Source organism: Rhodoplanes sp., assembly GCF_013377085.1.
Classification (GTDB): Bacteria; Pseudomonadota; Alphaproteobacteria; order Rhizobiales; family Xanthobacteraceae; genus Rhodoplanes.
Window position 1 is genome coordinate 1 of record NZ_JACAAX010000027.1, and the last position, 87,582, is coordinate 87,582.

Below are 87,582 nucleotides of genomic sequence, written 5' to 3' on the forward strand. Positions count from 1 at the left end.
CTGCTTCGCAACAGTCTCGGAATCCTCCGAGTCAATCACCCGGAAACCGTATCATTCCCGTCTTCAGAAGCTCCGACTCGTCATGCGCGGGCTCGACCCGCGCATCCATCGCTCAAAAGAAGAGTTCCTTTCGAAGCTCGATGGATTGCCGGGTCAAGCCAGGCAATGACGATGAAGGTCGATGACACCGGAGACTGGTATTAGAGCGGCTTTTTATCGCGGCGGGCCGAACGGAAAAGCCGCTCTAATAGAAATTCCAGGGTTGAGTGGGGTATTCGTCGCAGTAGCCCCACTCTCCGGTCATCGCGGCTGTTCCGACATTTCTGAAGACGAAGCGCCCCCAAGCAAGACTCCCGTTACGGCGCTCTGCGCAGGGACGATCGCTTCGGGGCTGTATCCATAGTCCACTGGCCGTACCGTCCGGGCCGATCCGTCCGTTCGTCGTCCCGCTCTGCTTCGGATAATGTCCGATCAGATAGCGGCCGGGCGTGATCCCGTAGGTGAAGGGCCCGCAGCATCGCGTGTTCACGGTGAACTCACGCCGTTTCGCGGTCGCCTCCTCGGGCGGGATGTAGCCGAGGTCGGTCGTCCTCATCAAATCCGTGTTGCGGCCGGCATCGGTGGCGGCGGTGGGAGCCGGCGCAGTCGCGGCATTGGCGGGCACCAGGATCACGTCGCCCACCAGCGACGAGTGGTCCCAAGGAATTTGCTTGTCGCGGGTCGCCGCGAGAACGTCGGCACGAACGCGACGCATGACCGTACCGATGTCGACCCCGGGTGTCGGGATGTGCCGGAGCAAGGCCGTCGTGAACGGGCTGTTCCGCCCCTCGCCGTCCAGCGCCACATTGTTGGGTTGGGTCGCGTAGGCGATCATGGTGCCGACCCCGCTCTGGACCGACGCGAGACCGGCGCCCACGGTGCCGGAGCGGGTGCCGAGCGAGCGCGACAGGCTGCGGGCGAGCGGGTTGTCGCGGCACGCGTCGAGGAACACGAGGTTGACCCGCTTCTCGGCCTCCATCTGGGCCAGCACGACATCGATGTCGACCGCGTCGAGGGCGAGGTCGCCGGGACGCTCCAGCTTGGCGTCGATCGGCACCAGATAGTTCTTGCCGGCGACCTGCAGCCCGTGCCCCGCATAGAAGAACAACGCGAGGTCGGCGCGGTCGAGCTTCTTGCCGAACGCCCGCAGGGTGTCGTCCATCGCGCGTCGGTCGAGATTGATCCCTTCCACCACGTCGAAGCCGAGCCGCCGCAGGGCGCTTGCGACGTCGGCCGCGTCGTTGGGGGGATTGGGCAGCGGCGGCGCCTGCTGATAGGTGCCGTTGCCGATGACGAGCGCGATCCGTCGGGAGGGGGCGGACGGCGGCGCCGCCGTCGACGACGGCGCGGGAGACGCGGCGCCGGCCGCAGACGCTTCGCCCACCGACAAGATCCGTTCGAGCAGCGACAGGCGGATGCCGTCACGATCCCGCGGGGCGACCGGCTCCGACACCGGCAGCAGGTCTATGGCGGCTCCGCGGTCCGCCCTGGCCGCGGCCTGCAGGCCCTTCTTCTGCAGCACCCGGGCGTGGGCGAGGGCAACCTCGGCGTCAGCGGGGGCGATCCGGACCTCCGGGAAAGCCGCGCTGACGCTCAGGAGCATCGACAGCCCGGCGAGGACGATCCTGATCATGGCTTGTTCCGAAATTCCGCACGGGATTTCAATTGTCCGGGATTTTGAACGAAGCGCGGATTTCGACAAGAAATTTCGGGGCGAGACCTGCTCGGCGCCGGATCGCGACGCCTGGCGCGGGGCCGGCAGGTCAGTCGCCTGCCGGCTCGGACGTCCGACGATCAGCAAAAGATCTTGCAGACGACATTCTTCACCGTGGTGACCGCATCGTCGGAGCCCCAGACGACCCCGGCTCGGCCCCGGATTCCGTGGTCGATCCCAGGCTTGCCGCCCTTCGGTTTCGGGGCCTTGTCGGCGATCACCATGGCCCAATAGGTCTTGTACGCGGTCTGCTCGTTGCGAGCGACCGCGACGCCGACGCTGTCGGCGCGCGACATCAGCAAATTCGCATTGTGGCCGCGCGAGCTCTGCCAGGCGCGAAACGTCTCGGCCCAGGTCTTGGTGCCGGCCGCGATGTTTTCTGCCGCCATGCCGGACTGCGCGCCGGATATGCGGGAGGAGAACGACCCGGCGACGCCATGGTCCATCACCCCTGCCGCGGCCATCGCTTTCGCCTGTCGTTCGGCGATGGCCGTGAGCTGCGGGTCGGTCTTCACCGACGACAACCCATGCGCCTGGCGGTACTTGGAAATCATCGTCGCCATGTCGTCCGCCCGCGCGGCCGTGGTGCCGACCGCCAAGGCCACGGCAAGCCAGAGTCTTTTCATCGATCCGCTCCCCGGTCGTCGCCAATCCCGACATCCACATCGCAGCCGGATCGGACGGATGTGAGGCACATGGCCCGCGAGAGTCCCCTTCGCCGGGTCCCTGAGGATGACGGTGTCGGGTCAAGTCGAACGGACATCGCTCCAGCGGCGACCGGACCTTCACCTCTCCCCGCAAGCGGGGGAGAGGAAACAGCTCACGCTGCCGCGGACGGCGGCCGCAAGAGCCCTTTGCCGTCGGCGAGCGAGACGAGGTAGCGCGACGCCTCCTCGATGTCGGCGACGATCTCGGCCTCGGCCGTGGAGGGATCGCCCCGCGACAGCGCGGCGAGGGCGGCCGCGTGGTGGTCGCTGCCCTTGCGCAGCAGCACGTAGTCGGGAACCACGAAGGACAGCACCGGCCCGCAACGCAGCCACAGGTTCTCGATCATCTCCTGCAGGATCGGGATTTTCGCCAAGGCGTAGATGCCGAAGTGGAACGCCCGGTGGACGTCCAGATAGGTGTCGAGCTGGCGCCGGGCGATCAGGTCCCGCATGGTGGCGAGTTGGCGATCGAGCCGCGCCAGCGCGGCAGCGTCGGGCCGTGCCGCCGCCTCGCGGGCGGCCCGCCCCTCCAGCTCGCAGCGCACCAGCGTGAGGTGCCGCAGCTCTTCGACCGTCAGATGCGGCACCACGGCCGAGTTGCGCGGACCCTGCTGCAGAATCCCCTGGGCGACCAGCCGGGTGACGGCATCGCGCACCGGGGTGATCGAGATGCCGAAGGTCTGGGCGAGATCGCGCAGCGGCAGGGCGCGGCCGGGTGCGAAATGGCCGGCCAGCAGCGCGTCGCGCAACTGGACATGCGCCAGGTCCCACAGCGGCTCGCGCTCGATCTTCTTCAATTTCGCTGCCGCTGTTCTGCTCATCGATCCGTCTCTCGGCCGTGTCGGGCCGGCGTGTTGCAAGTTTCGCTCCGATCCGATCTTACGCCACGGCGTTGCTGCAGCGCAAAAATCACGACACCCGTATTTCTCCGATTGACAGCACTCGACGTCCGATGTTTGTTATAACAAACAACAGACCGGATGGATAGTCCATGGCCAAGATTTCTTTTGCACTGGCGGCCCTTTGTGCCCTGGCGGTGTCGGCTCCGGCCGGGCCGGCCGACGCTCAGGCGTTCCCGAGCCGCGACATCACCTTCATCGTCCCGTGGAACCCCGGCGGTTCCAACGACGTGATGGCGCGCCAGCTCCAGCCCCTCCTCAAGGAGCAGGGCATCAGCATCATCATCGAGAACATCGTCGGCGCGAACGGCGGCATCGGGCTGCGCCGGGTCGCCGGCTCCGATCCCGACGGCTACACGCTCGGCATGGGCACCAGCTCGACGCTGGCCTCCATCGCCCAGGGCAAGGCCCAGCTCAAGAACGAGCAGTTCACCCATCTGATCCGCGTATCGAGCGACCCGCTGCTGCTCGAGGTGCCGGGCAAGAGCCCGCACCAGCCGCTCGACGCCTTCATCGCCAACATGAAGAAGAACCCCGGCAAGGTGACGATTGGCACCCCCGGAACCTACAACGTCAACCACATCTTCGCCGCCATGACGGCGCGCGCCGCCGGCGTCGGCTATGCCGGCTACGTCAATGTGCCCTACACGGGCGGCTCCAAGGTGATCGCCGACCTGCTCGGCGGTCATCTCGATGCCGGCGTGCTGAAGCCGTCGGAGAGCATCGGCCAGATCCAGGAAGGGCTCGTGAAGCCGATCGGCGTGTTCGCCGACAAGCGGCTCGAGCAATTCCCCGACGTGCCGACCTTCAAGGAGAAGGGCTTCGACATCTTCCCATACGGGCCGGTGGTGCAGATGGCCTATGTGGTCGCTCCCCCCAACCTGCCGCCGGCGATCCGCGACCGCCTGACCACGGCGTTCCGCAAGGCGATCCAGGATCCGCGTTTCAAGACCTTCGCCAACGACAACTCGTTCCTGGTCGATGATCTCACCGGGGACGCACTGACCAAGGAGGTCGAGGCCGTCACCGTGTCGCTGCGCGAGGTCGCCACCCAGGTCTTCAAAGACCAGCCGTAGGTCGGAGGCGCCGACCAGCCAAAGAAGCAAGAGCCCCCACCCCCGCCCCCTCCCCGCCATTCGCTGACGCGAATGGGGGGAGGGGAGAAGACACCGCTTCGGCTCCCCTCCCCCCGCGAGCGAAGCGCGCGGCGGGGAGGGGTCGGGGGTGGGGGGCAGCCACACGGCACAGCCGACCCGAATTCAGACGTCACTTCCCCCTCTCCATCGAGGCCCCATCCCCGTGAGCAAGATCAAATCCGTCACCACCCATGTCGTCAGCGCCCCGGTGGAAAAGCCGTTCACGTCGTCGCGCGGCTGGCTCTACAAGGTGCGCGGCACCTGCCTGGTCGAGATCGAGACCGACGACGGCGTCGTCGGCTGGGGCGAGTGCTACGGCCCGTCCGCGGTGGCCAAGGCCTTCATCGACACCCAGCTCGCCGCCCATGTGATCGGCCGCGATCCGTTCGACGTCGAGGTGATCTGGGAATACCTCTACAACCGCATCAAGGACTACGGCCAGACCGGCATGGCGATCGCCGCGATCAGCGGCATCGACATCGCGCTGTGGGACCTGATCGGAAAAATCTGCGGCCGCCCGGTTCACAAGCTGATCGGCGGCGCCTTCCGGTCCGAGGTCCAGGCCTATGCGACCGGCCTCTACTTCATCGACATGAACCGCCTGGTCGAGGAGGCCGTCGAGGAGGCCGAAGGCTTTTGCGCGCGCGGCTTCCGGGCCATCAAGATGAAGATCGGGCTCGGCGACACGGCGCGCGACGTCGCCCGCATCGCCGCCGTGCGTGCCGCCATCGGTCCGGACGTGCGGCTGATGGTCGACGCCAACCACTGCCTGACGGTACCGAATGCGATCCGGCTGGGACGAAAGCTCGAAGAGCTCGACATCGAGTGGTTCGAGGAGCCGATCTCGCCCGAGGACATCGACGGCTACATCGAGGTGACGCGCGCACTCGACATCGCGGTGGCGGGTGGCGAGAACGATTTCACCCGCTGGGGTTTTCGCGACAAGATCGTCCGCAAGGCGATGGACATCGTGCAGCCCGACGTCTGCGCCGCCGGCGGCATCACCGAATGCAAGAAGATCGCCGCGATGGCGACGGCGCACGGGGTCGAATGCGTGCCGCATGCCTGGGGCTCGGCCGTCGGGCTCGCCGCCACGCTGCAGTTCCTGGCCGCGATTCCCGACCAGCCGCCCTGCCTGTTCCCACGCCCGCCGCTCCTGGAGTTCGAGCAGGAGGAGAATCCCTTCCGGGATCATCTCGCGAAAGAGCCGATCGTCCAGCACGGCGGCATCGTCAAGATCCCGACCGGTCCGGGCCTCGGCATCGAGGTCGACCGCGCCGTGATCGAAAAGTACCGCAAGGCGTGAGGAGACGACATTGCGGTTCGTGACCTTCGAACACGGCGGAGCAGCACGCGCGGGCGTGCTCGAAGCCGGCCGCCCGGGCGACGACGAGACCGTCGTCGATCTCGGCCATGCGGCGTTGCGCGACATCGTCGGGCCGGACCCGTCGATGCTCGCCCTGATCACGGCGGGCCTGGACCGGATCGAGGCGCGGCTCGCCGGCGCCGCGGTGCCGGCGGCTGCGCGCCTGCCGCGCGCCGACGTCCGGCTGCTGGCGCCGCTGCCGCGGCCGGGACGCATCGTCGGCGTCGCGCACAACTACCGCGACGCCATCGCCGAGCGGAAGATCCCGGCGCCCGAGACGCCGGTCGTCTTCATCAAGGAGTCCGCCACAGTCATCGGGCCCGACGACGCCGTGGTGCTCCCGGCCGGCATAGGCGGCGTCACCTACGAGGGGGAGCTCGCGGCCGTGATCGGCCGTCGGGCCGTGGCGGTCGCAACGGATGCGGCGCTCTCCCACGTCGCCGGTTACTGCACCTGCAACGACATCAGCGCGTCGGCGGTGATCCGCGCCGACGGCCACTTCCGCCGCGGCAAGAACTTTCCCACCTTCTTCCCGCTCGGGCCCGTGCTGGTCTCCGCCTCGGACATCCCCGATCCGCAGCGCCTGCGCATCACGCTGACGATGGACGACGCGACCCTGCAGAACGGGTCGACGGCCGACATGCTGTTCTCGGTCGCCGAGTTGATCGCCATCCTGTCGGCCGAGCAGCCGCTCGAGCCGGGCGACATCATCGCCACCGGAACGCCGGCCGGCGTCGCGCCGATGCGGACGCCACCGACCTGGCTGCGCCCTGGCGCGGTCCTGACGACCGAGGTGGAAGGCCTCGGGCGTCTCGTCAATCCGATCACCGAAAAAGATCTTGCCGATCACCGAGAAAGACCTCGCCGATGACCGATAAGCCCACCGTGCTGGTGACCAATCCGATGCATTCCGACGGCGACGCGATGCTGGCGCCGCATGCCCGCATCGTCGTCGCGCCCGACGCCGCGCCCGACACGCTGCGGCGGCTGGCGCGCGACGTCGACGGCATCATCGTGCGGGCCATGATGCCGGAGGACATCTGCGACCACGCGCCGAAGCTCAAGGGCATGGTCCGCCACGGCGTCGGGCTCGACTTCATTCCCGTTGAGGCCGCGACCCGGCACGGCGTGATGGTCGCCAACCTGCCGGGCTGCAACACCCAGGCCGTCACCGAGTACTTTTTCGCTGCGCTGTTCCGGCTGCGCCGGCCGCTCGGCGACATCGAGGCAGTGATGCGCCGCGACGGCTGGAACACGGCGCGACCGATGGCGGACACCACCCGCGAGGTCGCCGGCGACACGCTCGGCGTCATCGGGGTCGGCGCCATCGGCAGCCGCATCGCCCGCATCGCCCGCGAGGGCTTCGGCATGACCGTCATCGGCGTCAACAAGGGGCCGTTCCCGGAAGGCGTGACCGAGGTGTCGCTCGACGAGCTGTTCTCTCGCAGCGATGCGATCGCCGTCACATGCGCCTTGACCGACGAGACCCGCGGCCTGGTGAACCGCCGGCTGATCGGCCTGATGAAACCCGACGCCGTGCTGATCAACACGTCGCGCGGCCCTGTGGTCGAGACCGCGGCCCTCGTCGATGCCCTCACCAAGGGCGCCATTGCGGGGGCGGCCGTCGACGTCTACGACAGTCAGCCGGTGCCGGCCGACAGCCCGCTGTTCGGCTGCCCGCACCTCCTGATGACGCCCCACGTCGCCGCCATCACGTCGACCAGCATGCGGGCGATGAGCCTCGGCGCCGTCGGCGAGATGCTCCGCATGTTGCGCGGCGAACGCCCGCTCAACCTCGTCAATCCCACCACCTTTGCTGCTTGAGGACGCCATGCGCATCCGCTCCGTCACCGCCGTTCCGATCTCCTTCCGGGTCCCGCAGGGCCAGAACGTCACGCTCGGCATCGGCCGCGCCGTCAAGCGCGACGCCGTGCTGGTGAAGATCGAGACCGACGAAGGGGTGACGGGCTGGGGCGAGTCCCATCACGGCCGCTGCCCGGGCGCCATCGCCAAGCTGGTCGACACGACGATCTCCGAGCTGGTGGTCGGGCTCGACGCGCTCGACGTGGTCGGCGTGTGGAGCCGCGTCCACCGCATGCAACTCGCCAGCCACGGCATGGGGGCCGCCGCCGCGATGGCGCTCTCCGGCATCGACCTCGCTTTGTGGGACATCCGCGGAAAAGTCGCGGGCTGGCCGCTCTACCGCATGCTCGGCGGCTCGTCCAAACCGATCAAGGCCTATGCCGGCGGCATCTCGCTCGGCTGGCAGGCGCCGGAGTCGCTCGCCGACGAGGCGCAGAGCTATGTCGAGGCCGGCTGGCGGGCGCTCAAGCTGCGCTGCGGCGACGTCGTGGCGCGCGACCTCGCCCGCGTGCGGGCGGTCCGCGAGCGTCTCGGCGACGAGATCGACATCCTGGTCGACGCCAACACCAATTACAGCCTCGACGACGCCCGCCGCGCCATCCCGGTGTTCGACGAGCTCGGCGTCGGCTGGCTGGAGGAGCCGTTCTCGCCGCTCGACGACCGCGCCTACGAGACCGCGACCAGCTACGGCACCGTGCCGCTCGCCGCCGGCGAGAACCACTTCACCCGGTTCGACTTCACCCGGCTGATCGACGGCGGCGCCGTGACGGTGCTGCAGCCCGACCTGTCCAAGACCGGCGGCATCACCGAGACGATGCGGATCGCCGCCATCGGCTCGGCCTGGAAGCTGACCATCAACCCGCACACCTCGGCGACCGGCGTCAACATGGCTGCGACCCTCAATCTGCTCGCCGCGATCGACAACCCCGGCTATTTCGAGGGCGACCTCGCCAAGCACAATCCCTTCCGCGACGAGGTCGGCGGCATCCCGTACCGGCTCGACGCCGACGGCTGCGTGCGCCCCTCCGAAAAGCCCGGCATCGGGCTGGAGGTCGACGAGGCCTTCATCAAGGCGCATCCGCTGATCGACGGCCCCTGCTACGTGTGAGGCGACCCCCACCCTCGGTCATTCCGGGACGCCGCGCAGCGGCGGGCCCGGAATCCATACACACAGACCGGGCTTATGGACTCCGGGGCTCGCGGGTCTGCAGCCCGCGCCCCGGAATGACGGCCGATCCGGCGGCGCGACACTCCCGCCTGATCACGTTGTTTGCCGCGCTGCAGCATCAACGGCCGGACACGATGCTGCAACGCAATGTAAACGCTGACGAATTTGCTGCGTGCGGCGGCACATCATTTGATCCGCGCCGTCATCAATCGCGACGCATACTGGAACGCTTCTGAAATATCGATATTTTTTGGCGCGCCGCGCCGGGATGCCGCGTCAGTCCTGCAGCCTGCGACGATGAGGCCCGTGTTTCCCGGGCTTGTCGATCTGCCGGGAAGCATGCACGTTCTGAAGGTCATTCAGCCGGCTCTCGAATCTGCTCGATGTCGCGCACCTCCCTTTCGGACCCGAACTGACCACGGCTTCGACCGAACGCCGCCGGAGTTCCGAACCTTCCGCCCGACACGGCAGCCCGACCGGCCCACCGCCGAGGCTTGCAACATGAAACCGTTCGGATACGTGGCGGCGAAGGATTCGGAGCACGCGGTGGCGTTGCTGGCCGAGTACGGCCAAGGCGCCAAGGTCCTGGCCGGCGGCACCGACCTTCTCGCCGATATGAAGTTCACGCCCCATCCGCCGCCCGAGGTCGTCGTCGACATCTCGCGCGCCGCCGACCTCAAGGGCATCGCGCTCACCGACGCCGGCCTGCGCATCGGGGCGCTCACCACCCACAGCGAGATCGTGCACTCCGCCGTCGTTCACCAGGTGGCGCCGGCCCTCGCCGATGCGGCCGTGGTGATCGGCGCCGTGCAGACCCGCAATCTCGGCACCATCGGCGGCAACCTGATGACCTGCGTGCCGTCGATGGACTCCGGCCCGACGCTGCTGGCCTTCGAGGCGCTGGTGACGATCGCCGGCCCGTCCGGCCGCCGCACCATCCCGCTGTCGGACTTGTTCGTGGCGCCGCGCAAAACCAGCCTCGCGGTCGGCGAGCTTCTGGTCGAGGTGATCGTCCCGAAGGCGAACCTCTACAAGCCGACCGCCTTCCAGAAGTTCGGGTTGCGCAAGGGCCAGGCGCTGGCGCTGGTCAATGCCGCGGCGAGCTTCTGGACCTCCGAGGGCCTCTTCTCCGAGCCGCGGATCGCGCTCGGCGCGGTCGCGCCGACCGTCATCCGGGCACCCAAGGCCGAGGCCTATCTGTCCGGCCGGCCCGTCTCCGAGGAGGCGATGGCCGAGGCCGGACGCATCGCCGCCACCGAAGCCAAGCCGATCACCGATTTCCGGGCCAGCGCGGACTACCGTCGCGACCTCGTCGCCGTTCTGGTGAAGCGCGCCCTCGCCGGCGCCTGGGACCGGGCGACCCCGAACCAGAAGGAGCTCGCATCATGAACGTGACCCTCACCGTCAACGGCGAGATCCGCTCGGCCTCGGTGCCGCCCGAGACGACGCTCCTGGTCTTCCTGCGCGAGCACCTGTTGCTGACCGGGGCCAAGACCGGCTGCGACATCGGCGATTGCGGCGCCTGCACCGTGATCGTCGACGGCAAGGCCGTGAACGCCTGCCTGATGCTGGCCGCCCAGGCCGACGGCCGTGCCGTCACCACCATCGAGGGCCTCGCCACCCGCGAGGGTCTGCATCCGCTGCAGAAGGTGTTCGAGGAGACCGGCGCGCTCCAATGCGGCTTCTGCGGTCCGGGCGTGATCCTGACCTCGAAGGCGCTGCTCGACGAGAATCCGGACCCGACCACCGAAGAGATCCGCACCGCGCTGGCCGGCAATCTGTGCCGCTGCACGGGCTATGTGAAGATGATCGACGGCATCCACGAAGCCGCCAAGATGATGCAGTCGGCGACCCCCGCGCTTCCGGCGCCCGAGCAACGGTGAGGAGCAGCATGGCCGAAGACCTGGACGTCCTCGACAAGACCCGCATCGCGCCCGTCGACTCGCTTCGACGTGCCGACGAAGACCTCCGCCTTCCGGTGGTCGCCCGGCCGTCGACGCTGCCGCTGGAACCGCCGCTGGTCCCGCAGGTCGGCGAGCAGACCCATGCGGTGGGCCTGCGGGCGCAGCGGCCCGACAGCCGCGATCACGGCCTCGGCCTGACCCGCTACATCGACGACATCGCCCTGCCGGGCATGCTCTACGCCAGGATCAAGCGGGCCGGCGTCGCGTCGGCCCGGATCAAGAGCATCGACATCAGCGCGGCCGAAGCCATGCCGGGCGTGATGGCGGTGCTGCTCGGCCGCGAGATCCCGACCAACTTGTTCGGCACCAGCATCGTCGACCAGCCGCTGCTGGCCGACCCGATCGTCCGCCAGGCCGGCGACGGCGTCGCCGCGGTCGCGGCCGTCACCGAGCAGATCGCCCAGGCGGCGTGCGACGCCATCAAGGTCGAGTACGAGCCGCTGCCGGGCGTCTACGATGCGATCGAGGCGTTGAAGCCGGAGTCCCACAAGGTCCACGGCGGCGACACCAACGTGTACGCCAAGAAGGTGATCCGCCAGGGCGACGTCGAGAGGGGCTTCGCCGAGTCCTACCGGATCTACGAGGACGAGTATTACACGCCCGGCATCGAACACGCGCCGATGGAGCCGTTCACCTCCATCGCCGACTGGGACTCCAACGGGCGCCTCACGGTCTACGCCTCGATCGGCCGCATCACGCTGGCGCGCGTCGACCTGTCGAAGACGCTGCACGTCCCGATCAGCCGCATCCGAGTGATCGGCACCATCGTCGGCGGCAACTTCGGCGGCAAGAACGAGATCCGCCACGAGCCGGTGCTGGCGCTGCTCGCCAAGAAGGCCGGGCGGCCCGTGAAGGGACGCTTCACCCGCGTCGAGGAGTTCGTCGCGAGCACCATCCGGCACGCCTTCTTCATGAAGTACAAGACCGGCGTCAGCAAGGACGGCAAGATCCTCGCCCGCCAGATCCGCATGATACTGGACGGCGGCGCCTACTGCTCGTTCAGCGAGACGACGCTCGGCAAGGCCTGCATCCTGTCGACCGGCCCGTACCACGTCCCCAACTCCTTCATCGAGGGATACGTGGTCTACACCAACAAGACGACGGCGGGCTCGATGCGAGGCTTCGGTGCCCCGCAGGTGTGCTTCGCCTACGAATCGCAGATGGACGACATCGCCCGCGATCTGAAGATCGACCCGCTCGAGCTGCGCATGAAGAATTTCTTCCGCGACGGCTCGATGACGGCGACCGGCCAGGTGCTGCACAGCGTCAAGGTGATCGAGTCGATGCAGAACGCGGTGAAGAAGTTCGGCTGGGAGACGCAGTCATGAAGCATCGCGGACGTGGCCTGGCGAGCATGTGGTATCCGGTCGGGTTCACCGGCTACGCGAACCCGAGCGGTGCGGTCGTCAAGGTGAACGAGGACGGCACCGCCGTCGTCCTCACCGGCACGGTGGAGACCGGCCAGGGCTCGCTCGGCGTGCTCGGCCAGATCGCCGCCGAGGCGCTCGGCCTCGCCCCGAACGACATCCACATCATCTCGGGCGACACCGACACCTGCCCGATGGACACCGGCGCCATCGCCAGCCGCACCACCTACATCACCGGCAACGCCGTGCGGATCGCCGCCGAGAAGGCGCGCGACATCCTGTTCGAGGTGGCGGCCGAGATGCTCGGCGTGAAGCCGAACATGCTGGAGGCGAAGGACCACAAGATCCAGGTGCAGAGCTTCCCGTCCCGCAACGTCGCCATCGCCGACGTCTCCTCGCGGGCCCACAACGGCATCGGCACGCCGCCGATCGGCAGCGCCACCTGGAACCCGCCGATGGTGCCGATGGATCCGGAGACCGGACAGGGCAAGCCGTTCGGCACCTATGTCTACGCCACCCAGATCGCCGAGGTCGACGTCGACGACGAGACCGGCGAGGTCGAGGTGCTGCGCGTCACCGCGTCGCACGACTGCGGCACGGCGATCAATCCGATGCTGGTCGAAGGCCAGATCGACGGCGGCGTCTACATGGGCCTCGGCTTCGCGCTGTACGAGGAGATCCTGTTCGACAAGGCGGGCAAGCAGATCAACTGCAACCTCACCAACTACATCATGCCGACCACGCTCGACATGCCGGCGATCGACGAGGACATCGTCGAGAACTACGACCACACCGGCCCGTTCGGCGCCAAGGCGGTCGGCGAGCCGAGCCTGGTGCCGACCGCTCCGGCGATCACCAACGCGATCTACGACGCCGTCGGCGTGCGCATCACCGCGCTGCCGGCGACCGCCGAGCGCGTGCTCGCCGCCATCAAGGCGAAGCGTGCCCGCGAGCAGAAGCAGATCCCGGCCTGACCTCGCCCCCTTTTGCGGCCGCGGAAGACGGCCGCCTCGACCCCCTGACGGCGCCGCGAGGCGCCGTTTCTTTTTGTCGGTCGCGCTTCTCGTCGGTGGCGATTTTCGATCAGCCGACCGACGCCCGTGCGGACCCGCGCGCCAGCCGCGCGATGATCGCCTCGCGCTCCCGGCGCGACGGGGCGGCGCGGGCCTTGGCGGCGGCGAGAACGGCGGCCGGTGCCGTATCCGGGGTGCCGGACCGGAACGGCGGCTGCGGGGCGTATTCGAGCGCGAGCTGGATCTCCTCGGCTCGCTCACGGCCGACCACCGCGCCGACCACCGCCAGCGCCAGGTCGATCCCCGAGGTGACGCCGGCCGCCGTGAACAGATTGCCGTCGCGCACCACCCGTTCGTCGACCGGCACGGCCCCGAAAGCGGGGAGGAAATCGTGCGAGTTCCAGTGCGTCGTGGCGCGCCGACCTTTCAACAGGCCGGCGGCACCGAGCAGCAGCGCGCCGGTGCACACGCTGCACAGCCAGGGCGTCCGCGCCGCCGTCACGCGCAGGAAGTCCAGCACCTCGGCGTCCGTGAGCAGGCGGTTGACGCCGATTCCGCCGGGCACGCAGAGCACGTCGAGCGGCGAGCCCTCGGCGAATGTCGCGGTCGGCGCGAACGGCAGACGTCCGGACGACATCACCGGAGCGCAGTCCTTCCACAAGAGGCTCACGACCGCGTCCGGCACGGCACCGAACACCTCGTAGGGCCCGGTCAGATCGAGCACCTGGATTCCAGGAAAGACGAGCAGGCCGATCCGGAGCGGACTGGCGTCGCGGGGGGTGGGATCGTCGGTCATCGGCATGTCCTGGTTTGGCGCCGCTGGCGGCGCGATCGGCATTGACAAACGGACCCTAACCGGGGAGCCTTTGGCGCAAATGCCAAAGACCCCTCGAAATACGCCATCCTTACCGCGCCGGATCGAGTTCCTGGCGTTTCCGCGCGTGCAGCTTCTCGACCTCGCCGGGCCCCTGCAGGTATTCGCCACCGCGAACGACTGGTTGGACGAGCACGGGCGCGCCCGTGCCTACGACCCCGTCGTAGTGGCCGAGGCGCCGCAGGTGGTGTCCTCGGCCGGTCTCGGTCTCGCGGCGCAGCCGCTGCCGGCGGCCGACAAACCGGTCGACACCCTGATCGTCGCCGGCGGTTTCGGGGTCGGTGCCGCCTGCGAGGGCGCACTCCCGGACTGGATTCTTGCGCGCGCCGGAAGTGCGCGCCGCATCGCCTCGGTGTGCAGCGGGGCCTTCCTGCTGGCGACGGCCGGACTTCTGGACGGGCGGCGCGCCGTGACCCACTGGAACCGCTGCGCCGAGTTCGCCGAAAGTTTTCCGCAGGTGCGGCTCGAGCCCGACCCGATCTTCATCCAGGATGGGCCGATCTGGACCTCGGCCGGCATCACGGCCGGCATCGATCTGGCGCTGGCGCTGGTCGAGGCCGATCTCGGGCCCGAGGTGGCGCTCGCCGCCGCGCGCCAGCTCGTCGTGTTCCTCAAGCGCCCCGGCGGGCAGAGCCAGTTCTCGACCGCGCTGGCGCTGCAGCACCGTGGCGACGGGCGCTTCGCCGAGCTTCACGCCTGGATATCGGACCACCTGACCGCGGACCTGTCGGTCGTGGCGCTCGCGGCCGCCGCGGCGATGAGCGAGCGCAGCTTCGTGCGCCACTATCACGCCGTCACCGGGGAGACGCCGGCCCGCGCGGTCGAGCGGATCCGCGTCGAAGCGGCCCGCCGGCTGCTGGAGACCGGGCTCGCCGTGAAGCAGGCCGCCCATCGCTGCGGTTTCGGCTCCGAGGAGACCATGCGACGCGCGTTTCTGCGCAACCTCGGCGCCTCGCCGCAGGAGTATCGCGAGCGCTTTTCGCACACACGCGACCAGGCGCGGCCCCGGGCGCCGTCCGCCCGCGTCACTGTTGCATGACCGGGGTCGCCCTCAGCAATCGGCCGCGGTGTCGCTCTCTCCCTCGTCCATGCCTGCCAGCGTCTCGGCGAGCTGGCGATTGACGCGCGCCAGCAGATTGGCAAGTGCGGCGCGGTCGGCCTCCTCCCAGCTCGCGAACAGGGCGGCGATGCGGGCGAGCCGCAGGTTGCGCATGCCCTGGGCGCGGGCCGAGCCCTCCGGGGTCGGCTCGATCAGGGCACTGCGGCGGTCGGCCGGGTTGGTGTGGCGCTTGACCAGGCCGGCCTTCTCCATGGCGGCGACTTGGCGCGTGACGGTGGAATCGTCGAGCGCCAAGCCGGTCGCCAGGCTGCCGATGCTGCGCGGACCGTCGGCGAGGCGCAGCAGCAGCAGGTAATGGGCCCGCTCGAGCGGGTAGGCGCGCTTGCGGTTGATCGCCTCCATGGACCTGGCCAAAAAGGCGAATTCCTGCTCCAGCCGCGCCGTCACAGCGCCCTGCTCTGTGGACCCCTGGTCTGACCGATGGTCGGCCACCGCTGCCCCCTCCGGCCGCACCTGCCCGCCTTGGCGGCACCAGCACGGCGATTTTGATGCATCATACAGCTTGTTTCTGGCGGGCGCCGCCGCTATTTATCTGCATCGTACAGATTTCATCGTTCCACCCCCCTTACCCCCGCCCTTGCCAGGTAAAGCAGCCATGTCGGCCGATCTCGGTCTTTCCCTCTTCCGCAATCAGCCCAAGGCCGTGTGGGCGACCGCCTTCGCCTGCGTGGTCGGCTTCATGTCGATCGGCCTGGTCGACCCGATCCTGACCTCGATCGCGGCCGGGCTGAACGCCAGCCCGAGCCAGGTGTCGCTGTTGTTCACCAGCTACTTCTTCGTCACCTCGGCCATGATGCTGGTCACCGGCTTCGTGTCCAGCCGGCTCGGCGGCCGCAAGACGCTGCTGCTCGGCGCCGCCCTGATCGTGGTGTTCGCGGCGCTCGCCGGGACGTCGAACTCGGTCGCGGCGCTGGTCAGCTATCGGGCCGGCTGGGGACTGGGCAACGCCTTCTTCGTCGTCACGGCGCTGTCCGTGATCGTCGCCACCTCGCGCGGCGGCACGGCAGCCGCGATCCTGCTCTACGAAGCGGCGCTCGGGCTCGGCATCTCGGCCGGGCCGCTGCTCGGCGCCGCGCTCGGCGACCTCTCCTGGCGCTACCCGTTCTTCGGCACGGCCGCCCTGATGGCGGTCTGCTTCGTCGCCATCGCGGTGTTCCTCCCCGAGCAGCCGAAGCCCAAGCAGACCATCTCGCTCTCCGCGCCGATCCGGGCGCTGGCCCATGCCGGCCTCGCCACCACGGCAGTCGGGGCGATGCTGTACTACTACGCCTTCTTCACCGTGCTGGCCTTCGCCCCCTTCGTGCTGCAGATGTCGGCGCATGCGGTCGGGCTGATCTTCTTCGGCTGGGGCGTGCTGCTGGCGATCTTCTCCGTCATGGTGGCGCCGCGCCTGCAGGCGCGCTTCAGCGCGCTCGCTCTGCTCGGCGGTTGCCTGGTGCTGTTCGCGTTGCTGCTCGCCGGCATGAGCGTCGCGCCGCCGCTGGCGGTCGCCGCCGGCGTCGTCGTCAGCGGCGCTCTGATGGGCGTATGCAACACGGTGTTCACCGAGATGGCGCTGGAGGTGTCGCCGGTGGCGCGGCCGGTCGCCTCGGCGGCCTACAACTGCGTGCGCTGGTTCGCCGGCGTGGTGGCGCCGTTCGCGGCGCCGACGCTCGCCGAGCATTTCGGCGCCGGCTCGGCCTTTGCGGTCGCCGCCGCGGCCGCGGTCGGCGCACCGCTGTTCCTGCTGGTGCGACGCCGCACCCTCGGCCGCTACGCGGCGGCGCCGGACCGTATCGCCGCACCCGCCGAGGCCGTCTCCCCGGCGGCGTCCTTCGTGCTCGCCGCCGTCGACGGCACGGCCGCGGATGTCGACGTGGTGGCACACGCCGCCGCCCTCGCCCGCAGCCACGGCCTTGCGGTCGCGGTCGAGCATGTCCGCATGGAGGAAGTGCTGGACGGCGACGCCGTCGACGCCGAGACCGAGGCCGAGGCGGCCGGCGTGGTCGAGCGGGCCCTGGCCCGCCTGCGCCTCGCCGGCATCTCGGCCCGTGGCGAGGTGGTGCGCGCCGGCGCCGCCCATGCGGCCGACGCGCTGCTGGCGTGTGCCCGCGCCCTGCCGGCCACGATCGTGGTGCTCGGCGCCCCGCACCGCCACGATCTCACCGACCTGGTGCACGGCAGCGTGGCCGATACGCTGCGCCGCCGCGCCGGTGCCGACATCGCGGTCGTCACGGTGCCTGAAGCCGACGACGCCTTCGGACGCGAAACGGCCGGGCACGAGGCCCGGCCGCTCGCGGATCCGCAATGAGGCCTACTGTCAGCGCTTCATCATCGTGCTGCCGTAGAGGCCGGTCGGCTTGACCAGCAGGATCAGCAGCATGATGGCGAACGGCGCCATCTGGGCGAGCGGCGCGTAGATCAGCGAGCCGATCGACACCACCTGGCCGACCAGGAAGGCCGAGATGAACGTGCCCTTGATGCTGCCCAGCCCGCCGATGATCACCACCATGAACACGAAGGCCAGGATTTCCAGGCCCATGTTGGGATCGACCATGATCAGCGGCGCATTGAGCCCGCCGGCCAGACCCGACATCGCACCGGCGATGACGAACGTCACGGTGAACAGCCGGTAGACATTGATGCCGAGTCCCTCGACGTGCTCCACATCCTCGATGCCGGCCCGGATCGCCTTGCCGATGATGGTCTTGTTGAGGAACAGCCAAATCCCCCCGTAGACCATCAGCGCGATGACGATCACCACCAGGCGGTAGATCGGGATCTCGGTGCCGAAGATATCGAGCTGCGCCTCGATCGGCACCGGGACGGGCCGCGGCACCAGGCCCCAGATCGCCTTGATGACGCCGATGCCGCCGATCAGGATGCCGAACGAGGTGATCATGCTGAAGGTGATGTCCCGCGCATAGATGCGCAGGAACACGAAGCGCTCGATCAGGTACGCCGTCAGCCCGGAGACCAGCACGCCGGCCAGCACCCCGATCCACACGTTCCCGACCAGCAGGCTGACCGTGTAGGTCAGATAGGCGCCGATCGCGTAATAGAGGAGCTGGTCGAGGCTGATGATGCGCATCAGGCCGAAGCAGAGCGACAGGCCGATCGCCATGAGGAAGAAGATGCTCCCCATGCTGAGGCCGAAGATGACGCCCGACAGGAGCAGTTGAGGATCGATCATCGGCTTTTCACTCCTGCATCGGCGGCGGCGGGCTTCTCCGCCTCGCGCTGACGGAACACCCAACGCTTGATGAGCGGCTCGAGCGAGCCCCAGATACCCTTCTCGCCGGCCAGCATGATGAAGACCAGCAGGATGCCGATCACCAGCTCCCAGTTGCCGAAATACTTGCTGATCAGATCCTTCATGCCAGTGTAGGCGACCGACCCGACGATCGGCCCGAACAGGGTGCCGACGCCGCCCAGGATGGTCACCACCACCGGGTCGGCGGTGCGGGCCGGGCTCGTCATCTCGGGGCTGACGAAGCCGAGATAGACGGCATAGAGCGACCCGGCCAGCGCCGTAGTGGTGTTGGCGATCACGAAGGCGGCGAGGCGGATGTGGAAGTTGTTGTAGCCGAGGAACCGCACCTTGTCGTCGTTCATCTTGGTGGCGAGACAGCAGGCCCCGAAGATCGAGTCGTCGAGATACTTGTAGAAGGCCCACACGGCGAAAGCGGCCAGGAAGGCGAAGATGTAGAACTGGTCGGGCCGGGTGAGGTCGAGAATCGGCGTCGAGTCGACGTTGGTCAGGAACCACAGGCCGTTGTCGCCGAACGTGATGTCGGCCAGCACTTTCTGCATCAGGAAGAAGATGATGACGGCGAGCGCCATGTTGACGAGCGCGAAGTAGTCGCTGCGCAGCCGCACGAACAGCGGCCCTACGATCAGCGACACCACGATCCCGGAGAGGATCCCGATCAGGATTCCGACATAGGGATTGGTGCCGAAGTAGTAGAGGTAGAATGCCGTCCCGTAGGCGCCGACCGCCAGATAGGCGGGCTGGCCGAACGAGATGAAGCCGACGCGGCCGAGCAGGAAGTTGCAGCCGATCACGTAGACCGAGAAGATGATGATCTCGTTGTTGAAGGGCAGCGGCAGGAAGATGCGGAGCAGGATGAGCAGCGCGAAGGCCACCAGAAGCCCCGACCACCATCTCAGGACGTTCATCGCAGGATCCCTCTCTCGATCGCGCCCCTGCGACGGCGGACACCGTCGCACAGCCGATCTCTCGGAGCGGCGGCACGCGTCCGCTCCCTCGCCTTTTGGAACCGTCCGAACCGTCTCGAAGGCTTGCCCGGCGAGCCGATCCGACAGCGGCACGTTCTGTTCCCACGGACCATCGAGGTCCGCGGGCCGTCTCGGACTAGAGGTACGGCTCGCAGAACTCCGGCGTGATCTTGTCGCGCTCGGTGATCTCGGCCATCAGCCGACCCTCGTTGAGGGCATAAATCTTGTCGGAGATCGCACAGATCATCGGCAGGTTCTGCTCGACGATGACGAGCGCCGCACTCTTGCTCAGCTCGCGGAACACGTCCTTGAGATGCGAGACGATGCTGGGCGCCAGACCCTCGGTCGGCTCGTCGATCAGCAGGAGCTTGGGCTTGCCCAGGATGGCGCGGCCGATCATCAGCATCTGCCGCTCGCCGCCCGAAAGATAGCCCGCCTTGCGGTCGATCAGGACCTTGAGCTTGGGGAAGAACTCGAGCACCGGTTCCCAGTTGTAGTCGCCGGAGGCGTAGCTGCCGAGCTCGAGATTCTCGCGCACCGTGAGGTCGGAGAACACCTTCTTGTCCTGGGGGATGTATTTGATCCCCATCCCGGCGATCCCGAAGGCGGTGCGACCGACCAGGTCGACGCCGTCGGAGCTGATGGTGCCGGAGCGCGGCCGCAGGAAACCGGCGATGCTCTTCAGCAGCGTCGACTTGCCGGCGCCGTTGCGGCCGACGCAGCCGACGACCTGCTTGTCGAGGACGTTGATGCTGATGTCGAACAGGACCCTGGATTCGCCGTAGGACGCGTTGAGCCCCTCGACGTTGAGAACTTGGCTGCTCATGACACGGCCACCCCGGTCTCTTCGGCAGGCGTCGATATCTGCCAGTAGCTCCGCCGCACTTCGGGGTGCCGCAGGCACTCCTGCACGGGTCCCTCGGCGATCACCCGCCCTTCGTGCATGACGGTGAGGCGCTGCAGGAAGTCCTGGACGTGCGACAGCTTGTGCTCGACGATGAGGATCGTTTGCCGGCCGACGCGCGCCTTGAGCACGTCGAGCAGCATCTTGATCTCGGATTCCGCCAACCCGGCCAGCGGCTCGTCGAGCAGCAGCAGCGAGGGATCCGCCAGGATCGACATCGCGATCTCGAGCCGGCGCTTTTCGCCGAGGCTGAGGTTCTTCACGATGCGGTCGCGGATGTCGCCGAGATTGAAGGTATCGAGGATCTCGAGGATCTTCGGGTCGTTGCGGTGGCCCTTGCAGGTGTTGAAGAACAACGCCAGCAGCGACGGCTTCTTGTGCGCCCGGAAGAACGACAGGACGAGATTGTCCACCACGCTCAGGCTGTCGAACGTCGCCGTGAGCTGGAACGTGCGCATCATGCCGAGGTCGACCCGCCCCTCCGGCGGCATCCGGGTGACGTCCCGGCCTCGAAAGAAAACCTTGCCCTCTTCGGGCGGGTAGTAGCCGGTGAGGAGATTGAAGAAGGTGGTCTTGCCGGCGCCGTTCGAGCCGATGATGCCGGCAACGTCGAACTCTCGCAGGACGAAGTTCACGTTGTTGACGGCGACCAGCCCGTGGAACCGTTTGGTGACGCCTTCCGCCCTGATGATCTCGGCGCGCGGATCGGTGCTCACAATGTTCCCCGTTTCTGATCATCTCCGGCGGCGAGGACGCCCGCGAACCGGAGAGAGGTGGGATCGGAGGCCGGCCGTACCGGTCGGCCTCCGCCGCGGAGAGGAGAGATCAGTAGCCGAGAGACTTCAGCGGCGGCAGGATCGCGTCGCCGCCCATGGAGCCCTGCACGGCGAACAGGTCCCACTCGTTCTTCTGCTCGCCGGGGCCTTTGCCCTTGACCAGGAAGGCGCCGTACTTGAATGCCGCCTGATGGTCCTCACGCCAGATCGCCGGCCCCTTGACGGAGTCGAACTTGCCGCCGTCGGCCGTGATGGCTTCAGTGACCTTGGTCGCGTCGAACGACTTGGACTGCTCGAAGCCGCGGAACATCTCCATATAGGCGATATAGGCGATCGCCGCGTAGGCGTCCGGCGGATAGCCGTACTTCTCTCGGAACAGCGCGGTGAAGTCCGCGGCCGACTTGGCCACGGCCTGGTCCTCGAAGCCGGCGAGGTCGTAGTAGAAGTAATGCATCGCGTAGACGCCCTGCAGGGCCTCGGGCGGCAGGCCCTTCGCCACCACATTGGTGATGAAGGCGTTGAAGATGGTCATCTCCTTGTTGAGGCCCATCTGGTGGGCCTGCTTGAGGAGCGCGACCGAGTCGGCGGCGAACTGCGCGGCGATGAACACGTCCGGCTTCGCGGCCCGCACCTTCTGCAGGATGGTGGTGAAGTCGCTGGTGCCGAGCGAGGCCTCGTCGTAGCCGACGATCTCGGCGCCGTGCTCCTTGGCGGCCGCATAGACGCCGTCACGAATGTCCCAGCCCCACGAGTCCGAGCGGGCCAGGAAGAAGATCTTCTTCTTGCCGAGCGTCTTCACGGCCTGGGTGCCGGCCATGTAGCCGACCGTCCACGGGCTGTAGGCGGCCGCAAAGGTCGATTTCGCGATCTTGCCCTTGGTGAACGCTTCCTTGGCCTGGACGCAGACCGGGAAGTAGGGCATCGGCTCGCGCGACACGATGGCGTTGATCGCATAGGCGAGCGGGGCCCAGGTCTGGCCGCCGACGCCCTTGACGCCTTCCGACACCATGTAGCGATAGCGGCGCACGCCGACGTCGAGCTTCGACTCGTCGTCGTCGACCATGCCCTCGAGCATGACCTTGCCGCCCGGCATGTCCAAGCCGCCCCGCTTGTTGATCACGTCGACGGCGAGGAGCGCGCCTTGTTTCTGGGTCTCGGCGACGGCAGCGAACGGCCCGGTGAGGGGAAGCAGGATGCCGACCTTGACCTTGCTCTGCGCCGCCGCAAGCCCCGGCGCGAGCACGCTACACAGGGCGGAGACGGCGACCAGACCCAATAGTCTTTTCATTTCGGTCTTCCTCTCTATCTAGCGATGGGTTTTATTGGAATAGGCAAGTACAACGCGGCTTTTCTTGTAGTTTTCAGCCTGCAACACTCCCGAAGGGCCCGCAATGCGGTAAAGTGCGGCACACGCGCTCGTGCACGATCGGTGCCTCGTCTCCTCTGCTCGGACCTCCCCGGACGAGACCGCACCCGGACGCCGCGACGTCGACGGAGGCGGATGAGAAAGGGGCGCGGCCGCGCCGCGCCCCTCCAGTGTCGATGGTCACTTCTCGAGCGAGGGGTGGTTGACGCCGCCCGGACGCACGTGGTCGCCGACGGCCTCTTCCATATGCTCCATCAGCGTGAAGATGATCGGGCCGTTCGGACCGACCAGCACGTTCTCCTCGAGGCGCGTGGTCTGCTCGAGCAGCGGGTGCCCCGCGAAGGTCTCGATCGCGAAGTACATGTTCTCCTTGATCTCGGCCGGCTGGCTCAGCGAGTAGGCGCGGGAGATCCACATGCCTTCGTAGAGCGTGATGCCGATCGAGTGGGCGAACTGCTGCAGCGTCACGGTGCCGTAGGTGTCGTCGTCGTATTCGGGGAACTTGGAGGCGACGTCGGCCGTCGAGTTGCCGGGCTTGAGCATCTCGATGCCGGCATACATGGAATCGTAGGTCTGTTTGTAGAGGTCGATTTCCTTCTGGGTCATCTTCGCCGCACACTTGAAGCAGCGCACGTAGTCGATGAACATCCCGGACGGGCCGACCGCGTTGATGTCGACGATGACGAGATCGCCCTGGCGAATGATCTTGTCGGTCGCCCACCGGCGATACGGGCTGGTGTTGCCGCCCGAGGCGACGATGATGTCGTAGATGATCTCGCAGCCGAGCCGCAGCATCAGCTCGTGCACCTTGGCCTCGATCTGGCGCTCGGTGATGCCCGGCTTCAGCCATTCGTGCTTGATGTGCCACATGGCGGCGTCGCCGATGGTCGACGACTGCTTCAGGAGCTCGATCTCGTCGATCGTCTTGACGACGCGGGCCGCCGACATGGCCGGCCAGCCGTTGACGATGTTGATCTTGAACTTCTGGAACGCGTCGAGCGACGGCATGTCGAGATTGTCAATGCCGATCTTCTCTTTCTCGACGCCGTGCTCCTTGAGCACCTCGTAGATCGAGGCGACCATGCGCTCGGCCATGTAGGGCACGGCCGACTCGGCCCACTGCCAGGTCATGGCGGGGCGGATGTTGTCGCGCATCATCAGGCCCGGATCGGTCAACGGATCGATCTTGTGCTCCTTGGCGCCGGCCGCGATGGAGGCGGAGCCCTTCAGTCCTTCGGCGATGTTGCTGCCGCGGGTCTTGTGCAGCCACGGAAGGTCGATGCGGGCGCACTGCATGTCGGAGCCGGCGGTCTCGAACAGGACCGGGTCGCCCCCGCGCGGCAGCACCGCATAGCGGATGTTGATGTTGTACTTCCAGTTGCCCTGATACGAACCGGTGATGTAGCGAATGTTTGCGCCCGCATAGAGCACCAGCGCGCCGAGATCGTGGATCTCCATCTGCTCGCGGGCCTTCGCCAGCCGCTCCTTGCGGAGGCGCTCGTAATCGACGCGATACTGCCAATCGCAGCCTTGGGCCGCATACACCCGGCGCGGCAGCTGGTGATGCGGCTTGCCGAGAAATGCATGGTCAAGTTCATAGCTCATGGAGCGCTCCTCGTTGGACCGACTTCGAGGTTAGGAATGTGGGAGCCCGTGTTGCGGGACGGTTGGGAACCCGTGTTGCGGGGAGGTGCGAAGAAAGCCCGAACGCAAGTGATCCGAGCAGCCGGGATTATAACGGTCGCGGACCGGGAGGGAAGCGAACGGCGATGTGGTTCCTACGGTGCTGCCTTGCAAATTTGGACGGCGACGACGACGCTGGAACCGCCCCGGACGCAGCGTGTTGACCGTCGTCCGAGCATGCGCGCCGGAGCATCTGCCGGTGTGATTCGCACCGATCCGGTTTTCGCCGATTGCAGCGGAAACCGCCGCGCTGCGCAAAACGCGGTGGTGCGCCGCGTCCGGCGCGCGGCTGTCGCACTGCGTCACCCCGGTCCGCTGGCGTCGAGCCCCGAACAGCTTTAGGATTTGGGCGGCGCGACAGGAGGTCGCGGGGGCCTGCTGCCGTATACCGCGGCGCAACATGACATGGCCCGTCTGGCTCGAAACGGCAGGGCGTCCCCATGGCACAGGCTCGGAGCGAACGTAGCGCACGGCCGAAGCGCAAGAACGGCGAGACGGAGGCCTCACCGCGCCCGCCCAAGGCGTCGTCGATGTCCGACCGGGCGTATCAGCAGATCAAGGAGCTGATCCTCACGCTGTTCTTCCTGCCCGGACAGTACCTGAACGAGGCGGCGATCTGCGATCTCCTGAAGCTCGGCCGCACGCCCGTGCATCAGGCCCTGCAGCTCCTGCAGGTCGAGGGCCTGGTGGAGGTGGTGCCACGCAAGGGCGTGATCGTCCGCCCCGATTCGATCGGTGAGGTGATCGAGATCCTCGACGCGCGGATCCTGGTCGAGGTCGAGCTGGTGCGACGCGCCGTCGCCAACGGCACGCGCGAGGACCTGCGCGAGCTCGCCGCCATCCTGGACAAGACCAACCGCCGCCACGGCGGCGGCTCGATGGACGCCTTCGTCGAGTCCGACCGCGCCTTCCACGTCAAGGTCGCGGCGATGTCGGGCAACGCCATCCTGGCCGACTTCGTCCGCCTGATGCACGAGCGCTCGACCCGCTTCTGGTATCTTCACCTGTGGCAGACGATCGACCTCTACGGGGCGTCGCGCCAGCATCGCACCATTCTCGAGGCCATCGAGGCGCACGATCCCGAGCGGGCCGCGCGGGCGATGCGCAAGCACATCGACAGCCTGCGCGAGCGGCTCCAGCACATCCTGCACAACGCGCCCTCGCGCGGCGGCCGCCCGAGCGCAGTGCCGCAGGCGCGCACGCGGCGGATCGGCGCCGGCGGCGCGTCCCGGACCTGAGCGTATCGGCCCGGCGGACGCTCGGGACGCGCGCCGCGCACGCTTTACATGACAAGTTCGACGCCCGCACCGGCGCGCAGCGCCGGTCCCGCGGCCGGGTGGCGCGGCGCGGCACCGCTTGATGCGGCGGTGCAAAGCTGATTGATAGCGGCACCCCCCGCGCCGCGGCCGCCGATCCCTGCGATCGCCGAGCCGCCTGGAGCCGCACCGCGCATGCAGGACGTCCCGTTCGATCAGGCCCGTTTCCGCCAGGCCCTGGGCCGATTCGCGACCGGGGTCGCCGTGGTGACGGGGCTCGCCCCAGACGGCACCCGGCTCGGCATCACGGTGAGCTCGTTCAACTCGGTCTCGCTCGTCCCGCCCCTGATCCTGTTCAGCATCGCGTGCCGGGCCAACAGCTTCCCGGCCTGGCAGGCGGCGCAGCACTATGCCGTCAACATCCTGTCCGAGGCGCAGGAGGCCCTGTCGGACCGCTTCGCCCGCCCCCTCCCCGACAAGTGGGACGGCGTCGAGACCATCGCGGGCCGGCGCGGCCTGCCCATCCTGCAGGGGGCGCTCGCCGTGCTCGAATGCGAGGCGCATGCCCGCCACGACGGCGGCGACCACGAGATTTTCGTCGGCCGGGTGGAGGAGCTGCTGATCGGCGGCGCCCCGGGCCGGCCCCTGGTATTCTTCTCGGGGCGCTACCGGCGGCTCACGGCCGATGGCGAGGCCCATGTGGCCCCATCTGATTCACTGTTTCCGCGAATCTGGTGAACGGCGGTTCACTTTGTGGATTCGTTGTGCATGCCTGCTTTCGCGGCAGGCCCCGATCTTGACTTCGCGGACCGTTGACGGCATCGATTGAAGACCTTGGATCAAGGAGGTTTCGCGTACTCTCGACGGGAGAGACCGGCTCTGCCGGCGCCGAAGGAGCAACCGCCCCGGAAACTCTCAGGCAAAAGGACCGTCGCGAGGAGTGAATCTGGAAAGTGATCCGTCGCGTCACTATGCGAGCGGGTCCGCCGACGGGATAACACTCTCAGGCACAGAAGACAGATGGGGCGCCGAGGCGAGCTGAGCTTGTCGGAGGGCGCCCATGTCGTGCCGTGGCACACAGGCCCATCACCGTCCGTTCGGCTTGCGTTCGTTCCGCGGTGACGCGCGACGACGCATCGCCCTGGCACCTGTATCCGGCCCGTTCCGCGCGCCGGCGCCCGTCCGTGTCCGACGGAGGGCTCCGGCGATCGTCACGGGGACCGCATCGTCGTCAGGCCCGACCCGAGGACCGCAGCATGAACGCCCCCATCCGCATGCAGACAGACACCCCCGCCACCGATTTCGCCCACCGCCATATCGGGCCGAGCCCGCGTGACATCGACGTGATGGTCGAGGCGGTCGGAGCCAGAAGCCTCGACGGCCTGATGGCCGACGTCATCCCGGCGGCGATCCGCCAGGCGACCCCCCTGGCGCTCGGTCCAGCGCTGTCGGAGACCGCGGCACTCGCCCGCATGCGCGCCATCGCGGCTCGGAACGAGGTGTTCGTGTCGCTGATCGGCCAGGGCTACCACGGCACCGTGCTGCCCGCCGTCATCCAACGCAACCTCCTCGAAAACCCGGCCTGGTACACGGCCTACACGCCGTACCAGCCTGAGATCAGCCAGGGCCGCCTCGAAGCCCTGATGAACTTCCAGACCATGGTGATGGATCTCACCGGCCTCGACGTCGCCAATGCGTCGCTGCTCGACGAGGCGACCGCCGCCGCGGAGGCGATGACGCTGGCCCATCGCTCGGCGAAGTCGAAGGCGACGGCCTTCTTCGTCGACCGCGCCGTGCATCCGCAGACGCTGGCCGTGCTCGAGACCCGGGCCGCGCCGCTCGGCCTCACGCTGGTGGTCGGCGACCCGGCGGAGGACATCGACCCCGCCGGCGTGTTCGGCGTGCTGGTGCAGTATCCCGACACGTATGGCGCGGTGCGCGACTGGCGCGGCCTGATCGGCCGCGTCCACGCCGCCGGCGGCCTCGTGGTGATGGCGGCCGATCCGCTGGCGCTGACCCTGCTGGTGCCGCCCGGCGAGCTCGGCGCCGACATCGCCGTCGGATCCACGCAGCGGTTCGGCGTGCCGATGGGCTACGGCGGCCCACACGCCGCCTACATGGCGGTGCGCGACGGCCTCAAGCGCACCATGCCGGGCCGCCTCGTCGGCCTCTCGGTCGATTCGCGCGGCGCGCCCGCCTACCGGCTGGCGCTGCAGACCCGCGAGCAGCACATCCGCCGCGAGAAGGCGACCTCGAACATCTGCACGGCGCAGGTGCTGCTCGCCGTCATTTCCTCGATGTACGCCGTCTATCACGGGCCCGAGGGCCTCACCGAGATCGCCCGCCGGGTGCATCGCCGCACTGCCGTGCTGGCCGCCGGGCTTCGCGCGCTCGGCTTCGGCGCCCCGGCGACGCCGGTCTTCGACACCATCACGGTGGCGGTCGGCGATCGCCAGGACGCGATTCTGAAGGCGGCCCGCGCGGAAAAAATCAATCTGCGCGCCGTGGCGCCGGGCGCCTGCGGCACCGAGGCCGCGATCGGCATCAGCCTCGACGAGACCACCGATGAGGGCGTGGTCGAGGCGGTGTGGCGCGCCTTCGGGGGCGCGCTGCGCTACGACGACATGCTGGGCGAGGCCGACCACCGGCTGCCGGCCGGCCTGGTGCGGACCTCGCCGTTCCTGACCCATCCGGTGTTCCGCCGGCACCGCAGCGAGACCGACATGCTGCGCTACCTGCGCAAGCTGTCGGACCGGGATCTCGCCCTCGACCGGGCCATGATCCCGCTCGGCTCCTGCACCATGAAGCTCAATGCCACGGCCGAGATGATCCCGATCACTTGGCCGGAGTTTTCCGACCTGCACCCGTTCGCCCCGCCCGAACAGGCGCAGGGCTACGGGCAGCTCGTCGACGAGCTTTCGAAGATGCTCGCCGAGATCACCGGCTACGACGCGGTGTCGCTGCAGCCGAACTCCGGCGCCCAGGGCGAGTACGCCGGCCTGCTGGCGATCCGCGCTTATCACGCCGCGCGCGGCGAGCAGCATCGTACCGTCTGCCTGATCCCCTCCTCGGCGCACGGCACCAACCCGGCCTCCGCCGCGATGGCCGGCATGCAGGTGGTGGTGGTCGCCTGCGACCGCGACGGCAATGTCGATTGCGACGACCTGGAGGCCAAGGCAACGGAGCATGGCGACAAGCTCGCCTGCGCCATGATCACGTATCCGTCGACCCATGGCGTGTTCGAGGAGCACATCCGGGAGATGTGCGACATCGTCCACGCCCATGGCGGACAGGTCTATCTCGACGGCGCCAATCTCAACGCGCAGGTCGGCTTGGCGCGGCCCGGCCTCTACGGGGCGGATGTCAGCCACATCAACCTGCACAAGACCTTCTGCATCCCGCATGGCGGCGGCGGCCCCGGCATGGGGCCGATCGGCGTCAAGGCGCATCTGGCGCCGTTCCTGCCCGGCCACCCCTGGCTCGACGGCGGCTCGGCAAAGGTCGGCCCGGTGTCGGCGGCGCCGTTCGGCTCGGCGTCGATCCTGCCGATCTCCTATGTCTATGTGCTGATGATGGGCGCCGCCGGCCTGAAGCAGGCGACCGAGGTGGCGATCCTGTCGGCGAACTACATCGCCTGCCGGCTCGCGCCCCACTATCCCGTCCTCTACAAGAACCACAACGGCCGGGTGGCGCACGAGTGCATCGTCGATCCGCGCCCGCTGAAGGAGCGCACCGGCGTCACCGTCGACGACATCGCGAAACGGCTGATCGACTACGGCTTCCATGCCCCGACCGTGTCGTTCCCGGTGCCCGGCACGCTGATGATCGAGCCGACCGAGTCGGAGCCAAAGCACGAACTCGACCGCTTCATCGACGCGATGATCGCCATCCGGCACGAGATCGCCGCCGTCGAGGCGGGGCGGTTCACCATCGAGCAGTCGCCCCTGCGCCACGCGCCCCACACGGTGCACGACCTCGCCGACGACGCGTGGGAACGGGCGTATTCGCGGGCCGAGGCGGTGTTCCCGGAAGGCGTCGCACGCGCCGACAAGTATTTTGCCCCGGTCGGCCGCGTCGACAACGTCTACGGCGACCGCAACCTGGTCTGCTCCTGCCCGCCCATCGAGACGTATGGGGGGTAACGGAGCACAGCATCGTAGGGTGCAATGAGCGAAAGCGAATTGCACCGCCGGCGCCGGCGGTGCAATTCGCTTTCGCTCATTGCGCCCTACGGCCGAAGGATCCCGTCGAACAGCGGCAGGCTGAACAAGCCGGTGGCGGCGATCAGGCCGTAGGCGACGGCACGGAACACGCGGGCGTCGGTGAGGCCGAACATGCGGGTGCCGATGTAAAGGCCGAAGCCGTAGACCGGCCCGATCAGCAGCGCGAGGCCGAACACCGCCTTGGTGAACATGCCGACGGTGAGATAGGCCGTGATCGACAACAGCGTCGACAGCGCGAAGTAGAAGACCAGATTGGCGCGCATATGCGCGTGGTGGCCGCTGCCGCCGAGCCAGTAGAGGACCACGGGCGGCCCGCCCGTCTGCGACATGCCGCTGAAGAAGCCGGCCATCGCCCCGACCGCGACGGTCAGCGGCCGCCGCGGCTTGCCCTGGAAGCGCCAGCCCGACATCACCACGGCGAGCATCGCCAACACCAGCACGGCGACGGCCCAGCGGATCGACACCGGGCTCGCATGCACCAGCACGAAGGTGCCGAGCGGCAGGCCGACCACCGTTCCGGTCAGCATGGTCAGCACCTCACGCTTGTCGGCGAGGCGCGCCGCATTGGGGATCATGCCGGCCGACATCACCACGTCGACCACCACCAGCAGCGGCGCCACCAAGCTGGGCGCGATCATGGTCGAGGCGAGCGGCACGAAGATCAGGGCCGAGCCGAAACCGGAGAAGCCGCGCGCCAGGCCGGCGATGAAGGCGGCCACCGCGACAAACGCGATGGCGCCGGTCGTGTAATCGCTGATGCCGAGCGCGAGCGCGAGCTCGCGCATCATGCCCTCAGCACCCCGCCGGTGCGCTTGCCGACCTCGCCGACGATCTTGCCCGCCACCGCCTCGATCTCCTCGTCGGTGAGAGTCTTCTCGCGCGGCTGCAGCATGACGGCCACGGCGATCGACTTCTTGCCGGGATCGATGCCCTTGCCCTCGTAGACGTCGAACACCGTGACGCCGGCGATCAGCTTGCGGTCGACGCTCTGGGCCGCCCGCACGATGTCGGCCGCCTTGACGGCGTGGTCGACGATGAAGGCGAAGTCGCGCGACACCGGCTGGAAGGCCGCGAGATCGAGCGGCGGCTTCGCCCGCGTGGTGCGCGCCTTCGGCTCGGGAATGCGGTCGAGGATGAGCTCGAAGGCGACCAGCGGCCCGGCGACATCGAGCGCCTCGAGGAGCCTGGGGTGCAACTCGCCGAAATGGCCGAACACCAGCTTCGGCCCCATCTGCAGCGTGCCGGAGCGGCCGGGATGCAGCCAGGCGGGACCGCCCGGCTGGATCTGGACGCTCTGCACGGGCGCGCCGGCCGCCGCCAGCACGGCGAGCGCATCGCCCTCGATGTCGAAGGCGTCGGCCGGCTGCGCACCGGTCCGCCATTGCCGGCCGATGCCGTTCGGCCGGGCGAGCCCGCGCCGCAGACCGGCGGCCGCGATGAACTGATCCTCCGGCCGGTCGCCGCGGAAAATCTGGCCGACCTCGAAGAGTGCGACATCGGGAAAGCCGCGGTCGGCATTGCGCTGCGCCGAGGCGATCAGGCCCGGCAGCAGGCTCGGCCGCATGTCGGAGAGCTCAGCCGCGATCGGATTGGCGAGCGCCAGCTCCGGCTGGCCGCCGCCGAACAGCTCGGCCTCTTTCTTCGAGATGAACGACCAGGTCACGGCCTCGGTGAGGCCGCGCGCGGCGAGCGCCCGCTTGGCGCGACGGGTGCGGCTCTGGATCGGCGTGAGCACCGGCTTGCGGCCGCGATCCTCGCGCTCGAACGGAGTCAGCGGCACGCGATCGACGCCGACGATGCGCACCACCTCCTCGACCAGGTCGGCGACGCCGTCGACATCGGGACGCCACGACGGCACCGCCACCTTCAGTTGCTTGGCCTGGCCGGCGACGAAGAAGCCGAGCCGGGTCAGCACGCGCTTGGTCTCGGCGAGGCCGACATCGAGGCCAGCGAGGCGCGGCAGCGCGTCGAGCGGAAAGTCGATCACCTTGTCGGGGATCGGCGGGGTGCCTGCGACCACCAGGTCGGACGGCGTGCCGCCGCACAGCTCCATCACCAGGTGCGTCGCGAGGTCGAGCCCGGGCAACATGAAGGCCGGATCGACGCCGCGCTCGAAGCGGTAGCGCGCGTCCGAGGTGATGCCGAGCCGGCGGCCCGTGCGGGCGATGGCGATCTCGTCCCACAGGGCCGACTCGATCAGCACGTCGGTCGTACCCTCGTCGCAGCCCGAGGCCTCGCCGCCCATGATGCCGGCGAGCGATTCGACGCCGGTCTCGTCGGCGATCACGCACATGCTCTCGTCGAGCGCATAGGTCTTGCCGTCGAGGGCGAGTAGTTCTTCGCCGGCGCGGCCGCGCCGCACCGTCAGGTTCCCGTGCACCTTGGCGGCGTCGAACACGTGCAGCGGCCGGGCGCGGTCGAAGGTGAGGAAGTTGGTGATGTCGACCAGGGCGTTGATCGGGCGCAACCCGATCGCCAGCAGGCGGCGCTGCATCCATTCGGGCGACGGGCCGTTCTTGACGCCGCGCACCAGCCGCAGGCCGAACGCCGGGCACAGCGACGGCGTGTCGCCGAAGTCGAGCGTCACCGACACCGGACACGGGAACGCGCCCTTCACCGGATGGATCGGCTTGCTCAGCAGCGTGCCGACATCGGCGGCGGCGAGGTCGCGGGCGATGCCCGACACGCCCGTGCAGTCGGAGCGGTTGGGCGTGAGATTGATGTCGATCACCGGATCGTCGAGCTTCGCCCAGGCGGCGTAGGGCGCGCCGACCGGCGCGTCGGCGGGCAGCTCGATGATGCCGTCGTGATCGTCGGAGATGCCGAGCTCGTCGCCCGAGCACAGCATGCCGTGGCTCTCGACGCCCCGGATGGTGCCGACCGAGAGCGTGATCTTCTTGCCCGGAATGAACGTGCCGGCCGGCGCGAACACGCCTTTCAGGCCGGTGCGCGCATTGGGCGCCCCGCACACGACCTGCACGGGCGCGCCGGTGCCGGTGTCGACCATGCAGACGCGCAGCCGGTCGGCGTTCGGGTGCTGCACGGCCGAGACCACATGGGCGACGACGAAGGGCGCCAGCAGCTTGCCCTTGTCCTCCACCTCCTCGACCTCGAGCCCGATCATGGTGAGCTTGTCGACGATCGCCTCGAGCGAGGCGTCGGTGTCGAGGTGATCTTTGAGCCAGGAGAGGGTGAATTTCATGTCGAGCGCTCACCAAGCCGACCGCGCTCTCCTCCATCGCCGGACGCGGAGGAGACCAGGGAGCGTTCATCGCTCTGTACGGTCGCAGTTTGAGGGTTCCCTCCCCCCTTGTGGGGGAGGGACAGGGAGGGGGGTGCGCCCCGCATTGCAGCCTCGGCCGTCTCTCTGATAGCCGCGACGACGCCTTCGAGATTTCGGAGGACCTGATCGTTGGTGAACCGCACGACGCGGTAGCCCTGCGACCCGAACCAGGCATCACGCGTCCGATCGCGACCGTGTCGCGATTCGAAATCGTGACTCTCACCATCCAGCTCGACGACGAGCTTGGCGGAATGGCAGACGAAGTCGGCGACATAGACGCCCATCGGCACTTGGCGACGAAAGCCCAGCCCCTCGATCCGGTGCGCCTTGATGTAGCGCCACAGCAGCGTCTCGGCCCGCGTCATCGTCTGACGGAGCTGTTTCGCGCGCTCACGTTGCCTGTCGTCGACCCTCGTATGCGGCATCTGCCCGACCCCCCTCCCTAGCCCTCCCCCACAAGGGGGGAGGGAACAGGGCGGAATGCGCGGCACGCTCGTGCCCAAATCACCAACCGTCGTCTTCACGTCCATCGCGCTGTTCACGCCCCCCCCCGCACGCGGGGGAGGGAGCGCACGCACTCGCCTCCACGACCGGGATGTCACCCGCTCAATCCGCCCGCCAGCGTCGGGAAATCGAGCGGGCGGAAGCCGTAGTGATCGAGCCAGCGGACGTCGGCCTCGAAGAAGGCGCGCAGATCCGGCATGCCGTATTTCAGCATGGCGATGCGGTCGATGCCCATGCCCCAGGCGAAGCCCTGGTAGACGTCGGGATCGATGCCGCAGTTGCGCAGCACGTTGGGGTGCACCATCCCGCAGCCGAGGATCTCCAGCCAATCCTCGCCCTCGCCGAAGCGGATCTCGCCTTTGTCGCGCCGGCACTGGATGTCGACTTCCAGCGACGGCTCGGTGAACGGGAAGAACGACGGCCGGAACCGCATCTTCACCTGATCGACCTCGAAGAAGGCCTTGCAGAACTCGGCGAGGATCCATTTCAGGTGGCCGAGATGCGAGCCCTTGTCGATCACCAAGCCCTCGACCTGATGGAACATCGGCGTGTGGGTCTGGTCGCTGTCGCACCGATAGGTGCGGCCCGGGCAGATGACGCGGATCGGCGGCGCCTTCGACAGCATGGTGCGCACCTGCACGGGCGAGGTGTGGGTGCGCAGCAGCCGGCGCGAGCCGTCCGGCTTCGGCGGGAAGAAGAACGTGTCGTGCATGTCCCGGGCGGGATGGCCCTCCGGGAAGTTCAGCTTGGTGAAGTTGTAGTCGTCGGTCTCGATGTCGGGGCCTTCGGCGACCTCGAAGCCCATGTCGGCGAAGATCGCGGTCAGCTCGTCGACCACCTGGCTGATCGGATGGATCCGGCCGCGGTCGAGCGCGCTGTCCGGCAGCGGCAGCGTGACGTCGACCGTCTCGGTGGCGAGCCGCTGGTCGAGGGCCACATCGCGCAGCGCCTGGCGGCGGGCGACGAGCGCCTCGCCGAGCCGGTCCTTGAGGCCGTTGATCAGCGGGCCCTGAGCCTTGCGCTCCTCCGGCGACATCTTGCCGAGCGTGGCGAGCAAGGCCGAGACGGCGCCCTTCTTGCCCAGCGCGGCGACCCGCACGGCCTCCAGGGCCGGCTCGTCGGCGCTCGCCGCGACGTCGGCGAGGAGACGGGCTTCGAGCTCGGAAATCTCGGACATGGCTCAACCCAATGCATCGGGGCCGTCCGCTCGCGCGAACGACCCTGCAACACGACCGCAGCAGATCACGGCCTCGGACCCGGTCGAAATCCCGGACCGCCAGGCGTCAGGCCGGCAGCGCGGCCTTGGCCTTCTCGACGATCGCCTGGAACGCCGCCGGCTCGCGGATCGCGAGGTCGGACAGCACCTTGCGGTCGACCGTGATGCCGGCCCGGGCGAGGCCGTCGATGAAGCGGCTGTAGTTGAGCTCGAACGGACGGACGGCGGCGTTGAGCCGCTGGATCCACAGCGCCCGGAAGGTGCGCTTCTTCCGCTTGCGGTCGCGAAAAGCGTACTGGTTGGCCTTCTCGACGGCCTGCTTGGCAACCCGGATGGTGTTCTTGCGGCGGCCGTAATAGCCCTTGGCGGCCTTGAGGATTTTCTTGTGCTTGGCGTGCGCAGTGACGCCACGTTTGACGCGGGCCATGGCTGATCTCCTGACAAAGACGGTTCGGAAAAAGCGGTCGGGTGAGCCGCGCGCGTGGCGCGGCGTCGGCGATCAGCCGTTGGGCATCCAGTACTTGATGACCCTGTCGCCGTCGGTCTTGAACATGACCGCCGTGCCCCGGTGCTCGCGGATCTGCTTGGTCGACCGCTTGATCATGCCGTGACGTTTGCCGGACTGCTGGAACTTGACCTTCCCGGTGCCGGTGATCTTGAAGCGCTTCTTGGCGCCCGATTTCGTCTTCATCTTGGGCATTTGGCTCGTCTCCTGGCCAGCCATGACCCGCGCCGAGCCACGAGGCTCGCGGGGTCCGCCGGACCGTCTGGTTGAATAGAGCGCACCCGCAAACGGGCACGGTGCCCAAAAGGGCACGACACCGCCACGGCAGCCCATTTTCAGCCGGGCGGCGGGAAGGCGCGGTTATGGCAGAGGCGCCGGAAAATGGCAACTCCGGCCGCGGCACCAATGGCCTGCGGCCGGATGAGCCCTCCCGGACAGACGCGGCGGGCCGGCGGCGCGCCTCAGCGCGGCGCCAGCACCATCACCATCTGGCGGCCTTCCATCTTGGGGTCCTGCTCGACCTTGGCGAGCTTCGAGGTGTCGTCCTTGACTCGGTTGAGGAGTTGGAACCCGAGCTCCTGGTGGGCCATCTCGCGGCCGCGGAACCGCAAGGTGACCTTCACCTTGTCGCCCTCCTCGAAGAAGCGGTGCATGGCGCGCATCTTCACGTCATAGTCGTGATCGTCGATCATCGGGCGGAACTTGATCTCCTTGACCTCGACGATCTTCTGCTTCTTGCGCGCCTCGGCGGCCTTCTTCTGCTCCTGGTACTTGAACTTGCCGTAATCGAGCAGCTTGCATACGGGGGGCTCCGCATTGGGCGCGATCTCGACCAGGTCGAGCCCCGCTTCCTGGGCCAGCCGCAAGGCCTCCGCAATGAGAACGGTGCCTTTGTTGGCCCCGTCCTTGTCGATCAGATGAACCTCTCGGACACGAATTTCGTCGTTGACGCGCGGACCGTCCTTTTGGACCGGTGGCGGCGCTCTCATGGGGCGGCGAATGGCTTTGAACTCCTCTGCCGTTGAACCTGGGTCGTCTCAGTGACGTGCCGTCTCTCGAAAATGACTGCTAGCTCCGTCGCGGGCCGACCATTCGGGGGGCGGCAGGGCCGCATCGGCACAAGGCCGGCGGCCGCGCCGGACGGGGCGCGCGAGGGATCAATAGAATTGGGACATTCGGGTTTCAAGTCAACGTTGCTGCGACTCGACCGCGGCGCCATCGGAACGGGGCACCGGTGCCACGGTAGCGAGGGGCGCGCACAGCTCGGCATAGATCGCGAGAATCCGGGCGGCCGCGTCGTCCGGGTCGAACTCGGACAGCACCCAGGCCCGGGCCCGCTGGCCCATCGCCTGCCGCAGCGCCTCGGGATAGGCCAACATGCGGACCAGCGCCGCGGCGAGCGCCGAGTCGTCGCCGGCCGGAACCCGCAAGCCGGTCATCCGGTCCTCGCCGACGGCGGGAGGCGCCAGCACTGCCTCGGGGCCGGCGGCGAGATCCGAGGCGATCACGGGCCGCGCCATGGCCATGCCCTCGAGCAACCCGCGCGGCAGGCCTTCGAGCTGGACGGCGGCGCTGACCACCACGCTCGCGGCGGCGCAATAGGCGGCCGGATCCGGGCTCGGCCCGCCGAGGCGAACCACGTCGGCCGTGCCCGACGCGAGCACCTGATCCCACAGCTCGCCGCTGTAGCGCGAGCGGCCTCCGTCCTCGCCGGCGAACACGAACAGGAAGTCACGCAGCCCCTTCTCCTTGAGGCGCCAGGCCGCCTGCACGGCGACATGGTGGCCGCGGCGGCGGATGATGCGGCCCGGGAACAGCACCACGCGGGTCTCGGGCGTGACACCCCAGGCCTTGCGGACCGCCGTGATGCGGTCGGGCGCGATGCCGCACGGATCGAAGCCGGCGAGATCGAGGCCCGGATGCACCACGACGAGCCGCCTCCACGGCACCCGGTGGCGCTCCACCATGAGGTCGCCGATCGGCTCGCTGACGGCGATCACCCGGTCGCCCCGGGCCATCACGCCATTGTACCAGTGCTTGAGCCGGTTCTGCTCGCGGAACCCGGTGTAGCAGGTGGTGAGGAACGGGCGTCCGGTGGCGCGCGCGGCTGCCCAGGCGCTCCAGGCGGAGGCGCGACCATGGGCGTGCACCGCGTCACAGCCATACAACCGGATCAGCCGGCGCAGACGGCCGGCATTGGCGGCGATCACCAAGGGATTGTGGCTCGCCGCGTCGAGCCTGACGAGCTCACCGCCGAGCCGGGCGACCTCATCCTCGAAGCGACCGCCCTGCGAGACCACGATGCTGCGGTGCCCGGCGGCCGAGAGCGTGCGGACGAGATCGAGGGCGCCCTCGTCGGCCGCCCCGACATCGAGGGTCGGAACCGTCATCAGCACGGTCAGGCGCCGCGACACGGATCGGCCGGAGCGCGGCTGGTCGCCCGTCGGGTCGCCGACCCCGTTCGCATCCGAGCGTACTCCGGGGATCGACGATCCCCCCGAGATCTCGTTTGCGCACGGACCGTGCGACGCGCCCAGAGCTGCCGGCAATCACAACCCTCCTGGCACGCGACGCGACGGCGTGCGCGCAGTGCGGGCGTCGAGCCCGGCGTGCTGGTATAGACCGCGCGCCGGGGGGCGGCAATATTCGCAGCATCACGACCCCGACAGGTCAGCGCCCGCGCCGACACGACGCCGAGCAGGCGCGAGACGCACACTGCAAGGATCCGGAGTGCCCGCATGGAAAGCAATGTCGTCCATCTGACGGTCGGCGAGGGCGGCACAGCCCGGCGAATCGCGGTGCGGACACGCGCCGGCGCTTCGCCCGGCCTGGTCTGGCTCGGCGGCTTCATGTCGGACATGAAAGGCACCAAGGCCCAGGCGCTCGACGCCTTCGCGGCGGAGCACGGCCGCGCCCTCGTCCGGTTCGACTATTCGGGCCACGGCGAATCGGAGGGCGCGTTCGCGGACGGCACCATCGGGGCGTGGCTGGAGGAGGCGGTCGCCGTGTTCACGGCGGTCTGCCGCGGCCCGCAGATCCTGGTCGGCTCGTCGATGGGCGGCTGGATGGCGCTGCTGCTGGTGCGCGAGCTCGCCCGCCGCGCCGCACCGGCCGATGCCACGGTCGCCGGCATGCTGCTGATCGCGCCGGCCGTCGACTTCACCGAGGAGCTGATGTGGAAGCGGTTCCCTCCGGAGGTGCGCCGGACGCTCGAGACCACCGGCCGCTGGCTGCGCCCGACCGACTACGACACCGGCCCGCATGTGATCACACGGCGGCTCATCGAGGAGGGCCGTAACCATCTGCTGCTCGGCGGCCTGATCGAGACCGGCTGCCCGGTCCGCATCCTGCAGGGCGTGCAGGACCCCGACGTGCCGTGGCAGCACGCCATGGCGCTGGTCTCGCGGCTCGCTTGCGACGACGTGGTGCTGACCCTTATCAAGGACGGCGACCACCGGCTGTCGCGCCCCGAGGACATCGCCCGGATTCTTCGCGCGGTCGCCGAGATGGACGTGGCCGGATCATCGTAGGCCGGCAACAATCCGGTGCGACGATCGCCGCGACCCTCCCCTCCCGAGAAGGACCTCGCATGCTCCGCCTGCTCGTCTTCGCTGCCGCTTTCGCCCTGTCGCTGCTGCCGGCCACAGCCGCCGAGCCGGTCGGCGGCGAGCGCGCCTTCTCGTTCGTGGCGCTCGGCGACATGCCCTACACGGTCCCGGCCGACTACGCGCGCTTCGACCGGCTGATCGCCGCCGTCAACCGGCTGAAGCCGGCCTTCTCGATTCATGTCGGCGACACCAAGAGCGGCACCACGGCCTGCACGGACGAGGCCTTCAAAAAGGTGCTCGATCAGTTTCAAAGCTTCGACCAGCCGCTCGTCTATGCGATCGGCGACAACGAGTGGACCGACTGCCACCGCACCGGCTCCGATCCGCGCGAGCGCCTGGCGCGCGTGCGAAGCATGTTCTTCGCGCCGCCGGACCGCAGCCTCGGCCGCACGAGCATGCCGCTGGAGAGCCAGGCGACGGTGCTGCCCGGCTTCTCGACCTATGTCGAGAACGCCCGCTTCGCCAAGAACGACGTGCTGTTCGTCACCCTGCATGTGGTCGGCTCCAACAACGGCTTCGAGACCTTCGATCCCGCCGCCGCGACAGAGTATTTCGAGCGCAACCGCGCCAATCTGGCCTGGCTCGCCGCGAGCTTCGCCAAGGCCCGCGAGACCGATGCGCGCGCCGTCGTCGTCGCGTTCCAGGCCAATCTGTGGGACATCCGCGACTCGGTCGGCACCATCCCGCCGGCCTCGGGCTTTCGCGACACCATCGCGGCGATCGAGCGCGAGGCGCGCGCCTATGGAAAGCCCGTGCTGGTGATCCAGGGCGACTTCCACACGCTCGAGGTCACCGGCTTTCGCGATACCCGCATGCGTCTGGTGCCCGGCGTGCAGCGCCTGCAGGTGATGGGCGAGACCGAAGTGCAGGCCGTGCGCGTGATCGTCGATCCCGACATGCCCGGCGTCTTCGGCTTCGTGCCGCTGATCGTCCCGGAGAATGTGTCGCGGTGAGGCGCAACACCTCGAACCGCTCGTCCCCGCGAAGGCGGGGATCCAGGAGCCTCACGGCAAAACGCATCGAAGACTGGATTCCCGCTTGCGCGGGAATGAGCGGAGCTCGGGTCCAGGCTCGACCCGGACCGCCGCCCCCGCTCAATGCCGGAAGTGGCGGAGCCCGGTGAGCACCATGGCGACGCCGTGGTCGTCGGCCGCCTTGATGACCTCCTCGTCGCGGATCGAGCCGCCCGGCTGGATCACCGCGGTGGCGCCGGCCCGGATCGACACCAGCAGCGCATCGGAGAACGGATAGAACGCGTCGGAAGCGACCACCGAGCCCTTGGTGAGCGGCGCCGGCAGCTCGGCGAAGCGCGCCGCGGCTTCCGCCTTGCGCACCGCGATGGCGGCGGAGTCGAGCCGGCTCATCTGCCCGGCGCCGACGCCGACCGTCATGCGGTCCTTGGCGTAGACCACGGCATTCGACTTGACGTGCTTGGCGACCCGGAAGGCAAAGCGCAGGTCGGCGAGCTCGGCCTCGGTCGGCGCGCGTTTGGTCACCACCTTCAGCTCGACGTCGTCCACCACGGCGTTGTCGCGCGACTGCACCAGGAAGCCGCCCGACACCGAGCGCATGGTGAGGCCGCGGCCGCGCGGATCCGGCAGGCCGCCGGCCAGCATCAGCCGCAGGTTCTTCTTCGACCGGACGATGGCGATCGCCTCCTCGGTCGCGTCGGGCGCGATGATCACCTCGGTGAAGATGCCGGTGATCAGCCGCGCCGCCTCGACGTCGAGGGTGCGGTTGACGGCGACGATGCCGCCGAAGGCGGAGTCCTGGTCGCACAGCAGCGCCTTGCGATAGGCCTCGCCGAGCGTCTCGCCCTCGGCGACGCCGCACGGATTGGCGTGCTTGATGATGGCGCAGGCCGCGGTGCGCTTCGGGTCGAACTCGGCGACGCATTCGTAGGCCGCGTCGGTGTCGTTGATGTTGTTGTAGGAGAGCTGCTTGCCCTGCACCTGGCGGGCCGTGGCGACGCCGAAGCGGACCTCCGGGGTGCGGTAGAAGGCGGCGACCTGGTGCGGGTTCTCGCCGTAACGCATGGTCTGGATCAGCCGGCCGCCGAGCGCCCGGTAGTCCGGCGCGTTCTCCTCCAGCGTCTCGGCGAACCAGCCCGAGATCGCCGCGTCGTAGGCAGCCGTGCGGCCATAGGCCTTGGCGGCGAGCTTGCGTCGCAGCGCCAGCGTCGTGGCGCCGCCGTTGGCCGTCATCTCGGCCAGCACCGCGGCGTAGTCCGAGGCCTCGACCACCACGGTGACGTCGGCATGGTTCTTGGCGGCGGCGCGCACCATGGCGGGGCCGCCGATGTCGATGTTCTCGATGCAGTCGGCGAAGCCGGCCCCCTTCGCGACGGTCGCCTCGAACGGGTAGAGATTGACGACGAGCAGATCGATCGGCGCGATGCCGTGCGCCTGCATGGCGCCGACATGCGCGGCGTCGTCGCGGATCGCGAGCAGGCCGCCGTGCACCTTCGGGTGCAGGGTCTTGAGTCGCCCGTCCATCATCTCGGGAAAGCCGGTGAGGTCGGCGACGTCGCGCACGGCGAGACCGGCCTCGGCGAGCGCGGCCCTTGTGCCACCCGTGGAGACGAGCTCGACGCCCTGGCGGGCGAGCTCGCGGGCGAAATCGATCAGGCCGGATTTGTCGGAAACAGACAGAAGTGCGCGGTGAATGCGACGCGGTTGCTCGGTCATCGAAGCATATCAATCTGGTTGATTTCGTTCGGCGGCATCATGGGCCGCAGGGCTTGGCTTGGCTAGAGCATTTTCCGGCGAAGTGGATCCCGGCTCGCCGTCAAAATGCGATCAGGGGATAACCCGACAGCATGGTCCGACGGGACCTCGCGCGAGAGCATTTTCCCCGTCGGGGGCGCTCGTTCACGGCCGAAATCGCCGCGCGCCGCGGCTCTGCCCGCGTCGCCCGAGGCCCCGCGTGCCGGGAGATCAGAACGGCAGTTCGGGCGCCTGCTCGCGGCCCCGCCGCGCACTCGCTGCGGCGGGCTGCGGCTCGCCCGCGAACGCGAAGGTCCACTCCACCCGCGGCGCCCGGCGGGCGTGTCCGTGGATGACGAGCTGGGTGGTTCGCCGCGGCCCGGTGCGGCCCCCCAGATAGACGCTCTCGGCGATCTCGACCTGGTCCTCGTGCGCCAGGAAGGTCCACACGTCCTTGTTGGGCAGGCTGAGCATGACGCCGTGCCCGTCATGGATCCGCGTCGCCCGGATGGCGGGATTGAGGTGGAAGCGGACCGCGAACTCGTCGGGCGCCTTGGCGGGCAACGCCTCGCCGCGGGCCGGCAGGAAGATGTCCTCGCCCTCCAGCCGGGTGCCGTCGGCGGCGAGCGTCAGGGTGCGCTGATGGATGACGCCGAAGCGCTCGGCATAGCCGTCGTGACTGACCCGGACCTGCTCGGCATGGTCGTCGGCGTCGCGCGCGATCACCACCCGGCGCGGACCGGCCGCGATCAGCGTGCCGAACACCCGCCGCAGCAGGCGCGTGTCGTAGAACTCGCAGGACGAGGTCTGGTTGAACGTCACGGTGGAATGCGCCGCCGTCGCCCGGGCGAGATGGCGCCAGTTGCCCTTGCCGGTGGCGGGCAGGCCGCAATTCACCACGATGCGCTGCTGGCGCGACGACAATTCGAAGCTGAGACAGCCGGCATGGGCGTCGGCCGACAGCGCCAGCGGCGGCGGCGAGCCGGTGTCCATCAGGACCACGGTCTGGCGCGTCTCGATGCGCTGATAGCCCGAATGGGTCGCATTGGCGACCGGCGCACCGCGGGCGTCGTCATAGGCCAGGATGGTGGAGAGCAGATCCTGACCCGTCGGCCCCATGCCGTTGAACAGCGCGAAGGTCTTGTCGCTGTGCCGGAAGAACCGCAGCATCGGCATCATCCGGTCGATCGCGTGCAGGAGCGCGGGCGGCGGCGCGACATTGCGGGCCGTGAAGGCCTGGGCGAGCGGCAACAGGTCGGCGAGCAGCTCGATCAGGGCGCCCGGATTGCGGCTGACATGGCCGCCGTCGGCGAGGATCTGGCGGTCGATCTCGGCCGACAGCCGCCTTGTGGCGCCGCGCAGAGAGCGGAGCTGGCCCGTCATGCACAGCGCCGCATAGGTCAACGCGATATAGGCCTGCAGGCGGGGCACGCCGTCCTGCGCGTCGGCCGCCGTCCAGCGCAGGAAGCGCACCTGGCGCGACAGGCTGCGCAGGAAACGGCGATAGAAGCGCACGTCGGCGTCGGCGAGGATCAGGCTCGCCTGGGCCAGCCAGGCGACGACGCGTCGCGAGAGGATCTCGGGCCGCCAGGCGACCGGGTGCCAGCCGCCCTGCAGGCTGATCCACTCGTCGACCAGCGCGCGCGCATTGGCGCGAGAGGCGGCGGATTCGGCGGCGCGCAGATGGCGCAGCCAGTTGAAGCCGAGCAATGCTGCGGCCCAGTCGGCCGAGGGCGGTTCCATCTCGAAGGGCGAGCGGCCGTCGCACACGACGATCTTGCCGGCGAGCGCGAAGCGGCCCGCATAGATCTCGCTCGCCCGGGTCGGATCGGCGGTGCGCAAGCTCTGCGGCGCGATCGCGATCCGATCGCCCCGGCTGAACCAGCGGAAGAGCTGCAGGACGCGCAGCACCGCGAGCCGGCCCGCCGCGTGAGCGAGGCCGCGCCGCAGCGCGAACCAGATCAGTTTGCCGCGGTCCGCGACCGATACGCCGGACATCGAACCAAAGCCCCTCCGCTCACGCGCCCCGTCCCGACGCGCGGCGGTCCACCATAACGAACGGAAATCCCAGGGCAACACTCCCGACTGGGCGGCGGGCACCCGGGTCAGCGACGCACCAGGCGCGCCGCATAGAAGCCGTCGAGACCGCCCATCCGCGGCTCCGGATCCGGCCACAGCGACGGCAGCGTGCGCAGGTCGCCGGCGGCCGTCACCATGCCGTCGAGGCCGGGAAGCTCGTCCACCGCGAGCGGCTTGCGCATCACCCGGTCGTCGCGGGCGAGCAGCGCCGCGATCTGGGTCTCGCCCTCCTCGGGCTCGAGCGAGCAGGTGCAGTAGACGAGGACGCCACCCGGGCGCGTCAGGGTGACGGCGCGGTCGAGCAGGCTCGCCTGGAGGCCGGCAAGGGCAACGATGTCGCCCGCGGTCTTGCGCCAGGGGATGTCGGGATGGCGCCGGACCGTGCCGGTGGACGAGCACGGCGCGTCGAGCAGCACGGCGTCGAACGGCCCGGCCTCGAACGCGGTCACGTCGGCCGCCACCGTCTCGGCGTGAAGCTCGGTCCGCCGCAGGTTTTCACGCAACCTGGCGAGCCTGGGCTCGGACCGGTCGACGGCCGTCACCCGGGCGCCGGCGGCGGCGAGCTGCAGGGTTTTTCCACCCGGCGCCGCGCACAGGTCGGCGACCGATAGGCCCTCGACCGGCCCGAGCAGGCGCGCCGGCAGCGCGGCTGCCGCGTCCTGCACCCACCAGCCGCCCTCGGCATAGCCGGGCAGGCCGGAGACGGCGCCGTGCGGCACCAGCCGCACCGAGCCGGTCGGCAGCACTTTTCCACGCAACCGCGTCGCCCAGCCCTCCGGGTCGGTCTTGACCGTGAGGTCGAGGGCAGGCTCCGACGCATGGGCGGCCGCGACGGCGTGGCCGGCCTCCGGCCCGTAGCTGCTCATCCATCGATCGAGCAGCCAGGCCGGCGTGTCGAGCGCGACCGGGTCGCGTTCCGCCATCATCTCCTTGCCGCTCCGCGCGATCCGCCGCAGCACCGCATTGACGAGGCCGGCATAGCGGGCCGAGCGGCGGTCGGCCTGCACCAGCCGCACCGACAGGTCGACGGCGGCGTGGTCGGGGATGTCGAGCACGTGGATCTGGGCCGCCCCGACCAAAAGGGCGCTCTCCAGCCGGGAGGCGTCGGCCGGCAGGCCGCGATCGAGGCAGTTGGCGATCAGGTGGCGCAGGGTGCCGAGCCGCCGCAGCGTGGTGCCGACGATGCGGCGGACCAGCGCGCGGTCGCGGTCGGCCAGGAAAGCGAGCCCCGGATGGGCGGTCGGCCCGTCGAGCTGCTCGTCGAGGGAGCGGCCACGGTGGAGCACGCCCTCGACGATCTCGGCAGCGGCCCGGCGAGCCGCGAAGCCGGGCGCCTGGGACGGGGGCGAGAATGCAGGACGTGCCATCGATTCGGGGCTCCGACCGGACGAGACGAGCGCGGCGCCCGCCCTCTTGGGAAGCGCCGGGGTGCCCCGGAATTGCCGACATGGACACACCGGCTCGGCGACCGGCGCAGGACCCTAATAACAGATTGCGGGCAGCGGAGGGCAAGACGCCGCCGGCTGCCCGGCAATTCGGTATTTGCGAACCAGCCGCGAGGCTGCCGCGTGCTTCAACCCCAGGGACCGCGGCGGGCCGAGCCGCTCCACGGGCCGGAGGCCGGCCGGCCGGCGGCACGGGCCGATCCGAAGCTGGTGCCCATCTCGGCGGCAAGCCGCTGGAGCGCGGCGATGCGGTTCTCGGTCGCCGGATGGGTGGTGAACAGGTTGTCCATCCGGGCCCCCGACAGGGGGTTGATGATGAACAGGTGCGCGGTCGCCGGATTGCGCTCGGCCGCTTCGCTGGGGATCTGGTGCGCGGCATTGTCGATCTTGGCGAGCGCCGAGGCGAGCCGGTCGGGCCGGCCGGAGATCTCCGCGCCCATGCGGTCGGCGGCGTATTCGCGCGTGCGGCTGATCGCCATCTGCACCAGCATGGCGGCGATCGGCGCCAGGATCACCATCGCCAGCGTGCCGACGATGCCGAGCCCGCCGCCATTGTTGTCGCGATGGCCGCCGCCGAAGAACAGGCCGAATTGCGCCAGCATGGAGATCGCGCCCGCGATGGTCGCCGTCACGGTCATGATCAGGGTGTCGCGGTTCTTCACATGGGCGAGCTCGTGCGCCATCACGCCGGCGATTTCTTCGCGCGAGAGCATGTTCAGGAGGCCCGTGGTCGCCGCGACCGCGGCGTTCTCGGGATTGCGGCCGGTGGCGAAGGCGTTGGGCTGCGGGTCGTCGACCAGGTAGACGCGCGGCATCGGCAGACCGGCACGACGGGCGAGGTCCTGCACCAGGGCGACGAACTCGGGCGCCGTGCGCGCATCGACCTCGTGCGCGCCCGTCATCGACAGCACCAGGCGGTCGGCGTTCCAGTAGCTGAACAGGTTCATGGCGGCGGCCACCAGGAACGCGATGGTGGCACCGGCCTGGCCGCCGATCAGATAGCCCACGCCCATGAACAGGGCCGTGAGCCCGGCCAGGAGGATCGCGGTCTTCAGATAGTTCATCGGGGTCCTCGTCATGCACCGCTATTCGGCGGCAAATCGGTCCTCGACGGTCGATATGGGAGGAACCGGCAACCCCGACAAGCGCGAGCGGACGCGGCCGAGCGTCGCGCTATCTGCCCCCTCGCCTGCCCCCTCGCCTGCCCCCGCACCCGCTCTCGACCGCGCTTTTCCCCCAGCCGGGCCGCGTCCGGCCGGGCTGCGCCCGGCAGGGGTTGACGGACCGGCGCCGGGGTCGTCTCTAGGCCGCATGACGAAGCCCTCCTTCATGCCCGATTCCGCCGCGATCACGACTGCCGCTCCGACCGCGGCCGCCACGGAGGCGCCGGCGCCCGCGCCGGCCAAGATGCTGAGCCCGGCCGCCCAGCGGGCGCTCGCCGAGGCCGCCGCGCGGCGGGCCGAGATCGACCGCAAGACCACCGAGCGTCCGCCCGAACGGAACGGCCGCGGCGGGCTCGAGCCGGCCCGCTACGGCGACTGGGAGATCAAGGGCATCGCCAGCGATTTCTGACCAGGCTCGCCTGGACCCGACATCTGGTCATTCCGGGGCGCGGGCCGCAGGCCCGCGAGCCCGGAATCCAGCGACGAGCAGCGACGTCGTGGCTGGAGTCCGGATTTGAGCCCGCAGCGTCCCGGAATGACGCCGCGAAGGGCTGGTTGTCGGTCCGACTGCGAATCGGTATGATAGGAATATGGTCCGAGTTCATCGGAACTATTCCTTCCGGCCCCGCTCACGCGGCAGCTCGGTGCTGGTCAGCCTGCTGGTGGCGCTGGCGCTTCTCGGCGTCGCGGCGCTGAAGTCATGGTGGGACGGCGTGCCGGCCTCCCGCCCGGCACCGCCCTCGCATGCGGATCTGCGCGGCGCCCCCTCCCGCATGGATGTCGACGTGCTTTACGTGGTCGACGGCGACACCTTCGACGCCCGCATCCATGTCGGCGGCGAGCGCATCGTCACCGGCCGGGTGCGGCTGCGCGGCATCGACGCGCCCGAGCTGCACGCCCAGTGCGAGGCCGAGCGCGTCAAGGCCGAGGCCGCCCGCGACCTGCTGCGCCGGCTGCTGGCGGAGGGGGGGGTGGCGATCTCGTCGCCCGGCGAGGAGAAGTACGGTCGGGTGCTGGCCGACGTCGCCACCCGCAAGACCACCAATGTGTCGGCCGCCCTGATCGCCGCCGGGGTTGCGCGCCCCTATGACGGCGGCCACCGCTTCGGCTGGTGCGGCCGCGGCTGAGCCTGCAACGCGCAGCCCCTGCCGCGATCCACAGCAACTGTAAAGAGATACCTGACAGTTGGTGTCAGGATACTGGCGCGAATGTGGCGGCGCCGCAACGGGACGTTGCCCTCGCGCACCCATCCCGTGTCAAAACGGTAGCGGACTGCCGTACGATTGGGTACGCGTGATTACCCCCGGTTGAAGCCTAATTCGTCTTACTAATTCCGATTCACGCATGCAGATGGGGGAATACATGCGCCTTCGAACAACCGCATTCTGGCTCGCCACCGCCGCCGCTGCGGCGCTGTCGATATCCTCGGCCTCCGCGGCCGACCTTCCGGCGGCCTACAAGGCCCCGGTGGTCGTCGACACCCCCTGGACGGGTGGCTGGCAGGTGCGAGCGCGCGCCGTCGCCGTGATGCCGCAGGACAAGGTCGACCTCACCGTCCCGGCCCTCGGCGCCCTCGGGGCGCTGCCGAACACCGGCAAGGTGACCACCACGGTCATTCCCGAGATCGACATCAGCTACTACTTCACGCCGAACATCGCGTTGGAGCTGATCCTCGGCGTGACGCCGCACAAGATCACCGGCAAGGGTCAGCTCGACGGGCTGCAGGTCGGTGAGACCTGGCTGCTGCCGCCGACCCTGACCCTGCAGTACCACTTCACCAATTTCGGCGCCTTCCAGCCCTACATCGGCGCCGGCGTCAACTACACGTTCTTCTTCAACACCTCGGCCGCCAACACGACGACCGTGGTGCCGCTGCTGCCTAACGGCCCGGCCGTCGCCGTGACCAGCCTCGGCCTGAAGAACAACTGGGCGCCGGCCGTCCAGGTCGGCTTCGACTACATGCTGAACAAGCACGTCGGTCTCAACTTCGACGTCAAGTATCTGTGGCTGAGCTCCGACGTGACCGCGACCCTGAACAACGCGCTCGCGGTGACCGGCAAGACGAATCTCGATCCGCTGCTGATCGGCGGCGGCGTGACGTATCGGTTCTGACCAATAGGGGGATGACATGAAGACGCTTCTTCTCTCGACCTGCGCCGCCCTGTCGGTCGTCTGCGCCGGTGCCGCCGTGGCGGCCGATCTGCCGGTCAAGGCGCCGCCGCCCGTCGTCGTCGCCGCGGCCCCGTGGACCGGCTGCGGCCTCGGCTTCAATGTCGGCGGCGCGTATGGCGATTCGTGGTGGTCCAATACGACCACTGCGTATGCCGGATCGTATTCGCTGTCCGGCGCGGTTGCCGGCGCGCAGCTCTACTGCGACTACCAGACGGGTCCGCTCGTCATCGGCCTCGAAGGCAATTATGCTTGGTCGAGCCTCGACGGAAACGGCACGACGCCGAACGCCGTCGTACACCAGACCACCATCAACTCGATCGGAGGAGCCGGCGGCCGCGTCGGCCTCGCCGTCGACAAGTCGCTGATCTACGTCCGCGCTCAGGCCGTGTGGGCCCAGATCGACCATACCCAGGTCCTGGGATTCACCAACACGGTGTCCGACACGCGGGTCGGCTGGGGCATCGGCGCCGGCATCGAGTACATGATCGCGCCGGTCCTGACCGCCCGGATCGAGTACAATTACGACGACTTCGGCAGCAAGAATTACACTTACACCAACCTGCCGACACTCCCCTACACCGAGCAGACCCGCTTCCACGTCATGAAGCTCGGGCTGAACTACAAGTTCTGGTGAGTCGCCTCTCGACGCCCCTCCACGGAGAGTCGCAACCTTCAAAGCCCCGGTTCGCCGGGGCTTTTTTTCTGGGCGTCCTGGCGTCAGGGCTTTTGTTTGTCCCGCAGAAACCGGCTGATCAGTTCGCTGATGCGGCGCAGCGCGGTCCTGACATCCCTTTCCACTCCCGCTTTGCGGGGAGAGGCGGGACGCCACGCCGATCATCCGGCTCCCAGTCACCTCGGCCCTGAAAGCACAACGGGCGCCCGCAGGCGCCCGTCCGAGATCGACAGGGCTTCGTCAGGAGCGCCTCAGCGGGTCACCACCACGGTGGTGCCGACGCTGACGCGGCTGTACAGATCCGTGATGTCCTCGTTGAACATGCGGATGCAGCCGTAGGACACGAAACCGCCGATCGAGCGCGGCACGTTGGTGCCGTGGATGGCGTATTCGCCGCCCGACAGGGTCATGGCCGCGACGCCCATCGGGTTCTGCGGCGTGCCGCCCTTGATCAGGTTGGGGATGCTCGGCTTGTCGCGCTTCACCTCGGCGGGCGGCGCCCAGTCGGGCTTCACGTACTTGCCGGTGATGCGGGACGTCCCGGTCCATTGCTTGCCGGCCTTGCCGACGCCGACCGGATACCGCACCGCGGTGCCGTCGCCGAGCACCAGATAGAGCCGCCGCTCGCCGGTCTTCACCACGATGGTGCCGGCCGCATAGCTGGCGTCCCTGAACGCGACCTGCTCGCGCGCCGTGGCGGCCTGCGGCGCCGCGACCGCGACGATGATGCCGGCCGCCACGGCGACGGCGGCCATCCGTGATCCGAAATGTGCCATGGTCCCCCCTTGCGAATGCTCACGGTCCGCGCCCGTGGCGCGTCGGTCCCGCATCAGACGCCGCCACCATTTGAGATTCTGTGTGCCGAGGGCAACCCCTTCCGACGGTTTTTGGTCGAAGTAAACGGCAGGTGAAGCAGCGAGGCCACACTTGGCCATCGCGCCGCTCGCGCGGTCCGTCCGTCGCAAACGACGACGTGGCCCCGGGCTCGAGCCGCCAAGAGACGGTCTCGGCGTGCGTCGCGCGTCCTAATCTGAACGTGCGCTCATCTTTGATCACAATTCCTCGTGCGAACGCCTTCCCGCGGATTTCACCCGAACGCGGCAGTACCATGGTCCCACGAATGGACATCAGCGCCGTCAGCCCGATGCAGGCGACGTGGGGCGGCAGGAAAGCCGCGCGCCCCGAACCGGCGAAACGCATCGCCGACGATCTGACAAGACGCATGCCGGCGATCCGATCGCGCCCTCGAGCGTGTTTTCAGTGCCCGTGAAGTCCTTCGAGCAATCAACCCGGATTCGGAACAGGAGTCCCCCAATGACCTTCGCAATACGACGTTGCGCCCCGTCGCGACCGCGGTGGTGCACCGCGACTCTGCCGATTCTCGCCTTGGGGGCGGTGCTCGTGTCGCTCACCCCCGGCCCGGCGAGCGCCCAGGCGGTCGGCCCTCAGCAAACGCAGGGCACCGCAGGCCAGACAGAGGTCGTGCACAGCGATGTCCGCGCCGTGCTGTCGCAGTATGGCGCCTTCACGCAGCACGGCGATTACGGCGAGGTGTGGGTCCCGACCTCGCTGCCGCAGGGCTGGCATCCCTATCCGCCCTGTCACTGGGTGAACACCAAGCAATACGGCTGGTACTTCGACGATCGCACCGCGTGGGGCCAGATCGTCCATCACTACGGCCGTTGGGTGCTGGACGGCCGGATGGGCTGGATCTGGGTGCCCGGCAACGAGTTCAGCCCGGGCTGGGTGGCGTGGCGGACCAGCGAGCAGTGGATCGGCTGGGCCCCCTTGCCGCCGGACCAGAAATTCCAGGCCGTCTCCGCGAACCAGTCCAACGACAGCGACGAATGGCTGTTCATGGAGGTCGAGAAGTTCGGCAAGAGCTGCACCGGAACCGTGACGGCGGCCCCCGATCGGGTGCCCACGCTGCTGCATCAGACCAAGTACATCACCCAGCTCGAATATGTCGACGGCATCGCGGTCTTCGTGCTGCCGCCCTACATCGTCGGGCCGTTCGTCGTCATCGACGTCGGCTTCGATCCGTGGTCGGCGTGGTTCCTGGCGCAGATGATCATCAACTGGAATTGGCTGTGGAACAACACGTTGATCTGGAACGTGTCGTTCGTCTGCGCGCCGCAGAGCCCGTGAGGAGGTCGTGTCATGTCGATCCTGACCAGACTGTCGCGCCGCACGCGTCCGCTTCTGTGCGCATCCGCGCTCGCCCTGCTCGGTCTCGCCGGCGCCTGCGGCATCCCGGCCTTGTCCTCGCCGGCCGCCGCCCAGCAGCCCCAGGCTGCTCCGGCCACGGTTCAGGACGAGGTCCGCTCCGTGCTGACCCAGTACGGGCAATTCGTTCAGCACCCGCGCTACGGCGAGATCTGGGTGCCGAGCGTGACGCCGCCGAACTGGCATCCCTACCCGGCCTGCCACTGGGTCAACACCAAGCAGTACGGCTGGTACTTCGACGACCAGACGCCGTGGGGGAAGATCGTCCACCATTACGGGCGCTGGACCCACGACGCCCAGACCGGATGGTTCTGGGTGCCGGGCGCGGAGTTCAGCCCCGGCTGGGTGGTGTGGCGCACCAGCCCGCAATGGATCGGCTGGGCACCGACGCTGCCGGACGAGGACGTGCAGTCGATCAGCAAGGACGACTTCAACAATGGCGGCTTCTGGACGTTCATGGAAACCGCCAAGTTCGCCCGTAACTGCTCCGACGAGGCGATCCAGCCGGCCCAGCAGACGCCGACGCTGCTGACGCAGACGCAGTTCGTCACCAACATCCAGGTCGTGAGTGGCATCAGCATCTTCGTGCTGCCGCCCTACATCGTCGGGCCGATCATCGACATCAGCATCACGTTCCCGCCGTGGCCGTCCTGGTTCTTCGCCCAATGGCTGATCGACCTGAACTGGGTCTGGAACAATCTCGGCGTGCCGCCCGTGGTCGTCTGGGTGGATTGTCCGCCCATGCCGGCCCCGGTGATACAACCGGCCGCCGCGCCTCCGCCGCCCCCACCCGGGCCGGCAGGCGGTCCCCCGCCCCGGCCCATCGCCGGAGGTCCTCCGCCGGCGCCGCTACCGGTGCCGGTGCCGCTGCCGTCGACCTGCCCGTTCGGCTCGTTCCGGGTCGGCGACCGGTGCGTCATTGCCGACACCTGCCCGCCCGGCAAGGTGCACGGTCCGTCCGGCGCCTGCGTCGACCGCATCGTCGGCCGTTGCGACGGACTGGTCGGCCCCGCCCTGCAGCGCTGCCTCGGCGGCGGCGGTCCTTTGACCCACTGCGAAGGCCTGACCGGACCGGCGCTCCAGCGCTGTCTCGGCGAACCGACGGGCGGCCAGACCGGTCCGGGTGGCCAGACCAGCGGCCGCTGCGCCAACCTGTCCGGCGAGGCGTTCCGGCAATGCCTGACCGGGGTGGTCGGCCGCATCGACCCGGACACCCGACCGCCGGTGGTCCGGCCGCCGATCGACCATCCGCCGATCGGGCTCGGCGGCCATACCGGCCCGGGCGCCGGACCGCCCGTGATCACCCATCCGGTGTACCAGCCGGGCGGCGGCCCGACCGTGCAGCCGAACCCCGTCGGGCGGTTGCCGCGCATCGGCGGAGACGCCGTGCGGAAGAACCCGAACCCGGTCGTGTTGCAGGCGGGCGGCGGCGGCCACAACACGTTCGGCGGCCACGCCACCAATGCGCCGGCTCGCCTGAGCAAGCCGGCGATCACCCATCCGCTGCCGCTCAAGCTGCCGCAGGGCGCTGCCAGCGAGCGTCCGCGTTGACGCCGTCGGGGGCCGAGCCCGCCTCGGCTCCCGACGACCGCGCCAATGACGAAACGGGGGCGTCCGACCGGACGCCCCCGTTGCTCGTCGGCAAGGCTCGTCGGCTAGAGCGAGATGACGTTTCTTCGAATCATCATCCCGCTCTGGCCCTTTGCTTTGCGCATGATCCTTCCCGAAAACCGGTTCCCGCTGTTCGGGATCATGCTCCGGCCGCTCAGGCGGCGCCGCGCTTTGCGCCCTGGCGGTTGTTGACCAGGTCGTCGACCACGGTCGGATCGGCCAACGTCGAGGTGTCGCCGAGATTGCCGAACTCGTTCTCGGCGATCTTGCGCAGGATGCGGCGCATGATCTTGCCGGAGCGGGTCTTGGGCAGGCTCGGCGCGAACTGGATGACGTCGGGCGAGGCGATCGGGCCGATCTCCTTGCGGACCCAGTTGACCAGTTCGGTGCGCAACTCCTCGCTCGGCTGCTGGCCGGTCATCAGGGTGACATAGGCGTAGATGCCCTGCCCCTTGATGTCGTGCGGATAGCCGACCACGGCGGCCTCCGACACCTTCGGATGCGCCACCAGCGCCGACTCCACCTCGGCGGTGCCGAGCCGGTGGCCGGCGACGTTGATCACGTCGTCGACGCGGCCCGTGATCCAGTAGTAGCCGTCCTCGTCGCGGCGACAGCCGTCGCCCGTGAAGTAACGGCCGACATAGGTGGTGAAGTAGGTCTGCACGAAGCGCTCGTGATCGCCGTAGACGGTGCGCATCTGGCCCGGCCACGAGTCGGTGATGCACAGGCTGCCCTCGCAGGCGCCCTCGAGCGGGTTGCCGGCGGCGTCGACGATCTGCGGGATGACGCCGAAGAACGGCCGCGTCGCCGAGCCCGGCTTCAGCTTGGTCGCGCCCGGCAGCGGCGTGATCAGGATGCCGCCGGTCTCGGTCTGCCACCAGGTGTCGACGATCGGGCAGCGGTCGTCGCCGACGACGCGGTGGTACCACTCCCACGCCTCCGGATTGATCGGCTCGCCGACCGAGCCCAAGAGCCGCAGGCTCTTGCGCGAGGTCTTCTTCACCGGCTCGTCGCCGGCCTGCATGAGGGCCCGGATGGCGGTCGGCGCCGTGTAGAAGATATCGACCTTGTGCTTGTCGATCACCTCCCAGAAGCGGGAGTTCGACGGGTAGTTCGGCACGCCCTCGAACATCAGCGTGGTGGCGCCGTTGGCGAGCGGCCCGTAGACGATGTAGCTGTGGCCCGTGACCCAGCCGACATCGGCCGTGCACCAGTAGATGTCGCCGTCGTGATAATCGAACACGTACTGGTGCGTGATCGCGGTGAACACCAAATAGCCGGCCGTGGTGTGCAGCACACCCTTCGGACGGCCGGTCGAGCCCGACGTGTAGAGGATGAACAACGGATCCTCGGCGTTCATCTCCTCGCACGGGCAGTCGGCCGGCACGGTCTTGGCGGCCTCGTCGTAATAGACGTCGCGGCCCGCCTGCATGGGGACGGACGCATGGGTGCGCCGCACCACCAGAATGGTGTCGACTCCGCCGGCGCGGGTCGCGGCGGCGTCGGCATTGGCCTTGAGCGGGACCTTGCGGCCGCCGCGCACGCCCTCGTCGGCCGTGATGATGACGGCCGACTTGGCGTCCTCGATCCGGCCGGCGAGTGAATCGGGCGAGAAGCCGCCGAACACGACCGAGTGAACCGCGCCGATGCGGGCGCACGCCAGCATCGCGAACGCGGCCTCGAGAATCATCGGCAGGTAGATGGTGACGCGGTCGCCCTTCTTGACGCCGCGCGCCTTCAGCACATTGGCGAAGCGGCACACCGCGGCGTGCAGCTCCTTGTAAGTGATCTTGCGATCGTCCTTGGGATCGTCGCCCTCCCAGATGATCGCCACCTGATCGCCGCGCGTCGCGAGATGGCGGTCGATGCAGTTGTGAGTGACGTTGGTGGTGCCGTCCTCGAACCATTTGATCGAGACGTTGTGCGGATCGAAGGAGGTGTTCTTGACCTTGGTGAAGGGCTTGAACCAATCGATCCGCTTCGCCTGCTCGCCCCAGAATCCGTTCGGATCCGTGATCGAGCGCTGGTACATCTCCTGATAGCCGGCGTCGTCCAGATAGGCACGCCTCGACCAGTCGCCCGGAACCTCGTACACCTTCGTCGTCATCTGTTGCTCCCTCCACGCGGCGGACATTCATTGCGGGGCAACCCCCGGCCGCGCCGTCCGTTTCCTCGTCTTTCAATAGGCTCGGCGAGGGGGCCGCCACAAGACGGCCGATCCTCACACTTTGGTCGCGGTCCGCGCCTCCTCCCCGGTCTCGGCGGCGGAAGCCGCGGACGACCGTCCCTTCATCGAGAAGCGCCGGCGCGGCGCCGCGGCGGTCGTCGGTATCCTTCAGAGCCTCCCCTAATCCCGGCGACTTGGCAACGGGCGCGGCACAGTGCCACGGCCGCCGCCGGTGTGCGCGCAGTCATCGCTACAAATCCTCGTCATTTGAAAAATCCGCGCCTGGTCGCGACGTCATGCTGGCGGGCCGGCTGCGTCCGTATAGCATTCGCCCGGGACCACCACGCCGACACCAGAACCGAGATCCCGGGAGGACGACATGACGCTGACGACATGGACGCTGGCCGCCGCCGGCGCGTTGGTGCTCTGCGGCACCGCGCTGGCGCAGCAGCCCACCCCTGCTCCCACTCCGGCCCCGATGGGTACGCCCGCAGCGGCGCCGGGCGTGCCGACATTCCGGGCCGAGCCGCTCTGGCCGAAGCCGCTGCCCGGCAACTGGATCCTCGGCCAGGTCGCCGGCATCGCCGTGTCGCCCGACAACCACGTCTGGATCGTCCATCGTCCGCTGACGCTGCTCGACGACGAGAAGGGCGCGACCAAGTCGCCGCCGGAGACCAAGTGCTGCACTGCAGCGCCGGCCGTCATGGAGTTCGACACCGACGGCAATCTTCTGCGCCACTGGGGTGGCGCCGGCGCCGGCTTCGAGTGGCCGAAGAACGAGCACGGCATCATGGTCGACCGGGACGGCAATGTCTGGGTCGGCGGCAACGACGACATCGACCATCATCTGCTGAAGTTCACGCCGGATGGAAAATTCCTCCAGCAGGTCGGCAGGCAGGGCTCGACCGGCGGCTCCAACAGCACCACCCAGCTCGGCCGACCGGCCCATATGCAGATCGACGAGGCGGCCGGCGAGCTCTACGTCGCCGACGGCTACAAGAACCGACGCATCATCGTGTTCGACGCCAAGACCGGCGCCTACAAGCGGCACTGGGGCGCCTACGGCAAGCCGCCGAGCGACGACAAGATGCCGCCCTACAGCCCGACCGGCCCGCTCTCCGAGCAGTTCTCCAACCCGGTCCACTGCGTGCGGCTGGCCAACGACGGCCTGGTCTATGTCTGCGATCGCGCCAACGACCGCATCCAGGTGTTCCGCAAGGACGGCACCTTCGTGAAGGAGTTCCGGGTCGAGCCGCAGACCCTGCAGAACGGCTCGGTGTGGGACCTGGTCCTGTCCACCGATCCGCAGCAGAAGTTCATCTTCATCGCCGACGGCGCCAACGGCCAGATCCACACGCTCGACCGCGACACCGGCACGTTGCTGACCCAGTGGGGCCGGCACGGGCGCCAGCCCGGCCAGTTCAAGTGGGTGCACAACATCGCCATCGACCAGGCCGGCAATCTCTACACGGCCGAGGTCGGCTTCGGCCGCCGGGTACAGAAGTTCCGGCGAACGGAGTGACCCGAGCGAACCTTCACTCGGACTCGTCATGCCCGGCCTTGTGCCGGGCATCCACGTCTTTCCCACCTCGCAGCGACGAAGCGCGTGGATGGCCGGGACAAGCCCGGCCATGACGACGTCAGCGCTCGTCGACGCACGCTCGCGCTTCACGCCCTCGTGAGAACGCCCCACCTGTGTGAGCGCCCTCACATCGGACTCACCGCCGCAGCCGCCATCGTCGCCCTCACGAGAACCGTGGGCTTTCAGACGGACCCAACCGCTGGAGCAGCACGACGTCTGCCGGCCGGCTCCGCCGCGCCGCCGGACACTTCGGGGAGAACGACGATGTCACGAGGTGCGGTCATGTCCTATCGATCCTGGTTGTTCGCAGGCGCCGTGGCGCTGGCGTCCGTCGCGGGTCTCGGGAGTGCTTTCGCGGAGAGCCGGGTCGCGCTGGTGATCGGCAACTCGTCCTACCAGTCGGTGCCGGCGCTGCCGAACCCGGCGAACGATTCGAAGGCGATGGCCGATCTGCTGCGCTCCGCCGACTTCGAGGTGATCACGGCGCGCGACCTCGGCCAGAGCGAGATGCGCCGCGCCTTCGGCGACTTCGCCCGCACGATCGCCGGCAAGGGCTCCGACACGGTCGCGCTCGTCTACTACGCCGGCCACGGCGTTCAGGTCGACGGCGACAATTATCTGGTCCCGATCGACGCCCAGATCCGCCAGGAGGCCGACGTGCCGCTGCAGACCGTGCGGCTCGCCGATCTCATGAACGCCCTCGCCGCCGTGAAGGTGAAGACCCGCATCGTGATGCTCGACGCCTGCCGCAACAACCCGTTCTCCGAGATCGGCAAGAGCGGCGGCCGCGGCCTCGCCATCGTCGACGCGCCGGCCGGCTCGATCGTGTCCTACGCGACGGCGCCCGGCTCCGAGGCCGAGGACGGCGAAGGCCGCAACAGCCCGTACACGGCGGCGTTCCTCACCGTCGCGCGGGAGCCCGGCCTGCCGATCGAGCAGGCCTTCAAGAAGGTCCGCTATTCGGTCCACCAGGCGACCGACGGCCGCCAGATCCCGTGGGAAAGCTCGTCGCTCACCGGCGACTTCGCGTTCTTCGGCGGCGGCGCCCAGACGACCGGCGTCGCCACCACCGCCTCCGGCCCGGCTGTCGCGGGCACCCAGGTGGCCTCGCTCGGCGGCGGTCCGGTGACCCGCTCGACCGACGGCTGGCGCGGCGAGCTGCAGAGCAAGTCGGCCCGCGAGGCCTACGAGATCGTCATCCGCGAGGACCAGCCCGAGGCCTACCAGGCCTTCGTCGAGCTGTTCCCGGCCGAGACCTTCACGCCGCGGGTGCGCAGCCTGCTCGATCGCCGCCAGGAGCTGCTGGCCTGGCACGACGCCGTCACCATCAACACGGCCGCCGCCTATCGGGCGTTCCTGGCCGAGTTCCCCAACAGCGACTATGCCGGCACGGCGCAGCGGCTGGTCGAGCGCACCGGCCGGTCGCTCGGCGCCACCGACCGCGACCGCGCCTGCGGCACCCCGGTGATCCGCCGTCGCGCCGACCTGTCGGGCCCGACCCGCCACGCCCTGATCGACCCGACCCCGTCGGTCACGGCCGTGGTGGCGCCCGTGGTGTCGGCTCCGGCCATCATCGCTCCGGCGATCATCGACCACGGGCCCTTCGGCCGGCATGGCGGGCTGCCCCCGATCATCGGCAAGCCCGACGGCAAGCCGCCCGTGATCGTCAAGCCGCCCGTCGTGGTGAAGCCGCTGCCGATCAAGCCGGTCGTGACCAAGCCGTTGATCGACAAGCCGAAGTTTGTCGCCCGCCCGATCGTCTCGAAGCCGCAATTCGTCGCCCGGCCGGTCACGACCGGCCCGCGGATGGTGATGGGCGGCGGCGGCGGCATGCGGTTCGGCGGTGGTGGGTTCGGTCGCCGCTGACCGGCCCGCAGCACCGAGCACAGACAAAACGGCCGGGCTCACGCCCGGCCGTTGCTTTTCACGACCAATCGAGCGAGTGGACCGTCGCTATCGCCTGTTCCACTCGGCGATACGGGCCAGCGCCTCGTTGTCGAGCGGCAGGCTGACCGGCTCGTTGCGCTCGGCCGAGAGGTCGGCGGCCGTGTAGGCCTCCATCACCATGCGGGCGTGCACCGGCTCGACCATCACGGGCCGGTCGAGCATGCAGCACTCCAGGAAGTGGATCGTCTCCGGACCCATCTGACCGGCGAAGACGTGATCGACCTGCTCGCCCGGCATGGTCGACATCGGATAACGGGTGCCGCCCTCGACCGTGTTGAGCCAGTTGTCGCGGTACGTTCCGTCCAGGGTGAGAGCGCCCTCTGTGCCCGTGATCTCGATCCAGGTGGTGGAATAGTTCGGGTAGCTGGGCGGCAGGTTCCAGCCGCCGCCGACCACCACGACGGACCCGTCGTCCATGGTCACGGTGTTCCACATGCAGTCGTAGGAGCCGTTGAGCGGCTTCATCACCCCGTAGGCGCCCTGCGAATAGACCCGGACGGGCTTGGCCGGCTCCAGCATCCAGAACACGAAGTCGAGGTCGTGGGTCGACTCCATCGCGGCCGGCGACAGCTTGGTGCGATTGGCGATCTTCTTGCCGAGGCTGCGCGACAGATGGCGGCTCACCATCACGGACACGACCTTGCCGAGCGTGCCGTCGACGATCTTCTTCTTGGCGTAGGCGATCTTGGTGTTGAACCGTTGCGAGTAGCCGATCGTGAATTTGACGCCGTTGCGCCTGGCCAGCGTGATCAGCTCGTCGGCCTCCCAGAACTCCAGCGCGATCGGCTTCTCCAGCAGCACGTTCTTGCCGGCCTTCAGGCAGTCGCGGGCGATCGGGAAGTGGGTCGGCTCCGGCGTGGTGGAGATGTAGACCACCGAGATGTTCGGGTTCTTGATGATGTCCTGATAATCGAGGGTCGCGGTGGCGGCGTTGGTGAGCGCCTTCACCTCGGCCAGCCGGTCGGGACGGATCTCGCAAATGTGGAGCTTGTCGACCAGGGCTGAGCGGGAGAGCGTCTCGGCGCGGATACCGCCGCACCAGCCGGTGCCGATGACTGCGACTTCGACCTGCTTCACGGAACGATCTCCCCGGATTGTTTGCTGAATGGGCCGACGGCGCGCGACGAGCGCCGCCCCGGCGGGCGCCGGGCATGGGTGCCGCGCGTGGCACCTTCGGGTAAACCACGAACCGCGGGGGTTTGGAAAGACGGCAAGGGGGCGTGGACGCCCGCCGCAAACGCCTAGGTGTCCTGCGCAGAGCGCTTGGCGAGCGCGGCGAAATGATCGGTGCGCTGCAGCCAGGCGAGCAGCACGAAGCTCGGCACCGCGGCGACCGCGCTCAGCATGAAGAAGGTGACCCAGCCGGACGCCTCCGCCACGTAGCCGGCCCCGGAGGAGAGATAGGTACGGCCGATGGCGGCGAGCGCAGTCAGCAGCGCGTATTGCGTCGCGGTATGCAATGGGCTGTTGCACAGGGCCGACAGGTAGGCGACGAACACCACGGTGCCGATCGCCCCGGTGAAGTTCTCGACGATGATGGTCAGGGTCAGGGCCCACAAATTCACCCCGACCATCGCCTGCCAGGCGAACACCAGGTTGGAGGCGGTCTGCAGCAGCGCGCCGATCCACAGCGCGGTCACCAGCGGATAGGCTCGCGCGAGTGTGCCGCCGACGAAGCCGCCGATCAGGGTCGCGGCGAGGCCGACGCCCTTGACGATGGTGGCGTAGTCGTTGCGCGAGAAGCCGAGGTCGATGACGAAGGGCGCCGTCATGGCCCCGGCGAAGGCGTCGCAGAACTTGAAGAAGATGACGAAGGCGAGCACCAGCACGGCGTTGTCGCGGGTGAGGAACTCGGAGAAGGCGCCGGTCGCGGCGACCATCACCCGGCGGGCCGGATTGTCGATGGTGTGGGACGGATCGCGCTGCGCGCGCTCGGAGGCGGCCGGCTCGGTCGCCAGCAGCGTGGTGACGATGCCGATGCCCACCAGGGCCGCCATGGTGATGTAGCCCCAGGTCCAGGCCGAGGCCTTGTCGAAGCCCATCACTTCGAAGCCGCTGACCAGGAACAGCGCACCGGCCGTCGAGGCCAGCATGCCGATCCGGTAGGCCGCCACATAGGAGGCCATGCCGGCGGCCTGCTCGTTCTCGGGCAGGCTCTCGACCCGGAAGGCGTCGATGACGATGTCCTGGGTGGCCGAGGCGGTCGCGACCAGGAGGGCGCCGGCCGCCACCAGGGCGGGGGAGCGGGCCGGATCGCAGACGCTCAAGCCGACGATGGTGGCGATCAGCAGGATCTGGGTGAGGACCAGCCAGCCCCGCCGCCGGCCGAGCAGCCGCGACAGGATGGGCACGTCGAGGGCGTCGACGATCGGGGCCCAGGCGAATTTCAGCGTGTAGGGGGTGCCGACCAGGGCGAACAGGCCGATGGTGCCGAGATCGACCCCGGTCTCCCGCATCCATACCAACAGGGTCGACCCCGACAGGGCGAGCGGCAGCCCGGCCGAGAAGCCCAGGAACATGACGATCAGCACGCGCGGCCGCAGATAGACCGTGACGGTCTCGGCGAAGGACGGGCGGGCCGCGGTCTCGGAGGTCGGGGTGATGTCGGTCGGGGTCATGGCCACCGTATGGGAGAGGACGGGATTCGGCACAAGCATGCCGGCCGATTGGGTTGGCTTTTTGTTCGCCGCGGCGGAGAACCCGGAACAGCCGGGGGGCCGACCGCGACGGTCCGGTCATGGTCGTAACAGACCGGATTTGACGCCCCGCGCGTCTTTCCTTACATGGCCGCCATGGCCTTGCGAGACATCATCCTCCTCCCCGACAAGCGGCTCCGGCTGGTCTCCGAACCGGTCGCAGCCGTCGACGACGAGATCCGGACCCTGGTCGCCGACATGTTCGAGACCATGTACGACGCCCCCGGCATCGGGCTGGCCGCCATCCAGGTCGGTGTGCCGAAGCGCGTCGTCACCGTCGACACATCGCCCAAAAGCGAGGAGAAGCGGCCGCGGGTGTTCATCAACCCGCAAGTCGTGTGGTCGTCCGAGGAGACCAATGTCTACGAGGAGGGCTGCCTGTCGATCCCGGAGGTCCACGAGGACGTGGAGCGGCCCGAGCGGGTGCGGGTGCGCTGGATGGATCTCGACGGCAAGACCTGGGAGGAGACGGCGGACGGCCTGTTCGCCACCTGCATCCAGCACGAGATCGACCACCTCGACGGCGTCCTGTTCATCGACCACATCTCGCGGCTGAAGCGGCACTTCATCACCAAGAAGTTCACCAAGCTGGCCGCCCGCCGCGCCGCCGAATGAGGGCTGCCGCGAACGTCGGCGTCGCCTCTTCACCGTCTCTCGGCCATCATGGCCGGGCCGACCCACCGGGTCCGGTCGGCGGCCGGCCCGATGGCAGGCTCCGGCCGTGACCCGGCCATCCATCGATTCGCGAAAAGTGCCGTCTGAAGAGGATGGATGCGCGGGTCTTCGCCCGCACATGACGGGCGATGATGCTCGGCGCGCAGGTCCAAGCCCCCTCGCCCACCCCTAGCCGCGCGGCGCCGGCACCAGCGTCTCCTTGTGGCCGAAGCCCCGGCTGTTGTCGATCAGCACCACCTCGTCCGGCACCAGCCGGTAGACGGCAACCCGCCCGGCCGCGGCACGCAGGGCCTCGGGGAGCGCGTCGAGACGCTGCAGGAACGGGTAGCGGGCCGCGAGCACGGCGCGCAACCGCGCCGCCTCGGCGAACGCATCCACCCGGGCAGCCCTGCCGTGAATCTGCACGCCCTGTACGGCAGTAAAATCGTCCGTGTCGGCCGCAATCGTGGCTGCTACGGTCGGATTCGCGCCAAGCTCGGCGGAATGACGTGAGCGCTCCTCCGAGACCCAGACCAGATCGAGGCCGTCCCGCGCATAGAACAGATTCGCAGCATGCGGCCCCTGCGGCCCGCCGGTGGCGAGGGACATCACGTGGTGGGCATCGAGGAACGCGGCGATACGGTCGCAAAGCAGAGCGGACATGGGGTTTTCACTGTTCTGCCGAGTATACGGGTCCGTTATAGTCGAACAGAACGCGGGATATGGGTTTCGGGCCGTCCGGACAAGGGGACGTTGCGATGAGCAGTGCCGAGCAGGACCGCACACCGCAGCCCCTCGAGCCGCTGGGCGGCAATTTCCAGTGGGATGACCCCTTCCTGCTCGACGACCAGCTCGGCGACGACGAGCGGCTGATCCGCGACACCGCCCGCGCCTATGCCCAGGACCGGCTGATGCCGCGGGTCGCCCGCGATTATCTCGACGAGACCACCGACCGGGCGATTTTTCGCGAGATGGGCGAGATCGGCCTGCTCGGCGTCACCCTGCCGGAGGCCTATGGCGGCGCCGGGGCGAGCTATGTCGGCTACGGCCTGGTCTCACGCGAGCTCGACCGGGTCGATTCGGGCTTCCGCACCCTGATGAGCGTGCAGTCCTCGCTCGTCTCCTACCCGATCTTCCATTTCGGCAGCGACCGCCAGCGCGACGCCTGGCTGCCCAAGCTGGTGAGCGGCGAGGCGATCGGCTGCTTCGGCCTCACCGAGCCCGATGCCGGGTCCGACCCGGCCGGCATGAAGACGCGGGCCGACAAGGTGACGGGCGGCTTCCGGCTCACCGGCGCCAAGACCTGGATCACCAATGCGCCGATCGCCGACATTTTCCTGGTGTGGGCGCGCTCGGCCGCGCATGGCGGCACGCTGCGCGCCTTCGTGCTCGACCGCGGCATGAGCGGGCTCTCCACCACCAAGATCTCCGGCAAGCTGGCGCTGTGCACCTCGGTCACGGGCGAGGTGGTGCTAGACGACGTCTTCGTCCCCGACGACGCCCTGCTTCCAGACGTGGCCGGCATGGCCGGCGCCTCGCGTTGCCTGGCGCCCGCCCGCTTCGGCATCGCCTTCGGCGTGATGGGCGCGGCCGAGGACTGCTGGTTCCGCGCCCGCGACTACACGCTCGACCGCAAGCAGTTCGGCCGGCCGCTCGCCGCCACCCAGCTCGTGCAGAAGAAGCTCGCCGACATGCAGACCGAGATCGCGCTCGGCCTGCAGGGCGCGCTGCGCCTCGGCCGCTTGATGGACGAGGGACGCGCCACGCTCGAGCTCGTCTCGCTGATGAAGCGCAACAATTGCGGCAAGGCGCTCGACATCGCGCGCACGGCCCGCGACCTGCACGGAGGGAACGGAATCCAAATCGAGTATCACGTCATGCGTCACGCCCAGAATCTCGAGGCCGTGAACACCTACGAGGGGACGCACGACATCCACGCCCTGGTTCTCGGCCGGGCACAGACGGGCATCAAGGCCTTCGGCTGAACCGGGACGTCCGGGCCGCCACACTCACGGGGAAAAGAGAATGGACAAATTGACCTTCGGACTAACCATGATGGTGGTCGGCATAGGCGGGACGTTCCTCACCTTGTCGATCCTCATCTGGTCGATCGCCCTCCTGAAGAAGATCTTTCCGCTCTCGGCCGAGGACGGAAGCAAGAGCAACCGCGGCTAGACGGGGACTTCCGAAATGATCGAAGGCATTCTCACTGGACTCCTGGGTCTGACCGAGGGCGTACAGATACTGTTCACGATCGCCGGTCTGAAGCAGATCGTGATGCTGATCATCGGCGGAACGCTGATCTTCCTCGGCGTCAAGAAGGACGTCGAGCCGCTGCTGCTGGTCCCGATCGGCTTCGGCTGCGTGCTGGTCAACATTCCGGGCAGCGAGCTGATGCACCAGGGCATCGACATCGGTGCCAAGCAGGTGCTCGACGCGCTCGGCCCGAACGCGCCCGAGGCGCTGCGGGCGCTGGCCAAGGACGACACCGGCTTCCTCCGCAGCATCTACAACATGGGCATCGCCAACGAGCTGTTCCCGCTGCTGATCTTCATCGGCATCGGGGCGATGACGGATTTCGGCCCGCTGCTCGAGAATCCGAAGATCCTGCTGTTCGGCGCCGCCGGCCAGTGCGGCATCTTCCTCACGCTGCTGCTCGCGCTGTGGCTCGGTTTCCCGCATCTCGAAGCGGTGTCGATCGCGGTGATCGGCGCCTGCGACGGCCCGACCGCCATCTATGTCGCGTCCCAGTATGCGCCGCAATTGCTCGGCCCGATCTCGGTCGCGGCCTATTCCTACATGGCGCTGGTGCCGATCATCCAGCCGCCGATCATGAAGGCGCTGACCACCGACAAGGAGCGCAAGACCCACATGCCGACGGTCAAGCGGACCGTCTCGCTCAACGCCAAGGTGATGTTCCCCATCATCGTGACGATCGTGACGGGCCTGATCGCGCCGAAGGGCCTGCCCCTGATGGCGTCGATCATGCTCGGCAACTTCATGCGGGAATGCGGCGCGGTCTCCCGCCTGACCAAGGCATCCGAGAACGAGATCGCCAACATCGCGACGCTGTTCCTCGGCATCGCCATCGGGGCCACCATGGCGGCCGACGACTTCCTGAAGCCGACCACACTGGCGATCTTCGCGCTCGGCTTCGTCGCCATCTGCCTCGACACCATCGTCGGCGTGCTGTTCGGCAAGATCTGGTACACGCTGTCGGGCGGCAAGGTGAACCCGCTGATCGGCGCCGCCGGCATCTCGGCCTTCCCGATGGCGGCGCGCGTCGTCCAGGCGCAGGGCCAGCGCTACGACAAGCGGAACTTCCTGCTGATGCATGCGATGGGCGCCAACTGCGGCGGACAGATCGGCTCGGTCGCGGCCGCCGCCGTGATGCTCTCGGTGCTCAAGGGCCTCGGCCTGATCTGATCGAGGGCGACGCCGGCGAGCCGGCACGCAGCATCCTTCTCACGACACCAGGCGCGGGCTTCGGCCCGCGCCTTTTTCGTCATTCCGGGGCGCGGACCGCAGGTCCGCGAGCCCGGAATCCATACTCACGGCGCCGGTGGCTCACGCGAGACAGGGCGTATGGGTCCCGGGCTCGGCGCATGCGCGCCGCCCCGGGACGACCAAAGCAGACGCGCGGCCCCCCGCCGGGGAGAGGTGAAGAAGCGCCCCCATCGACTGCCCGTTTCAAAACCGTGCGCAGGCGGGCCGGGTCAGCACCAGCACGGATTTCTGGCGGAAGCGGCGCTTGTAGGTGTCGACGATCGCGGCGACGCGGTCTTGGCGCGACGCCGTGCCGGAGGCGGCGTCCGCCGGCGTCACCAGCACGACCAGCTTGGTCGCCTCGCGGGTGATCCGGCCCCCGGCCGGGTCGCGCCACTGGCCGCGGGCATCGATCACGGTGAGGCCGTTCGGAAAGCGCGGCGTGATCTCGTGCGCCAGGAACGCCTCCCAGCGCGCCGCGGTGACGACGCGGCGTCCGCCGCCGTCGCGGCCGAAGAACAGCTCCGTCACCACCGACCGGGTCTCGCCGGCCGGACAGACGATTTCCTGTGCGACGCCGGGCGCCGCCCCGAAAGCCGCCACGCCGGCCACGAGCAGCGGGCCGTGAAACAGCAAAAAGGCACGGCCCTTGCGGGGCCGTGCCTTCGAGCTCGTCGGAATGGATCGCGGAGCGATCACCCCATCGCCTTCACGATCTCCTCGGTCATCTTCTTGGCGTCGCCGAGCAGCATCATGGTGTTGTCGCGATAGAACAGCGTGTTGTCGATGCCGGCATAGCCGGAGGCGAGCGACCGCTTGGAGAACATCACGGTGCCGGCCTTCCACACCTGCAGGACCGGCATGCCGAAGATCGGCGACTTGGGGTCCTCCTCGGCGGCCGGGTTGGTGACGTCGTTGGCGCCGATCACGAAGGCGACGTCGGCCTGGGCGAACTCCGAGTTGATGTCCTCGAGCTCGAACACCTCGTCGTAGGGCACATTGGCCTCGGCCAGCAGCACGTTCATGTGGCCGGGCATGCGGCCCGCGACCGGGTGGATCGCGTACTTCACCTCGACGCCTTCGGCCTTGAGCTTGTCGGCCAGCTCGCGCAGCGCGTGCTGGGCCTGCGCCACCGCCATGCCGTAGCCCGGCACGATGATGACTTTGGCGGAGTTCTTCATGATGAAGGCGGCGTCGTCGGCCGAGCCGAGCTTGACCGGGCGCGCCTCGGCACCCGCCGCTGGACCCGCCACCTCGCCGCCGAAGCCGCCCAGGATCACCGAGATGAACGAGCGGTTCATGCCCTTGCACATGATGTAGGACAGGATCGCGCCCGAGGAGCCGACCAGCGCGCCCGTGATGATCAGTGCCGAGTTGCCGAGCGTGAAGCCGATGCCAGCGGCCGCCCACCCCGAATAGGAGTTCAGCATCGAGATGACGACCGGCATGTCGGCGCCGCCGATCGGGACGATGATCAGCACACCGAACAGGAACGACGCCAGCGTCAGGGCCCAGAAAGCCGTGTAGCTCTCGGTCCGGGCGAACACCGCGATGAGCACGATGATCGCCACGAACAGCGCGATGTTGATGGCGTGCCGGGCCGGAAGCATGATGGGCGCGCCGCTCATCCGCCCCGACAGCTTCATGAAGGCGATCACCGAGCCGGTGAACGTGATGGCGCCGATGGCGACGCCGAGCGACATCTCGACCAGGCTGGCGCCGTGGATGGCGCCGACCGTGCCGATGTCGAAGGCGCTCGGCGCGTAGAGGGCGCCGGCGGCGACCAGCACGGCGGCCATGCCGACCAGCGAGTGGAAGGCGGCGACCAGCTCCGGCATCATGGTCATCGGCACGCGCCGGGCGATCACGGCGCCGACGCCGCCGCCGATGGCGAGGCCGAGCGCGACCAGCGCCCAGGAGCCGATGCCGGCCGGCGGATGCAGCGCGAGCGTGGTGAGCACCGCGATCAGCATGCCGGTCATGCCGAAGAAGTTGCCGCGCCGGCTCGACACCGGGCTCGACAGCCCGCGCAGAGCCAGGATGAACAGCACTCCTGCCACAAGGTACAGAAGCGCGGCGATATTCGCGTTCATGTCACATCGTCCTCATTCAGCGCAGCGCGCGCGACCGCCGTCGACCATGGTGGAACGAACGGCCGGATGGGGGAGGGTGCGAGAACCCCGTGCGGCGATCCGGCCCCCCTCGCCCGGACACGCCCGCCTGCAGCCGTCAGCAGCGTAGGCCGCGCTCACTTTTTCTTCTTGGTGTACATCCCCAGCATGCGCTGGGTGACCAGGAAGCCGCCGAAGATGTTCACCGAGGCGAAAACCAGGGCGACGAAGCCGAGCGCACGCGCCAGCAGGGGACCACTGTCGTCGCCCACCAGCGAGACTCCGACGGCGAGCAGCGCGCCGACCACGATCACGGACGAGATCGCATTGGTCACCGACATCAGCGGCGTGTGCAGGGCCGGCGTCACCGCCCACACGACGAAGTAACCGACGAACACCGCCAGCACAAAGATCGACAGCCGAAAGATGAACGGGTCGATCGCACTTGCCACATGCTCCATCGCAGATCTCCTTGAACGCGGGCGGTCTCTCCCCCGCGGGGAGAAGCGCCATTCCAGTGCAGGCCGGCGACCGCGGCCCTCAGGCCGCCGTCTTCGGCGCGAAGCTCGGGTGGACCACCGCACCGTCCTTGGTGAGGCAGGTCGACTTCACGATCTCGTCGTCCCAGTTCACCGCGAGGGCCTTGGTCTTCTTGTCGAACAGGATCTCGAGGAACGTGTAGAGGTTTTTCGCGTAGAGCGCCGACGACGAGGCGGCCAGCCGGCCGGCCACGTTGAGATGACCGACGATCTTGACGCCGTTCACCTCGACGATCTCACCCGGCTTGGCGCCCTCGACATTGCCGCCGCGCTCGACCGCGAGGTCGATGATCACCGAACCCGGCCTCATCGAGGCGACCATCTCGGCGGTGATCAGCCGCGGCGCCGGACGTCCCGGGATCAGCGCCGTGGTGATGACGATGTCCTGCTTCTTGACGTGCTCGGCGACCAGGGCCGCCTGCTTCGCCTGGTACTCCTTGGACATCTCCTTGGCGTAGCCGCCGGCGGTCTCGGCCTGCTTGAACTCGTCGTCCTCGACGGCGATGAACTTCGCCCCGAGGCTCGCCACCTGCTCCTTCACGGCGGGGCGCACGTCGGTCGCCGTCACGATGGCGCCCATGCGCCGCGCGGTGGCGATCGCCTGCAGGCCGGCGACGCCGACGCCCATGATGAAGGCCTTGGCGGCCGGCACCGTGCCGGCGGCCGTCATCATCATCGGCAGCGCGCGGCCGTATTCGGCGGCGGCGTCGATCACGGCCCGGTAGCCGGCGAGGTTCGCCTGGCTGGACAGCACGTCCATCGACTGCGCCCGGGTGATGCGCGGCATCAGCTCCATGGCGAAGGCGACCACGCCGGCGCGGGCCAGCGCGGCGAGGGCGGCCTCGTGCCCGTACGGGTCCATGATGGCGATGACGAGGGCGCCCTTCTTGTAGCCCGACAGCTCCATCTCGTTGGGGCGTCGCACCTTGAGGACGATGTCGGCGTCCCGCACGGCGTCGCGCGAGATGGTGGCGCCGGCGGCCTCGTAGTCGGCGTCGAGAATGCCGGACTTCACGCCTGCCCCCGGCTCGACGGCGATGTCGGCGCCGAGCGCCTTCATCTTCTTGACCGTCTCCGGTGTTCCGGCGACCCGCGGTTCGGCAGCGTCCGCCTCGGCACAAATCGCGATCTTCATGATGTCTCCTGCACAGGCATGACCGGACGGGCGCGGCGACCGTTCGCTGCGGGTGCGGTCCGGATTGGTCGTCAGACCAGGAATATGGCCATCAGGACGAGGACCAGGACGACCGATCCGGCGCCCCATTTGACGAGCTGCAGGAAGCTCCGATAGGTCGCTTCGTGCTGAGCGTAGTCGTTGCCCGATGCAGTCTCGTACTCCACGGTGGCGTGCTCGGCCATCGCGTCCTCCAGCTCACGGGTTGCTAGGCCGGCGACTTAGCGCAAATGCGGCATCAGGGCAATGGAGTGGCCGTTTTGGGTCCGGCCGGGGGGCGGCCGCGCGGGCGGCCGGACCGGAGCGCCAAAAGTCAGCTTTGGCGGGACTTTGACGCAGTCTTTCGGGATCCGAGCCGGGACGGACCGTCGGCGGCGCGGGTCCGTAAGAATGCAGACTCGCCCGCATGCCCGCCCAGCTTCGGGCTAACTCCATCGGGAGCCGGCGACTCCGTCCACACCAGATGCCGCCGCGAGGCGTCCCGGAGCGAACAGGCCGGCCGGAAAGCGAGCAGGCGAGCGGCTGGAGCGGGCGATGGGAATTGAACCCACGACATACAGCTTGGGAAGCTAGCAAGATCGGCGAGATTGGCGAACGAAATCAACGTCGTTCAATTTTCATGTGCCGGTAGTGTCCCGCACATCTTCAGTTTTCTTCGCTGCAACTACCGCGGCCATGATTTGCCTAGCACGATCGACACCCGCTTGATCGACCGCTTTTCCCTCAAGAACACTCTTAAAGCTTCGCCAAGAGACAACTGGTCTTGGCGCCGGATGTACGCGCCAAAACCTTCGCTGCTATCCGTTATCCAAATCGCTCTATCCGCCACCGGTACGTGCCGCACGGGGATTTGTCGATGCGGGTTGGAAATTGTTGGCGATGAACAGTCCAATCACACCGCAAGGAAACAGGAAACGGGGAGGTATGGAACGCGAAGCAATAAACGCGGCAGTCCAACTAAAACCTGCTGCTCGCGTTCACCTGGACATTGTAGGCGGTGGTCTGGCTGGACCAGGTCGACACGCCGGCCGAGACGCTGAAGGCGCTGGCTTCGCCCCACGGCAGACGAACGCCGCCCGCCAGCTCCATCCGCTCCCGGCTGATCTGCGCACCGGGCACAGTGAGACCGAACAGATCGATCAACTGGCCGGAGACCGTCTCGGCCGACGCGTTCAGCCGATGCGCCCAGGCCGCGCTGGCCCACACCCACTTCTCCGGGCCGAACAGATAGCGGCCGTCGGCGCCGCTGCGCAGGGTGCGGGCGGTATCGTGGATATCGGCAATGACCGCCGGGAACGGGCCCGTTCCCTCGGTCCAGCCACTGAACTCTGTGCGGGCGATGGCGAGCGAGCCGAACGGCGTCACGCGAACGGTGTCGAACGGGCCGAACGTCCAGCCGATGCGGCCGAGCGCGCCGTAGCTGCGCCCGCCGGTGGTGCCGTCCGAGACCGTGATCGCGCTGCCGTTGAGGTATCCCCGCTTGACGTCGGCTTCGAGCAGGGTGCCGGTCGCGATCGCGGTCCATTGCAGGCCGTGCTCGGGAATCCGCGCGGCGAAGATGTTGGCCGTGCCGCCCTGCATCGAGGCGGAGCCGCCATCGGTCCAGTTGTTCTTGATGGCCGCCGCACCGGCGCTGGCGCCGACCATGTGATCCGACGGCAGGTTGCGCTTGACGCCGATAGAGCCGACACCGGCCGGATCGAAATCGTAGAAGCCGGTGACGAACACCTCGGTCGACTTGCCGTCGTTCTTGGCGGTCCCGAAATGCTGCGTCAGCAGGTTGCTCACCGCGTTCAGCGTGCTGCCGACATAGTCGTTGCCGATCGTCGCGATCGCCGAGAGGCCGGCGAACGAACGCGCCACCGAGTCCGCGGTGATCAGGCCGCTGCCGAATTTCGGGCTGAAGCGCGCGATCCACGGCTGCTGGATGTTGTTCGGATCGATGCCGTTGCCGACGATCACCGACCCGTCGAACGAAACACCGACCGCATCCGTCAGTTTCCACGACCCGAGATTGACGCCGTTGGTCTGCAGCAGTTGCGCGATCGACTGCATTCCGACGGTTTGCGTCCACATGAACGCCTGGCTGGTCGAGGTGTTGTAGATGCCGGACGAGCCGACCACCACGACACCGTTGCCGCTGATGGCAGTGGCGCTGCTCACATTCATGCCCGGCAACACGCCGAGATCCCTCATGCCGGAGGCAGCGGTCCAGAAAAACGCCCTTTGGGTGGCGGCTGCGCCGAAGCTCGATCCGACGACGGCACTGCCATCGGCGCTGACGCCACTTGCGCCGCTGTAAATGTGGCCGGGCAGGGTTCCGAGACCCACCATGCCGGTCGCAGCCGTCCAGCGAAACGCCTGTCCATGTCCGGCGACAGCGCCGGAGCTGTCGCCGACGATCACCGACCCATCGGCGCTGGTCGCGAACGCCCGGCTTTGGGTATCACCGGGCAACATACCCAAACCGGTCATGCCGGTCGCCGCGGTCCACCTGTAGGCCGTGTTGGAGCTTGTCGCGGTGCTGCTGCTGCCGACGACAACCGAGCCGTCATAGTTGACGCCGTAGGCTTCGCTGGAATTACCGCCCGGCAAATAGCCGAGATTGACCACTCCGGTTGCAGCCGTCCACCTGAAGGCCGCAACACCGGGAAACACGCTGTGGCCGACGATCGTCCTGCCGTCGCCGCTGATCGCGTAGGACACACTGAGCTGCCAACCGGGAGCTACGCCCAGATCGGTGATACCGGCCCCGGCTGTCCAGAGAATGGCGTGTGTGCCCGTCGTGATGCTGGATGTCGTCTGGCCCCAGCCGGCAACCGCTGTCCCGTCCCAGGACAGGCTGACCGCGTATGTCGGAAACGGCGCAACCAGCGAGCCGAGGCCCGTGAACTCGTCGGAGAAACACTCCGAGAGCGGCGCACTCGCAAGCACGGCAGACGCGACGAAACGGCGAAGCAGCCTCGCAGAAGACCGCGCCGTCATTCTCGACACCGTGCGATGTGTGGCGATCATCCCGGCCCCCCAACCGGTGCAACGGTCGCGGGCCGGATGCTGCCACGGACAGCGAGAAAGGGCAATTTACGGCCGACCAGTTCCTCTGCGGTCGTCGAGGCAAACGCGAGGCGGGGCGGCAGACCCTGCGCGCCTGCGTTGCGGAGCCAGTCGGGGGCTTGCCTGACTGCCTATGGGATGCTGTGCCGCTTCAAATGCGAAGCGTCTCGATCGCGGTGGCACGGCCGGCATGATCGTCGATCGCTCGGATGAACTCCGCGGCGTTGGTCCCGGTGGCGCCACCCCGCAGGAAATGGTCCCGGCACTTTTTCAGTTCGGCAACTTCACAAATCAACTCGCCGTCCTAACGGAAATCGAACGTCGCGCGCGTTTCATGTGTCAACCATGTCACACGGAGGAATTGGAAACCGACGGTGAAGCGCGCCGGAACGGTTGGAAATCGTTGATAACGTGCGGTTTTCTTGAAATTTGTTTTGAACGAGACGTTGGCACACGGAATCGGCCGAAATACCGGCTAACCAACTGATTTCACTGGAGCGGGCGATGGGAATTGAACCCACGACATACAGCTTGGGAAGCTGTCGTTCTACCACTGAACTACGCCCGCGCGGACGGCAGATTACTCGGCTCGACCGGGTTGCCGCAAGTGCCCCAGACGCGCGCGAGGACCGCAGTCCACGCGCGGTGGAATCGTTTCGGCCCGAACCCCGGGGCCGGCGATTCGGGCCGGCTCGGCACCCCGCTTCACGGCCGGAAATGCTTGGAGAGCTTGAGGCCCTGGGCCTGGTAGTTGGAGCCGATGCCCTCGCCGTAGAGCTGGTCGGGCTGCGCCAGCATGCGCTCGTAGACGAGGCGGCCGACCGTCTGGCCGTGCTCGATGATGAACGGCACCTCGTGCGAGCGCACCTCGAGCACGGCGCGCGAGCCGCCGCCGCCGGCCTCGTCGACGCCGAAGCCGGGATCGAAGAAGCCCGCATAGTGCACCCGGAACTCGCCGACCAGCGGGTCGAACGGCACCATCTCGGCGGCGTAGTCGGGCGGCACCTGCACGGCCTGCTTCGACGCCAGGATGTAGAACTCGTCGGGATCGAGGATGAGGGTGCGGCTGCGATTGGCGCGCAGCGGCTCCCAGTATTCGCCGACCTCGTAGCGGGCGCGGCGGTCGACGTCGATCAGCCCGGTATGGTGCTTGGCCCGGTAGCCGACCAGAGCGTCGGGCCCGAAGCCGGCGAGGTCGACCCCGACCGCGACGCCGTCGACCAGATCCGCCCCCTCCTCGTCGACCAGGCGCTCCTGCGCGTGCAAGGCCGTGAGGTCGTCGCCGATCACCAGGTCGCGGCCGCGATGGAAGCGCATCTGCGCCAGCCGCGAGCCCTCGCGCACCAGCACCGGGAAGGTGCGCGGGCTGATCTCCAGATAGAGCGGGCCGTGGTAGCCGGGGTCGATGCGGTCGAACGACCGCGCCGCATCGGCGATCACCCGGGTGAACACGTCGAGCCGGCCCGTGGAGCTCTTCGGATTGGCGGCGGCGCCGAGATCGGCCGGCAGCGCCAGGCTCTCCAAGAGCGGCACGATGTAGACGCAGCCGGTCTCCAGCACGGCGCCGTCGCCGAGCGCGATCTCGTGCAGCTTGAGGCTGTCGATGCGCTGCGCCACCGAGGCGCGCGGCCCAGGCAGGAAGCTCGCCCGCACCCGGTAGGCGACCTCGCCGAGCCGCAGGTCGAGGCTGGCGGGCTGGATCTGGTCGTCGGCCAGGGGCACAGCCGTGATGATGCCGCCCGACGAGGTCAGCGCGGCGATCATCCGGTCGGGCAGGATGCCCCGGTCGGTGGGGCCGAAGGCGAGCGGCACGGGCCCTCCTCGCGCGCAGTCCGATCGGACCCGATCGGATCGCGCGCTCGTTTCTCTCTGGTCGCGTCTTCTGCGACGAACCGGTTCCCACGTCGCCGGAAAACGCGCCTCGCGCGCGGTCCGGCCGCGCGGCCGGCGGCACTCGAAAACGCGCGCAATCTTGGGTCTCTAGCCGAACCCCGCCTTGACGGAAAGGCCGGCCGCCGCTATGAGCCGGCGTTATCCCGTGGTCATTTGAGCCGGCCGGCTTGCCGCCACGTTAAAGAAGGTTGCTAAATGGCCGGGGACACGTGCGCCCGGCCTGGATCGTTCCGGCCGGGTTTTTTGTCGGCCAGAGGAGGCCGCCCATGCCCGCGTCCGACCAAGACTCCGATTTCGACATCCCGTCCCGCCCCGAACGCGCCTGGCGTCCCGAGACCGAGCTCGTTCATGCCGGCACGTTGCGCTCGCCCTTCGGCGAGACCTCCGAGGCGCTGTTCCTCACCCAGGGCTTCGTCTACGGCACCGCCGAGGAGTGCGAGGCGCGCTTTGCCGGGCCGGACGGCGGCTTCCTCTACTCGCGCTTCTCCAATCCGACGGTCGCGATGTTCGAGGCCCGCATGGCGGCCTACGAAGGCGCCGAGGCGGCGCGCGCCACCGCAAGCGGAATGGCCGCCGTCACGGCCGCGCTGGTCGGCCCGGTCAAGGCCGGCGACCACGTGGTCGCCGCCAAGGCCCTGTTCGGCTCCTGCCGCTGGGTGATCGAGGACTATCTGCCGCGCTTCGGCGTCTCCTCGACGCTGGTCGACGGGTGCGATCTCGACCAATGGCGCGACGCCGTGCGGCCGAACACCAAACTGTTCTTCCTGGAGAGCCCGACCAATCCGACCCTGGAGGTGATCGACATCGCCGCCGTCGCCGGGATCGCCCACGCCGCCGGCGCCGTGCTGGTGGTCGACAACGTGTTCGCGACGGCGCTGTGGCAGAGCCCGCTGACGCTCGGCGCCGACTGCGTCGTCTACTCGGCGACCAAGCACATCGACGGCCAGGGCCGCTGCATGGGCGGCATCATCCTGGCATCCGAAAAATTCATCCAGGACCACGTCCACATGCTGCTGCGACAGACCGGGCCGTGCCTGTCGCCGTTCAACGCCTGGGTGATGCTGAAAGGGCTGGAGACGCTGTCGCTGCGGATCGAGCGCCAGACCGCGACGGCCGCCGCGGTCGCCGACGCGCTCGCCGGCCACCCCAAGATCGCCCGCCTCGTCTATCCGGGCCGTAGCGATCATCCGCAGGCCGCCGTGGTGAGGAAACAGATGCGCGGCGGCTCGACCCTGGTGGCATTCGACGTCGCCGGCGGCAAGGCCGCCTCGTTCCGCTTCATGAACGCGCTTCGGCTGGCGAAGATCACCAACAATCTCGGCGACTCGAAAAGCCTCGTCACCCATCCGGCCATCACGACGCACCAGCGCCTGAGCGCCGCCGAGCGCGCCGAGCTCGGCATCGGCGACGGCCTGATCCGCTTCTCGGCCGGCCTCGAGCACCAGGACGACGTGGTGGCGGATCTTTTGGAGGCGCTGAAGGCGGTGTGACGGCGGCCTTTTAGCAAGGGTGGGTCAGGCGCGTCGCGCCGTAACCCGCCGTCTTTCTCTGCTTGGTGGGTTCCGCGCTGACGCGCTGACCCACCCTTGACAACAAGGGCTCACGCCATCTTGGCCATGGCGGCTTCGGAGACCTCGAAGTTGGCGTAGACGTGCTGGACGTCGTCGTGCTCCTCGAGGCTCTCGATCAGCCTGAACAGCTTCTCGGCCTGCTCGTCGTCGACCGCGATCGAGTTTTGCGGCTTCCACACCAGGGCGGCCTTCTTGGGCTCGCCGAACTTCGCTTCGAGCGCCTTCGCCACGTCCCGATAGGTCTCCTGCGAGGCGTAGATCTCGTGGCCGGCCTCGGAGGAGACGACGTCGTCGGCGCCGGCGTCGATCGCCGCCTCCAGCATGGCGTCGGCGGTGGCGACCTCGGGCGCGAACTCGACGGCGCCGACGCGGTCGAACATGAACGACACCGCCCCGGTCTCGGCCAGATTGCCGCCGCTCTTGGTGAAGTAGGAGCGCACGTCGGAGGCGGTGCGGTTGCGGTTGTCGGTCAACACCTCGACGATCACGGCGACGCCCGCCGGCCCGTAGCCCTCGTAGCGGATCTCGTCATAGGTCTCGGCATCGTTGCCGGCCGCCTTCTTGATGGCGCGGTCGATCGAGTCCTTGGACATGTTCTCGGCCCGCGCCGCGATGATGGCGGCGCGCAGCCGGGCGTTCATGGCCGGGTCGGGCAGGCCGAGCTTGGCCGCGACCGTGATCTCGCGCGCCAGCTTGCCGAACAGCTTGGACTTCATCGCGTCCTGCCGGCCCTTGCGGTGCATGATGTTCTTGAACTGGGAATGTCCGGCCATGTCGGGTCCTGTCGGGCTCGGTCGTGTCTGTCGAGGTGCCGCGCTGCAACCGCGGGATGCGGGCGCGCCGGCTCCTTTCGATCGCTTTGAGGCGCCAGATATAACGAGGCGCGCCGGCAAAAGCCATATTCGGGCTCGCCCCGCAAGGGGCAGCCCGGCGCGCCCGCCCGGGAGGCGGGTGGCGGCACTGCGGCAGCGTCCCGTCAGAGCACGGTGCGCATCGGCACCGGGTAGTACCGGAAGGCGTCGCCGTGGCGGCCGACATGGCCGACGCCCGGCCAGGGGAAATGATAGCCGACGAACGGAATCCGGTCGGTCGCCAGCATGTCGTAGAGGCGCAGCCGCGACGCCACGGCCTGGGCCCCGTCGGTGTCGAACACGAAGGCGAGGCGCGGCCGCTCGGTGCTCAGCACGTGATGGTGGCCGAGATCGCCGGCGACGAGCAGCGTCTTGCCCTCCGACGTGATCATGTAGACGGTATGGCCGACCGTGTGGCCCGGCGCGGCGATCGCCTGGATGCCGGGCAGCACCTCGGCACCGTCGCGCACGAAGGCGATGCGGTCGCGATAGGGCCGAAGATGCTTGCGGGCGCCCTCGACCATCCATTTCAAGGCATCGTTGCCGAGCTTGCCTTCGTCGGTCCAGAAGTCGAGATCGGCCTGGGCGAGGTGGAGCCCGGCGTTCGGAAACACCCGAACGCCGTCGTCCGTCACCAGGCCGAAGCAGTGGTCCGGATGGGCGTGGGTGAGCACCACAGCGTCGATGTCGGCCGGGGCGATGCCGGCGGCGGCGAGGTTGGCGAGCAGCCGGCCGCTGTTCGGCCCCATGACCTTCAGGGAGCCGATGCCGGTGTCGAACAGCACCAGCCGGTCACCCGTGTTGACCACCAGGACGTTCTGCTCGAGCTGCACGTCGTCGGTCGGCAGGTAATTGTCGGCCAGCGCCTTGGTGAAGGCCTCGCCCGACAGGCCGATCAGGATGTCGTCCTTGGGGGCACCGAGCGCCAGCGGACCGTCGGAGACGACGGTCAGCTCGAAGGCGCCGAGCCGGAACCGATGGAAGCCCGGCGCCGGGCTGTTGCGCATCGGCGCCCGGGCGAACGCCGGCGGCGCGGCGGCGGCCAGGGCCGAGCCGGCGAGCGCGGCGGCGGCGCCGGCCAGCGCGGTACGGCGGGAGATCGGGTGCGGGTGTCCGGCCATGACGGCCTCCTTGCCTGTGCGGATCGAGATCACTGACGACGGCAACACGGCGGGCGCATGACGGTCGCCGCGACCGCGGCCTTGGCTCCGGCCGGCGGTGGGGCGGTCAGGCCGCCCAGAACGCCGGCCCGGCCGGCTCGAGCGTCCCGCCGATCCGCACCGGGGCGAGCCGGCGGGCGAGGCCACTCGCGTCGTCGGTCTCGACCGCAAGGCCGCACAGGGTGGCCGGGCCGGAGGCCGGCTCGAACCGCCCGCTCGGGATACGGCGCAGGAAGCGGTTGAGGGGCTCGTCCTTGGACATGCCGATCACCGAGTCGTAGTCGCCCGTCATGCCGACATCGCTGATGAAGGCGGTGCCCCCGGGCAGGATCCGGTGGTCGGCGGTCGGCGCATGCGTGTGGGTGCCGACCACGACGCTCGCCTTGCCGTCGAGGAAGTGGCCCATGGTCTGCTTCTCGCTCGTCGTCTCGGCGTGGATGTCGACCACGACGGCGTCGGCGCCGAGCCGCAGCGGACAGGCGGCGATCTCGCGCTCGACCGCCGTGAAGGGATCGTCGAGCGGGTCCATGAAGATGCGGCCCATCAGATTGGTCACCAGCACGCGGGCGCCGTTGCGGGCCTCGATCAGGGCGACGCCGCGGCCGGGCGTGCCGGGCGGGTAGTTGAGCGGCCGGACCAGCTTCTCGGCGCGGTCGATGAACACCAGCGCCTCGCGCTGGTCCCAGGAATGGTTGCCGAGCGTCACGGCGTCGGCCCCGGCGGCGAGCAGGTCGTGATAGATCAGCTCGGTGATGCCGAAGCCGCCGGCCGCGTTCTCGCCGTTGATGACGACGAAGTCGAGCTTCCAGTCGCGGATCAGATCCGGCAGCCGCTGGGTGACGATGGCACGGCCGCTGCGGCCCACGATGTCGCCGATGAAGAGAATCCGCACGCGCTCAGGTCCTGCGAAGGCAATTCCGAGTTCGAGCGCATCCGGATGTCATCCCGGTATCCACCTTTGCGGATACGCCCTAGCGAAAGTCGATCACGTCCGCTTCCGTTACCACGAGATCGAGCCGCTCGTCCTGCATGGTCGCCGGCACCCGGGCGATCTCTTGGGCCGCGAACGCGACCCCGATGGCGACGATGGTCCTCTCGGCCCGCAGGGCCCTGAGCGTCATGTCGTAATGGCCGGCCCCGTAGCCGATCCGGTGCCCGCTGCGGTCGAAGCAGGCGAGCGGCACCAGCAGCACGTCGGGCACGACCTCCGGCGCCTCCGGAGCGGGCTCCAGCAGGCCGAAGGCGGCCGTCACCAGCGGCACGCCGGGCGCGAAGGCGCGGAACACCAGCGGCCGCCCGCGCCCGACCACGACGGGCAGTGCGAGGCCGGCGCCCTGCTCGACGAAGCGCCGCATCAGCGGCCCCGGATCGAGCTCGCTGCGGATCGGGATGTAGCCGGAGACGACCATGCCGGCGGCGACCCGAACGGGCAGCGGCCGCGCCGCGATCGCGGCCGCGGCCGCTGCGCGGTTCTCGGGACGAAGCGCGCCGCGGCGGACCAGTGCCGCGCGGCGCAGCGCCGCCTTCTCGGCGGCGATCGGGTCGACGTCGATCGGGGAAATCATGATTCGGGATTCATCCCGGGCGGAGGCAGGAATGGCCAGGGGGGGAGGAGTGCGGAGCCGCAAAAGCCGTCGGGGTTCGCGATCCCGGGTTCCCTACCATGGTAGGTGGGCGCCATATGCGCGGGCCCACGGGCCCGCACAGGGACAGCTCCCTTCAGGATCGATAAGGCCCCGGGGATTAAGACCCCTAACGCACCCCGCAGCCCCGCACGGCCCAATGTAGACACTCCGCCGCTGCACCGCCACCCGGGCCACCGCAGAAATTCCCTGCTCTGCCAAATCGCTGGCTCGGGTGCTCGTCCGCCCCGCGGACGGCGCCGGGAGTCCCGGCTAGCCTGCCGGCAGCTCGTGGCCGTCGGCGCCCTGGTTGAGCACCCGGGTCACCCGCTCGATGCGCTCCGCCGCGGAATCGAGCGCGGCCGCGATGGCGGCCGTGGTGGCCTGGCTGCGCTCGCCGGTGACCCGCCGCGCCTCCTGCAAGCCGGTGAGCTCGTCCTCGAACTGGCGCACGCGCTGGGTGGACTCCGACAGCTCGTCGGCGATCAGCAGGGCCGCCATCACGGTCAGCCGCATGTCGCCGATCTCGCCGAAATTGGTCCGCAGGCGGGTGATGCGCTGGTCGAGGTCGTGGGCCAGCCGGGCCAGGTGATGCTCCTGGCCGTCGTCGCAGGCCATCCTGTACTGACGGCCGTTGATGGTCACGCTCACATGGGCCATGGACGCCGCCCGTTCCCGGTGTTCCTGCTCCGCACCGTCATCCGGCCTCGCCGGCCAGCACCGCCCGTACGGTGGCGATCGCCTGGTCGAGACGCCCCGCCACCTCGCGGCCCGCACTCTCGAGCTGCTGGGCCCGGGCGGTCTCGCGATCGAGCGCATCGGCGAGTCGCGACCGGTCGGCGCCGAGCGTGTGGACCTGGTCGGCGAGGGCGCCGCGGCCGCGCTCGAGCTCGTGGCGGCGCTCGACCGCCTCCTCCAACGCCAGGAGCGCCCGCTGGAGCCGTGTGCTGGCTGCCTCGACGGTGCTCGTCTCGGTCATGGCGCCTCTCGCCCCCTTCCACCGACCCCTCGCCGGCTGCGCCGGCACCGGACCGAAACCATGGAATGGCAGGTAGATGGAGCCCGAACCTTACGGGCTTTCCGAGCACCGCGTCAATGCGATGCACACAGCCGACATCGGCGTGCAGAGAGCCGCGCCGACGACCCGCCGCGCGTGCGGCACCGCGACGCCACAGCCGGAGCAGCCCATTGGAGCGCGACCGCAGCGCCGCGCGTTGACAGGGGGGCCCGACCTGCCTATCAGGTCCCCGACAGCCTCGCGCAGACGAGGCCCTCGGCCGGTGCCGTCCGACGTCCGCCCGCCCCCGACTCCGTCAGGTCCCATCAGGCGCACCACGGCCGACGCCGTCCTCCGCTCTTGCGACACAGGAGGCCGATATTCCCCCGCTCACTCGCGCCGAACACGACCGGATGGCCAATGCCATCCGGGCGCTCGCCATGGACGCCGTCGAAAAGGCGAAGTCGGGCCATCCGGGCCTGCCGATGGGGGCGGCCGACATCGCCACCGTGCTGTTCACCCGGGTGCTGAAGCTCGATCCGGCCGATCCGCACTGGTTCGACCGCGACCGCTTCGTGCTGTCGGCCGGCCACGGCTCGATGCTGCTTTATTCGGTGCTCTACCTCGCCGGCTTCGCCTCGGTGTCGATCGAGGACATCAAGAGTTTCCGCCAGCTCGGCTCGCGCACCCCGGGGCATCCCGAGGTGGAGATGACCGAGGGCGTCGAGACCACCACGGGGCCGCTCGGCCAGGGCATCGCCACCGCGGTCGGCATGGCGATCGCCGAGCGCCATCTCGCGGCCGAGCACTCCGCCGACATCGTCGACCACCACACCTATGTGCTGGCCTCCGACGGCGACCTGATGGAAGGCCTCAGCCAGGAGGCGATCGCCCTCGCCGGCCACCTGAAGCTGGCGAAGCTGATCGTCCTCTACGACGACAACCACATCTCGATCGACGGCCCGACCTCGCTGTCCGACTCGGTCGACCAGGTGAAGCGCTTCGAGTCGGCCGGCTGGGCCGCCTGCCGGATCGACGGCCACGACCCGGAGGCGATCGCCACCGCCATTGCGACGGCGCAGACGAGCGACAAGCCGAGCCTGATCGCCTGCCGGACCACGATCGCGTTCGGCGCCCCCACCAAGGCGGGCTCCGAAAAGTCGCACGGCTCGCCGCTCGGGGCGGAGGAAATCGCCGGTGCGCGAAAGAACCTCGGCTGGACGTCGCCGCCCTTCGTCATCCCGGACGACATCTTGGCCGCCTGGCGCACCGCCGGCGCCCGCTCCAGGGATCTTCGCGCGGCCTGGTCGAAGCGCGTTGCCGCGCTGCCGGCAGAGAAGCGTGCCGAGCTCGAGCGGCGCATCTGCGGCGAGGTGCCGGCCGACCGGCTCGCCGCCGCGCTCGCCGCCATCAAGGACCGGCTCGCCGCCGATCCGAAGGACCGCGCCAGCCGCGCCGCCTCGGAGCTCGCGCTCGAGGTTCTGGTGCCGGCCTTCCCGGAGCTGATCGGCGGCTCGGCCGACCTCACCGGCTCCAACAACACCCGTCCGAAGGGCATGAGCGTGATGACGCCCGACGAGCCGGGCGGCCGCTTCATCCATTACGGCATCCGCGAGCACGGCATGGCGGCCGCCATGAACGGCATGGCGCTGCACGGCGGCATCATTCCGTATTCGGGCACGTTCCTGGTGTTCTCCGACTACTGTCGACCGTCGATCAGACTCGCTGCCCTGATGGGCCAGCGGGTCGTCCATGTGATGACGCACGACTCGATCGGCCTCGGCGAGGACGGCCCGACCCATCAGCCGGTCGAGCATCTCGCGGCCCTGCGGGCAATTCCGCATCTTCAGGTGTTCCGCCCCTGCGACGCGGTGGAGACGGCGGAATGCTGGGCACTGGCGCTCGCCGCCGCACACCGGCCGAGCGTGCTGGCGCTGAGCCGGCAGAACCTGCCGCAACTCCGCGACGCCAAGACCGACCAGAACCGCTGCGCCGGCGGCGCCTACGAGTTGCTGCCGGCCGAGAGCGGCCCGGCCCGGGTGTCGCTGTTCGCCACCGGCTCGGAGGTCGCCATCGCGGTGGCGGCCCGCAAGCGCCTCGCCGAGCGCGGGATCGCCGCCCGGGTCGTGTCGGTGCCGTGCTTCGAGCTGTTCTTTGACGCGCCCGAAGAAACCCGGCAGGCTGTGCTCGGCGACGCGCCCGTGAGGGTTGCAGTCGAGGCCGCCATACGTCAGGGTTGGGACGCGATCATCGGATCGCACGGTGCCTTCGTGGGCATGACGAGCTTCGGCGCGAGTGCGCCGGCTCCCGACCTCTACCGCCATTTCGGCATCACGCCGGAGCGGGTGGTCGAGGTCGCTCTGAGCAAATTGCAGGCATTGTAAAAAAGCTGCCGGACGGATCGGGTAGAACCGACCTATATCAAGGCGGCCGAGACCAAAATCGGATCGACATGACGCGCAGTCCGCCGGGCTGCGTCGGTGGGCATGGAAGGGAGATTGAGCATGGCAGTACGGGTCGCAATCAATGGCTTCGGGCGGATCGGGCGTCTGGTCCTGCGGGCCGCCGCGGAGGCGGGACGCAAGGACATCGAGGTCGTCGCGATCAACGATCTGGCGCCGGTCGAGACCAATGCGCACCTGCTGCGCTTCGACTCCGTTCACGGCCGCTATCCGGGCGACGTGAAGGTCGAGGGCGACACGATCGATCTCGGGCACGGCAAGATCAAGGTGCTGGCGCTGCGCGACCCGACCCAGCTCCCGTGGAAGGATCTCGGCATCGACATCGCGCTGGAGTGCACCGGCATCTTCACGGCGCGCGACAAGGCGAAGGTGCATCTCGACGCCGGCGCCAAGCGGGTTCTGGTCTCCGCGCCGTCCGACGGCGCCGACCTCACGGTCGTCTACGGCGTCAATCACGACAAGCTGACCAAGGACCACCTGGTCGTCTCCAACGCCTCCTGCACCACCAACTGCCTCGGCCCCGTCGCCAAGGTCCTCAACGATGCGATCGGCATCGACAAGGGCTTCATGACGACGATCCACTCCTACACCAACGATCAGCCCTCGCTCGATCAGGTGCACAAGGATCTGTACCGGGCCCGCGCCGCCGCGCTGTCGATGATCCCGACCTCGACCGGTGCCGCCAAGGCCGTCGGCCTGGTTCTGCCAGAGCTCGCCGGCAAGCTGGACGGCGTCGCCATCCGGGTGCCGACGCCCAACGTGTCGGTGGTCGACTTCAAGTTCATCGCCAAGCGCAAGACCACGGTCGCCGAGATCAACGAGGCGATCAAGAAGGCCGCCGACCAGCAGATGAAGGGCATTCTCGGCTACACGCTGGCTCCCAACGTCTCGATGGACTTCAACCACGATCCGCGCTCGTCGATCTTCCACATGGACCAGACTAAGGTCATGGACGGCACGCTGGTGCGTGTGATGTCGTGGTACGACAACGAGTGGGGCTTCTCGAACCGCATGCTCGATACCTCGGTGGCGTTCAGCAAGCTGATCTGAGAACGCGATGGACCGCACGCCGGACGGCAGCGAGGCGGGAGGCGGCGGAACGCCGCCCCTCGATCTTCGCGCCGCCCGGCTGGAGGGGGACGTCGGCGAGATGAAATCGCTGCTTCGCGCCATCGACGCGAAGCTGAGCACTCTCGACACGAGACTGAGTTCCGTCGCGGAGTCGGTGGCCGAGATCAAAGGACGGTTGTCGGGATTCGACGCCCGTTTCGCGGCACTGCCGTCGACCTGGACGATTCTCACCATCACGTTCACAACCTGGGCCCTGGGCTCCGGCATCCTCATTGCCGCATTGAAGAACCTCCGATGACCGCATTCCGCACACTCGACCAGGCCGACGTGAAGGGCAAACGCGTCCTCGTCCGGCTCGACCTCAATGTGCCGACCGAGAACGGCAAGGTGACCGACGTGACCCGCATCGAGCGGGCCGCGCCGACCATCACGGAGCTCGCCGGCAAGGGCGCCAAGGTGATCCTGCTGTCGCATTTCGGGCGTCCGAAGGCGGGGCCGGATCCGAAATTCTCGCTCGCCCCGGTCGCCGCCGCGGTCGCCGAGGTGATCGGCAAGCCGGTCGGCTTCGCCGGCGATTGCATCGGCCCGGTCGCCGAGAAGGCGATCGCCGCGATGCAGCCGGGCGACGTCCTCTGCCTGGAGAACACCCGCTTCTACAAGGAAGAGGAGAAGAACGACCCGGCCTTCGTCGACAAGCTCGCGGCGCTCGGCGACATCTGGGTCAACGACGCCTTCTCGGCGGCGCACCGCGCCCATGCCTCGACCGAGGGCCTCGGCCACAAGCTGCCGGCCTATGCGGGCCGCAGCATGCAGGCCGAGCTGGAGGCGCTGACCAAGGCGCTGGAGGCGCCGCAGCGCCCGGTCGCCGCGGTGGTCGGCGGCGCCAAGATCTCGGGCAAGCTCGACCTCTTGGGCAATCTGCTCGACAAGGTCGACGTGCTGATCATCGGCGGCGGCATGGCCAACACGTTCCTGGCCGCCCAGGGCAAGGCGGTCGGCAAGTCGCTGTGCGAAAAGGACCTGATCCCGACCGCCAACGAGATCCTCGCCAAGGCCAAGGCCAACGGCAAGGAGATCGTCCTGCCGGTCGACGCCGTGGTGGCCGAGAAGTTCGAGGCGAAGGCGCCTTCGAAGGTGGTCGACGTCGACCATGTCGGACCGAACGACATGATCCTCGACATCGGGCCGCGCTCGATCGAGCATGTCGTGTCGGTGCTGGGGCGGCTGAAGACATTGCTGTGGAACGGTCCGTTCGGCGCCTTCGAGATCGAGCCGTTCGACACCGGCACGGTCGAGGTGGCGGAGGCGGCGGCCGAGCTGACGGCGGCCGGCAAGCTGGTGACGGTGGCGGGCGGCGGCGACACCGTGTCGGCGCTCAATCAGGCGGGCGCAGCGGACCGCTTCACCTATATTTCCACGGCGGGCGGGGCGTTCCTCGAATGGCTCGAGGGCAAGGCGCTGCCGGGCGTCGAGATTCTCAGGGCAAAGTGACGGGAGACGACGATGGCCAGAATCACACTCAGGCAGTTGCTCGACCACGCGGCCGAGAACGACTACGGCGTGCCGGCGTTCAACATCAACAACATGGAGCAGGCACTCGCGATCATGGAGGCGGCGAGCAGCCTCGACGCGCCGGTGATCATCCAGGCGTCGCGGGGCGCGCGCTCCTACGCCAACGACATCATGCTCAAGCACATGATGGACGCCGTCACGGAGATCTATCCGCAGATTCCGGTCTGCGTGCATCTCGACCACGGCAACGGCCCCGCCACCTGCGTGACCGCGATGCAGGCCGGATTCACTTCGGTGATGATGGACGGCTCGCTCAAGGAGGACGGCAAGACGCCGGGCGACTGGGCCTACAATGTCGGCGTGACCAAGAGGGTCGTCGACATGGCGCATCTCGGCGGCGTCTCGGTCGAGGGTGAGCTCGGCGTGCTCGGCTCGCTGGAGACCGGCATGGGCGACAAGGAGGACGGCCACGGCGCCGAGGGCAAGCTCTCGCACGACCAGCTCCTCACCAACCCGGACGAGGCGGTGAAGTTCGTCGCCGAGACCAAGGTCGACGCGCTGGCGATCGCCATGGGCACCAGCCACGGCGCCTACAAGTTCACCCGCAAGCCGGACGGCGACATTCTGGCCATGAGCGTGCTCGAGGAAATCCATCGCCGCCTGCCGGGCACGCATCTGGTCATGCACGGCTCGTCGTCGGTGCCGCAGGATCTCCAGGACATCATCAACAAGTTCGGCGGCCAGATGAAGCCGACCTGGGGCGTGCCGATCGAGGAGATCCAGCGCGGCATCAAGAACGGCGTGCGCAAGATCAACATCGACACCGACAACCGGATGGCGATGACGGGCCAGATCCGCAAGGTGTTTTCCGAGAACCCGAGCGAGTTCGACCCGCGCAAGTATCTGAAACCCGCCATGGATGCGATGACCAAGCTGTGCAAGCAGCGCTTCCAGGAGTTCAACACCGCCGGCCAGGCGTCGAAGATCAAGAAGGTCATCGCGCCGGCCGACATGGCCAAGCTCTACGCCGCCGGCAAGCTCGACCCGGTGATCGGCAAGACCGCCGCCGCGGCGGAGTGAGCTGACACGGCCCGCGAGGGGCCTTCGTCTCGAAGCCGACAACGCCCCGGCACCTGCGTTCCCTCCCCCCTTGTGGGGGAGGGACAGGGAGGGGGGGTACACCGCCAGCCGTTCGGCGCGGGGCTCACCCCCCTCTCCACCTCTCCCCCACAAGGGGGGAGAGAGCAGGATGTGCTTCGCCTTGATGCCGGGACCGCTCTCGTAGGCCGAGAGAGAACCGCACCCGTCATCGAGGCACACGCCCCCGCAACATCGCGAAACGTGCTCGGCCCCGCTTTCGCCCCGATCGCCCCGCAATTCCGAGCGTGATGCCGGACACCGACCGCCAACGCCTCTATGTCGTCACGCCCGTGGTGCGCGAGCCCGCGGCCGTCGCCGCGCGCCTGGAGACGGCGCTCGGCGCCGGCGTCGACGTCGCCGCCGTGCTGGTGCGGCTTCCGCCGACGCTCGCCGAGCGCGACGCCATCAACGCCGTCAAGGCGATCGCCCCGGTGGCGCAGCGGCACGGCGCCGCCGTGCTGGTCGAGGACCGGCCCGACATCGTGGCGCGTGCCGGCGCCGACGGCGCCCATCTGACCGGCGCCGAGGCGTTGCGGACCGCCATCGGCAGCCTGAAACCGGCCCTGATCGCCGGCGCCGGGGCCTTGCGGACCCGCCACGACGCCATGCTGGCGGCCGAGGCCGGCGCCGACTACGTGATGTTCGGCGAGCCCGGGGCCGACGGAAAGCCGCCCCCCCTCGACGTCACGGTCGAGCGGGTCGGCTGGTGGGCCGAGGTGTTCGAGACCCCCTGCGTCGGCTTTTGCGCGAGCCTCGACGAGGTCGCGCCGGTCGCCGCTGCCGGCGCCGACTTCGTCGCGCTCGGCGAGGCGTTCCTGGACGACCCGCGCGGCGCCGATGTCGCGCTGCGCGAAGTCGCCGCCCTTCTGGCGCAGGCGGAGGCGACGCCATGAGGGCGCGGCTCGCCGTGATCCTGGCCACGGTCGGGGTCGTGCTGCTGGCGAGCCCGCCGGCCCCGGCCCAGCAGCCGACTGCGCCTGCCACGGCTCCCGCTCCCGCCGCGCCGAAACCCGCGGCCCCGCCGCGGGCGGCGGCCCCGGCCAAGCC

77 protein-coding genes, 1 tRNA gene, 1 other RNA gene and 2 riboswitches are annotated in these 87,582 nt (G+C 68.7%); of the genes, 36 read left to right on the forward strand and 43 right to left on the reverse strand.

The annotated features are described in order from the left end of the window. Positions 1 to 244: 244 nt before the first annotated feature. The 3 genes from HXX10_RS18170 to HXX10_RS18180 all read right to left on the reverse strand — a co-directional run bounded on the left by HXX10_RS18170 (position 245) and on the right by HXX10_RS18180 (position 3,281). Complete coding sequence (locus HXX10_RS18170; RefSeq protein WP_296524209.1) at positions 245 to 1,672, reverse strand: caspase domain-containing protein; 1,428 nt, start codon at positions 1,670 to 1,672, stop codon at positions 245 to 247. 161 nt (positions 1,673 to 1,833) lie between these two features. Further along, a complete protein-coding gene (locus HXX10_RS18175; RefSeq protein ID WP_296524210.1) occupies positions 1,834 to 2,379 on the reverse strand; it encodes a CAP domain-containing protein in 546 nt (181 codons plus the stop codon). A 194-nt stretch (positions 2,380 to 2,573) separates the two neighbouring features. Continuing rightward, complete coding sequence (locus HXX10_RS18180) at positions 2,574 to 3,281, reverse strand: GntR family transcriptional regulator (protein ID WP_296524211.1); 708 nt, start codon at positions 3,279 to 3,281, stop codon at positions 2,574 to 2,576. A gap of 170 nt (positions 3,282 to 3,451) precedes the next feature. On the opposite strand from HXX10_RS18180, the gene HXX10_RS18185 reads away from it, so the two are divergent. The 10 genes from HXX10_RS18185 to HXX10_RS29010 all read left to right on the forward strand — a co-directional run bounded on the left by HXX10_RS18185 (position 3,452) and on the right by HXX10_RS29010 (position 13,197). Further along, complete coding sequence (locus tag HXX10_RS18185; protein WP_296524212.1) at positions 3,452 to 4,435, forward strand: tripartite tricarboxylate transporter substrate binding protein; 984 nt, start codon at positions 3,452 to 3,454, stop codon at positions 4,433 to 4,435. Positions 4,436 to 4,658: 223 nt separating this feature from the next. Further along, positions 4,659 to 5,801 (forward strand): mandelate racemase/muconate lactonizing enzyme family protein, encoded by a 1,143-nt coding sequence (locus HXX10_RS18190; protein ID WP_296524213.1) that lies wholly within the window; start codon positions 4,659 to 4,661, stop codon positions 5,799 to 5,801. Positions 5,802 to 5,820: 19 nt separating this feature from the next. Further along, entirely contained in the window at positions 5,821 to 6,732 is a 912-nt protein-coding gene (locus tag HXX10_RS18195) for a fumarylacetoacetate hydrolase family protein (protein WP_296524280.1), read from the forward strand. Further along, complete coding sequence (locus tag HXX10_RS18200; RefSeq protein WP_296524214.1) at positions 6,729 to 7,685, forward strand: hydroxyacid dehydrogenase; 957 nt, start codon at positions 6,729 to 6,731, stop codon at positions 7,683 to 7,685. The genes HXX10_RS18195 and HXX10_RS18200 overlap by 4 nt, the downstream gene beginning before the upstream one ends. 7 nt (positions 7,686 to 7,692) lie before the next feature. Beyond that, the gene (locus HXX10_RS18205) at positions 7,693 to 8,832 is read left to right on the forward strand and encodes a mandelate racemase/muconate lactonizing enzyme family protein (protein ID WP_296524215.1); all 1,140 of its coding nucleotides are present in this window, start codon (positions 7,693 to 7,695) and stop codon (positions 8,830 to 8,832) included. A gap of 116 nt (positions 8,833 to 8,948) precedes the next feature. Next, complete coding sequence (locus tag HXX10_RS18210; RefSeq protein ID WP_296524216.1) at positions 8,949 to 9,128, forward strand: hypothetical protein; 180 nt, start codon at positions 8,949 to 8,951, stop codon at positions 9,126 to 9,128. Positions 9,129 to 9,393: 265 nt separating this feature from the next. Beyond that, the gene (locus HXX10_RS18215) at positions 9,394 to 10,281 is read left to right on the forward strand and encodes a xanthine dehydrogenase family protein subunit M (RefSeq protein WP_296524217.1); all 888 of its coding nucleotides are present in this window, start codon (positions 9,394 to 9,396) and stop codon (positions 10,279 to 10,281) included. Further along, positions 10,278 to 10,775, forward strand: a complete 498-nt coding sequence (locus tag HXX10_RS18220) for a (2Fe-2S)-binding protein (RefSeq protein ID WP_296524218.1) — start codon at positions 10,278 to 10,280, stop codon at positions 10,773 to 10,775. The genes HXX10_RS18215 and HXX10_RS18220 overlap by 4 nt, the downstream gene beginning before the upstream one ends. An 8-nt stretch (positions 10,776 to 10,783) precedes the next feature. Then, positions 10,784 to 12,184 carry a xanthine dehydrogenase family protein molybdopterin-binding subunit gene (locus HXX10_RS29005; RefSeq protein WP_367141999.1) on the forward strand — a complete coding sequence of 467 codons (1,401 nt, stop codon included), beginning with the start codon at positions 10,784 to 10,786 and terminating at the stop codon, positions 12,182 to 12,184. Further along, entirely contained in the window at positions 12,181 to 13,197 is a 1,017-nt protein-coding gene (locus HXX10_RS29010) for a xanthine dehydrogenase family protein molybdopterin-binding subunit (protein ID WP_367142000.1), read from the forward strand. Before HXX10_RS29005 ends, HXX10_RS29010 begins: the two co-directional genes overlap by 4 nt. A gap of 109 nt (positions 13,198 to 13,306) precedes the next feature. On the opposite strand, the gene HXX10_RS18230 is transcribed toward HXX10_RS29010, so the two are convergent. Beyond that, a complete protein-coding gene (locus HXX10_RS18230; RefSeq protein ID WP_296524219.1) occupies positions 13,307 to 14,032 on the reverse strand; it encodes a DJ-1/PfpI family protein in 726 nt (241 codons plus the stop codon). 79 nt (positions 14,033 to 14,111) lie between these two features. Between HXX10_RS18230 and HXX10_RS18235 the strand changes: the two genes are divergently transcribed. After that, positions 14,112 to 15,149 (forward strand): GlxA family transcriptional regulator, encoded by a 1,038-nt coding sequence (locus HXX10_RS18235; RefSeq protein ID WP_296524220.1) that lies wholly within the window; start codon positions 14,112 to 14,114, stop codon positions 15,147 to 15,149. A 12-nt stretch (positions 15,150 to 15,161) separates the two neighbouring features. On the opposite strand, the gene HXX10_RS18240 is transcribed toward HXX10_RS18235, so the two are convergent. Beyond that, a complete protein-coding gene (locus tag HXX10_RS18240; RefSeq protein WP_296524221.1) occupies positions 15,162 to 15,584 on the reverse strand; it encodes a MarR family transcriptional regulator in 423 nt (140 codons plus the stop codon). Positions 15,585 to 15,825: 241 nt separating this feature from the next. Between HXX10_RS18240 and HXX10_RS18245 the strand changes: the two genes are divergently transcribed. After that, complete coding sequence (locus HXX10_RS18245; protein WP_296524222.1) at positions 15,826 to 17,520, forward strand: MFS transporter; 1,695 nt, start codon at positions 15,826 to 15,828, stop codon at positions 17,518 to 17,520. Positions 17,521 to 17,529: 9 nt separating this feature from the next. On the opposite strand, the gene HXX10_RS18250 is transcribed toward HXX10_RS18245, so the two are convergent. The 6 genes from HXX10_RS18250 to HXX10_RS18275 form a co-directional block, all read right to left on the reverse strand. Then, entirely contained in the window at positions 17,530 to 18,402 is an 873-nt protein-coding gene (locus HXX10_RS18250) for a branched-chain amino acid ABC transporter permease (protein ID WP_296524223.1), read from the reverse strand. Beyond that, a complete protein-coding gene (locus HXX10_RS18255) occupies positions 18,399 to 19,388 on the reverse strand; it encodes a branched-chain amino acid ABC transporter permease (RefSeq protein ID WP_296524224.1) in 990 nt (329 codons plus the stop codon). The genes HXX10_RS18250 and HXX10_RS18255 overlap by 4 nt, the downstream gene beginning before the upstream one ends. 196 nt (positions 19,389 to 19,584) lie before the next feature. Further along, complete coding sequence (locus HXX10_RS18260) at positions 19,585 to 20,274, reverse strand: ABC transporter ATP-binding protein (RefSeq protein WP_296524225.1); 690 nt, start codon at positions 20,272 to 20,274, stop codon at positions 19,585 to 19,587. After that, on the reverse strand, positions 20,271 to 21,068 hold the full coding sequence (locus tag HXX10_RS18265) for an ABC transporter ATP-binding protein (RefSeq protein WP_296524226.1): 798 nt from the start codon (positions 21,066 to 21,068) through the stop codon (positions 20,271 to 20,273). Before HXX10_RS18265 ends, HXX10_RS18260 begins: the two co-directional genes overlap by 4 nt. A 109-nt stretch (positions 21,069 to 21,177) precedes the next feature. Then, positions 21,178 to 22,416 carry an ABC transporter substrate-binding protein gene (locus HXX10_RS18270; protein ID WP_296524227.1) on the reverse strand — a complete coding sequence of 413 codons (1,239 nt, stop codon included), beginning with the start codon at positions 22,414 to 22,416 and terminating at the stop codon, positions 21,178 to 21,180. A 258-nt stretch (positions 22,417 to 22,674) separates the two neighbouring features. Then, the gene (locus HXX10_RS18275; protein WP_296524228.1) at positions 22,675 to 24,099 is read right to left on the reverse strand and encodes a M24 family metallopeptidase; all 1,425 of its coding nucleotides are present in this window, start codon (positions 24,097 to 24,099) and stop codon (positions 22,675 to 22,677) included. Between the two features lie 608 nt (positions 24,100 to 24,707). Between HXX10_RS18275 and HXX10_RS18280 the strand changes: the two genes are divergently transcribed. The 3 genes from HXX10_RS18280 to gcvP all read left to right on the forward strand — a co-directional run bounded on the left by HXX10_RS18280 (position 24,708) and on the right by gcvP (position 29,575). Further along, positions 24,708 to 25,415 carry a GntR family transcriptional regulator gene (locus tag HXX10_RS18280; RefSeq protein WP_296524229.1) on the forward strand — a complete coding sequence of 236 codons (708 nt, stop codon included), beginning with the start codon at positions 24,708 to 24,710 and terminating at the stop codon, positions 25,413 to 25,415. Between the two features lie 213 nt (positions 25,416 to 25,628). After that, positions 25,629 to 26,171 (forward strand): flavin reductase family protein, encoded by a 543-nt coding sequence (locus HXX10_RS18285; RefSeq protein ID WP_296524230.1) that lies wholly within the window; start codon positions 25,629 to 25,631, stop codon positions 26,169 to 26,171. A gap of 116 nt (positions 26,172 to 26,287) precedes the next feature. After that, positions 26,288 to 26,374, forward strand: a riboswitch (glycine riboswitch). A gap of 315 nt (positions 26,375 to 26,689) precedes the next feature. Next, entirely contained in the window at positions 26,690 to 29,575 is a 2,886-nt protein-coding gene (gene gcvP, locus HXX10_RS18290; protein ID WP_296524231.1) for an aminomethyl-transferring glycine dehydrogenase, read from the forward strand. 86 nt (positions 29,576 to 29,661) lie between these two features. Here gcvP and HXX10_RS18295 read toward each other — a convergent pair whose 3' ends face one another. The 8 genes from HXX10_RS18295 to HXX10_RS18330 form a co-directional block, all read right to left on the reverse strand. Further along, positions 29,662 to 30,444: a sulfite exporter TauE/SafE family protein gene (locus tag HXX10_RS18295; RefSeq protein WP_296524232.1), complete on the reverse strand. Its 783-nt coding sequence runs from the start codon at positions 30,442 to 30,444 to the stop codon at positions 29,662 to 29,664. Continuing rightward, on the reverse strand, positions 30,441 to 32,858 hold the full coding sequence (gene pheT, locus HXX10_RS18300; protein WP_296524233.1) for a phenylalanine--tRNA ligase subunit beta: 2,418 nt from the start codon (positions 32,856 to 32,858) through the stop codon (positions 30,441 to 30,443). Before pheT ends, HXX10_RS18295 begins: the two co-directional genes overlap by 4 nt. Further along, the gene (locus HXX10_RS18305; protein WP_296524234.1) at positions 32,855 to 33,364 is read right to left on the reverse strand and encodes an endonuclease domain-containing protein; all 510 of its coding nucleotides are present in this window, start codon (positions 33,362 to 33,364) and stop codon (positions 32,855 to 32,857) included. The genes pheT and HXX10_RS18305 overlap by 4 nt, the downstream gene beginning before the upstream one ends. A 173-nt stretch (positions 33,365 to 33,537) precedes the next feature. Continuing rightward, positions 33,538 to 34,620, reverse strand: a complete 1,083-nt coding sequence (gene pheS / locus HXX10_RS18310; protein ID WP_296524235.1) for a phenylalanine--tRNA ligase subunit alpha — start codon at positions 34,618 to 34,620, stop codon at positions 33,538 to 33,540. Positions 34,621 to 34,726: 106 nt separating this feature from the next. Next, on the reverse strand, positions 34,727 to 35,086 hold the full coding sequence (rplT, locus tag HXX10_RS18315; RefSeq protein ID WP_296524236.1) for a 50S ribosomal protein L20: 360 nt from the start codon (positions 35,084 to 35,086) through the stop codon (positions 34,727 to 34,729). A 72-nt stretch (positions 35,087 to 35,158) separates the two neighbouring features. After that, a complete protein-coding gene (rpmI, locus tag HXX10_RS18320) occupies positions 35,159 to 35,359 on the reverse strand; it encodes a 50S ribosomal protein L35 (RefSeq protein ID WP_296524237.1) in 201 nt (66 codons plus the stop codon). 266 nt (positions 35,360 to 35,625) lie between these two features. After that, on the reverse strand, positions 35,626 to 36,165 hold the full coding sequence (infC, locus tag HXX10_RS18325) for a translation initiation factor IF-3 (RefSeq protein ID WP_296524282.1): 540 nt from the start codon (positions 36,163 to 36,165) through the stop codon (positions 35,626 to 35,628). Positions 36,166 to 36,351: 186 nt separating this feature from the next. After that, positions 36,352 to 37,554 (reverse strand): glycosyltransferase family 4 protein, encoded by a 1,203-nt coding sequence (locus HXX10_RS18330; RefSeq protein WP_296524238.1) that lies wholly within the window; start codon positions 37,552 to 37,554, stop codon positions 36,352 to 36,354. Positions 37,555 to 37,902: 348 nt separating this feature from the next. Here HXX10_RS18330 and HXX10_RS18335 point away from each other — a divergent pair, with 348 nt between their 5' ends. After that, positions 37,903 to 38,694, forward strand: a complete 792-nt coding sequence (locus HXX10_RS18335) for an alpha/beta hydrolase (RefSeq protein ID WP_296524239.1) — start codon at positions 37,903 to 37,905, stop codon at positions 38,692 to 38,694. Between the two features lie 59 nt (positions 38,695 to 38,753). Continuing rightward, entirely contained in the window at positions 38,754 to 39,725 is a 972-nt protein-coding gene (locus tag HXX10_RS18340; protein WP_296524240.1) for a hypothetical protein, read from the forward strand. 141 nt (positions 39,726 to 39,866) lie between these two features. Here HXX10_RS18340 and purH read toward each other — a convergent pair whose 3' ends face one another. From purH to htpX, 4 genes are all read right to left on the reverse strand, one after another. Further along, positions 39,867 to 41,459 (reverse strand): bifunctional phosphoribosylaminoimidazolecarboxamide formyltransferase/IMP cyclohydrolase, encoded by a 1,593-nt coding sequence (purH, locus tag HXX10_RS18345; protein ID WP_296524241.1) that lies wholly within the window; start codon positions 41,457 to 41,459, stop codon positions 39,867 to 39,869. Between the two features lie 249 nt (positions 41,460 to 41,708). Further along, on the reverse strand, positions 41,709 to 43,475 hold the full coding sequence (locus HXX10_RS18350; protein WP_296524242.1) for a heparinase II/III family protein: 1,767 nt from the start codon (positions 43,473 to 43,475) through the stop codon (positions 41,709 to 41,711). Positions 43,476 to 43,582: 107 nt separating this feature from the next. Beyond that, positions 43,583 to 44,923 carry a transcription antitermination factor NusB gene (locus HXX10_RS18355; RefSeq protein WP_296524243.1) on the reverse strand — a complete coding sequence of 447 codons (1,341 nt, stop codon included), beginning with the start codon at positions 44,921 to 44,923 and terminating at the stop codon, positions 43,583 to 43,585. A 206-nt stretch (positions 44,924 to 45,129) separates the two neighbouring features. Then, the gene (htpX, locus tag HXX10_RS18360; protein WP_296524244.1) at positions 45,130 to 46,065 is read right to left on the reverse strand and encodes a zinc metalloprotease HtpX; all 936 of its coding nucleotides are present in this window, start codon (positions 46,063 to 46,065) and stop codon (positions 45,130 to 45,132) included. 265 nt (positions 46,066 to 46,330) lie between these two features. On the opposite strand from htpX, the gene HXX10_RS18365 reads away from it, so the two are divergent. From HXX10_RS18365 to HXX10_RS18380, 4 genes are all read left to right on the forward strand, one after another. Further along, positions 46,331 to 46,573, forward strand: coding sequence for a succinate dehydrogenase assembly factor 4 (locus HXX10_RS18365; protein ID WP_296524245.1), 243 nt, complete (start codon positions 46,331 to 46,333; stop codon positions 46,571 to 46,573). A 181-nt stretch (positions 46,574 to 46,754) separates the two neighbouring features. Further along, the gene (locus tag HXX10_RS18370; RefSeq protein ID WP_296524246.1) at positions 46,755 to 47,291 is read left to right on the forward strand and encodes a thermonuclease family protein; all 537 of its coding nucleotides are present in this window, start codon (positions 46,755 to 46,757) and stop codon (positions 47,289 to 47,291) included. Positions 47,292 to 47,526: 235 nt separating this feature from the next. Then, positions 47,527 to 48,276: an OmpW family outer membrane protein gene (locus HXX10_RS18375; RefSeq protein ID WP_296524247.1), complete on the forward strand. Its 750-nt coding sequence runs from the start codon at positions 47,527 to 47,529 to the stop codon at positions 48,274 to 48,276. A gap of 16 nt (positions 48,277 to 48,292) precedes the next feature. Beyond that, positions 48,293 to 48,970: an outer membrane beta-barrel protein gene (locus tag HXX10_RS18380; RefSeq protein ID WP_296524248.1), complete on the forward strand. Its 678-nt coding sequence runs from the start codon at positions 48,293 to 48,295 to the stop codon at positions 48,968 to 48,970. A 290-nt stretch (positions 48,971 to 49,260) separates the two neighbouring features. Here HXX10_RS18380 and HXX10_RS18385 read toward each other — a convergent pair whose 3' ends face one another. Further along, on the reverse strand, positions 49,261 to 49,764 hold the full coding sequence (locus tag HXX10_RS18385) for a L,D-transpeptidase (protein ID WP_296524249.1): 504 nt from the start codon (positions 49,762 to 49,764) through the stop codon (positions 49,261 to 49,263). 727 nt (positions 49,765 to 50,491) lie between these two features. On the opposite strand from HXX10_RS18385, the gene HXX10_RS18390 reads away from it, so the two are divergent. Beyond that, positions 50,492 to 51,157: a DUF6600 domain-containing protein gene (locus HXX10_RS18390; RefSeq protein ID WP_296524250.1), complete on the forward strand. Its 666-nt coding sequence runs from the start codon at positions 50,492 to 50,494 to the stop codon at positions 51,155 to 51,157. 12 nt (positions 51,158 to 51,169) lie between these two features. Further along, complete coding sequence (locus HXX10_RS18395) at positions 51,170 to 52,786, forward strand: DUF6600 domain-containing protein (RefSeq protein ID WP_296524251.1); 1,617 nt, start codon at positions 51,170 to 51,172, stop codon at positions 52,784 to 52,786. Between the two features lie 214 nt (positions 52,787 to 53,000). On the opposite strand, the gene acs is transcribed toward HXX10_RS18395, so the two are convergent. Continuing rightward, entirely contained in the window at positions 53,001 to 54,953 is a 1,953-nt protein-coding gene (gene acs / locus HXX10_RS18400) for an acetate--CoA ligase (protein WP_296524252.1), read from the reverse strand. 538 nt (positions 54,954 to 55,491) lie between these two features. On the opposite strand from acs, the gene HXX10_RS18405 reads away from it, so the two are divergent. Then, the gene (locus HXX10_RS18405) at positions 55,492 to 56,535 is read left to right on the forward strand and encodes a two-component regulator propeller domain-containing protein (protein WP_296524283.1); all 1,044 of its coding nucleotides are present in this window, start codon (positions 55,492 to 55,494) and stop codon (positions 56,533 to 56,535) included. A gap of 342 nt (positions 56,536 to 56,877) precedes the next feature. After that, positions 56,878 to 58,461 (forward strand): caspase family protein, encoded by a 1,584-nt coding sequence (locus HXX10_RS18410; protein WP_296524253.1) that lies wholly within the window; start codon positions 56,878 to 56,880, stop codon positions 58,459 to 58,461. 87 nt (positions 58,462 to 58,548) lie between these two features. On the opposite strand, the gene HXX10_RS18415 is transcribed toward HXX10_RS18410, so the two are convergent. Then, positions 58,549 to 59,619 (reverse strand): Gfo/Idh/MocA family oxidoreductase, encoded by a 1,071-nt coding sequence (locus HXX10_RS18415; RefSeq protein WP_296524254.1) that lies wholly within the window; start codon positions 59,617 to 59,619, stop codon positions 58,549 to 58,551. A gap of 164 nt (positions 59,620 to 59,783) precedes the next feature. Continuing rightward, positions 59,784 to 61,061: an MFS transporter gene (locus HXX10_RS18420; protein ID WP_296524284.1), complete on the reverse strand. Its 1,278-nt coding sequence runs from the start codon at positions 61,059 to 61,061 to the stop codon at positions 59,784 to 59,786. Positions 61,062 to 61,334: 273 nt separating this feature from the next. Between HXX10_RS18420 and def the strand changes: the two genes are divergently transcribed. Further along, positions 61,335 to 61,853 (forward strand): peptide deformylase, encoded by a 519-nt coding sequence (gene def, locus HXX10_RS18425; RefSeq protein ID WP_296524255.1) that lies wholly within the window; start codon positions 61,335 to 61,337, stop codon positions 61,851 to 61,853. 228 nt (positions 61,854 to 62,081) lie between these two features. On the opposite strand, the gene HXX10_RS18430 is transcribed toward def, so the two are convergent. Next, the gene (locus HXX10_RS18430; protein WP_296524256.1) at positions 62,082 to 62,555 is read right to left on the reverse strand and encodes a pyridoxamine 5'-phosphate oxidase family protein; all 474 of its coding nucleotides are present in this window, start codon (positions 62,553 to 62,555) and stop codon (positions 62,082 to 62,084) included. 95 nt (positions 62,556 to 62,650) lie between these two features. Between HXX10_RS18430 and HXX10_RS18435 the strand changes: the two genes are divergently transcribed. The 3 genes from HXX10_RS18435 to HXX10_RS18445 are packed head-to-tail and all read left to right on the forward strand — an operon-like array spanning position 62,651 to position 65,318. Further along, a complete protein-coding gene (locus HXX10_RS18435) occupies positions 62,651 to 63,877 on the forward strand; it encodes an acyl-CoA dehydrogenase (protein ID WP_296524257.1) in 1,227 nt (408 codons plus the stop codon). A 40-nt stretch (positions 63,878 to 63,917) separates the two neighbouring features. After that, positions 63,918 to 64,067 carry an OadG family protein gene (locus tag HXX10_RS18440; RefSeq protein WP_296524258.1) on the forward strand — a complete coding sequence of 50 codons (150 nt, stop codon included), beginning with the start codon at positions 63,918 to 63,920 and terminating at the stop codon, positions 64,065 to 64,067. A gap of 15 nt (positions 64,068 to 64,082) precedes the next feature. Then, positions 64,083 to 65,318, forward strand: a complete 1,236-nt coding sequence (locus tag HXX10_RS18445; protein ID WP_296524259.1) for a sodium ion-translocating decarboxylase subunit beta — start codon at positions 64,083 to 64,085, stop codon at positions 65,316 to 65,318. A gap of 264 nt (positions 65,319 to 65,582) precedes the next feature. Here the strand turns inward: HXX10_RS18445 and HXX10_RS18450 are convergent, their stop codons facing one another. The 8 genes from HXX10_RS18450 to HXX10_RS18485 form a co-directional block, all read right to left on the reverse strand. Beyond that, positions 65,583 to 66,014, reverse strand: a complete 432-nt coding sequence (locus tag HXX10_RS18450; RefSeq protein ID WP_296524260.1) for a DUF3574 domain-containing protein — start codon at positions 66,012 to 66,014, stop codon at positions 65,583 to 65,585. 59 nt (positions 66,015 to 66,073) lie between these two features. Further along, complete coding sequence (locus HXX10_RS18455; RefSeq protein WP_296524261.1) at positions 66,074 to 67,471, reverse strand: NAD(P)(+) transhydrogenase (Re/Si-specific) subunit beta; 1,398 nt, start codon at positions 67,469 to 67,471, stop codon at positions 66,074 to 66,076. Between the two features lie 155 nt (positions 67,472 to 67,626). Then, positions 67,627 to 67,950 carry a proton-translocating transhydrogenase family protein gene (locus HXX10_RS18460; RefSeq protein WP_296524262.1) on the reverse strand — a complete coding sequence of 108 codons (324 nt, stop codon included), beginning with the start codon at positions 67,948 to 67,950 and terminating at the stop codon, positions 67,627 to 67,629. Between the two features lie 79 nt (positions 67,951 to 68,029). Continuing rightward, positions 68,030 to 69,163, reverse strand: a complete 1,134-nt coding sequence (locus HXX10_RS18465; RefSeq protein WP_296524263.1) for a Re/Si-specific NAD(P)(+) transhydrogenase subunit alpha — start codon at positions 69,161 to 69,163, stop codon at positions 68,030 to 68,032. A 71-nt stretch (positions 69,164 to 69,234) separates the two neighbouring features. Further along, positions 69,235 to 69,387 carry an aa3-type cytochrome c oxidase subunit IV gene (locus HXX10_RS18470; RefSeq protein WP_296524264.1) on the reverse strand — a complete coding sequence of 51 codons (153 nt, stop codon included), beginning with the start codon at positions 69,385 to 69,387 and terminating at the stop codon, positions 69,235 to 69,237. A gap of 772 nt (positions 69,388 to 70,159) precedes the next feature. Further along, positions 70,160 to 72,187: an autotransporter domain-containing protein gene (locus tag HXX10_RS18475; protein WP_296524265.1), complete on the reverse strand. Its 2,028-nt coding sequence runs from the start codon at positions 72,185 to 72,187 to the stop codon at positions 70,160 to 70,162. Between the two features lie 562 nt (positions 72,188 to 72,749). Beyond that, positions 72,750 to 72,824, reverse strand: a tRNA-Gly gene (locus tag HXX10_RS18480). Positions 72,825 to 72,961: 137 nt separating this feature from the next. Next, positions 72,962 to 74,068, reverse strand: coding sequence for a 2'-deoxycytidine 5'-triphosphate deaminase (locus tag HXX10_RS18485; protein ID WP_296524266.1), 1,107 nt, complete (start codon positions 74,066 to 74,068; stop codon positions 72,962 to 72,964). A gap of 216 nt (positions 74,069 to 74,284) precedes the next feature. Further along, positions 74,285 to 74,364, forward strand: a riboswitch (SAM riboswitch). 51 nt (positions 74,365 to 74,415) lie between these two features. Here HXX10_RS18485 and HXX10_RS18490 point away from each other — a divergent pair. Beyond that, positions 74,416 to 75,639 (forward strand): O-succinylhomoserine sulfhydrylase, encoded by a 1,224-nt coding sequence (locus tag HXX10_RS18490; RefSeq protein ID WP_296524268.1) that lies wholly within the window; start codon positions 74,416 to 74,418, stop codon positions 75,637 to 75,639. Between the two features lie 110 nt (positions 75,640 to 75,749). Here HXX10_RS18490 and HXX10_RS18495 read toward each other — a convergent pair whose 3' ends face one another. From HXX10_RS18495 to HXX10_RS18525, 7 genes are all read right to left on the reverse strand, one after another. Continuing rightward, positions 75,750 to 76,493 (reverse strand): YebC/PmpR family DNA-binding transcriptional regulator, encoded by a 744-nt coding sequence (locus HXX10_RS18495; protein ID WP_296524269.1) that lies wholly within the window; start codon positions 76,491 to 76,493, stop codon positions 75,750 to 75,752. Positions 76,494 to 76,696: 203 nt separating this feature from the next. Then, the gene (locus HXX10_RS18500) at positions 76,697 to 77,692 is read right to left on the reverse strand and encodes an MBL fold metallo-hydrolase (protein ID WP_296524270.1); all 996 of its coding nucleotides are present in this window, start codon (positions 77,690 to 77,692) and stop codon (positions 76,697 to 76,699) included. 106 nt (positions 77,693 to 77,798) lie between these two features. Then, entirely contained in the window at positions 77,799 to 78,623 is an 825-nt protein-coding gene (locus tag HXX10_RS18505) for a TIGR00282 family metallophosphoesterase (protein WP_296524271.1), read from the reverse strand. 79 nt (positions 78,624 to 78,702) lie between these two features. After that, positions 78,703 to 79,296 carry a 5-formyltetrahydrofolate cyclo-ligase gene (locus tag HXX10_RS18510; RefSeq protein WP_296524272.1) on the reverse strand — a complete coding sequence of 198 codons (594 nt, stop codon included), beginning with the start codon at positions 79,294 to 79,296 and terminating at the stop codon, positions 78,703 to 78,705. Between the two features lie 50 nt (positions 79,297 to 79,346). Continuing rightward, positions 79,347 to 79,505: non-coding RNA, 6S RNA (gene ssrS, locus HXX10_RS18515), on the reverse strand. A gap of 121 nt (positions 79,506 to 79,626) precedes the next feature. After that, positions 79,627 to 80,013, reverse strand: a complete 387-nt coding sequence (locus HXX10_RS18520; protein ID WP_296524273.1) for a cell division protein ZapA — start codon at positions 80,011 to 80,013, stop codon at positions 79,627 to 79,629. 37 nt (positions 80,014 to 80,050) lie between these two features. Beyond that, positions 80,051 to 80,332, reverse strand: a complete 282-nt coding sequence (locus HXX10_RS18525) for a DUF4164 domain-containing protein (RefSeq protein WP_296524274.1) — start codon at positions 80,330 to 80,332, stop codon at positions 80,051 to 80,053. 398 nt (positions 80,333 to 80,730) lie between these two features. Here HXX10_RS18525 and tkt point away from each other — a divergent pair, with 398 nt between their 5' ends. The 6 genes from tkt (at position 80,731) to HXX10_RS18555 (ending at position 87,428) form a co-directional block, all read left to right on the forward strand. Continuing rightward, positions 80,731 to 82,734, forward strand: coding sequence for a transketolase (tkt, locus tag HXX10_RS18530; RefSeq protein ID WP_296524285.1), 2,004 nt, complete (start codon positions 80,731 to 80,733; stop codon positions 82,732 to 82,734). A 120-nt stretch (positions 82,735 to 82,854) separates the two neighbouring features. Continuing rightward, on the forward strand, positions 82,855 to 83,862 hold the full coding sequence (gap, locus tag HXX10_RS18535) for a type I glyceraldehyde-3-phosphate dehydrogenase (protein ID WP_296524275.1): 1,008 nt from the start codon (positions 82,855 to 82,857) through the stop codon (positions 83,860 to 83,862). Between the two features lie 7 nt (positions 83,863 to 83,869). Further along, entirely contained in the window at positions 83,870 to 84,181 is a 312-nt protein-coding gene (locus tag HXX10_RS18540) for a hypothetical protein (protein WP_296524276.1), read from the forward strand. Next, positions 84,178 to 85,374 carry a phosphoglycerate kinase gene (gene pgk / locus HXX10_RS18545; protein ID WP_296524277.1) on the forward strand — a complete coding sequence of 399 codons (1,197 nt, stop codon included), beginning with the start codon at positions 84,178 to 84,180 and terminating at the stop codon, positions 85,372 to 85,374. Before HXX10_RS18540 ends, pgk begins: the two co-directional genes overlap by 4 nt. Before the next feature lie 12 nt (positions 85,375 to 85,386). Then, positions 85,387 to 86,475 carry a class II fructose-bisphosphate aldolase gene (fba, locus tag HXX10_RS18550; protein WP_296524278.1) on the forward strand — a complete coding sequence of 363 codons (1,089 nt, stop codon included), beginning with the start codon at positions 85,387 to 85,389 and terminating at the stop codon, positions 86,473 to 86,475. Between the two features lie 308 nt (positions 86,476 to 86,783). Continuing rightward, positions 86,784 to 87,428 carry a thiamine phosphate synthase gene (locus HXX10_RS18555; protein ID WP_296524279.1) on the forward strand — a complete coding sequence of 215 codons (645 nt, stop codon included), beginning with the start codon at positions 86,784 to 86,786 and terminating at the stop codon, positions 87,426 to 87,428. Positions 87,429 to 87,582 lie beyond the last annotated feature (154 nt).

Excerpts from the sequence above, each read along its gene's own strand:
- HXX10_RS18270 (WP_296524227.1), bottom strand. The coding sequence starts at position 22,416 with ATGAAAAGACTATTGGGTCTGGTCGCCGTCTCCGCCCTGTGTAGCGTG.
- HXX10_RS18220 (WP_296524218.1), top strand. The coding sequence starts at position 10,278 with ATGAACGTGACCCTCACCGTCAACGGCGAGATCCGCTCGGCCTCGGTG.
- HXX10_RS18495 (WP_296524269.1), bottom strand. The coding sequence starts at position 76,493 with ATGGCCGGACATTCCCAGTTCAAGAACATCATGCACCGCAAGGGCCGG.
- HXX10_RS18475 (WP_296524265.1), bottom strand. The coding sequence starts at position 72,187 with ATGACGGCGCGGTCTTCTGCGAGGCTGCTTCGCCGTTTCGTCGCGTCT.
- HXX10_RS29010 (WP_367142000.1), top strand. The coding sequence starts at position 12,181 with ATGAAGCATCGCGGACGTGGCCTGGCGAGCATGTGGTATCCGGTCGGG.
- HXX10_RS18395 (WP_296524251.1), top strand. The coding sequence starts at position 51,170 with ATGTCGATCCTGACCAGACTGTCGCGCCGCACGCGTCCGCTTCTGTGC.
- HXX10_RS18435 (WP_296524257.1), top strand. The coding sequence starts at position 62,651 with ATGAGCAGTGCCGAGCAGGACCGCACACCGCAGCCCCTCGAGCCGCTG.
- fba (WP_296524278.1), top strand. The coding sequence starts at position 85,387 with ATGGCCAGAATCACACTCAGGCAGTTGCTCGACCACGCGGCCGAGAAC.
- HXX10_RS18420 (WP_296524284.1), bottom strand. The coding sequence starts at position 61,061 with ATGTTCCTGGGCTTCTCGGCCGGGCTGCCGCTCGCCCTGTCGGGGTCG.
- HXX10_RS18235 (WP_296524220.1), top strand. The coding sequence starts at position 14,112 with ATGCCAAAGACCCCTCGAAATACGCCATCCTTACCGCGCCGGATCGAG.
- HXX10_RS18405 (WP_296524283.1), top strand. The coding sequence starts at position 55,492 with ATGGGTACGCCCGCAGCGGCGCCGGGCGTGCCGACATTCCGGGCCGAG.
- HXX10_RS18430 (WP_296524256.1), bottom strand. The coding sequence starts at position 62,555 with ATGTCCGCTCTGCTTTGCGACCGTATCGCCGCGTTCCTCGATGCCCAC.
- pheT (WP_296524233.1), bottom strand. The coding sequence starts at position 32,858 with ATGAAATTCACCCTCTCCTGGCTCAAAGATCACCTCGACACCGACGCC.
- HXX10_RS18205 (WP_296524215.1), top strand. The coding sequence starts at position 7,693 with ATGCGCATCCGCTCCGTCACCGCCGTTCCGATCTCCTTCCGGGTCCCG.
- HXX10_RS18365 (WP_296524245.1), top strand. The coding sequence starts at position 46,331 with ATGCCCGATTCCGCCGCGATCACGACTGCCGCTCCGACCGCGGCCGCC.
- HXX10_RS18455 (WP_296524261.1), bottom strand. The coding sequence starts at position 67,471 with ATGAACGCGAATATCGCCGCGCTTCTGTACCTTGTGGCAGGAGTGCTG.
- def (WP_296524255.1), top strand. The coding sequence starts at position 61,335 with ATGGCCTTGCGAGACATCATCCTCCTCCCCGACAAGCGGCTCCGGCTG.
- HXX10_RS29005 (WP_367141999.1), top strand. The coding sequence starts at position 10,784 with ATGGCCGAAGACCTGGACGTCCTCGACAAGACCCGCATCGCGCCCGTC.
- HXX10_RS18215 (WP_296524217.1), top strand. The coding sequence starts at position 9,394 with ATGAAACCGTTCGGATACGTGGCGGCGAAGGATTCGGAGCACGCGGTG.
- HXX10_RS18245 (WP_296524222.1), top strand. The coding sequence starts at position 15,826 with ATGTCGGCCGATCTCGGTCTTTCCCTCTTCCGCAATCAGCCCAAGGCC.
- gcvP (WP_296524231.1), top strand. The coding sequence starts at position 26,690 with ATGAACGCCCCCATCCGCATGCAGACAGACACCCCCGCCACCGATTTC.
- HXX10_RS18305 (WP_296524234.1), bottom strand. The coding sequence starts at position 33,364 with ATGCCGCATACGAGGGTCGACGACAGGCAACGTGAGCGCGCGAAACAG.
- HXX10_RS18175 (WP_296524210.1), bottom strand. The coding sequence starts at position 2,379 with ATGAAAAGACTCTGGCTTGCCGTGGCCTTGGCGGTCGGCACCACGGCC.
- gap (WP_296524275.1), top strand. The coding sequence starts at position 82,855 with ATGGCAGTACGGGTCGCAATCAATGGCTTCGGGCGGATCGGGCGTCTG.
- HXX10_RS18355 (WP_296524243.1), bottom strand. The coding sequence starts at position 44,923 with ATGGCACGTCCTGCATTCTCGCCCCCGTCCCAGGCGCCCGGCTTCGCG.
- HXX10_RS18330 (WP_296524238.1), bottom strand. The coding sequence starts at position 37,554 with ATGACGGTTCCGACCCTCGATGTCGGGGCGGCCGACGAGGGCGCCCTC.
- HXX10_RS18280 (WP_296524229.1), top strand. The coding sequence starts at position 24,708 with ATGTCCGACCGGGCGTATCAGCAGATCAAGGAGCTGATCCTCACGCTG.
- HXX10_RS18540 (WP_296524276.1), top strand. The coding sequence starts at position 83,870 with ATGGACCGCACGCCGGACGGCAGCGAGGCGGGAGGCGGCGGAACGCCG.
- HXX10_RS18440 (WP_296524258.1), top strand. The coding sequence starts at position 63,918 with ATGGACAAATTGACCTTCGGACTAACCATGATGGTGGTCGGCATAGGC.
- HXX10_RS18200 (WP_296524214.1), top strand. The coding sequence starts at position 6,729 with ATGACCGATAAGCCCACCGTGCTGGTGACCAATCCGATGCATTCCGAC.
- HXX10_RS18555 (WP_296524279.1), top strand. The coding sequence starts at position 86,784 with ATGCCGGACACCGACCGCCAACGCCTCTATGTCGTCACGCCCGTGGTG.
- HXX10_RS18255 (WP_296524224.1), bottom strand. The coding sequence starts at position 19,388 with ATGAACGTCCTGAGATGGTGGTCGGGGCTTCTGGTGGCCTTCGCGCTG.
- HXX10_RS18410 (WP_296524253.1), top strand. The coding sequence starts at position 56,878 with ATGTCCTATCGATCCTGGTTGTTCGCAGGCGCCGTGGCGCTGGCGTCC.
- purH (WP_296524241.1), bottom strand. The coding sequence starts at position 41,459 with ATGACCGAGCAACCGCGTCGCATTCACCGCGCACTTCTGTCTGTTTCC.
- HXX10_RS18525 (WP_296524274.1), bottom strand. The coding sequence starts at position 80,332 with ATGACCGAGACGAGCACCGTCGAGGCAGCCAGCACACGGCTCCAGCGG.
- pgk (WP_296524277.1), top strand. The coding sequence starts at position 84,178 with ATGACCGCATTCCGCACACTCGACCAGGCCGACGTGAAGGGCAAACGC.
- HXX10_RS18520 (WP_296524273.1), bottom strand. The coding sequence starts at position 80,013 with ATGGCCCATGTGAGCGTGACCATCAACGGCCGTCAGTACAGGATGGCC.
- HXX10_RS18350 (WP_296524242.1), bottom strand. The coding sequence starts at position 43,475 with ATGTCCGGCGTATCGGTCGCGGACCGCGGCAAACTGATCTGGTTCGCG.
- htpX (WP_296524244.1), bottom strand. The coding sequence starts at position 46,065 with ATGAACTATCTGAAGACCGCGATCCTCCTGGCCGGGCTCACGGCCCTG.
- HXX10_RS18490 (WP_296524268.1), top strand. The coding sequence starts at position 74,416 with ATGCCCGCGTCCGACCAAGACTCCGATTTCGACATCCCGTCCCGCCCC.
- HXX10_RS18285 (WP_296524230.1), top strand. The coding sequence starts at position 25,629 with ATGCAGGACGTCCCGTTCGATCAGGCCCGTTTCCGCCAGGCCCTGGGC.
- HXX10_RS18170 (WP_296524209.1), bottom strand. The coding sequence starts at position 1,672 with ATGATCAGGATCGTCCTCGCCGGGCTGTCGATGCTCCTGAGCGTCAGC.
- rpmI (WP_296524237.1), bottom strand. The coding sequence starts at position 35,359 with ATGCCCAAGATGAAGACGAAATCGGGCGCCAAGAAGCGCTTCAAGATC.
- pheS (WP_296524235.1), bottom strand. The coding sequence starts at position 34,620 with ATGTCCGAGATTTCCGAGCTCGAAGCCCGTCTCCTCGCCGACGTCGCG.
- HXX10_RS18380 (WP_296524248.1), top strand. The coding sequence starts at position 48,293 with ATGAAGACGCTTCTTCTCTCGACCTGCGCCGCCCTGTCGGTCGTCTGC.
- HXX10_RS18260 (WP_296524225.1), bottom strand. The coding sequence starts at position 20,274 with ATGAGCAGCCAAGTTCTCAACGTCGAGGGGCTCAACGCGTCCTACGGC.
- HXX10_RS18275 (WP_296524228.1), bottom strand. The coding sequence starts at position 24,099 with ATGAGCTATGAACTTGACCATGCATTTCTCGGCAAGCCGCATCACCAG.
- HXX10_RS18460 (WP_296524262.1), bottom strand. The coding sequence starts at position 67,950 with ATGGAGCATGTGGCAAGTGCGATCGACCCGTTCATCTTTCGGCTGTCG.
- HXX10_RS18335 (WP_296524239.1), top strand. The coding sequence starts at position 37,903 with ATGGAAAGCAATGTCGTCCATCTGACGGTCGGCGAGGGCGGCACAGCC.
- HXX10_RS18385 (WP_296524249.1), bottom strand. The coding sequence starts at position 49,764 with ATGGCCGCCGTCGCCGTGGCGGCCGGCATCATCGTCGCGGTCGCGGCG.
- acs (WP_296524252.1), bottom strand. The coding sequence starts at position 54,953 with ATGACGACGAAGGTGTACGAGGTTCCGGGCGACTGGTCGAGGCGTGCC.
- HXX10_RS18340 (WP_296524240.1), top strand. The coding sequence starts at position 38,754 with ATGCTCCGCCTGCTCGTCTTCGCTGCCGCTTTCGCCCTGTCGCTGCTG.
- HXX10_RS18250 (WP_296524223.1), bottom strand. The coding sequence starts at position 18,402 with ATGATCGATCCTCAACTGCTCCTGTCGGGCGTCATCTTCGGCCTCAGC.
- HXX10_RS18510 (WP_296524272.1), bottom strand. The coding sequence starts at position 79,296 with ATGATTTCCCCGATCGACGTCGACCCGATCGCCGCCGAGAAGGCGGCG.
- HXX10_RS18370 (WP_296524246.1), top strand. The coding sequence starts at position 46,755 with ATGGTCCGAGTTCATCGGAACTATTCCTTCCGGCCCCGCTCACGCGGC.
- rplT (WP_296524236.1), bottom strand. The coding sequence starts at position 35,086 with ATGGCCCGCGTCAAACGTGGCGTCACTGCGCACGCCAAGCACAAGAAA.
- HXX10_RS18465 (WP_296524263.1), bottom strand. The coding sequence starts at position 69,163 with ATGAAGATCGCGATTTGTGCCGAGGCGGACGCTGCCGAACCGCGGGTC.
- HXX10_RS18185 (WP_296524212.1), top strand. The coding sequence starts at position 3,452 with ATGGCCAAGATTTCTTTTGCACTGGCGGCCCTTTGTGCCCTGGCGGTG.
- HXX10_RS18375 (WP_296524247.1), top strand. The coding sequence starts at position 47,527 with ATGCGCCTTCGAACAACCGCATTCTGGCTCGCCACCGCCGCCGCTGCG.
- HXX10_RS18445 (WP_296524259.1), top strand. The coding sequence starts at position 64,083 with ATGATCGAAGGCATTCTCACTGGACTCCTGGGTCTGACCGAGGGCGTA.
- HXX10_RS18500 (WP_296524270.1), bottom strand. The coding sequence starts at position 77,692 with ATGGCCGGACACCCGCACCCGATCTCCCGCCGTACCGCGCTGGCCGGC.
- HXX10_RS18180 (WP_296524211.1), bottom strand. The coding sequence starts at position 3,281 with ATGAGCAGAACAGCGGCAGCGAAATTGAAGAAGATCGAGCGCGAGCCG.
- HXX10_RS18470 (WP_296524264.1), bottom strand. The coding sequence starts at position 69,387 with ATGGCCGAGCACGCCACCGTGGAGTACGAGACTGCATCGGGCAACGAC.
- HXX10_RS18295 (WP_296524232.1), bottom strand. The coding sequence starts at position 30,444 with ATGATGCGCGAGCTCGCGCTCGCGCTCGGCATCAGCGATTACACGACC.
- HXX10_RS18230 (WP_296524219.1), bottom strand. The coding sequence starts at position 14,032 with ATGACCGACGATCCCACCCCCCGCGACGCCAGTCCGCTCCGGATCGGC.
- HXX10_RS18210 (WP_296524216.1), top strand. The coding sequence starts at position 8,949 with ATGACGGCCGATCCGGCGGCGCGACACTCCCGCCTGATCACGTTGTTT.